The 113,737-nt window shown below is 61.2% G+C and carries 107 protein-coding genes, 1 tRNA gene and 1 pseudogene (1 of these 109 running past the window's edge); 45 read left to right on the top strand and 64 right to left on the bottom strand.

The window, feature by feature from the left end; translation table 11 throughout:
* Positions 1-355 precede the first annotated feature (355 nt).
* Positions 356-1,246 (bottom strand): S-methyl-5'-thioadenosine phosphorylase, encoded by an 891-nt coding sequence (locus tag GMO_RS02840; protein WP_040507393.1) that lies wholly within the window; start codon positions 1,244-1,246, stop codon positions 356-358.
* A 258-nt stretch (positions 1,247-1,504) separates the two neighbouring features.
* On the opposite strand from GMO_RS02840, the gene hemF reads away from it, so the two are divergent.
* Together hemF and GMO_RS02830 are read left to right on the top strand one after the other, a co-directional pair.
* On the top strand, positions 1,505-2,422 hold the full coding sequence (gene hemF / locus GMO_RS02835; protein WP_040507699.1) for an oxygen-dependent coproporphyrinogen oxidase: 918 nt from the start codon (positions 1,505-1,507) through the stop codon (positions 2,420-2,422).
* Positions 2,419-3,510 carry a hypothetical protein gene (locus GMO_RS02830; RefSeq protein ID WP_008850750.1) on the top strand — a complete coding sequence of 364 codons (1,092 nt, stop codon included), beginning with the start codon at positions 2,419-2,421 and terminating at the stop codon, positions 3,508-3,510. The genes hemF and GMO_RS02830 overlap by 4 nt, the downstream gene beginning before the upstream one ends.
* Before the next feature lie 20 nt (positions 3,511-3,530).
* Here the strand turns inward: GMO_RS02830 and GMO_RS02825 are convergent, their stop codons facing one another.
* Positions 3,531-4,199 carry a Smr/MutS family protein gene (locus GMO_RS02825; protein WP_008850749.1) on the bottom strand — a complete coding sequence of 223 codons (669 nt, stop codon included), beginning with the start codon at positions 4,197-4,199 and terminating at the stop codon, positions 3,531-3,533.
* A gap of 163 nt (positions 4,200-4,362) precedes the next feature.
* On the opposite strand from GMO_RS02825, the gene GMO_RS02820 reads away from it, so the two are divergent.
* The gene (locus GMO_RS02820; RefSeq protein WP_008850748.1) at positions 4,363-4,572 is read left to right on the top strand and encodes a hypothetical protein; all 210 of its coding nucleotides are present in this window, start codon (positions 4,363-4,365) and stop codon (positions 4,570-4,572) included.
* 72 nt (positions 4,573-4,644) lie between these two features.
* On the opposite strand, the gene GMO_RS02815 is transcribed toward GMO_RS02820, so the two are convergent.
* The 4 genes from GMO_RS02815 to GMO_RS02800 form a co-directional block, all read right to left on the bottom strand.
* The gene (locus GMO_RS02815; protein ID WP_040507392.1) at positions 4,645-6,108 is read right to left on the bottom strand and encodes a cytochrome-c peroxidase; all 1,464 of its coding nucleotides are present in this window, start codon (positions 6,106-6,108) and stop codon (positions 4,645-4,647) included.
* Between the two features lie 97 nt (positions 6,109-6,205).
* Positions 6,206-7,060, bottom strand: coding sequence for a DNA-methyltransferase (locus tag GMO_RS02810; RefSeq protein WP_008850746.1), 855 nt, complete (start codon positions 7,058-7,060; stop codon positions 6,206-6,208).
* Positions 7,057-8,202, bottom strand: a complete 1,146-nt coding sequence (gene mltA, locus GMO_RS02805; protein WP_040507391.1) for a murein transglycosylase A — start codon at positions 8,200-8,202, stop codon at positions 7,057-7,059. The genes GMO_RS02810 and mltA overlap by 4 nt, the downstream gene beginning before the upstream one ends.
* A gap of 27 nt (positions 8,203-8,229) precedes the next feature.
* Entirely contained in the window at positions 8,230-8,994 is a 765-nt protein-coding gene (locus GMO_RS02800; protein ID WP_040507691.1) for a Tim44/TimA family putative adaptor protein, read from the bottom strand.
* Positions 8,995-9,170: 176 nt separating this feature from the next.
* Between GMO_RS02800 and secB the strand changes: the two genes are divergently transcribed.
* Positions 9,171-9,692 carry a protein-export chaperone SecB gene (secB, locus tag GMO_RS02795; protein WP_040507688.1) on the top strand — a complete coding sequence of 174 codons (522 nt, stop codon included), beginning with the start codon at positions 9,171-9,173 and terminating at the stop codon, positions 9,690-9,692.
* Here secB and GMO_RS02790 read toward each other — a convergent pair.
* Both GMO_RS02790 and hemC read right to left on the bottom strand, forming a co-directional pair.
* Positions 9,689-10,360, bottom strand: coding sequence for a uroporphyrinogen-III synthase (locus tag GMO_RS02790; protein ID WP_008850742.1), 672 nt, complete (start codon positions 10,358-10,360; stop codon positions 9,689-9,691). The two genes, secB and GMO_RS02790, sit on opposite strands and share 4 nt — an antisense overlap.
* A 1-nt stretch (position 10,361) precedes the next feature.
* Positions 10,362-11,411: a hydroxymethylbilane synthase gene (hemC, locus tag GMO_RS02785; protein WP_040507390.1), complete on the bottom strand. Its 1,050-nt coding sequence runs from the start codon at positions 11,409-11,411 to the stop codon at positions 10,362-10,364.
* A 58-nt stretch (positions 11,412-11,469) separates the two neighbouring features.
* Here hemC and tsaD point away from each other — a divergent pair, with 58 nt between their 5' ends.
* The 4 genes from tsaD (at position 11,470) to GMO_RS02765 (ending at position 15,379) form a co-directional block, all read left to right on the top strand.
* Positions 11,470-12,537 carry a tRNA (adenosine(37)-N6)-threonylcarbamoyltransferase complex transferase subunit TsaD gene (tsaD, locus tag GMO_RS02780; RefSeq protein WP_008850740.1) on the top strand — a complete coding sequence of 356 codons (1,068 nt, stop codon included), beginning with the start codon at positions 11,470-11,472 and terminating at the stop codon, positions 12,535-12,537.
* Positions 12,538-12,817: 280 nt separating this feature from the next.
* Entirely contained in the window at positions 12,818-13,654 is an 837-nt protein-coding gene (locus tag GMO_RS02775; protein ID WP_008850739.1) for a 23S rRNA (adenine(2030)-N(6))-methyltransferase RlmJ, read from the top strand.
* Positions 13,655-13,671: 17 nt separating this feature from the next.
* Entirely contained in the window at positions 13,672-14,643 is a 972-nt protein-coding gene (locus GMO_RS02770; protein WP_040507389.1) for an NAD(P)H-dependent glycerol-3-phosphate dehydrogenase, read from the top strand.
* 16 nt (positions 14,644-14,659) lie between these two features.
* Entirely contained in the window at positions 14,660-15,379 is a 720-nt protein-coding gene (locus GMO_RS02765) for a TylF/MycF/NovP-related O-methyltransferase (protein ID WP_175282566.1), read from the top strand.
* A gap of 24 nt (positions 15,380-15,403) precedes the next feature.
* Here GMO_RS02765 and GMO_RS02760 read toward each other — a convergent pair whose 3' ends face one another.
* The gene (locus tag GMO_RS02760; protein WP_008850736.1) at positions 15,404-16,612 is read right to left on the bottom strand and encodes a NupC/NupG family nucleoside CNT transporter; all 1,209 of its coding nucleotides are present in this window, start codon (positions 16,610-16,612) and stop codon (positions 15,404-15,406) included.
* Between the two features lie 128 nt (positions 16,613-16,740).
* On the opposite strand from GMO_RS02760, the gene GMO_RS02755 reads away from it, so the two are divergent.
* On the top strand, positions 16,741-17,235 hold the full coding sequence (locus tag GMO_RS02755; RefSeq protein WP_008850735.1) for a glutathione peroxidase: 495 nt from the start codon (positions 16,741-16,743) through the stop codon (positions 17,233-17,235).
* Here GMO_RS02755 and GMO_RS02750 read toward each other — a convergent pair.
* Positions 17,188-17,619, bottom strand: a complete 432-nt coding sequence (locus GMO_RS02750) for a DUF4112 domain-containing protein (RefSeq protein WP_050801399.1) — start codon at positions 17,617-17,619, stop codon at positions 17,188-17,190. The two genes, GMO_RS02755 and GMO_RS02750, sit on opposite strands and share 48 nt — an antisense overlap.
* A 105-nt stretch (positions 17,620-17,724) precedes the next feature.
* Between GMO_RS02750 and GMO_RS02745 the strand changes: the two genes are divergently transcribed.
* From GMO_RS02745 to GMO_RS02730, 4 genes are all read left to right on the top strand, one after another.
* Positions 17,725-17,970, top strand: coding sequence for a hypothetical protein (locus GMO_RS02745; protein ID WP_008850733.1), 246 nt, complete (start codon positions 17,725-17,727; stop codon positions 17,968-17,970).
* 100 nt (positions 17,971-18,070) lie between these two features.
* A complete protein-coding gene (murJ, locus tag GMO_RS02740; RefSeq protein ID WP_008850732.1) occupies positions 18,071-19,627 on the top strand; it encodes a murein biosynthesis integral membrane protein MurJ in 1,557 nt (518 codons plus the stop codon).
* A 104-nt stretch (positions 19,628-19,731) separates the two neighbouring features.
* On the top strand, positions 19,732-22,359 hold the full coding sequence (gene mutS, locus GMO_RS02735; protein ID WP_040507388.1) for a DNA mismatch repair protein MutS: 2,628 nt from the start codon (positions 19,732-19,734) through the stop codon (positions 22,357-22,359).
* Positions 22,356-25,193, top strand: coding sequence for a [protein-PII] uridylyltransferase (locus tag GMO_RS02730; protein WP_008850729.1), 2,838 nt, complete (start codon positions 22,356-22,358; stop codon positions 25,191-25,193). The genes mutS and GMO_RS02730 overlap by 4 nt, the downstream gene beginning before the upstream one ends.
* Here GMO_RS02730 and GMO_RS02725 read toward each other — a convergent pair.
* Positions 25,156-26,856: a tetratricopeptide repeat protein gene (locus GMO_RS02725; RefSeq protein ID WP_008850728.1), complete on the bottom strand. Its 1,701-nt coding sequence runs from the start codon at positions 26,854-26,856 to the stop codon at positions 25,156-25,158. The two genes, GMO_RS02730 and GMO_RS02725, sit on opposite strands and share 38 nt — an antisense overlap.
* Positions 26,857-27,057: 201 nt before the next feature.
* Here GMO_RS02725 and GMO_RS02720 point away from each other — a divergent pair, with 201 nt between their 5' ends.
* The 6 genes from GMO_RS02720 to GMO_RS02695 all read left to right on the top strand — a co-directional run bounded on the left by GMO_RS02720 (position 27,058) and on the right by GMO_RS02695 (position 33,417).
* Positions 27,058-27,384, top strand: a complete 327-nt coding sequence (locus GMO_RS02720) for a hypothetical protein (protein WP_245528413.1) — start codon at positions 27,058-27,060, stop codon at positions 27,382-27,384.
* 45 nt (positions 27,385-27,429) lie between these two features.
* Positions 27,430-28,407: an NHL repeat-containing protein gene (locus tag GMO_RS02715; RefSeq protein WP_008850726.1), complete on the top strand. Its 978-nt coding sequence runs from the start codon at positions 27,430-27,432 to the stop codon at positions 28,405-28,407.
* 23 nt (positions 28,408-28,430) lie between these two features.
* Positions 28,431-29,831 carry a threonine synthase gene (gene thrC, locus GMO_RS02710; RefSeq protein ID WP_008850725.1) on the top strand — a complete coding sequence of 467 codons (1,401 nt, stop codon included), beginning with the start codon at positions 28,431-28,433 and terminating at the stop codon, positions 29,829-29,831.
* 69 nt (positions 29,832-29,900) lie between these two features.
* Positions 29,901-31,166 carry a M16 family metallopeptidase gene (locus GMO_RS02705; RefSeq protein ID WP_008850724.1) on the top strand — a complete coding sequence of 422 codons (1,266 nt, stop codon included), beginning with the start codon at positions 29,901-29,903 and terminating at the stop codon, positions 31,164-31,166.
* Positions 31,163-32,497, top strand: coding sequence for a TldD/PmbA family protein (locus tag GMO_RS02700; protein WP_008850723.1), 1,335 nt, complete (start codon positions 31,163-31,165; stop codon positions 32,495-32,497). The genes GMO_RS02705 and GMO_RS02700 overlap by 4 nt, the downstream gene beginning before the upstream one ends.
* On the top strand, positions 32,497-33,417 hold the full coding sequence (locus tag GMO_RS02695) for a Tim44 domain-containing protein (protein WP_008850722.1): 921 nt from the start codon (positions 32,497-32,499) through the stop codon (positions 33,415-33,417). Before GMO_RS02700 ends, GMO_RS02695 begins: the two co-directional genes overlap by 1 nt.
* Positions 33,418-33,541: 124 nt before the next feature.
* On the opposite strand, the pseudogene GMO_RS02690 reads toward GMO_RS02695, so the two are convergent.
* The 3 genes and pseudogenes from GMO_RS02690 to GMO_RS02680 all read right to left on the bottom strand — a co-directional run.
* Positions 33,542-34,417: pseudogene (locus GMO_RS02690) on the bottom strand (heme o synthase); the annotation flags it as partial.
* A 71-nt stretch (positions 34,418-34,488) separates the two neighbouring features.
* Positions 34,489-35,661 (bottom strand): cbb3-type cytochrome c oxidase subunit I, encoded by a 1,173-nt coding sequence (locus GMO_RS02685; RefSeq protein WP_008850720.1) that lies wholly within the window; start codon positions 35,659-35,661, stop codon positions 34,489-34,491.
* An 84-nt stretch (positions 35,662-35,745) separates the two neighbouring features.
* Positions 35,746-36,426: a class I SAM-dependent methyltransferase gene (locus GMO_RS02680; protein WP_008850719.1), complete on the bottom strand. Its 681-nt coding sequence runs from the start codon at positions 36,424-36,426 to the stop codon at positions 35,746-35,748.
* Between the two features lie 166 nt (positions 36,427-36,592).
* On the opposite strand from GMO_RS02680, the gene GMO_RS02675 reads away from it, so the two are divergent.
* Positions 36,593-36,790 carry a hypothetical protein gene (locus GMO_RS02675; RefSeq protein ID WP_139064342.1) on the top strand — a complete coding sequence of 66 codons (198 nt, stop codon included), beginning with the start codon at positions 36,593-36,595 and terminating at the stop codon, positions 36,788-36,790.
* A gap of 5 nt (positions 36,791-36,795) precedes the next feature.
* Here GMO_RS02675 and gshB read toward each other — a convergent pair whose 3' ends face one another.
* The 4 genes from gshB to uvrB form a co-directional block, all read right to left on the bottom strand.
* The gene (gshB, locus tag GMO_RS02670; RefSeq protein ID WP_040507385.1) at positions 36,796-37,773 is read right to left on the bottom strand and encodes a glutathione synthase; all 978 of its coding nucleotides are present in this window, start codon (positions 37,771-37,773) and stop codon (positions 36,796-36,798) included.
* A gap of 78 nt (positions 37,774-37,851) precedes the next feature.
* Complete coding sequence (locus GMO_RS02665) at positions 37,852-38,277, bottom strand: NUDIX hydrolase (RefSeq protein ID WP_008850716.1); 426 nt, start codon at positions 38,275-38,277, stop codon at positions 37,852-37,854.
* The gene (gene greB, locus GMO_RS02660; protein WP_008850715.1) at positions 38,267-38,776 is read right to left on the bottom strand and encodes a transcription elongation factor GreB; all 510 of its coding nucleotides are present in this window, start codon (positions 38,774-38,776) and stop codon (positions 38,267-38,269) included. The genes GMO_RS02665 and greB overlap by 11 nt, the downstream gene beginning before the upstream one ends.
* A gap of 93 nt (positions 38,777-38,869) precedes the next feature.
* On the bottom strand, positions 38,870-41,077 hold the full coding sequence (gene uvrB, locus GMO_RS02655) for an excinuclease ABC subunit UvrB (protein ID WP_008850714.1): 2,208 nt from the start codon (positions 41,075-41,077) through the stop codon (positions 38,870-38,872).
* A gap of 158 nt (positions 41,078-41,235) precedes the next feature.
* Between uvrB and GMO_RS02650 the strand changes: the two genes are divergently transcribed.
* Both GMO_RS02650 and GMO_RS02645 read left to right on the top strand, forming a co-directional pair.
* On the top strand, positions 41,236-41,652 hold the full coding sequence (locus GMO_RS02650; protein ID WP_008850713.1) for a hypothetical protein: 417 nt from the start codon (positions 41,236-41,238) through the stop codon (positions 41,650-41,652).
* A 213-nt stretch (positions 41,653-41,865) separates the two neighbouring features.
* Entirely contained in the window at positions 41,866-44,229 is a 2,364-nt protein-coding gene (locus tag GMO_RS02645; protein ID WP_008850712.1) for a membrane-bound PQQ-dependent dehydrogenase, glucose/quinate/shikimate family, read from the top strand.
* Between the two features lie 103 nt (positions 44,230-44,332).
* Here the strand turns inward: GMO_RS02645 and GMO_RS02640 are convergent, their stop codons facing one another.
* Both GMO_RS02640 and GMO_RS02635 read right to left on the bottom strand, forming a co-directional pair.
* Positions 44,333-45,694: an ABC1 kinase family protein gene (locus tag GMO_RS02640; RefSeq protein WP_008850711.1), complete on the bottom strand. Its 1,362-nt coding sequence runs from the start codon at positions 45,692-45,694 to the stop codon at positions 44,333-44,335.
* Between the two features lie 7 nt (positions 45,695-45,701).
* Positions 45,702-47,519 carry a M3 family oligoendopeptidase gene (locus GMO_RS02635; RefSeq protein ID WP_008850710.1) on the bottom strand — a complete coding sequence of 606 codons (1,818 nt, stop codon included), beginning with the start codon at positions 47,517-47,519 and terminating at the stop codon, positions 45,702-45,704.
* A gap of 108 nt (positions 47,520-47,627) precedes the next feature.
* Between GMO_RS02635 and GMO_RS02630 the strand changes: the two genes are divergently transcribed.
* Positions 47,628-48,746, top strand: coding sequence for an acyltransferase family protein (locus GMO_RS02630; RefSeq protein WP_008850709.1), 1,119 nt, complete (start codon positions 47,628-47,630; stop codon positions 48,744-48,746).
* Positions 48,747-48,787: 41 nt separating this feature from the next.
* Here the strand turns inward: GMO_RS02630 and gltB are convergent, their stop codons facing one another.
* From gltB to GMO_RS02615, 3 genes are all read right to left on the bottom strand, one after another.
* Positions 48,788-53,311 carry a glutamate synthase large subunit gene (gene gltB / locus GMO_RS02625; RefSeq protein ID WP_008850708.1) on the bottom strand — a complete coding sequence of 1,508 codons (4,524 nt, stop codon included), beginning with the start codon at positions 53,309-53,311 and terminating at the stop codon, positions 48,788-48,790.
* Positions 53,308-54,756, bottom strand: coding sequence for an NAD(P)-dependent oxidoreductase (locus GMO_RS02620; protein WP_040507384.1), 1,449 nt, complete (start codon positions 54,754-54,756; stop codon positions 53,308-53,310). The genes gltB and GMO_RS02620 overlap by 4 nt, the downstream gene beginning before the upstream one ends.
* Positions 54,757-54,938: 182 nt before the next feature.
* Positions 54,939-55,895, bottom strand: coding sequence for a complex I NDUFA9 subunit family protein (locus tag GMO_RS02615; protein ID WP_040507383.1), 957 nt, complete (start codon positions 55,893-55,895; stop codon positions 54,939-54,941).
* A 110-nt stretch (positions 55,896-56,005) separates the two neighbouring features.
* On the opposite strand from GMO_RS02615, the gene GMO_RS02610 reads away from it, so the two are divergent.
* The 7 genes from GMO_RS02610 to rpoN all read left to right on the top strand — a co-directional run bounded on the left by GMO_RS02610 (position 56,006) and on the right by rpoN (position 61,618).
* Positions 56,006-56,092 (top strand) — tRNA-Leu (locus GMO_RS02610).
* A 59-nt stretch (positions 56,093-56,151) separates the two neighbouring features.
* The gene (locus GMO_RS02605; protein WP_040507679.1) at positions 56,152-56,796 is read left to right on the top strand and encodes a ribonuclease D; all 645 of its coding nucleotides are present in this window, start codon (positions 56,152-56,154) and stop codon (positions 56,794-56,796) included.
* A 21-nt stretch (positions 56,797-56,817) separates the two neighbouring features.
* The gene (locus GMO_RS02600) at positions 56,818-57,804 is read left to right on the top strand and encodes a KpsF/GutQ family sugar-phosphate isomerase (RefSeq protein WP_008850704.1); all 987 of its coding nucleotides are present in this window, start codon (positions 56,818-56,820) and stop codon (positions 57,802-57,804) included.
* A complete protein-coding gene (gene lptC, locus GMO_RS02595; protein WP_008850703.1) occupies positions 57,801-58,571 on the top strand; it encodes an LPS export ABC transporter periplasmic protein LptC in 771 nt (256 codons plus the stop codon). The genes GMO_RS02600 and lptC overlap by 4 nt, the downstream gene beginning before the upstream one ends.
* The gene (locus GMO_RS02590; protein WP_008850702.1) at positions 58,568-59,509 is read left to right on the top strand and encodes an LptA/OstA family protein; all 942 of its coding nucleotides are present in this window, start codon (positions 58,568-58,570) and stop codon (positions 59,507-59,509) included. Before lptC ends, GMO_RS02590 begins: the two co-directional genes overlap by 4 nt.
* Positions 59,506-60,264: an LPS export ABC transporter ATP-binding protein gene (gene lptB / locus GMO_RS02585; RefSeq protein ID WP_008850701.1), complete on the top strand. Its 759-nt coding sequence runs from the start codon at positions 59,506-59,508 to the stop codon at positions 60,262-60,264. Before GMO_RS02590 ends, lptB begins: the two co-directional genes overlap by 4 nt.
* Before the next feature lie 31 nt (positions 60,265-60,295).
* On the top strand, positions 60,296-61,618 hold the full coding sequence (gene rpoN / locus GMO_RS02580) for an RNA polymerase factor sigma-54 (RefSeq protein WP_008850700.1): 1,323 nt from the start codon (positions 60,296-60,298) through the stop codon (positions 61,616-61,618).
* A gap of 67 nt (positions 61,619-61,685) precedes the next feature.
* Here the strand turns inward: rpoN and GMO_RS02575 are convergent, their stop codons facing one another.
* The 3 genes from GMO_RS02575 to GMO_RS02565 form a co-directional block, all read right to left on the bottom strand.
* Complete coding sequence (locus tag GMO_RS02575) at positions 61,686-62,048, bottom strand: RidA family protein (protein WP_008850699.1); 363 nt, start codon at positions 62,046-62,048, stop codon at positions 61,686-61,688.
* Between the two features lie 12 nt (positions 62,049-62,060).
* Complete coding sequence (locus GMO_RS02570) at positions 62,061-62,312, bottom strand: DUF1150 family protein (protein ID WP_008850698.1); 252 nt, start codon at positions 62,310-62,312, stop codon at positions 62,061-62,063.
* Positions 62,313-62,400: 88 nt separating this feature from the next.
* Positions 62,401-62,913, bottom strand: coding sequence for an Hsp20 family protein (locus GMO_RS02565; RefSeq protein WP_008850697.1), 513 nt, complete (start codon positions 62,911-62,913; stop codon positions 62,401-62,403).
* Between the two features lie 179 nt (positions 62,914-63,092).
* Between GMO_RS02565 and def the strand changes: the two genes are divergently transcribed.
* The 3 genes from def to truA are packed head-to-tail and all read left to right on the top strand — an operon-like array spanning position 63,093 to position 65,364.
* The gene (def, locus tag GMO_RS02560) at positions 63,093-63,647 is read left to right on the top strand and encodes a peptide deformylase (RefSeq protein ID WP_008850696.1); all 555 of its coding nucleotides are present in this window, start codon (positions 63,093-63,095) and stop codon (positions 63,645-63,647) included.
* Between the two features lie 6 nt (positions 63,648-63,653).
* Complete coding sequence (fmt, locus tag GMO_RS02555) at positions 63,654-64,565, top strand: methionyl-tRNA formyltransferase (RefSeq protein WP_008850695.1); 912 nt, start codon at positions 63,654-63,656, stop codon at positions 64,563-64,565.
* Positions 64,558-65,364, top strand: a complete 807-nt coding sequence (gene truA, locus GMO_RS02550; protein ID WP_008850694.1) for a tRNA pseudouridine(38-40) synthase TruA — start codon at positions 64,558-64,560, stop codon at positions 65,362-65,364. The genes fmt and truA overlap by 8 nt, the downstream gene beginning before the upstream one ends.
* On the opposite strand, the gene GMO_RS02545 is transcribed toward truA, so the two are convergent.
* Genes GMO_RS02545 through dapD form a run of 3 tightly spaced genes read right to left on the bottom strand, consistent with a single transcriptional unit; the run spans position 65,358 to position 67,957 of the window.
* Entirely contained in the window at positions 65,358-65,981 is a 624-nt protein-coding gene (locus tag GMO_RS02545) for a hypothetical protein (protein WP_040507382.1), read from the bottom strand. The two genes, truA and GMO_RS02545, sit on opposite strands and share 7 nt — an antisense overlap.
* Positions 65,978-67,123 (bottom strand): succinyl-diaminopimelate desuccinylase, encoded by a 1,146-nt coding sequence (dapE, locus tag GMO_RS02540; protein ID WP_008850692.1) that lies wholly within the window; start codon positions 67,121-67,123, stop codon positions 65,978-65,980. Before dapE ends, GMO_RS02545 begins: the two co-directional genes overlap by 4 nt.
* 3 nt (positions 67,124-67,126) lie before the next feature.
* Positions 67,127-67,957 (bottom strand): 2,3,4,5-tetrahydropyridine-2,6-dicarboxylate N-succinyltransferase, encoded by an 831-nt coding sequence (gene dapD, locus GMO_RS02535; RefSeq protein ID WP_008850691.1) that lies wholly within the window; start codon positions 67,955-67,957, stop codon positions 67,127-67,129.
* Positions 67,958-68,234: 277 nt separating this feature from the next.
* Here dapD and GMO_RS02530 point away from each other — a divergent pair, with 277 nt between their 5' ends.
* Positions 68,235-69,512 carry a diguanylate cyclase domain-containing protein gene (locus GMO_RS02530; protein WP_008850690.1) on the top strand — a complete coding sequence of 426 codons (1,278 nt, stop codon included), beginning with the start codon at positions 68,235-68,237 and terminating at the stop codon, positions 69,510-69,512.
* A 16-nt stretch (positions 69,513-69,528) separates the two neighbouring features.
* On the opposite strand, the gene argB is transcribed toward GMO_RS02530, so the two are convergent.
* The 6 genes from argB to rpmH form a co-directional block, all read right to left on the bottom strand.
* The gene (argB, locus tag GMO_RS02525) at positions 69,529-70,464 is read right to left on the bottom strand and encodes an acetylglutamate kinase (RefSeq protein ID WP_008850689.1); all 936 of its coding nucleotides are present in this window, start codon (positions 70,462-70,464) and stop codon (positions 69,529-69,531) included.
* Entirely contained in the window at positions 70,461-71,141 is a 681-nt protein-coding gene (yihA, locus tag GMO_RS02520) for a ribosome biogenesis GTP-binding protein YihA/YsxC (protein WP_008850688.1), read from the bottom strand. The genes argB and yihA overlap by 4 nt, the downstream gene beginning before the upstream one ends.
* A 6-nt stretch (positions 71,142-71,147) precedes the next feature.
* A complete protein-coding gene (gene yidC, locus GMO_RS02515) occupies positions 71,148-72,866 on the bottom strand; it encodes a membrane protein insertase YidC (RefSeq protein WP_008850687.1) in 1,719 nt (572 codons plus the stop codon).
* Positions 72,867-72,956: 90 nt separating this feature from the next.
* A complete protein-coding gene (gene yidD / locus GMO_RS02510) occupies positions 72,957-73,205 on the bottom strand; it encodes a membrane protein insertion efficiency factor YidD (protein ID WP_040507380.1) in 249 nt (82 codons plus the stop codon).
* Positions 73,202-73,543 carry a ribonuclease P protein component gene (gene rnpA, locus GMO_RS02505; protein ID WP_040507378.1) on the bottom strand — a complete coding sequence of 114 codons (342 nt, stop codon included), beginning with the start codon at positions 73,541-73,543 and terminating at the stop codon, positions 73,202-73,204. Before rnpA ends, yidD begins: the two co-directional genes overlap by 4 nt.
* 2 nt (positions 73,544-73,545) lie before the next feature.
* Entirely contained in the window at positions 73,546-73,680 is a 135-nt protein-coding gene (rpmH, locus tag GMO_RS13705; RefSeq protein WP_083813583.1) for a 50S ribosomal protein L34, read from the bottom strand.
* Between the two features lie 147 nt (positions 73,681-73,827).
* Here rpmH and GMO_RS02500 point away from each other — a divergent pair, with 147 nt between their 5' ends.
* On the top strand, positions 73,828-74,040 hold the full coding sequence (locus GMO_RS02500) for a hypothetical protein (RefSeq protein WP_245528411.1): 213 nt from the start codon (positions 73,828-73,830) through the stop codon (positions 74,038-74,040).
* Here the strand turns inward: GMO_RS02500 and gloA are convergent.
* From gloA to rpoZ, 19 genes are all read right to left on the bottom strand, one after another.
* Complete coding sequence (gloA, locus tag GMO_RS02495) at positions 74,024-74,413, bottom strand: lactoylglutathione lyase (RefSeq protein WP_040507376.1); 390 nt, start codon at positions 74,411-74,413, stop codon at positions 74,024-74,026. The two genes, GMO_RS02500 and gloA, sit on opposite strands and share 17 nt — an antisense overlap.
* A complete protein-coding gene (locus GMO_RS02490; RefSeq protein ID WP_008850683.1) occupies positions 74,410-75,255 on the bottom strand; it encodes an LpxI family protein in 846 nt (281 codons plus the stop codon). Before GMO_RS02490 ends, gloA begins: the two co-directional genes overlap by 4 nt.
* A gap of 2 nt (positions 75,256-75,257) precedes the next feature.
* On the bottom strand, positions 75,258-76,115 hold the full coding sequence (lpxA, locus tag GMO_RS02485; protein WP_008850682.1) for an acyl-ACP--UDP-N-acetylglucosamine O-acyltransferase: 858 nt from the start codon (positions 76,113-76,115) through the stop codon (positions 75,258-75,260).
* A 4-nt stretch (positions 76,116-76,119) separates the two neighbouring features.
* Positions 76,120-76,629: a 3-hydroxyacyl-ACP dehydratase FabZ gene (fabZ, locus tag GMO_RS02480; RefSeq protein ID WP_040507677.1), complete on the bottom strand. Its 510-nt coding sequence runs from the start codon at positions 76,627-76,629 to the stop codon at positions 76,120-76,122.
* 110 nt (positions 76,630-76,739) lie between these two features.
* Positions 76,740-77,798 (bottom strand): UDP-3-O-(3-hydroxymyristoyl)glucosamine N-acyltransferase, encoded by a 1,059-nt coding sequence (lpxD, locus tag GMO_RS02475; RefSeq protein ID WP_008850680.1) that lies wholly within the window; start codon positions 77,796-77,798, stop codon positions 76,740-76,742.
* Positions 77,799-77,810: 12 nt separating this feature from the next.
* Positions 77,811-78,704, bottom strand: coding sequence for an OmpH family outer membrane protein (locus tag GMO_RS02470; protein ID WP_040507375.1), 894 nt, complete (start codon positions 78,702-78,704; stop codon positions 77,811-77,813).
* Positions 78,705-78,760: 56 nt separating this feature from the next.
* Positions 78,761-81,235 (bottom strand): outer membrane protein assembly factor BamA, encoded by a 2,475-nt coding sequence (gene bamA, locus GMO_RS02465; protein ID WP_008850678.1) that lies wholly within the window; start codon positions 81,233-81,235, stop codon positions 78,761-78,763.
* A gap of 190 nt (positions 81,236-81,425) precedes the next feature.
* Positions 81,426-82,526: an RIP metalloprotease RseP gene (rseP, locus tag GMO_RS02460; protein ID WP_008850677.1), complete on the bottom strand. Its 1,101-nt coding sequence runs from the start codon at positions 82,524-82,526 to the stop codon at positions 81,426-81,428.
* Complete coding sequence (gene dxr / locus GMO_RS02455) at positions 82,519-83,745, bottom strand: 1-deoxy-D-xylulose-5-phosphate reductoisomerase (RefSeq protein WP_040507373.1); 1,227 nt, start codon at positions 83,743-83,745, stop codon at positions 82,519-82,521. The genes rseP and dxr overlap by 8 nt, the downstream gene beginning before the upstream one ends.
* Positions 83,738-84,583, bottom strand: a complete 846-nt coding sequence (locus GMO_RS02450) for a phosphatidate cytidylyltransferase (protein ID WP_008850675.1) — start codon at positions 84,581-84,583, stop codon at positions 83,738-83,740. The genes dxr and GMO_RS02450 overlap by 8 nt, the downstream gene beginning before the upstream one ends.
* On the bottom strand, positions 84,580-85,260 hold the full coding sequence (gene uppS, locus GMO_RS02445; protein ID WP_245528435.1) for a polyprenyl diphosphate synthase: 681 nt from the start codon (positions 85,258-85,260) through the stop codon (positions 84,580-84,582). Before uppS ends, GMO_RS02450 begins: the two co-directional genes overlap by 4 nt.
* Positions 85,261-85,355: 95 nt before the next feature.
* The gene (gene frr / locus GMO_RS02440; protein ID WP_008850673.1) at positions 85,356-85,922 is read right to left on the bottom strand and encodes a ribosome recycling factor; all 567 of its coding nucleotides are present in this window, start codon (positions 85,920-85,922) and stop codon (positions 85,356-85,358) included.
* A gap of 69 nt (positions 85,923-85,991) precedes the next feature.
* On the bottom strand, positions 85,992-86,729 hold the full coding sequence (gene pyrH / locus GMO_RS02435) for a UMP kinase (protein WP_040507676.1): 738 nt from the start codon (positions 86,727-86,729) through the stop codon (positions 85,992-85,994).
* Positions 86,730-86,851: 122 nt separating this feature from the next.
* Entirely contained in the window at positions 86,852-87,739 is an 888-nt protein-coding gene (era, locus tag GMO_RS02430) for a GTPase Era (RefSeq protein ID WP_040507372.1), read from the bottom strand.
* A 39-nt stretch (positions 87,740-87,778) separates the two neighbouring features.
* Positions 87,779-88,513: a ribonuclease III gene (gene rnc, locus GMO_RS02425; protein WP_040507371.1), complete on the bottom strand. Its 735-nt coding sequence runs from the start codon at positions 88,511-88,513 to the stop codon at positions 87,779-87,781.
* Complete coding sequence (lepB, locus tag GMO_RS02420) at positions 88,510-89,325, bottom strand: signal peptidase I (protein ID WP_008850669.1); 816 nt, start codon at positions 89,323-89,325, stop codon at positions 88,510-88,512. Before lepB ends, rnc begins: the two co-directional genes overlap by 4 nt.
* A gap of 41 nt (positions 89,326-89,366) precedes the next feature.
* Positions 89,367-89,771: a holo-ACP synthase gene (gene acpS, locus GMO_RS02415; RefSeq protein ID WP_008850668.1), complete on the bottom strand. Its 405-nt coding sequence runs from the start codon at positions 89,769-89,771 to the stop codon at positions 89,367-89,369.
* 4 nt (positions 89,772-89,775) lie between these two features.
* The gene (locus tag GMO_RS02410) at positions 89,776-92,073 is read right to left on the bottom strand and encodes a RelA/SpoT family protein (RefSeq protein ID WP_008850667.1); all 2,298 of its coding nucleotides are present in this window, start codon (positions 92,071-92,073) and stop codon (positions 89,776-89,778) included.
* A gap of 35 nt (positions 92,074-92,108) precedes the next feature.
* Positions 92,109-92,504 (bottom strand): DNA-directed RNA polymerase subunit omega, encoded by a 396-nt coding sequence (gene rpoZ / locus GMO_RS02405; RefSeq protein ID WP_040507368.1) that lies wholly within the window; start codon positions 92,502-92,504, stop codon positions 92,109-92,111.
* 194 nt (positions 92,505-92,698) lie between these two features.
* On the opposite strand from rpoZ, the gene GMO_RS02400 reads away from it, so the two are divergent.
* Positions 92,699-93,301: a LabA-like NYN domain-containing protein gene (locus GMO_RS02400; protein ID WP_008850665.1), complete on the top strand. Its 603-nt coding sequence runs from the start codon at positions 92,699-92,701 to the stop codon at positions 93,299-93,301.
* Positions 93,298-93,861 (top strand): uracil-DNA glycosylase family protein, encoded by a 564-nt coding sequence (locus tag GMO_RS02395; protein WP_008850664.1) that lies wholly within the window; start codon positions 93,298-93,300, stop codon positions 93,859-93,861. Before GMO_RS02400 ends, GMO_RS02395 begins: the two co-directional genes overlap by 4 nt.
* On the opposite strand, the gene msrQ is transcribed toward GMO_RS02395, so the two are convergent.
* A complete protein-coding gene (gene msrQ / locus GMO_RS02390) occupies positions 93,833-94,477 on the bottom strand; it encodes a protein-methionine-sulfoxide reductase heme-binding subunit MsrQ (RefSeq protein WP_050801374.1) in 645 nt (214 codons plus the stop codon). The genes GMO_RS02395 and msrQ overlap by 29 nt on opposite strands.
* Entirely contained in the window at positions 94,464-95,408 is a 945-nt protein-coding gene (gene msrP, locus GMO_RS02385) for a protein-methionine-sulfoxide reductase catalytic subunit MsrP (protein WP_040507367.1), read from the bottom strand. Before msrP ends, msrQ begins: the two co-directional genes overlap by 14 nt.
* 78 nt (positions 95,409-95,486) lie before the next feature.
* Here msrP and GMO_RS02380 point away from each other — a divergent pair, with 78 nt between their 5' ends.
* Positions 95,487-96,362, top strand: a complete 876-nt coding sequence (locus tag GMO_RS02380; RefSeq protein ID WP_040507366.1) for an NAD(P)-dependent oxidoreductase — start codon at positions 95,487-95,489, stop codon at positions 96,360-96,362.
* Positions 96,363-96,430: 68 nt separating this feature from the next.
* On the top strand, positions 96,431-97,042 hold the full coding sequence (locus GMO_RS02375; protein WP_008850660.1) for a superoxide dismutase: 612 nt from the start codon (positions 96,431-96,433) through the stop codon (positions 97,040-97,042).
* Positions 97,043-97,123: 81 nt separating this feature from the next.
* On the opposite strand, the gene yajC is transcribed toward GMO_RS02375, so the two are convergent.
* Positions 97,124-97,468 (bottom strand): preprotein translocase subunit YajC, encoded by a 345-nt coding sequence (yajC, locus tag GMO_RS02370; RefSeq protein ID WP_008850658.1) that lies wholly within the window; start codon positions 97,466-97,468, stop codon positions 97,124-97,126.
* 115 nt (positions 97,469-97,583) lie between these two features.
* Between yajC and GMO_RS02365 the strand changes: the two genes are divergently transcribed.
* Positions 97,584-98,459, top strand: a complete 876-nt coding sequence (locus tag GMO_RS02365) for an ATP-binding protein (RefSeq protein ID WP_175282565.1) — start codon at positions 97,584-97,586, stop codon at positions 98,457-98,459.
* A 66-nt stretch (positions 98,460-98,525) separates the two neighbouring features.
* Here GMO_RS02365 and GMO_RS02360 read toward each other — a convergent pair whose 3' ends face one another.
* From GMO_RS02360 to GMO_RS02355, 3 genes are all read right to left on the bottom strand, one after another.
* Complete coding sequence (locus GMO_RS02360) at positions 98,526-100,517, bottom strand: glycosyltransferase (protein ID WP_008850657.1); 1,992 nt, start codon at positions 100,515-100,517, stop codon at positions 98,526-98,528.
* A gap of 23 nt (positions 100,518-100,540) precedes the next feature.
* The gene (locus tag GMO_RS13495) at positions 100,541-101,830 is read right to left on the bottom strand and encodes a Hint domain-containing protein (protein ID WP_008850656.1); all 1,290 of its coding nucleotides are present in this window, start codon (positions 101,828-101,830) and stop codon (positions 100,541-100,543) included.
* Between the two features lie 432 nt (positions 101,831-102,262).
* A complete protein-coding gene (locus GMO_RS02355; protein ID WP_040507365.1) occupies positions 102,263-104,650 on the bottom strand; it encodes a TonB-dependent receptor in 2,388 nt (795 codons plus the stop codon).
* Positions 104,651-104,984: 334 nt separating this feature from the next.
* Between GMO_RS02355 and GMO_RS02350 the strand changes: the two genes are divergently transcribed.
* Both GMO_RS02350 and GMO_RS02345 read left to right on the top strand, forming a co-directional pair.
* Entirely contained in the window at positions 104,985-106,049 is a 1,065-nt protein-coding gene (locus GMO_RS02350) for an aromatic ring-hydroxylating oxygenase subunit alpha (protein ID WP_139064367.1), read from the top strand.
* A 1-nt stretch (position 106,050) separates the two neighbouring features.
* Positions 106,051-107,079, top strand: coding sequence for a bifunctional GNAT family N-acetyltransferase/(deoxy)nucleoside triphosphate pyrophosphohydrolase (locus GMO_RS02345; protein ID WP_008850653.1), 1,029 nt, complete (start codon positions 106,051-106,053; stop codon positions 107,077-107,079).
* Positions 107,080-107,124: 45 nt separating this feature from the next.
* Here GMO_RS02345 and GMO_RS02340 read toward each other — a convergent pair whose 3' ends face one another.
* Positions 107,125-108,015: an SMP-30/gluconolactonase/LRE family protein gene (locus GMO_RS02340; RefSeq protein ID WP_008850652.1), complete on the bottom strand. Its 891-nt coding sequence runs from the start codon at positions 108,013-108,015 to the stop codon at positions 107,125-107,127.
* Between the two features lie 95 nt (positions 108,016-108,110).
* On the opposite strand from GMO_RS02340, the gene GMO_RS02335 reads away from it, so the two are divergent.
* Positions 108,111-108,881 (top strand): competence/damage-inducible protein A, encoded by a 771-nt coding sequence (locus tag GMO_RS02335; RefSeq protein ID WP_008850651.1) that lies wholly within the window; start codon positions 108,111-108,113, stop codon positions 108,879-108,881.
* An 83-nt stretch (positions 108,882-108,964) separates the two neighbouring features.
* On the opposite strand, the gene GMO_RS02330 is transcribed toward GMO_RS02335, so the two are convergent.
* The 3 genes from GMO_RS02330 to GMO_RS02320 are packed head-to-tail and all read right to left on the bottom strand — an operon-like array spanning position 108,965 to position 111,322.
* Positions 108,965-109,939 (bottom strand): acetyl-CoA carboxylase carboxyltransferase subunit alpha, encoded by a 975-nt coding sequence (locus GMO_RS02330; RefSeq protein ID WP_008850650.1) that lies wholly within the window; start codon positions 109,937-109,939, stop codon positions 108,965-108,967.
* Positions 109,940-109,964: 25 nt separating this feature from the next.
* A complete protein-coding gene (locus GMO_RS02325; protein ID WP_008850649.1) occupies positions 109,965-110,909 on the bottom strand; it encodes a tyrosine recombinase in 945 nt (314 codons plus the stop codon).
* 20 nt (positions 110,910-110,929) lie between these two features.
* The gene (locus GMO_RS02320) at positions 110,930-111,322 is read right to left on the bottom strand and encodes a hypothetical protein (protein WP_040507364.1); all 393 of its coding nucleotides are present in this window, start codon (positions 111,320-111,322) and stop codon (positions 110,930-110,932) included.
* A 62-nt stretch (positions 111,323-111,384) separates the two neighbouring features.
* On the opposite strand from GMO_RS02320, the gene aroB reads away from it, so the two are divergent.
* Both aroB and GMO_RS02310 read left to right on the top strand, forming a co-directional pair.
* Positions 111,385-113,076, top strand: coding sequence for a 3-dehydroquinate synthase (gene aroB, locus GMO_RS02315; protein ID WP_008850647.1), 1,692 nt, complete (start codon positions 111,385-111,387; stop codon positions 113,074-113,076).
* A 316-nt stretch (positions 113,077-113,392) separates the two neighbouring features.
* On the top strand, positions 113,393-113,737 hold the 5' portion of the coding sequence (locus tag GMO_RS02310; protein WP_008850646.1) for an OmpA family protein. 795 nt of this gene lie beyond the right edge of the window; 345 of the gene's 1,140 nt are visible here — the first part of the coding sequence; it begins with the start codon at positions 113,393-113,395; the stop codon falls past the right edge of the window.

Genomic DNA, 113,737 nt, shown 5'->3' with positions numbered 1-113,737 from the left:
GGATGCCCGTCATAAGGCGGCCATCCGGCCTGAGGCCAATTGGCTCCAAGAATTTTAGACGCCCCGGGATCAGCCCGGAAAACTATCGGAAAACCTGATTTCCATCTGGGAAGCACCAGAAGACACTTCTGACCGAGGCCACGCAGTTTCAGGAACCTCCCTAAAACTGTCCTCGCGGATCAGTACACCCGACATTATCCCCAGACCTCGGGCCGCACACAAAAATACGACCCGATGAACAATCCGGGCGAAGCTGCCTGCCGAGCCATGACTAAGCCGACGAGAACGTCATGGCAAAGTGCTGACTGCCCAAACAAGGCCGCCCATCTCCACAGACGGGCGGCCCCTTTCTAATTCAGCCAGCGTTGAGAATACGGCCCGCCACGGCGTCCAGCTTGGCCATAAGCGCCGGATCACGCTTTTCAGGCGCGGTGATCAACGCAAAATCCAGCGCACGTTCGGCGGACGGGTCAACCGGCCGCTTCTGCCCCAGCACCGGGATAATGGCTTTCACCAGACGGCGTGCATTCTCGGCATTGCCTTTCATGACCTTGACCACGGCTTCGACGGTCACGCTGTCATGATCGGGATGCCAGCAGTCGAAATCCGTGACCATCGCAACGGTGGCATAATTCATCTCGGCCTCGCGGGCGAGCTTGGCTTCGGGCATGTTCGTCATACCCACAACCGAGCAGCCCCAACTCCGGTACAGATGGCTTTCCGCCCGGGTGGAGAACTGCGGTCCTTCCATCACGAGATAGGTCCCGCCACGGATCAAAGAGATACCAAGCTTACGGCCTTCCCGCTCCACCACATCAAGAATGCGATGAGAGACCGGATCGGCCATGCTGACATGCGCCACACATCCCGTTCCGAAAAAGGTCTTGATCCGTGCAAAGCTACGATCAATGAACTGGTCCACCAGAACGAAATGTCCCGGCGGGAGTTCTTCCTTCAGCGAACCCACGGCGGAAAGGGACAGGATGTCCGTCACGCCGGCCCGCTTCAGTGCATCGATATTGGCACGGAAGTTGAGTTCTGACGGGGGAATAGGATGCCCCCGGCCATGACGCGGCAGAAACACGCATTTCACGCCCTCGAACGTCCCGAACAGCAGTTCATCCGATGGCTCGCCCCAGGGGGTTTCGACCCGGCGCCATTCCTTGTTTTCAAGCCCGTCTATATCGTACAGCCCCGAGCCACCGATCACGCCGATGACGGGCTGGATTTCCTGTTCAGAAGACATGTGCGTGCGTTCCGCCCCTTGGTTAAATGGTCCTGCAACTGTCCGTTTCTGGACCACGAGACGGCAGGCCGCGCAAGTCCCGGCAAGAAAAAGCGACGGACACACAGATTTTTTTACCGGTTGTCAGCTTTTCATCGCCATGATGCTGCCACGGATGGTCAGCAGACATGCAACGCCCCAACTGTTCGGAAAGGATACGATTTGCTAGGACAGCCTGCGTAACCAAAGATGTTGTCCTGTGAGGACGGGGAAAAGAAAATGGACCAGATCAGCCCCAGTTTTGCTGAAATCGTTCGTCCGGATGTGCCCCATGACGCGCTGAAGCGTCAGGCCAAAGTCTGGTTTGAGACCCTCCGGGACCGGATATGTGCGTCCTACGAAAAGCTTGAGGACGAGGCCGTCGAAGGCGGTTCGCAGGTTCTGCGCGACCGCACGGAGGCCGGCCGTTTCGAACGCACGGCATGGGACCGCCCTGAAGGCGGCGCGGGCGTCATGTCCGTCATGCGCGGTCGTGTGTTCGAGAAAGTCGGCGTCAATGTCTCGACGGTCTGGGGTGAGTTTTCACCCGAGTTCCGCAAGACGATCGACGGCGCGGAGGAAGACCCGCGGTTTTTCGCAACGGGCATCTCGCTGGTGGCGCATCCCTGCAATCCGCATGTCAGCGCAGCGCATTTCAATACACGCATGATCATCACCTCCCAGGGATGGTTCGGCGGTGGCGGCGACATCACGCCGATGTTCCCAGAAAGCGCCGAAGCACAGAGCGACGCGGAGTATTTCCACAGGATGTTCCAGGAAGCGTGCGACCGGCACGACCCGGAACACTATCCCCGCTTCAAGGAGTGGTGTGACCGCTACTTCCACCTCCATCACCGCAATGAGCCGCGCGGACTCGGAGGAATCTTCTACGACCGTTTCTACTCGGGAGATGCAGCTCTGGACTTCGCTTTCACGAAGGATGTCGGCATGGCGTTCCATGACGCCTATCCCGCCGCCGTGCGCCGCCGCATGTTCACGCCATGGACGGACGCAGACCGCGATGCACAGCTCGTGCGCCGTGGCCGCTATGTGGAGTTCAACCTGTTGCATGACCGCGGCACGCTGTTCGGTCTCAAGACCGGCGGCAATACCGAAGCCATTCTCATGAGCATGCCGCCGGAAGTCCGCTGGCCGTGACGTCTGGCTGCTTCACCCGCCGGTCTGCCCTGAAAGGACTGGCGCTGCTTTCCGGGTCTGCCGCCTTTTCCGGCCTTCCGGCTTTTGCCGATACTCTCCCCGAAGCCCATCTGCTGCTCGGGGGGACACTGGCCTCCCCTGCCGGCCAGTTCGGTGAACTGGCGGCTGGCGCTCTCTCGCGGTCGCTCGGACTGGAAACACCCATCCAGCTTGTGCCGGATCTGGGGCAGGACGGCGTCCGCGCTGCCAATCTGTTCGATGCCAATGGCGCACCGGATGGCAGCACGGCCATTGCGGCACAGGGCGCCACGCTTCTGGCTTCCCTGATCGGCGACAATCGCGTGCATTACGATTTCGGGCGCTGGATTCCGGTGCTCATCGCGCATACGACCACCATCGTCGTGGCGCGGGCGGAACTGCACCGCACGCTTCGCAGCCGCCTGACCGGCTTTTTCCACGATCACCCGGTCCGGCTTGCGGTGTCCCGGCCGGCCGGCAATGAACTGAATGCCCTTCTGGGCCTGTCCCTGCTGGGACTGCGTCCGGTTCCCGTCCCCGGCTATCTGACAGCAACGGAAGCACTGGCCGCCCTGCGGGAGGGGAAAGTCGATGCCGTACAGATTTCTCCCTATGCGCTTGATGTCCCGCTGGATGACGCGCTGGCGCATCTGCCGTCAGGAACAGCCGCGCTCTATCATACCGGCGATCTGACAGACACCCAAACAGACAGCATTCCGAACTTCCTGGAAGCGTATCAGGAAGTCCGGGGCCGTCCGCCGGAAGGACCGTTATTCAACGCCTGGCGCGCCATTGCGGCCAGTCTTGATACGGCACTGGTCATTGCCCTCCCCATGCTGACCCCGCCTGACATCGTGGCGCAGTGGAGCAAGGCATGCATCGCCGCAGCAACAGATAATGGCGTGCGGCACTGGGCCGCCAAACATCATTTCATGCTGGCATCCGGGGATAATGCTGCGCCGTTTCTGTCCCGCTCCGTGCCGGATCTGGGCGCGACGCTGGCGCTGCGCCGCTGGGTCACCGTCAATACCACACGCTGGCGCGCCGGACAGGAAACACGCCGTCTCTGAAACCCGTCTCCACGCGGCTTTCAGCGATGCCGTGTTCTTAGCAGGATGCGGACGGACCCATGATTGGCGGCATGTGGATGCACAACGGCCAGGACCATGGGCCGCAGGTCAGAGCGCTGAAGCCACAGGGGCAGTTCCCGGCGGATAAGTCCGCTTGTCTGGCCGCTTCCCAGTCCGGTTACGACTTCCACACAACGCCAGTTGCGCATCCGGGCCCGGTGCATGAAATCATGCAGCCGTTCAAACGCCTCCTGTACGACATAACCATGCAGATCCAGCCGGGCATCCACTTTCAGACGCCCCCTCGAGAGGCGCTTCCATGTCGTGTCGTCCAGTCCGGGTGCCCGAGCGCCCACAGCAAGATCCTGCGGCCTGTGACGCGCCCGGACAACAGGTTTCCTTAGCATAGCCGCAAAGGACGCACCGTCAGGCGGTGGCGGCGTAACAGGAGGCAGCCTGTTTGCGGGCGGGACAGCCCTGTCCTCTTTCTGCGGGGCGGGCTTTTCGGGCGGAGGAAGCTGGGGAAGGGCTGGATAAAGGGGAGCGATATCGCGGACAACCATCTGCCACAGAGCCGCCTCCTCTTCCCTCAGAACCCGCTTGGCCACAGAATCCGCTCCACCTGCCCAGATATTGCCCTGCCTCCGGAAACGAAGGACATGAACCGCATGTAAAGGCTTCTGCGGCATCTGAATACCGGGCGGGAGGGGCTTTTTCAGCCTGTGGTCCGTGATGTCCGGGGTTTTCCCTCACCGGCAGGAAAAATGTCTGCCTGTGACGGACCGTTTGGGAGCATAATGAAAGAACGGCTCACCAGGGAGCCGGACAGGTTTCAGTCGGAGGAACAGACCGATGACCAAACTTACAAAACAGGAAAGAGACAGCCTGCCGGATGATGAATTCGGGCTGCCGGAAGAACGCGGCTACCCTGTGGATACGAAAGGGCGCGCCCGCAACGCCAAGGCCCGCGCCACGCAGGAATATGAGCGTGGATACATCACCGAGGCGCAGCGGAAAGAAATCGACGAAGCCGCTGATCGCAGACTCGCCGAAGATGACTGACAGACCTGACACACACACAAAAATGGCCCCGGAAAAAACCGGGCCATTTTTGTATTAACCAGTCCCTGAAAATCAGTTGGCGGTATCCGGTGCATGAAGCGGTGCGTCTGCAGGGACGTCCTTCAGCGGAAGACCGTCATATTTACCCGTCAGCGTCTTCAGGAACGCGACGATATCACCGACATCCTGATCGGAAATATCATGGTCTGGGGTTTCGTAACGGGCCATTTCACGAACTGCCTGGTCCAGGCTTTTGACGGAACCATCATGGAACCACGGTCCGGTCAGCTCGACATTGCGCAGGTTCGGAACCTTGAAACGCTCCTTGTCCGCCTGATTGTGCGTGAAGGCATAACGTCCTTCATCCGCCGCAGTCAGCTGCGTGTGACGGGCCTCGAAATACGGACCTTCCAAACCAAGGATCTCATAAGCGTCACCACCAACGGCAACGCCGCTATGACAGCCTGAGCAGCCAATCTCCTTGAACCGTTCATAGCCGCGCTTTTCCTGAGCCGTAATCGCGCTGGCATCCCCCTTCAGATAAAGGTCGAAACGACTGTCCGGCGTGATCAGGGTCTTTTCATACTCGGCAATGGCATCCGTAATGGTGTGCTCGTCGATCTGGTCCGAGCCATAGACGGCCGTAAACTGATCCGTATAACCCGCTTCGCCACGCAGGTTTTCTGCAACAGTCGTCCAGCTGTGAGAGCCCATTTCCAGGGGGTTCATGACCGGACCAGCCGCCTGTTCCGCGAGGTTCTGCGCGCGACCGTTCCAGAACTGCCCGATGCTGAAGACGGAGTTATAAACGGTCGGCACGTTGATCGGACCTTTCTGGCCGCCTATGCCCGTCGCCGTCACCAGATGATCCACCCCAGCCGTGTTCAGGCCATGGCAGCTTGCGCAGTTCAGCGTCCCGTCGCCCGAGAGATGCTTGTCGAAGAAAAGCTCGCGGCCCAGCGCGGCCTTCTTCCAGTCCACCTGAACGGTTTCCGGAATAGGCTGGATCACTTCGCCGCGGAACATGGCCGCCACACCCGGCGTAGCATAGTAACGTTCGCGCTGGTTACGGACCCATTTCAGGATGTCCGCACGCTGCTGCTCATTCAGATGGGCATGGGGATGCATCAGAAGATAAGCCGCAGGAGGCATCCGGTTCTGGGAAATGACTTCCTCGATCCGGGACAGCTGCTCGACGGAAGGCGGCTTGCCCTGCTGGAAGGCCGCAAGAACAGGAGCAAATTCAAAGTGACGCTGCCCCTGCACCAGATCGCGCTTCATGATCTGGTTGGCGCCCGGGAGACTGAAATAGAAGGGCAGATTTACATCCTTGGTGTGACAGTAGTCGCAGCGCACTTCCTGAAAGGCCGCGAATGCCGTCATGGCAACAGGATCTTGGCGGGTGGGGCTGTCCGCCGGCAGCTGGGGCGCCCCTGCGTGGTCAAAATGTTCGAGATAGGTGACGGTCCCGCCCCATGCGACGGCACCCAGCACCGCCAAGCTGGCTATGCCCTTGAAAATCGTACTCCCACGCACCGCATGTTCTCCTCTGTTCTCACGTTACCGTGAAAATGGAGGGGGAGCCTTAAAAAGTCAAAATGATTGGGTTTATGAGTTGAACAGGCTGAACCTATCAGTTTTCAGACAGTTCCCTGGCCAGATCATCAACCATCTCTTCGGACGTCTTGGCCAGCACCGCACGCAGACGCTTGCGCGCCACATTGACATAGGCCGTGTCCGTATCAATGCCGATCCCGGCCATTCCTGTTCGGGCAGCCGCCACAAGGCTGGTGCCAGACCCCATGAACGGATCGAGCAGGACACCATTCTCCCGAACCCCATGCAGGCGAATACAGGCTTCCGGCAGGGCCACCGGGAATGTTCCGGGATGGCTGAACTTTTCCTTCCGGCTTCGGACGGTCTCATAAGGGATGAACCACGTATCCCCGCGGCACCGGCGATCGAACAGATGCCGCCTGCGCTCGATGTTGCTCTTGTCCGTAAACGGGACACCTGCGTCGAGACGCGAGACAGGCACAGTCCCGGTCTTGGTGAGATGAAAGACGTGTTCGTGGTTTCGGTTCACGAAGCGCGGAGAATTCAGCGGCTTGAAATGTCCGTAAGTAATGTCTCCGACCGAAATCGACTTGATCCACGTGATATGGTTCTGAAGCACGAACAGCTTGCGCAGCCGGACCATGAGCTCAAAAGGCAGCCAAGGCTGGGAGGACGATCCGGCAATATTGAGGAACAGCGATCCGTCATCCCGAAGGAGACGCTTGAGACTGGTGCAGATGTCTTCCATCCAGTCCAGATAGGCGTCCTCAGGCAGACGGTCCTGATAGCTCCGGTACTGGATACCCAGATTATAAGGAGGTGACGTGACGATGACATCCACGCTCCGAGAAGGCATCCGCCGCATGACCGTCGTGCAGTCTCCCCGTATCAGGGTATGGACACCGAGCGTTTCCCGGCGACTGCGAATCATTGCGTGTCCGCAGAGGCAGGTGGACGCGGCAGCAGCATCACCATGCGGCCTGCACTGTGCAGATTGCCCGCAACATACTGCGCGAACGCCCCCCAGCCGGTGAACAGGTCCGCCCGCCCGGCACCGTGGATGTCCGTCCCGATATCCTGTGCAAAAACGAGATGATCCCAGTTACTCGGACGCCCCTGCGCATCAGGTAGCTTCGTCTCAACCCAGAGCGGCAGGGCAAAAGGCACCAGACTGCGATCAATCGCCACGGACCGTCCGGCCGTCAGCGGGACACCGAAAGCGCCGGTCGCGCCCTGCCCCAGATTGCCATCATCCCGGCGAAAGAAGACATAATCCGGATTGCGCTCCATCATGGCCATCATCTGATCGGGATGGGCCTCCAGCCAGGCCCGGATCGTATCCATGCTAACGGCATTGGGCGCGAGCTGCCCCTCCTGCACCAGAACACGACCCAGCGGCACATAAGGCTGACCGTTCTTGCCGGAATAGCCGACACGGATCTGATTGCCATCCGGCAGGACCAGACGGCCCGAGCCCTGGATCTGAAGGAAGAACAGATCAACCGGGCTTTTCAGCCAAGCAATTTCCAGCCCCTTCCCGGCCAGCGCGCCGTGATCAATCGCGGCGCGGTCGTAATAGGGGGCAAACTGACCATTGACCCAGCGTCCGGTGACAGTCTGACCATTGGTAGCCTTTGTCCGCACCAGATCGGTAGGACGGCCGTAAAGCGGAGTCTGGTAAGCACCACCCTGTGTCAGGGAAGCCTGGATCTGGGGTTCGAAATAGCCGGTGAAGAACGCCGACGTCGCAACTTCATAGGGCTGGAACCATGTCTGGAGATAGGTTCGCGCATCCGTGGCGCTCTCGAGCTCGGCGCAAGCACCACTCCAGTCCGAGGCATGACGGCCGAACGGAAGAGTCTCCGCACCACCCAGCACAGTTTCGGGCGGAAGCTGGGACAGACGATGACATTCCTGCCGCAATGGCACCATCAGGGACGCAAAGTCTTCCTGATTCCAGCCCTGGAGGGCATCGAACCCGACAGGATTCACCGAAAGGCTGGTGGGGGACTCAGTTTGCGGAGTGCATCCTGAAAACAGGGCCAGCACTGGCAAAATCAGCAGTTTTTTCATAAACAGGCCGTATCAGGGCTTGGATTTTCAGGCAGGGCGGGACGCTGCCAGACGCCAGTTCGAAGGCGAAACACTCGTAGCGTACTCGAACAGCCAGAGATCATGGAACTCGGTCACGGCTTCCGTTCCCTGAATAGGATCGCCATTACGGTCGCTGAGCAGATTGATCTGACGGGAAACGATTCGGACTTCGATTCGGGCAATCCGCCCTTCCGCTTCCGAAGACGTCAGGAACGCATCCAGAATGGCCAGGCTGTCAATACCGCGCAGATCGCTCCTCTGGACCTCACCCGCTTCCGTCCGGGCATCAATGGCCTGGGAAAAGGCCTCTTCCGTTTCGAACGTCAGAAGCCCCGCCAGAGCCGGCTTGTCCCCGACGGCAAAGGCCGGGATGATGCGGCGGAAGGCGCTTTCGGCCTCTTTCAGGAAAGCGGAGGGCGTGAAACCCGGAGCAATCTGGGCAATTTCCCCCAGAATGGTCCCCACGCGCGTCGCCGGAGCAGGAATGTCATATTCGACCTGCGGCGCGGGTGGCGCACCCTCCCCGTTGGGCTGTGCCCCGGCAGGCAGCGGCGGCGGCGTCCGTGTCTCCCGGCTGTCCGGAGCAGACGCGCTGAATGGGCCCGGCCTCTCCTGACGCACACCCTGCATTCCGATCCGGCGGCCCAGAACCCGATACAGACGGATACCGAGCGCAACAGCCAGCACGGCCAGCACCACGATGTCCCACGGGAAATGTGCGCTGGCGGAGTCCATGAGGCCGGACGGAAGATGGATTTTGTCAGAAGACATGAAGGTCTGCGTTTCACTCATGCGTTGGAACGTATGTTGTACAGATAGGGTGCTCCGGGCCCGATCTCAACCATTCATGCTCAGGAAGCGTGTCTTGGCGCGCATGGAACATCATGCTACCGCCGGGAGATCGCAATTGTTTCACTGACGTCCGCATTGCGGATCCGGAGACTGTCATGTCCGAGAACACCACCGACAACCAGGCCCTCGGCCAAGAGAGCGTGCCGCCGATGCCGCTCGTCATCAACGTGCAGTATACGAAGGACCTGTCCTTCGAGGTTCCGTCCGGCGCCTCCATTTTCACCACGCTGCGCGCCCAGCCGCAGATTTCCGTCAATATCGACGTTCAGGCCAACCGCCTCGAAGAGCAGCAGCCGGTTTACGAAGTGGTCCTGTCCGTGCGCGCGGAAGCGGCCGAACCCCCGGCTGAAGAAGGTGGCAAGACCGGCCGCCCGGTGTTCATCACGGAACTGACCTATGCCGCGATCGTCACGCTGGCCAACGCACCGGAAGAACTGGTCGAGCCGCTGCTTCTGGTTGAGGTTCCGCGCCTGATCTTCCCGTATGTCCGCTCCATCGTCAGCGATGTCACGCGTGACGGCGGCTTCCCGCCGGTCGTGCTCCAGCCCATCGACTTCGTGTCGCTGTGGCAGGCCAAGCGCGCCCAGCAGTTCCCGGAACCCGCTGGCGAGGCCTAAGCCTCACACGGCCCGAGACGCTCCAGCGGGTCGGGCCACCTCACCGCGCGCCACTGTTCCGGCTCGAGGCGCGCGGCAATGGCTTCAGACAGGCACAGCGCCCTGATGCCTGACAGGCAGCTTTCCGGAACATCCCGCGCGGCTTCCATGAAAGCCTCGGCCGTTTTCCCCGAATAAAACAGAACAGCGTCGACCGCCCCCGCGTCCAGCGCCATCCGGGCTTCGGGCGTCAGGTGACGGATTTTCGTGACGGCATAGGCCTCGGCCCGGCTGACATCCAGCGCATCCACGAGATCCAGACCATAACCCTGCCCACTGGCCAGAAGAACATCACGTCCCGTCAGACCATTCCGATGACAGAAGGCCGCAAGAGCCTCCGCATCCCCCTCCGCGGCTTCCACATTCCGGAAACCGGCCTCGCGCGCTCTCGCGGCCGTCCTGTCCCCAACCGCAACAAGCAACCGGTCACGCGGCATGGCGCACAGGGCCGGCAGCGCATTGGCACTGGTCACAAGAATGGCACGAAACGTGCCACAGGGAATGGGCGCGCAGGGCGTGACGGCCAGCATGGGCGATGCAACAGCGTCCCAGCCCAGCCCCCGGACAGCAGCCATGGTTGCCGTCAGGCCGGGTTCCGGCCGCGTGACCAGAACACGGCGCCGCATCATGTCAGGCCCGCGTGATCTCGGCAAAGATATGAGGCGGCGTTTCGCGGCGCAGTTCGTCCGCCAGTTCAGTTCCCATGCGGGCGGCCTCCAGCGGCGGACCCTCGATCTCCCGCTTCAGCAGGAACGTACCGTCCTCGCTGGCGACCATGCCGGTCAGCTTGAGAATACCCTTCTCGATTCTGGCATAACCGCCGATCGGGGTGCGGCAGGAGCCATCCAGTTCCGCCAGAAGGGCGCGCTCCGCCGTAGAGACAGCCCGGGCTTCCGGATCCTCGATCGCGGAAAGGAGTTCGCGCAGTTCCGCGTCGCTCTCACGCACTGTCACACCGACGATCCCCTGCCCCGAAGCAGGCAGCATCTGATCCGGCTCCAGGACGACGTCCACCCTGTCTTCCATCCCCAGACGGCGCAGACCGGCAAGCGCCAGAAGCGTGGCGTCACAGGCACCGGCCCGCAGCTTGTCCAGACGTGTCTGGACGTTACCGCGCAGAAGACAGAACTTCAGGTCCGGACGGACATGCAGCATCTGCGCCTGACGGCGGACGGAGGCACAGCCGATCAGCGCACCTTCAGGAAGGCAGTCATACGGACGGGCGGGATCAACTTCGACCGTCCGGTCCCGGAGGAGAATGGTGTCGCGGGCGTCTTCGCGCTTGAGCGTGCAGGCCAGAACGAGGCCGGGGGGAAGATTGGTCTCGAGATCCTTGAGGCTGTGCACCGCAAAATCGATGCGACCGGCCAGAAGGGCCTCGTGAATTTCCTTGGCGAAAAGCCCCTTTCCGCCAATCTCCGCCAGACGCTGGACGAGGTTACGATCCCCTTCCGTGCTGATCTGGTGCTCCTGGAAAGCCCCCATATCACGCAGGATGGGACAGAACCGTGTCAGGCGCGTCAGGAAATTGCGCGTCTGAACGAGAGCCAGCGGCGAGGCACGGGTTCCGACACGCAGGGGAAGAGTGCGTCGGGACGGCGTCTCGACAGCATGGGAGCGACGGACGGCTTCCGCGGCGACCTTCTGGAGGGCGTCGGAAGCCAGGACGGGAGCATTCATGAACCGCACCTGTACTCCATTCCGGCAGGACTGTCATGATCTGACAGACTCGGTCATAATGCATGGCATGTCCTACTCCCCGTCATGCCGCCCCCTTCTAGCAATTGAAACGTCCTGCGATGACACCGGCTGCGCCATCCTCAGCCATGCGGGCGACATCCTGGCCGAAGGCGTCGTATCGCAGAAGGATCATGAAATTCTGGGGGGCGTCGTCCCGGAGATTGCAGCCCGCGCGCATCTGGACGCCCTGCCCGCCCTGGTGCGGACCGTGCTGGACAAAGCGGGTCTGGCCCTGCCGGACATCGACACCTTTGCCGCCACGACGGGGCCGGGGCTGATCGGGGGACTGATCGTGGGGAGTTCCTATGCCAAGGGGCTGGCCATGGCGCTGGGACGCCCTTTCATCGCGGTCAACCATATCGAGGCGCATATCCTGACGCCGCGCCTGCCATCCCTTGGCGCGGGACTCCGGTTCCCCTATCTGACGATGCTGGTCTCCGGCGGCCATTGCCAGTGCGTTTCCGTGGAAGGCACGGGGCATTATGTCCGGCTGGGCGGGACGATCGACGATGCGGCGGGCGAGGCTTTCGACAAGGTGGCGAAAATGCTTGGCCTTGGCTGGCCCGGTGGCCCGGCGCTGGAAAAACTTGCGCTGGAAGGACGGGATGATGCCTTCGACCTCCCCCGCCCTCTCAGAGGACGCGACGGATGCGATTTTTCGTTTTCCGGCCTGAAAACCGCCGTCAGCCGCCTGATCGAACCGCAGGGAAAAGGCGCCCTTTCCCGCCAGTTTGCCGCGGATGTGGCCGCATCCTTTCAGCGCGCCGTGGCAGACGTCATGGCGGACCGGGCCGAGCATGCACTGGCGCTCGCCCCGGCATCCACCGCGCTGGTGGTGGCCGGAGGGGTCGCGGCCAACCAGATGCTGCGCGCCCGCCTTGAAAAGGTGGCCGCCAGACACGGCATTCCGTTCATCGCTCCGCCCCTGCGGCTGTGCACGGACAATGCCGTCATGGTTGGCTGGGCCGCACTGGAACGCCTCCACGCCGGGGAAACCCCGGACGAAACCGACACCGCAGCCCGCCCACGCTGGCCCCTTTCGGAACGCCAGCCGGCCCACGCATGAGCCCGCGCCTGCCCATAACGGTCGATGGAAACCCGCTCAGTCCGAACAGACCTCTGTTCGAACCTCCCTTCCTGGCATTCCCGTCTCGTCGGACCTGCAGGGAACGGAAAACCCTGATGTCCGTGCCCCGTTCAACCCATGACATGCACCGCCCTGCGCGGACCGCGCCTTTTACCGGGTGGCTCCCCATGGAAAACGGTTTGGACCTCTCCCTGACAGACCGAGGGACCGACCCTGCACACCCTGAACCCAGCGTCCCCTCTCTCAGGACATCGTCACCTTGAACTATCGTCACGCCTATCACGCCGGGAATTTCGCGGATTGCGTCAAGCATGCACTCCTTCTGGCGCTTCTGAAGTTCCTTTCCCGCAAACCGGCGGGTTTCTTCGTTCTCGATACACATGCCGGATGCGGACATTACGATCTATCATCCGAAGAGGCAGAAAAGACCGGGGAATGGCGTGCAGGAATCGGACGCCTTCTTGAAGAGACCGAAGACACCTCCCCAGCCGCATTACAGGATTATCTCGGCGCAGTGCGGGCGCTGGGCCTTTATCCCGGCTCGCCCCAATTCACGCGATACGCCCTGCGCCCGCAGGACCGGCTAGCGGCCTGTGAACTTCACCCCGAAGACGTGCGGCCCCTGCGGCGGCTGTTTCGCAACGACCCACAAGTTTCCGTCCATCACCGGGATGGCTATGAGGCATTGCGGGCCCTGCTGCCGCCCAAAGACCTCAAGCGCGGACTGGTCCTGATCGATCCGCCTTTCGAGAAGCCGGATGATTTTGCGCAATGCGCCCGCGCAGTGTCCCTGATCCAGTCCCGGTTCCGGGCCGGAATCATCGCGATCTGGTACCCCGTCAAGCACCGCACGCCGGTCCGGGCCTTCCAGACAGCCCTGCTGGAAGCCGGCATCCGCGACATGATCGCCTGTGAATTCCTGCTGCGCCCGCCGCTGGACCCGTCGCGCCTGAACGGTTGCGGAGTGCTGGTGGTCAATCCGCCATATGGCTTCGAGCAGGACGCACAGGCCATTCTGGCAGCGTTACAGACAGCCCTCTCTCCGGAAGATGGCGACACCATCACGGTCAATATCGAACGTCTGGCCGACGAATGAAAACGGAGGACCCATCCATGACGAAGCCTCATATCGCGGTGATCGGTGCCGGAGCCTGGGGAACGGCGCTGGCCTGCGCCACCGCAGCCACCGGAGCGGACATCACGCTGTGGATGCGTTCTCCCGTGCCACCGGGGACCCGGGTCCTGCCTCGCCTGCCGACCGTGCGCCTGCCGGAGAACGTCACCATCACCGGCACCTTCCCGCAGTCAGCCGATGTGGTGCTTCTGGTCGTGCCGATGCAGACCCTGCGGGACGTTTCCACCCGGCTGGAAACGGTCCTGGCTCCGTCGATTCCCGTCATTACCTGCTGCAAGGGACTGGAAGAGGGCACATCCCGCCTGCCGCTGGAGGTTCTGGCCGAAACCATGCCGGGCCGACCCTGCGGGGTGCTCTCAGGCCCGAACTTCGCCATCGAGGTGGCGCGCGGACTCCCCGCCGCCGCAACGCTGGCCTGTGCGGAACTTGCCCTTGCCGTGCAACTGACCGAACTGCTGAACACATCGTCCTTCCGTCTCTACGCCAGCGACGACCCGAAAGGCGTCCAGCTTGCCGGGGCCGCGAAGAACGTGGTGGCCATCGGCGCAGGCATCACGATCGGGGCCGGACTGGGCGAGAACGCCCGGGCGGCCCTGATCACCCGCGCCGTTGCGGAAATCGGACGCCTGGCGGAAGCGACGGGAGGACGGGCATCAACCATCGCAGGGCTGGCTGGCATGGGCGATCTGATCCTGACCTGTACAGGCCGGGGATCACGAAACTACAGCCTCGGCCTTGAACTGGGGGAAGGCCGGCCACTCGCGGACATCCTTGCCGCCCGGACCACGGTGGCAGAAGGTGTTCACACCGCACCCGCAATGCAGGCCCTTGCACGGGCAACAGATGTCAGTGCACCCATCATGGAAACAGTGACACGCCTGCTGGCCGGGGAATTCACCCCGGACGACGCAAGACACCTCCTGCTGGACCGGCCGCCGACGCTGGAGTAATTGTGACAAAATGTGGATGAGAAACGAGAGGCTGCGCCGCTTTGTCGGACACAGCCGTATTGCCCGCAAACTGACCTTCGGGGTGCAGAACTTCCTGCAACTGACGCTACTGTCCGGACATAAAAATCCCGATACGGTCCGGCGTCTGCGGGCCTGCTCCCGCAACGCGCACTCGCTTCTCAGTGCCGATGAAGCCTTCATCCTGCATGAATTCGCCCATGCACAGGCCCGGATCGCGGGGGACTTCGCGGAATTCGGAGTCTATCGCGGGGCATCCGCAGCACTCCTGTGCGAGGTCAAGGACAGTCGCCAGCTTCACCTCTTCGATACATTCGAAGGGCTGCCCGAAGGGCACGGCAGGAGCGAACGTGCGGTATTCAGACAGGGCGAATTCGTTGGCACGCTACCCGTCGTCCAGCGCCTCCTCTCCCCATACCAGGGCGTCCATTTCCATCAGGGGATGTTTCCCGGCACGACGGAAGGTCTGGATCATCTCCGCTTTTCTTTCGTGCATCTGGACGTGGACCTGCACGACGCCACACTGGCCGGACTGGAGTTCTTCTATCCGCGCATGGTGCCCGGCGGCATCATCCTGACGCACGACTACTCCATCATTCCCGGCGTTTCCGACGCCTTCAAAACATTTTTCGCCAACCGCCCGGAACGGATCATCGAATTTCCCACCACGCAGGCCATGATCATCCGTCAGGCATACACAGACAATCTCGCGGCCTGACCGTCTCCGGCACGAGACCAGCGGTCAGACAAACAGCCCGGCAATCACTGCGCTCATAGCGTTGGACAGCGTTCCCGCAAGAACGGCCCGGACTGCCAGCCCCGCGACATCCGTGCGCCGCTCCGGTGCGGCACTTCCAAACGCGCCGATCAGAATACCGATGGTTGAGATATTGGCGAAACCGCACAAGGCAAAGGACAGGATCGTCAGGGTCCGTTCCGACAGGGCATGCGCATGAATAAGGGGCGAGAGGCTGAGATAGGCCACGAATTCATTGAATGCGATTTTCTGTCCGAGAAGACTGCCGGCAGTCGCGCATTCCCCCCAGGGAATACCCAGAAGCCAGGCAAAAGGCGCGAACATGACCCCGAAAACTCGCGCCAGTGACAACCCGACCGTAGAGAGCAGCCCGTCGGTCAGGGCAATCAGCCCCACAAACGCGATCAGAACCGAACCTACCGCCACCGCGATCTTTGCGCCGTTCATGGCCCCCTCGGCAATGGCTTCGAACATGCTGTGATGACCGTGATCCGCTCCGGCGATGTCCGATCCTTCCGGGCGCGGCCCGGGAAACAGGATACGGGCAAACAGCACGCCGCCCGGAATGGCCATGAAGGACGCCGCAAGCAGGTTCTCCATCGGCACACCCAGCGAGGCATATCCCGCAAGAACGGACCCCGCGATGGAAGCCGTCCCACTGCACAGGACAGTCGCCAGTTCGGGCTTCGACAGGGTCCGCAGACAGGACTGAAGCGCGATCGGCATTTCGCTCTGCCCCAGGAAAATGGTCAGAACAGCGGAAAAGGACTCCAGCCGCGTCGTGCCCAGAACCTTTGCCAGGAGACTGCCGATCAGCCGCGACAATGCGTGAAGAACGCCCCAGTGCTGGAGGAGGCTGAGAAGGGCCGCGACATAGACGATCTCCGGCAGAACCCGGAGGGCGAAGACAAAGCTCTCCTTCCCGAAAAGCTGATCCATCCTCGGACCGACGAGCCCCCCGAAGAGAAACGCGCTCCCGTTATCGCCATAGGACAGGATTTTCGTCACCCCTGCGGACAGGACATGCAGCGCATGGGCGCCGGCCGGATTCCACAGCACGATCCAGGCCAGCCCGAGCTGCAGCAGCAGTGCACGCCCGGCCAGTGTCCAGTCGATCTGCCGCCGGTCCGTGGAAAACAGCGCGCCCACAGCCAGAAGACCGATCATACCGGTCAGGACACGCAGCAGGACCATGCGCGATGACTCCTTTCAGAAACAGAATGGTCAGTGAAACTGTCGATCCTGCGGGAAACTGTCCACCCCTCCCTCGCGTGTCGCGTGCAGTAGAGGTAGGATGAGGCAAATCAACAGGGAGAAAACCCATGACCTGTGCCTATGATTTCAGCCTTCCGGGGCTTGATGGTCAGACGATCGACCTGTCTGCCTATCGTGACCGTCCGATCCTGATCGTCAATACGGCCTCACAATGCGGTTTCACGCCCCAGTACGAGGATCTCCAGCATCTCTGGTCCCAATATGGACGGGACACCGATGATGGACTGGTCGTTCTGGGCGTGCCCTCCAACGATTTCGGACAGCAGGAGCCGGGCACGGCCAAGGATATCAGCACCTTCTGCCACCGCAATTATGGCGTCAGCTTTCCCATGGCAGCGAAGGCACATGTACGGGGACCGGACGCCATTCCGCTCTTCCGGTGGCTGGACAGCCAGGGCGGCTTCCTGTCCCGCCCACGCTGGAACTTCTACAAGTATCTCATCGACCGGCACGGGCGGCTTGTGAAATGGTTCACTCCCCTGACCAAACCGGCGTCACACCGCGTCGAAGAAGCGGTCCGGCGGGTCCTTCTGGAAGACTGAGCCCCGTCCCTGTGCGACAAGGGCGCGTTCGATCAGGGCGATATTACGCAGATCGGCCTTGAAGACCGTATCGAACGCATCGCCCAGCAGGGGCACAATACCAACGGCCAGCTCAATGGCCACATTCATCACCATCTTCCGAACCGTGGCCCTGTCGACCCCCATGCGATAGCCTTCCCATACGATATAGAGAGACAGGAACGCGCCGATCAGATCGCCCCCGCCAGGCAGAAGACCCAGCAGGGTGTCCAGCCCGGCGCGCAGACGCAGACCGGGGATGCGGGCGGCTGAGTTGAGCAACCAGGCCAGACGGCGGATACGTTCGAGCCTCCGCCGGAGGTCCTGGATGTCCGCCGGGGCGGCAAAATGGCTGAAATCGCTCATGACATACATTATCACGCAGCGAGGGCGGTAGAAGTTCGCTTTTTCCTTGAAAATCCGGATCGATTCCCGCCACAGTCATGGCAGGAATATGACAGGAGGCCCCAGATGAAAGGTTCTTTGCTTCAGCCCATCCTGCCTTTGCTCGTTGTCGCCTCGCTTGGTGCGCTGACCCCTGCCGTCGCCCATCACGTGTCCTTTTTCCTCGGCCTGCCGGGGATTTTCTGGGCCAGCGCCATGCTGACACTCGAGATCATCATGCTCTGCATCGGCCTTGCAGCCGTGCGTCCGGCCATGAACCGGCAGATGGCCACCGACAAACAGCCCAGACGCCGCATTTCCGTTCTCCGCTGAAGCCGGCAAACCCGACCCCAGACCGGTCCCTGTCTGCCCGCGTACGTTTCCCGCATCGAGGGATATGTTACTGGCTGACGGGATCGGGTAGTGACAGGAGATGCTTCGCAATTTCCTGACCGTCGGCAGCTGGACCATGCTCTCGCGTGTTCTCGGCCTGATCCGTGACCAGCTTCTCGCCGCTTTCCTCGGGGCCGGCCCCGTACAGGACGCCTATCTGATCGCGTTCCGGCTGCCGAACATGTTCCGGCGGCTTTTCGGTGAAGGGGCATTCAACGCCGCTTTCGTGCCGATGTTCACCGCCAAATACGAAACGGAAGGACAGGCCGCAGCCCTGCGTTTCGCGGGGCAGGCGCTGTCGGGCCTCATGGCATGGCTCGTGATCCTGACAGTGCTGTGCGAGATCTTCATGCCGCTCGTCATCCATGCGATCGCCTGGGGCTATACGGGGTCGCGCTTCGAGATGGCGGTAACGCTGACGCGCATCACCTTCCCCTACATGGTCCTGATCTGCGGCGCGGCCCTTGTGTCGGGTGTCCTGAACGGGCGGGGGAAATTCGGAGCGGCCTCCGCTGCTTACGTCACCTTCAACGTCATCGGCATCATCGCCATCCTGCTGGGCGCGTATGTCTGGCATGAGACGGCTATAACCAGCGCATGGGGCGTCACGATTTCCGGCGTCGTGCAGCTCGGGGCCCTGTACTGGGCGGCGCATCGGGCCGGAATTGCTCCCCATCTTGTCCGTCCATCCTTCTCGGCGGATATCCGCGCGCTCATGCGCCGCATGGGGCCGGGGCTGGTCGGATCCGGCGTGACACAACTCAACCTGACGGTGGACACCATCATTTCCACCAAGCTGCCACCCGGCTCCCCGTCCCTGCTTTATTTCGCAGACCGCATCAACCAGCTTCCCCTCGGAGTGCTGGGTGCCGCGGCAGGCACGGCGCTTCTGCCCCTGCTGACGAAACACGTCGCCAACGGGGACCGGAATGCCGTACATGCCAGCCTCAACCGCGCCATCGACTATACGCTCCTTCTGACACTACCCGCGATGACGGGTCTGATCGCCCTTGCCCCTTCCATCATGGCTGGACTGTTCAGCTACGGACATTTCACGGTCCGGGACGCCATCCTGTCCGGACAGTCGCTGCGGGCCTATGCGCTGGGACTGCCGGCTTTCGTGCTGATCAAGGTTCTTTCGCCCGGATTCTTCGCCGAGGGAGACACATCCACCCCCGTCCGGATCGGGTTTTTCACGCTGGCCCTGAACCTTGGCCTCAACCTGATGCTGTACCGCCCCCTGGCGCATGTAGGGCCGCCCCTGGCCAGCACGATCGCAGCTTATGTCAACGTGGCGATTCTCGCCGTCATCCTGCATCGCCGCCAGGTGTTCGTTGCCAGCGCGCTCCTGAAATCACGCGGACTGCGGATCGCGGGATCGTCCGTTATGATGGCGCTGTGGGTCATGGCGGCCCAGAAGATTACGGCGCCCGACCTCCCCGCATGGCACAGTCCCGTCAGGCTGGCGATGCTGATGGCGCTGATCGTCTTCGGCGTCCTGGTCTATGCCGTTTCGCTCGACGTGCTGAAGGTGCTGCGCCTGCGCGATGCGGCCGGAGCGTTGCAGACGCGCATCGCTCGGCGGCGCGGACGCTGAAAAGCCTGTTCCCGCCGGTTCACAGGACGGTGGGGACAGGATAGTTTTTCTTTCCCTTTCGCAGATCTTTCTCACAGCCTGGAGACGGACCCATCGGCGCGTTCATGTCTTTGCCTTCTGCCGCGAATGCGACCCCTGCCATGGCCCAGTGGTTTGAACTCAAGCATCAGGAGCCCGAAGCCCTCCTGTTCTTCCGCATGGGTGATTTCTACGAACTGTTTTTCGGCGATGCACAGGCCGCGGCCATGGCGCTCGACATCGCCCTGACCGCCCGCGGCAACCATGACGGGGAACCCATCCCCATGTGCGGCGTGCCGGTCGCGGCGGCCCCGGCCTATCTGTCCCGGCTGATCCGGCGCGGCTTCCGGGTGGCCGTGGCAGAACAGACGCAGGCCCCGCAGAAGGGCCAGAAAGGCCCCCTGCCCCGCGCCATCGTACGCGTCGTCACACCGGGCACCCTGACGGAAGACGAACTGCTGGAAGCCGGGCGGGCCAATCTGCTGCTGGCCATTGCCCGCAGTCCGAACCGCCGCTCGTCCATGATCGGGGCAGCCTGGATCGACATCTCGACGGGCGCTTTCGAAACAGCATCCGTTCCGGAAACGGGGCTGACAGAACTTCTGGCCCGGCTGGACGCGGCGGAGATCCTAGCCGAGCCGGATCTCGTGCCGCCTGAGCAGTCTTCCCGCCTCGCCCCCGTCGCCGTTCCGCCTGGCCTCGACAGCGCGCGCACCCTCGTGGCCCGGGCCTATGGCGTGGCGCAGATGGACGCGCTGGGAGACTTCCTAGACGAACAGGCCATCGCCTGCGCCATGGCGCTGAACTACATCCAGCGCAGTCAGGCCGGCGCCCTGCCGCGTCTGTCACGTCCCTCCCCGCAGGGCGTCAGCGGCGCTCTCGGAATTGATCCGGCCACCCGCGCCAGCCTCGACATCCTGCGCACCCGCGATGGAGAGACAAAACACAGCCTGTTCGGCGCCGTGGCCCGGACCATTACGGCAGCAGGATCGCGCCTGCTCTCCCAGTGGCTGGCCTCCCCGCTGACGGACGCCGCCCGGATCACGGCGCGTCAGGACGGATGGCTGTGGCTCGGCTCCGTCCCAGGCCTGACGGGCGCGCTCGGAGACATCCTGAAGCGCACGCCCGACCCCGCACGGGCGCTCGGGCGGCTTTCCGCCGGACGGGGGCAGCCACGGGATCTCGCATCCATCCGCGATACACTGATCGCGGCGGACGAGGTGACGGCACTGCTCCAGCCTGTCTGCAATGCGGACACACCTGCCCTGATCCGCAGCCTGACAGCGGGGCTTTACGGGCGGGCAGACACGCTGCTGGAACAGTTGCAGGCCGCGCTGGCCACAGAGCTTCCGGCCCGGATCGAGGATGGAGGCTTCATTGCGCCCGGGTTCAGCGCCGAACTCGACCATTATCGCAATCTGCGCGATGAAAGCCGCCGGATCATCGCCGGAATGCAGGGCGAGCTTTCCGCCCGGTACGGCATCGGAAACCTGCGGATCAAGCACCACGCACAGCTCGGATACGTCATCGAGGTCCCGGCCGCGGCCGGCGCAAAGCTGAAGGATCGGCCGGAACTGTCCTTCCGTCAGGGCACAGCCAGTCTCGCCCGGTTCTCGACGGAGGAACTGGCCGCGCTGGACCGGGCCATTCTGGAAGCGGCCGATAAGGCAGCCAGTCTGGAACGCGCACTTTTCAACGATCTCTGCGCACGGATCCTGAAAACGCCGGCACTGGATGAGGTCGCCGGATTTCTCGCCCTGGCCGATGTCCTGCGATCCTGTGTCCTGCTGGCGGAAGGCGGAACATGGTGTCGCCCTGATGTGACGGACGGCACGGACTTTCATCTCGTGGCCTGCCGCCATCCGGTGGTCGAGGCAGCACTCACGGAATCGGGCAGCGCGGATGCGCGCTTCATTCCCAATGACTGTTCGCTACCGCCCCAACATCGCGCCATGCTGCTGACCGGCCCGAACATGGCCGGCAAATCCACCTTCCTGCGGCAGACAGCCCTGGCCGTCATTCTGGCGCAGGCCGGCCTGCCGGTTCCGGCGAAGGAAGCCCGGATCGGGGTGGTGGACCGGCTGTTCTCCCGCGTGGGCGGAGCGGACGACCTGGCGCGCGGCCGGTCGACCTTTATGGTCGAAATGACGGAAACCGCCGCAATTCTCAATCAGGCCGGTCCAAAATCGCTTGTGGTCGTGGACGAAATCGGGCGTGGCACCGCCACACTGGACGGCCTGGCCATTGCCTGGGCGACTCTGGAAGCACTGCATACGCAGCTCGGATCACGGACCATCTTTGCCACACATTTTCATGAACTAGGCGCCCTGACCGAATTCCTGCCTCGACTCGCACCCTACACGATGGCCGTGCGGGAATGGCGCGGAGAAGTCATTTTCCAGCATGAAGTCCGTCCCGGCGCAGCACGCAAAAGCTGGGGACTGCATGTTGCGAAGCTGGCGGGAATCCCGCCGTCCGTCGTCAGCCGCGCAGGACGTCTGCTGACCCAGTTCGAGCGTGAACAGGCCGAGGCACAGTCTTCCCTGCCCCTGTTTGAAGCCGCCCCCGAAGCTACGCCGCCCGAGGCGCAACCTGTGGCTTCTTCGCCACTTCTGGAGGCCGTGGATGCCCTCAGACCGGATGATCTCTCTCCCCGGGAGGCACTGGCAGCATTATATGAACTTAAACGCCTCGCGGCAGGAGACGGCACTTGAAAGACATCGGCTTCTGGGACGAAGATCATGCTTTCTCTTTCGCTGACAATACGGATAAGCCCCTGCCCGACCGAACCAGCCTGGCCCCGTCCCTGCAAAGCGCTCTTGAGACCGCTTCGATGCAGGGCCTGACCTCCCGCGAGGACGTTCTTTCCATCCTGCGCCGCCATCTGGGCGCAGGACATGCCGATATCCGCCGCCGTTTCGAGAGCCGCCAGCTCTCCGGCATCACGGCGGCACGCGCCTTGGCGGCGCAGGCCGATGGCATGATCTGCGCCCTGGCTGACCTCTCAGCCCGGCAGGAGGGAATTTCGGACGAGCCGCTCTGTCTGTGTGCAACGGGTGGATATGGCGCCGGTCTGCTGGCCCCGTTCAGCGACATCGACATTCTCTTCCTGATCCCGGGAGATGCCACCCCCTCCCTGACCACGCGGATCGAGTTCATTCTCTACGCCCTGTGGGATCTGGGGCTTCGGGTCGGCCATGCCACACGCTCCATTGCGGCCTGCCGGAAAGACGCCTTCACGGACCTGACCATCCGGACCGCCCTGCTCGATCTGCGCTTTCTTCACGGAGAACGTGCCCTTGCACGGGATCTGAGTTCCGCGCTGGGCAATGACCTCCAGAACGATACGCTGGGGGACTTCGTCCGTGGCAAGATCAGGGAACGCGAGCAGCGCCATCGCCGCTATGGCGACAACCCCTACATGGTGGAGCCGAACATCAAGGAAGGCCGCGGGGGCCTGCGCGATATCCAGACCCTGAACTGGATGGGACGCGCGGCCCTTGGCTGCGCGGTCAGCAGTCCCGATCATGGCAGCGCGCCGTCCGCAGCCCCGATGACGCCATCTTTCTCGTCTTTCGGGATGCTGACCTCCCGGGAAGCCCACCGTGCACGCCGCGCTTGGGACTTCCTGTGGACGGTCCGGCTGCATCTTCACTACATTACCGGACGCGCGGAAGAGCGCCTGACCTTCGACGTCCAGCCCGTCATCGGGGGCCGCATGGGCTATGCGACCCACGGCCGCCAGCGGGGTGTCGAGCGCTTCATGCGTCACTATTTCCTCACGGCACGGGATGTCATGCGTCTGACGCATGTGCTCCAGCCCGTGATCCTGATGCATCTTCAGGACCAGAGCACGCAGGAGCCACCACAGCCCGTGGCCGGGCCGGAAGAATTCCAGCGCATCGCAGGCCGGATCTGTCCGGTCGAGCCGGTTGATTTCGGGAAGCAGCCCCGGGAAATGTTCCGGATCCTGGATTGCGCCCGGCGGATGGACCTCCAGCTTCATCCCGTCGCCATCCAGCAGATTATCCGCAACGAACGCCATGCGGTTGCCCTGAGACATGACCCCGAGACAGCGCGGACTTTCCTCGATCTTCTCTGTGCGCCCAGTGCGGATGAGACGCGCGCCGTCCCTTTCTGGCTCCCGATCCTCAATGAAACCGGACTGCTGGGACGTCTGCTGCCGGACTGGTCTCGCGTTGTGGGGCAGATGCAGTTCGACAGCTACCATATCTACACGGTGGACGAGCATATCGTCGAAGCCGTACGGATGATGGGACAGATCGAAGCCGGGCACATGGCGGACGAAATCCCCCTCGCCTATGCGCTGGCCAGCGATCTGCGCTCCCGACGCGCACTTTATGTAGCCGTCCTGCTGCATGACATCGGCAAGGGACGCGGAGGCGATCATTCGGAAATCGGAGCGGATCTCGCCCTGAGCATCTGCCCGCAACTCGGCCTGGATTCCGAAGAAACCGACACGGTCTCATGGCTGGTCCTGCACCACCTTCTCCTCTCCCAAACCGCCTTCACACGCGACATCGACGACCCCCGCACGATCCTTGACCTTGCGGACACCATCCAGTCTCCCGAGCGCCTGCGCCTGCTGCTTCTGCTGACCATCGCGGATATGCGCGCCGTCAGCCCGAAGGTCTGGAACGCCTGGAAAGCCACGCTCCTGCGGGAACTGTTCTCGCGCGTTGCGGAAGTGCTGGAAGGCGGGCTGGCCGCCACTGAACGCGACAGCCGCGTCAACCACGCCCGCGAACTGGCGCGTGACGGGCTGGCCTCCTTGCTGCCCGAAAAGAGCATCGCGCGCTTCCTGGACCTCGGCTATCCCAGCTACTGGCTCGGTTTCGACACCGATACGCACATGCGCCATGCGCGCATGATCCATGATTCGGACCGCTACCGTTCGCCTGTTACGGTCGAGGCCTATCCCATCCCGGATCGTGGCGTCACGGAACTGACCGTCCTGTGCGCGGACCATCCCGGGCTGTTCTCACAGATTGCCGGCGCCTTGGCCGTAGCGGGCGCGTCTATCGTGGATGCGCGGATTCACACCCTCAGTGACGGCATGGCGCTCGATACGTTCTGGGTCCAGGACGCCGAAGGATGCTCCTTCGAGGAACCGCATCAGCTCGGCCGTCTGAACCATCTGGTGGAGCAGGCCCTGTCCGGACGGCTCGACATCCGGCAGGGCATTGCGGAAGCCAGTCATCACGGCTTGTCCCGCCGGATGCGCGCCATTCATGTTCCACCGCGCGTCGTCATCGACAACACGGCTTCGGACCGCCATACGGTGATCGAGGTCAACGGGCGGGACCGGCCTGGCCTACTGCACGACGTGACATCCGCTCTCAGCGGTCAGTCCCTCCAAATTTCCTCCGCCCATATCACCACCTACGGAATGCGGGCCGTGGACGTATTCTATGTCCGCGATCTGCTGGGAATGAAAATTGTCGATCCGGTGCGTCTGAACCGCATCCGTGAGGCCCTTCTCGCGTCCCTTACGCCCCCTCAACCCGCGACTGCACCCACTGCCTGAGTTCCGCAGCAACCCTGTCGAGGGTGACAGGCCATGTCTTTTCCGGTGGTCCGTCCCGTTCCGGGCGGAACTGCCGGACATTTTCGTACCATGGCACGTCTTTCCAGCGCCAGTCTCCGCCCGGGCGATTCAAGAGCCATAAAGGACGCCCGATCGCACCGGCCATGTGCGCTGCCAGCGTATCGACGCTCAGCACCAGCGAACAGCGGGCAACCGCGCGGGCCAGATCGTCGAGGGTATCGAGAGGGGCCTTTTCCATTCCGGTCAGAGCATGTTCTCTCTGAAGTGAGAGAAAGCGCACCCCCTTCGTCTCAAGCAGGGGCGCGAGCCATTCCGGACGGAGAGAACGCCGGCGGTCAAAGCGATAGGACGGATTTCCAGCCCAGGCGAGACCAACCAGATCCGGTTCCGGGCAAACCGGCACGGTCAGATAAGGCAGTGTGGATGGCGCTTCCGTCATGCCGAGCACGAAAGGCAGACTCAGTAAACTGATTTCCGCGTCCACAGGCCCTTTCGAAGGCAACAGACGGTCCTTTGTCAGTTCCGGCATGAAGGTCGTCAGACTGGCAGCGGCAAATCGCAGCCGCAACGGTCGCCTTCGCGCCGCTTCGGGCAGGAAGCGCAGGAACTGGAGCATGTCACCCAGCCCCTGTTCCGCCGTTACGGCGACAGGACCGCTCCCACACGATCCATCCCACAATGGAGCTACGTCCCTGTGCCCGAGCAGGACGCGCCGGCTCTCGAAATCCTTCCAGCCTTCGGCAAACCGGCCCTGCCCCAGCAGGACGGTCGCGCGATTGAAGCGCGCACGGATAGCTTCAATACCGTTTTCGCGGCTCATGATGGCCGCAAAGACCTGCTCGGCCCGGTCTTCTTCGCCCATGTCCATCAACAGCGTTCCAAGACTTCCGGCCAGACGGCCATCATCCGGCCGCCGAGCCAATGCCTGCTCCAGCGCGGACCGTGCCGCTCCCAGATGACCCATCGCCATGTCCACAAGCCCGAGACTGTTCAGCGTCTCGGGTGTCACGGCCCCTGAACGGCACGCTCTTTGCAGAATCAGACGCGCTTCCGTCAGTTCATTCAGTTCAAAAAGCACAGCCCCCAGATTGGCCAGGGCAGCCCCGTCATGGGGCCGCCGGGTTGCGACCGCTCGGAAATGCGATAGCGCAGCAGCTGACAGACCGTCTTCCAGATACAGCTCTCCGAGCCGGGTTTGCAGACTGACATCCGCAGGAGACAGGGCCACGGCTTTTTCGAGCGTCTGCCGGGCCTCTTCGCGTCTCCCGAGCAGCCAGAGCACTTCACCCAGAGCCGCCAGCGCCTGAGGACTGTCAGGCTGAAGCGCGACGGCAACGGACAGGGCAGCCCGCCCCGCTTCCACATGCTTCTCGGCCACGAGCGCCAGACCCAGCGTGACATGCATCGGCCCCGAACGGTCCGCTGAAAGAGTTCTGTCCTGAAGGGCACGTCCAGTCAGCGCGATAGCCGTGGCGTTCTGTCCCCTGGCCCGGGCCAGACAGGCCATGCCATGCATGGCATCCGGCTGCCCGGGATGATCCTTGAGAATCCCGCGGAAAAGCCCCTCGGCACGATCGGAAGCTCCTGCCGCGAAAAATGCGAAAGCCTGACGTATCAGGTCAGAGGGATCGGACGGTTTCATCAGCCTGCCGTTTTGTCGGGAACGTCTGACCAATTCCGGCGTTCATAAACTTCATAAATAATGTGGGATTTTCCAAGGATTTCCTCCTCATAAACAACTTTAACGTTAACAAAGTCTTCATTATTGAATGTATATGTTGCGCCCCTAGCAAGACCGAGCCAGAGGTTTCAGATCATGCATCTCGAACAACGGACAGGATCCGTGCCAGGACTGGTTTATGCCACCGTCCGTCAGGGCATGACGACCCGTACTTTCCCCATTGAAGTCCGCCGCACGGCGTCTGGCCATTATGTTGCCCTCATGCCCGACAACCGCTGGTCCATCGAATGCCTGACGGTCGAGGCTGCCCTTCTCATGTACGCTGCCATGGTTTTCCCTGTGGAACAGGAGCAGTCGCCCTGGCTGGCAAATCCGCGCCCTGCGCCTTTCCCGGCAGAGCGAATGGCGGCTGAAGACAGACGCGTCACCAGAACCCTTCTGCCCGGGGATGCAGGGCCGTCGAACAAAATGACTCCGGAACACTTCTGAACTTCAGGGGTTGCCAAAGCAGGCTGTCAGGTCAATGTCAGAAGCATGAAAAGCCGGTTTCTGTCTTCCATTGCCGTAACGACTGCCTTGGCAGTCTGCGCCCTATCCTCACCGGCCCGCGCCGACCATCCGTGGCAGGACGTTTCCAGCCCCGCGCATGTAGTGCAGGATTCTCCCGTTGCCAGTGTTGGTTCCACGGTCCTGCTCGCAATGGGAGACGGACGTTTTCTCGCGCTCGATCCACAGGGACACCCTGTCCAGATCGATTCGGAAAACGTGGCACATCCTTTCGGTTCGGATGCGCCCGGAAAACTGGTTGCCCTGACACGCGATGACGCGGACATCTGGGGCCTGACAGACAGCGACCAGTTATCCCTTGTCCATTTTTCTGCTCAGGGAAATGTTGTGGGCACCGTGCCCCTGAAAGACGCAACGATCGCGGGAAGCCATCTTGTGGCGTTGCAGGTCAGCCGAGGCCATGCCTATCTGGTTGACGAGGCCAAACCTGCGCTCGTCGTGGCCAATCTCTCTGATGGGAAGTCCAAACGCTTCTTGGGATATGATGCCTCCCTGACAGGACGGCGCCCTCTCCTGCGGGACGGAAAAATCAGCTACGGACCGGATGGCCGTCCTCAGGCGGGTGGAAATGTCCGCTTTCTGGCTCTGGACAACAAGGGACAGTGGCTGTTTTACCAGCCCGCCTGCGGTCCACTGTACCGGATTGACACAGCCCTGCTGACAGACCCGAACTTTACGCCCGTGGAGCAGCTGGACGGAATCGTCGAATGGCGTGACACGCCCGGTCTGGGTGGCCTGACGCTTTCCCCCGACAATGTCTTTTACATGTCAGACATCACAGAAGGGGCGCTGCTCAAATTCGGCGCTGACCGGATTCCACAACGTCTTATGCGGGACCGCCGCATGATCGATGCCGGTGCACTTGCCGTTGCCCCAAACCGGCAGATCGCCGTCCTGACAGACGAGAACGGAACAACCCATATTCTTCGCATCGCCTTGCCGTAAAAGGTCATGATATAAACCGCTCCATGCGCTACCGTTCCACTCGCGGCGACCTGACCGCCGACGCCCCGAATTTCTCTGACATTCTCCTTGCCGGCCTTGCCGGTGACGGAGGGCTCTACATGCCAGAAAGCTGGCCCCGGATCAGCGCTCAGACGTTCCGTGACTGGCGGGCCCTGTCCTATCCGGATCTGGCAGCGGAAGTCATTGCCCTGTTTTCCGAAGGCGCCATTGATTGCGATACCCTGCGGACCATGTGCCGTGACGCCTATGCAGGATTCGATCACGCCGCCATCGCGCCGCTCTGCGAGGTTGAGCAGGACCTGTTCTCACTGGAACTGTTCCACGGCCCCACGCTCGCCTTCAAGGACATGGCGATGCAGATGCTGGGCCGTCTGTTCGATCATGTCCTGACGCAGCGCAACCGCCATGTCACCATCGTTGGCGCAACCTCCGGAGATACCGGCTCCGCCGCCATCGAGGCCTGCCGCGGCCGCGAACGTCTGTCCGTCGTGATCCTGCACCCCAAAGGCCGGACATCGGAAGTGCAGCGGCGCCAGATGACGACCGTGCAGGACAGCAACATTTTGAACATCGCCGTCGACGGGGATTTCGACACCTGTCAGGATCTGATGAAGGCCATGTTCGCGGATCATACTTTCCGTGACGAAGTCTCTCTCTCGGCGGTCAATTCCATCAACTGGGCGCGCATTGCTGCACAGATTCCATATTATGTCCGCGCCGCGCTTGCGCTGGGCGCGCCGGACCGGGAAGTCTCCTTCGCAGTCCCGACAGGAAATTTCGGCAATGTCCTCGCCGCCTGGGCCGCACGGGAAATGGGACTACCGATCCGACATCTCTGCATCGGCTCCAACCGCAACGATATCCTGACGCGGTTCCTGCTCGATAATGACATGAGCGTCCGCCGCGTGGAGCCAAGCCTGTCTCCGTCCATGGATATTCAGGTTTCGTCCAATTTCGAGCGCCTGCTGTTCGAACTGCTCGACCGCAATGCAACCCGCTGCGCCGCCATCATGCGCGAATTCCGGGAAACGGGACGCATGGCCGTACCCCATGACGCATGGATGCGCATGAGGGACGTCTTCCAGGGCATGACGCTGACGGACGAACAGACTTCAGAGGCCATGCGGCTCTTCTATAACGAGAGCCTGTATCTCGCGGACCCCCATACGGCCATAGGACTGGCGGTCGGACGGCAGTTCAAGGAGCCGGGCATTCCAATGGTCGCCGCGGCCACCGCCCACCCCGCCAAGTTCCCGGATGCCGTTTTCGCCGCAACAGGGATCAAACCCGAACTCCCCCCCCATCTTGCCGATCTGTTCGAACGGCAGGAGCGTTACGATACAATGAGCAGCCAGCTTGCCACCATACAGGACGCCGTTCGCGCCCATATCCGTCACGGCTGACCAACTTGCAGCTTTCCCCAGGCTCCCCATCTCAGGGAGCCTGTTCTTTTTCTGACATTACGGATCCTCATGCCCGACACGATTGAAGTCACCACGCTCGAAAACGGCCTGACCATCGTCACTGAACGGATGGAACGCGTCGAGACCGTATCCTTCGGTGCCTATGTCTCCATCGGCACCCGCGATGAAACCGTGGAGAACAATGGCGTTTCCCACTTTCTCGAACACATGGCCTTCAAGGGAACCGAACGACGCTCCGCCATCCGGATCGCCGAGGAGATCGAGAATGTCGGCGGCTTCATCAACGCCTATACCGCGCGGGAAACAACGGCCTATTACGTCAAGCTCCTCAAGAACGACCTGGCGCTCGGCGTGGATATCATTGGCGACATCCTGACGCACAGCACCTTCCTGGACGCCGAAATCGAGCGTGAACGGGGCGTGATCCTGCAGGAAATCGGACAGGCCAACGACACACCCGATGACATCATCTTCGACCAGTTTCAGGAACGCGCCTTCCCAGAGCAGCCCATGGGACGTCCGACACTGGGAACGGAGAAGCTCGTCTCGGACATGACGCGCGAGACGCTCATGACCTACATGCGCGAGCATTACACCACCCACAACATCACGGTTGCGGCAGCCGGCAACCTGCATCACCAGCAGGTCGTGGACCTGGTAAAGGAGCATTTCCAGGATCTGCCAACCCACCGCACGCCCCAGCCGCGCAGCGCAGCCTATGCAGGCGGCGACCTGCGCACCACACGGGAACTGGACCAGGCCCATCTGGTCATGGGCTTCCCCTCCGTGGACTATCATCATCCCGACCATTACGCCGTGATGATCCTCTCCACGCTGCTGGGCGGCGGCATGTCATCGCGGCTGTTCCAGGAAATCCGGGAGCGGCGCGGACTTGTGTACAGTGTCTACGCCTTTGCCTCCCCCTTCAGCGACAGCGGGCTGTTCGGTCTCTATGCCGGAACGGGCGAGGAACAGACGGCTGAACTCATCCCTGTCATGATCGATGAACTCAAGCGCCTTCAGGATGGCCTTGGAACGGAAGAACTCGCGCGGGCGCGGGCGCAGCTCAAATCCTCCCTGCTGATGTCGCTTGAAAGCACGGGCAGCCGGTGCGAACAGCTGGCCCGGCAGATGCAGGTTCACGGACGCCCTGTCCCGACGGCGGAGACCGTAGGCCGTATCGACAGCGTGACGGAAGAGGACATCCTGCGCGTCGCCCGGACCATCTTCTCCGGCACCCCGACCTTTACAGCCATCGGCCCGGTTGGAAACATGCCATCCATTGAGGACATCACAGCAAGGCTGGCAGCATGACAATCACCACGCACGTTGAAGCCCTTCTGGCAGCGGCCAGACGCCACGGCGCGGATCAGGCGGACGCCATCCTGATCCGTAACGAGGCCGAAGCCGCCCTTGTCCGCAAGGGCGTCCCCGAAGACATCGAACGGTCGGAGGACGTGACGCTGGGCCTGCGGGTCTTCCGGGGCAAACGGGCAGCAGCCGTTTCAACGAGCGTTCTTGACGAGCGAGAATTCGACCGGCTGGCCGAACAGGCCTGCGCCATGGCGCTTGTGGTGCCGGAAGACCGCTTTGCAGGGCTCGCCCCCAATGCCCTGACCGGACATTTCGATGCCACGGGCCTTGATCTGGATGATCCCGCCCAGCTGGACATGGATGCGCTGCTGGCCCACGCCCGACTGGCGGAAGAGGTCGCACTGTCCCATACAGGCATCACCAACACCAACGGCGCTTCCGCAAGCCGGGGACGCGCCACGGTGGTTCTGGGAACATCAGCCGGCTTCATGGGCTGCTACAGCCGCACCTCCCATTCGATCAGCGCCAGCGTTCTTGCGGGTGAAGGGCCGTCCATGCAGCGGGATTACGCCTATCACAGCGCGGTCCACCTGTCCGATCTGGACGCGCCAGAGGTTATAGGCCAGGAGGCTGCAGAGCGCGTTCTGGCGCGCCTCAGTCCCGGACGCCCGAAAACGGGAACCTACAGCGTCATTTACGATCCAAGGGTCTCCAGCACGTTGCTGGGGCACCTGGTTGCGGGAATCAACGGAGCAGCCGTGGCGCGCGGAACCTCTTTCCTCAAGGACGCCATGAAGACCCGTGTCCTAGGGGCCGGACTGCGCGTTCACGATGACCCAAGGCGCCCGAGAGGACCTGCGTCCCGTCCATTCGACGGGGAAGGATGCTTTGCCGGACCGCTTGATCTGGTGGAGGATGGCATTCTCCAGACCTTGCTTCTGGATTCCCGGAGCGGACGGCAGCTTGACCTGCCGTCCAATGGCCGCGCCAGCCGTGGCGTCACCTCCCCTCCCAGCCCAAGCGTGACAAATCTTCATCTCGCGGCCGGAACCCTTTCACCAGAAGCCCTGCGTTCCGATATCAGGGAAGGAATACTGGTAACGGAGCTCATGGGCTCATCGGTCAACATGCTGACCGGCGATTACAGCCGGGGCGCATCCGGCTTCATGATCCGGAACGGGGAAATTGCCGAACCCGTGGCGGAACTGACGATCGCCGGAAATCTGCGTGACATGCTGGCCCGGATGGTGCCTGCCAGTGATCTTACATTCCGGAGAAGCGTTAACGCTCCAAGCCTTCGGATTGACGGCATGAACATTGCAGGACTTTGATGCGTAAGAACCGCCTTTTCCCCCTCGCCCTGGCGCTGCTCTGCGTTCTGGGAACCGCTGACGCCCGCCCCGGCGGCGGTGGTTCCATGGGAAGCCGTGGCTCCCATACGTGGAGCGCCCCGCCCCGGACCTCTCTCACACCCGGCTGGGCCCGCCCCATGGACCGGACAATGACACCGCGTCAGGAGTTCGCTCCCGCGGCGCCACGCCCCATGCCCGGCTATGGAGCACGACCGCCCTATGGGCCCGGTTACGCCAACCGGCATCCTTTCATGACCGGCTTTGCGGGCGGTCTTCTGGGTGCAGGACTGTTCGGCCTGTTGAGCGGACATGGCATGTTTGGCGGAATGACCGGCTTTACGTCCCTGTTCGGCTTCTTGCTTCAGGTTCTGATCATCGGCGCACTGATCGTGTTCCTGCTGCGGATGTTCGGCCAGCGCCGCATGTCCGGTGGTCTGGGCAGCGGCATGGCCATGCCCGGAACGGCCCGTCCGGCTGGAGGCAACAGCGTGCCGGTTACCCTGACAAACGAGGACTACCGGAGCTTCCAGAAGCTTCTGCTGGATATCCAGGCAGCCTGGAGCGCGCAGAACATGCGCGCCATCACCACGATGGTGACACCGGAAATGGCCAGCTATTTCAGTGAGCAGCTTTCGGACCTTGCCAGCCGTGGCGCACGCAACATCGTGTCCAATATCCAGTTCCTGCGCGGAGACCTGTCCGAGGCATGGCGCGAGGGCAACCTGACCTACGCCACGGTCGCAATGCGATACTCGATGACGGACGTAACGACCGATTCGTTCGGAAACGTGATTGACGGCAGTTCCACCCAGCCCGTCACCGTGACGGAGCTCTGGACGTTCGTCCGGGCCGATGGTCGCGGCAACTGGATCCTTTCAGCCATCCAGCAGGCTGGCTGAAAGGACAGATGCGCCCGTCAGAGTCTGACAAGCGCAACCATATAAAAGACGACTGCCAGAAGAATGACACCGCCGACAATGCCGACAATCCGGCTTTGCCGGCGGAAGGTTGCAGGATCGGTTTTCATGCCAGAAGCACCCGGTCAACGAGCAGTCCACAGAACAGCAGGAAAAGATAGGCCAGCGAGTAGCGGAAAGCGAAACGCGCCGGCTTGTCCTTCGTCAGGCTGACGCCATTGGCGTCCTGCTTGTCCATCAGGACGCGGACAGCACAGAGAATGAAGCCAAGATCCAGAAGACTGGTCACGACCGTATAGGTCATGCCGCATTCATGGACAAAGGACGGCACCAGCGAAACAGCCGTCAGGATGAAGGTGTAGATCAGGATCTGCCAGCGCGTATGCCGCGCACCACGAACAACCGGCAGCATGGGGATGCCCGCCTTGTCGTAATCCTTGCAGGCATACAGGGACAGGGACCAGAAATGCGGCGGCGTCCACAGGAAAACGATGGCAAACATCGCCACAGGCAGGATGGCCATGGAATCCATGGAGGCAGCCCAGCCGATCATGGGCGGAAAAGCCCCCGCCGCCCCGCCGATCACGATGTTCTGCGGCGTACTGCGCTTGAGCCACATCGTGTAGATGACGCTGTAAAAGAAAATCGAAAACGCCAGAATCCCGGCTGCCAGGGCGTTTGTGGCAACCCACAGGACCAGCACGGACATGACGGACAGCACCACGCCATAAACCAGCGCGCTCTGCTCCGGCATCCGCCCATCCGGAATGGGGCGAACATTGGTACGACGCATGACCGCATCAATGTCGCGGTCATACCACATATTGATGGCGCCAGCCGCCCCTGCCCCGATGCAGATGCACAGAATGGTCACCAGCCCCACCGGGATGGACGGCCAGCGGGGCGCGACGGCCATGCCAGCGGCTCCCGTGAAGACAACGAGGGAAATCACCCTCGGCTTCAGGAGCGCCAGCCACTCCCGCAGGGACGGATCACCATTATGACCCGGAACAGAAAAAATCCCCTGAGGGTTCAGGGGCGTTACAGCTTTGCTCATGCGGATACCCGGTTGCGACCGGTCTCCCTGATCAGGAAAAGCCCAAGAAGCCCGAATGTCATCAGACTAAGCCCCATCACGGCATCGCCCACCACCATGAACTGCGGCAGCACCGAGCAGATGGCGCCCACCACGGTCAGGAGAGCATGGCCACGGATAAGAGCCCCGGGAACGCGATTCGGCAACTGGGCCTGGAGCCAGGCATAAAAGCCTCCGCAGATCGCCATAACCCCGCCGAAAGCAGCAGCGGAATGATCAATGACATGTCCGGGCATGACGTCCGACAGCCAGCCTGCGGTGAACAGGACGAGACTGCCCAGCGCCCAGAACGCCGTTCCGTCCAGTTCGCGATGCTGTGTCCAGACATCACGGCACAGGGCACCAATCAGAAGAACGGATGGCACGATCTGGCTGAGCAGAAGAAGGTTATGGACAACCGGTGCCGGCACATTACCAAAAAAGCTGTTCACCCAGACCAGCGGCCCCAGCACCCCGGTGACTGCAAAGACATAGGGAGCGACTTTCCAGCAGGCGGACTGTCCTGCCTTCTGGGGCAGCAGATATGTGATCAGTCCGAGAGCCGGCGTCAGCATCAGGGCCGTCTCGGGCAGATGCAGCATCTGCACCAGGGTTTCCGGAGTAACGGTACGGGAACCGGTCCAGAACACGCGCGTTACGATAGCAGCCAGAACCGGCGCGATCACCACCACACCAGACGCCGTAGCGAGAAGAGACCAAGCCAGCGGGGACATCCCGCGGAAGCGGACTGTCCGCCCTTCCAGACAGGTGGTGATGACATCCGTTGCGACGGACAGGCTACCAAGAGCCCAGAGAAGCAGTGCAGCCAGCGGCATGACGGGAAGCAGAACAATCCCTGCGGAGAGGAACCCAAATCCTGCAAGGGTCGCGCCCGGCAGGACACTTCGGGAGGTTCCCAGTTCCTCTGGCAGAAGCCATTGCCCGAACCCGCCCAGTGCTGCGGGACAGACCACGAAGAACGTCATCAGGATCCCGTGACACAGCGTCTGACCAGCCGTTGGATGAACCTGAAGTACCGGAAGGGCCAGTGCTCCTCCCAGCAGTCCGGCGAAAAGTGCCAGAAGAATGAAGGACGTTCCCAAACGACGGCTGGAAAGAGAAGAACTGGAGTCGTAGGCCTGAGGTATCATGATCGCGTATTCGGTCCCTTGCCAAGGAATACCGCAGCGAGCGTCGGAATACTCGGCGCCGGCAGAACCGGAACCATACGCCGATCAGGCGACCAGGGCTGCTGCGTCGCTTTTACTCTCGCATTGCGGCAATGTCACGAGTGTAAACAGTCCGGCAGGTGGAACAGGGGTCAGGGTCGCCCGGCGCAGGTCTTCCGGCGGCAGCAGAGACTCGATGGCGAAGTCCGGATGCCAGCCCAGCGAGCGGGAAGCGCGCGCCATGCCCCGTTCGACCGTCAGACGCAGACCACCAGTGGCCAGGAAGTGGTTCACGAACAGGATATGACCACCCGGACGCACGACGCGCTTGAGTTCCGCCAGAAGACGGTCCGGATGCGGGACGACGGATGCAACGAACATCGCAACCGCGATATCGAAGCTGTCATCAGCGAACGTGGTCGCTTCAGCGTCCATTTCCAGCAGGTCATCGACATTCGTCAGATGATCCTGAAGAACACGCAGACGGGCGCGTTCGAGCATGTCCTCGGAAAGATCAATGCCCGTGATGCGTTTGTTTTTGGAATAGGCTGGCAGGGCAAGGCCCGTCCCGACGCCGACTTCCAGTACTTTCTCCCCGGGCAGGGCGTTGACGGCGGCGACGGCACGCTTGCGCCCGTAACCGGAAATTCCGCCGAAAACCGTATCATAAACACGCGCCCATCGGCGATAGGCCGTTTTGACGGCCTCCGCGTCCAGTGCAGAACGCGGGGAGAGAGTGGAGGACATAGAATATAGGACCTTCTGTGTCAGCTTTTCACCAAAAGTGAGAAAGCATGTCCGAAACCTGTTCAGCTGGGTCCTTCTTGCCCTTCCGGACAGGCATCTGGCAAGACACACCATGCAGATGAGCGGTTCACATCCTGATCCACACGCCGCTCAGGAAGGAGCTCTCATGCTGAATTATTTCCTGATCCTGCTCTGTATCATCGTCTGGCCAACCGTTTACTGCATCTTTTTCCGCGAGCAGATTTCGGACTGGTTTGCGAACCGCTTCGGTCGTGACAAACCCGTTGAAAACACAGAGGGAGAAATATTAGAGGTCTCTCTCCCCTTCAGTTACGAAAAGCCACAGGAAAACGGGCAGAAATAGCTTTCTCAGGAGGCCAGACGTGCCTCGATGGCATCCCAGATCAGCGCCGCGCTGTTGATTCCTTCAAAGCGATCCAGCTCCTGCAGGCCCGTCGGAGAAGTGACGTTGATCTCGGTCAGCCAGTCTCCGATAACGTCGATCCCGGTGAAAATCAGGCCATGTTCCCGCAGATAGGGGCCGATTGCCGCGCAGATCTCGAGATCCCTGTCCGTCAGGGCTGCGCGTTCGGCACGTCCTCCGACATGCATGTTGGACCGCGCCTCTCCCGTAGCGGGAACACGGTTGATCCCGCCAATGGGTTTTCCATCCACGAGAATGATCCGTTTGTCACCCTGCCGGACCGCCGGTTCATAGCGCTGGATCATCAGCGGCTCACGGGAACGTGCGAAATGCATCTCCAGCAGAGCCCCCAGATTTTCGTCTCCCGGCTTGATTCGGAAGATGCCCGCACCGCCATTGCCATAGAGCGGCTTGACGATGATATCCTCGTACTTTTCACGGAAAGCCGTGATTTCGCGCGGATCCCAGGTGATGAGAGTCGGTGGCATCAGATGCGGAAAATGCGTCACGAGCAGCTTTTCGGGCGCATTGCGAACTGCGACCGGATCATTCACCACAAGGGAAAGCCCCTCTCCCACGCCATGAATATGTTCGAGCATATGCGTGGCAGTGATGTACCCCATGTCAAAGGGAGGATCCTGACGCATCAGGATGACATCCGTTTCACCCAGATCCAGCATCTGCTCGTCTCCGAACAGGGCGTGATCGCCTTTCTGCCGCCGGACATCCACACGCCGTGCACGGGCCTGAACACGACCACCGCGTCCCTGCCCTTCCACCAGACTGAGGGACGTGACCGGATAGACCCAGAGTTCATATCCCCGGCTCTGGGCTTCGAGCATGAGGGCAAAAGTGGAGTCGGCGTCGATGTTGACCTGTTCGAGCGGGTCCATCTGTACGGCAACCCGGAGCAAGCGGGACATGAAGGAAAACTCCGTAAAAAAAGCGTTCGTAAGCTGTAGCGGGCAGAACTCTTTTTTCAAAGCCGGCGCCGTTCCGCTTCAGGTGGAAGCGGTCTTTCCCGAACCGCGCGCACGAAGCGCACTAATGGCCTGCACCGCAGCAGCGGTCAGGGGCCCAGGCAGGGCATCCAGCGCGAACCAGCCAAACGCGCCGTGCTTCTCCGGCTCCATCAGACGCGCCGTGCCCTCCGGACGCACCACGAGCCAGACAGGCGCGATCCAGTGGGTTCCGGCATCGCGGTCAATCTGATCAATCACACATAACAGGTCCGAGGCGCTGACCCGCAGACCCGTCTCTTCCATGACTTCCCGCTCTACGGCAGCCCGAACGGGTTCGAAAAGATCCACCTTCCCTCCCGGAAGCCCCCAGCATCCGGCCTCGGGATCCCGTTTCCGCCGGATCAGAAGCAGACGGCCATCCACCAGAATGGCCGCGCCACATCCAATGCGCGGTTCAGTCTGCATCGGAACCCCTGGCAGGATAGGATATTTTCAGGATTTCGATCTCGACCGGACCACGCGGGGTTTGAAGCATTGCAACATCTCCGACTCGCGTACGCATCAGCGCACGGGCGATGGGTGAGACAAGGCTGACCTCCCCACGCGCCAGATCGGATTCGTCCACCCCGAGGATTGTCACGGTGTGTTCGACGTCATCTTCATCGACATACGTGACAGTAGCGCCAAAAAAGACCCGGTCCCGCGTGGTCTGGTCGGCGGGATTGACGATCACCGCCTTTTCAAGCCGTTTGGACAGGAAACGCAGCCGCCTGTCGATTTCGCGCAGGCGCCGCTTGCCGTACTGGTAATCCGCGTTTTCAGACCGGTCACCGTTTCCCGCCGCCCATGAGACGATCTCGACGATACGGGGACGTTCCTTCTGGGCTAGTTCTTTCAGTTCGGCGCGCATAACCTCCGCACCACGTGGAGAGAGATAGTGGGAAAGCGGTGTCTTTTCAGACATCGTGGCTCCTGATCCTGAAACATGTCCCGTCCGCGGACGCAAAGATCGTCCTGCTACCATGAATGCCGCAGCCAGTCCTGCGGCGTGACACGGTCAGCGTCCCCGGCCGCGCTTTTTCTTCGCCGGATCATAACCGCCACCACCCGGACCAAGAGGCGTCGGGGTTTTGGACTTCCGGCCGGCTCCCGGCCTACCTGCGACCGAAGTGGCAACAGGAGGTGGCTCCAGCCCCATATCGATGGCTTCAAGGCGGCGAATTTCATCGCGCAGCCTGGCAGCCTGCTCGAAATCCAGATTGGCGGCAGCATCCCGCATCCGTTTTTCAAGTTCGCCAATCGTGACAGGCAGCGACTTGCCCACGAATTCTTCGGTGTCCCCAGCCGCGTCGGGCGTAACGGTGACGTAATCCTGCTCGAAGATGGAAGACAGCGCATCGCCGATCTTCGAGCGGACGGTCTGCGGCGTAATGCCGTGCTCCGTATTCCATTCCATCTGGCGGGCGCGGCGGCGGGCCGTTTCCTCGATGGCGAAGTTCAGACTGTCCGTCATCTTGTCGGCATACAACAGAACACGCCCTTCAATGTTACGGGCCGCACGACCAATTGTCTGGATCAGGGAAGTTCGGGAACGGAGAAAACCTTCCTTGTCCGCATCCAGAATGGCGACGAGCGCACATTCGGGAATGTCGAGCCCCTCGCGCAGCAGGTTGATACCCACCAGCACATCGAACGCGCCCAGACGCAGGTCACGGATGATCTCGATACGCTCCAGCGTATCCACGTCCGAATGCAGGTACCGGACCTTGATCCCGGCTTCCCCGAGATATTCCGTCAGATCTTCCGCCATACGCTTGGTCAGCGTCGTGACAAGGACGCGCCCGCCCTGGGCAATGGTTTCGCGTGCCTCATGCAATAGATCATCCACCTGCCCTTCCACAGGCTTGACGATGGTAACAGGGTCGATCAGTCCGGTCGGACGGATGATCTGTTCAGCAAAGACACCCCCTGTCTGCTCCATTTCCCACGGCCCCGGCGTCGCGGAGACGAAAATGGACTGCGGGCGAAAGGCATTCCACTCCCCGAAAGCCAGCGGACGGTTGTCAATGCAGGACGGAAGGCGGAAACCATAATCCGACAGCACGCTTTTCCGCGCCCTGTCCCCACGTTCCATGCCGCCGATCTGAGGCACTGTGACGTGACTTTCATCCACGATCAGCAGCGCATCTTCGGGAAGATATTCAAACAGGGTTGGCGGCGGATCACCGGGACCACGCCCGGAGAGATAGCGGGAATAGTTCTCAATCCCCTTGCACGCACCGGTCGTCTCGATCATCTCGAGATCGAAAGTTGTCCGCTGTGACAGACGCTCGGCCTCCAGTAGCTTCCCCTCTTCGGTAAACTCCGTCAACCGCCCGCGCAGCTCGTTCTTGATCCCGATCATCGCCTGATTGAGCGTCGGCCGCGGCGTGACGTAGTGGGAATTGGCGTAAACGCTGATTTCCGCCAGATCCGCCGTCTTGTTCCCCGTCAGGGGATCAAACTCGATGATCTGATCAATCTCATCCCCGAACAGGGACACACGCCAGGCACGGTCTTCATTCTGGACCGGAAAAATATCGATCTGCTCACCGCGGACACGAAACGTCCCGCGCTCGAAAGCGGCATCGTTGCGGCGGTACTGGAGTTCGACCAGCGCCTTGATCAGTTTTTCCCGGTCGATCGTACCGCCCACTTCGAGTCGCACGACCATTTTCGAATAGGTCTCGACCGAACCGATACCGTAGATGCAGGAGACGGATGCGACGATGATGACATCGTTACGCTCCAGCAGCGCCTGGGTGGCGGCATGGCGCATCCGGTCGATCTGCTCGTTGATCTGGCTGTCTTTCTCGATATACGTGTCCGAGCGCGGAACGTAGGCCTCCGGCTGGTAGTAATCATAGTACGAGACGAAATACTCGACCGCATTATCCGGAAAGAACTGCTTCATCTCCCCATAGAGCTGAGCGGCCAGCGTCTTGTTCGGCGCAAGGATCAGCGTCGGTTTCTGGGTCTTCTCGATGACCTTCGCCATACTGAAGGTCTTGCCCGACCCGGTCACACCCAGAAGAACCTGATTGCGCTCCCCGTTTTCCACGCCTTCCACCAGTTCGGCGATCGCCGTGGGCTGATCGCCAGCGGGTTCATAGTCGGATTTGACGACGAATTTCCGTGTCTTGGGTTTAGGAGGCTGCTTTTCGGGGATGAATGCCGTCAGAGGCATGGCATCGGCATTGCGGAGAGCGGAAGGTTTTCTGGCCATGGGTCCAAGGTGGGAAAGAGGAAACGATACGGCAAGTGGGCTCTACGGTCCGCGAGCGTTCCGGTTCAGTATCTTTGTGACAATCCATTGCCAAAAGGGTGGAGAGACTCGTCCACCAGCGCTATCACTTCTGACGCATCTTTGAAGGATCAGCCGTCATGGACGTTCAGACGATCGAGCAGACATACAACCAGCTTCAGCAGCAGGCCCAGCAATCCGCACAGGCTCTTCAGGCTCTGGGTACCAAAATGCAGGCCGCAGCGCAGGGCGGAGACATGCAGGCCCGTGAGTGGTCGCTGGATCTTCGCGAACTGGCCCTCTCCTTCCAGGCGGAACAGCAGGAAGTCACCAATCTCCTCCAGCAGCTTCACGCCGCGCTGGCCAACGCCCAGACCCCACAGCCCCAGAACTATACACCCGCCCCTTACGAGGCCCGCCCGCCCGTTCAGGCCGTCGAACCACAGCAGCAGTCCGACAATTTCGTCAACAACATCCTGAATTCCGGATTTGCACGCTCCGTTGAAGCCGGAGCGGGTTTCAGCATCGGAAACGATCTCATCAAGGAAATCTTCTGACCCTTCTGACGCCGGGTCCGGAGAGCATCATTTTCTTATTCAACATGTGATATTTCAATATATTATCTCATGGTAATGTTACATATAACATAGCTTAACTCATGTCATGCATCGCTCTGATCGATCCTGATCAAAGGATTTCAGCGCAATGTCCATCAGACCCTTATCTGTTTCAGACGCCGCTCCGGCCTCCCTCATGGGAGGACACGGCTGATGTCCAGCAGCCTGCGCATGCTTTCGACGGCAATCGGCATCCTGGGCGCCCTCATGGCCGCCTTTCTCATCGTCGAAGGCGGCCGCCTCATCCTCTGGGGTGGTTCATGGTTCTATGCGATCGCCGGGATCGCTCTCGCCACCAGCAGCTTCTACATGATCCGTCGAAACATTCTCTCGACCTGGATCGCCCTCGGGCTTCTGACTGCGACCATCCTGTGGTCGCTGTCTGAAGTCGGATTTGCCTTCTGGCCAAGTTTTTCCCGCCTGATCGTGTTCCTGTGCATCGCCCTGATCGCCACACTGATGGCGCCATGGCTCAATGGAGCGGGACGGCAGTTTTTTTCACGGACCGTCACGGGCGCAACGGCAGGCGTACTTGGCGTAGCACTTCTGGCTTTTCTGGGCGGAATGTTCCGCGTGCACCCTGCCATTGCGCCGGACGGTCAGTCCCATCCCCGGGAAACCGCCTCCGCCAGCAAACCCGGCCAAATGGAGCATGACTGGCCGGCCTACGGACGGACCGCATCAGGCACGCGCTATGCGGATCTCACGCAGATCAACCGCGACAATGTCCGCCATCTCCGGGTCGCCTGGACTTATCGCACCGGAGACATGGCGCTCAACGGCGCGGAATTTCAGGGCACACCCATCAAGATCGGCGACACGGTCTATATCTGTTCGCCCCATAACATCGTTTCAGCACTCGACCCGGACACGGGAACAGAAAAATGGAACTTCGACCCCCATGCCCACACGAAGGTATGGCAGCGCTGCCGCGGCGTCGGATATTGGCATGACAGCACGGCGACCGATGCAAACGCACCCTGCGCATCCCGCATCGTGCTCACAACCATCGACGCCCGCCTCTTCACCCTTGACGCACGCACAGGTCAGACCTGCCCGGGCTTTGGTGACAACGGGGCCGTCAATCTTCTGACCGGCCTGGGGCCGACCGCCCCCGGCTCCTATTATCCAACGGCCGCTCCCCTCATAGCAGGCGATATTGTCGTCATTGGCGGGCGCATTGCCGATAACGAACGCACCGGCGAACCTTCCGGTGTCGTCCGCGGCTATGACGTCCGCACCGGCGCGCAGGTCTGGGCGTGGGACGCCACCAACCCACACCGGGGCACCACACCGCTCGCACCGGGTGAGATCTACCCGCCCGAAACCCCCAACCTGTGGGGAACGGCCAGCTACGATCCGAAACTCAATCTCGTCTTTTTCCCCCTCGGCAACCAGACGCCTGATTTTTGGGGCGGCAACCGCAGCAAGGCTTCGGATGAATATAACGACGCCTTTGTAGCCGTGGACGCAAAAACCGGCGACGAACGCTGGCACTTCCGCACGACCAATCATGACCTCGTGGACTACGACGCAACGGCGCAACCCATTCTCTACGATATCCCGGATGGTCACGGTGGAACACGCCCCGCCATCATCGCCATGACCAAACGTGGCCAGATTTTCGTGCTGGACCGGCGTGACGGGACGCCCATCATTCCCGTCGAAATGCGCAAGGTTCCGCAGGATGGCGCGCCCGCTGGCCAGTATCTGGCGCCTGAACAGCCCTTTTCCGCCCTTTCCATCGGGACGGATCGGCTGAAAGCCAGTGACATGTGGGGCGGAACGATCTTTGACCAGCTCCTGTGCCGCATTCAGTTCGCCTCATATCGTTACGAAGGAGAATTCACACCCATCAACGAAAAGCAGGCCGCCATTATTTATCCAGGCTATTATGGCGGCATCAACTGGGGCGGCGGCGCGGTGGACGAAAGCACCGGAACGCTTCTCGTCAATGACATCCGCATGGCGCAGTGGGGCAAATTCATCAAGCAGGATGAGGCACGGCGCATCGGCTTCAAACCCACAGCAGAGGGAGAATACTCCGAACAGAAAGGGACACCCTGGGGTGTCGTGCGCTCCATGTTCTTCTCACCAGCGGGTCTCCCCTGCGTAAAGCCACCATACGGCACGATGAACGCGATTGATCTTCAGAGTGGCAGGATCAAATGGAGCATGCCCCTGGGCTCGATCCGTGACATGCCTATCCACGGCTTCGTGCCGGGACTGGAAATTCCACTCGGCATGCCAACCATGAGCGGCCCATTGGTTACGCACAGCGGCCTGGTCTTCTTTTCAGGCACGCTCGACAATTACGTCCGCGCACTCAACACCGACACAGGAGAAGTCATCTGGAAAGCCCGGCTTCCGGTTGCCTCGCAGGCAGCGCCCATGAGCTACCTGTCGGATCAGACAGGCAGACAGTATATCGTCGTTACGGCAGGCGGCCTGACCCGCTCCGGTGTTGACAAGAACCGCGGCGACTATGTCATCGCCTATAGCCTGCCTTCCGAATAAAACGCCAATTCTCCGAGGGGCGGATACCGCCCCCGGATTACAGAAACAAAAAAAAGGGCGCTCCCACTGCGGGAAGCGCCCCTTTTTTCAGACCTGATCCGGTTTATAGCGACGACAGGGCCGGTGGCACCTTGGCCTTGTCGAGAGCGGCTCTCTGACGCGCGGCCAGATCCTCGACATTGAAGCCTTCGATCAGTTCCTGGAACATCTGATGCCAGTTCAGACGCGCCCCCAGACGCAGGAAGGCGCTCCCCAGACCGATGGCAGATCGGTCCATCAGTACGAATTCCCGTGGAAGCTGAACGCCGCCTGTCCGTTTCAGTCCTTCGTAAACGCGCTCCAGAACCTGACGGGCTTCCGCCGGGTCGTTGCTCTCCTGCATCGCACAGACGCGGTCCGTCATGAGCGGGCGATAGAAGAACCGCGCCCATTCGTTCAGAACCTGCGCCGTTTCCCGCGAGAGGTTCTTGAACCCCCATTTGCTGTAGGCATGGAAAGCCTGCTCCTCGTTATTGTCCCGAAGAGCGGCGAACAGATCCACAACACCTTCCACGAAACGCGGCGAAAAGACCCGCACGGCGCCGAAATCGAACAGGTTCAGCCCGTAATCATCCCGCACGGTAAAGTTGCCCATATGCGGATCGCCGTGGATGACACCATAACGATAGACCGGGGTATACCAGGCCTTGAACAGGGCCATAGCCATGGCATTCCGCTCTTCCAGCGGCAGGTTCTCCTGCAGAACACTCTTCATTCCGCGACCAGTGACCCAGTCCATGGTCAACAAACGCCCGGTTGAAAGAGCTTCCACCGGCGCGGGGACCGTCACTTCAGGCGTTGCGGACAGCATGTCACGGTAAAGACGCAGATGGCTGGCCTCGCGGCGGTAATCCAGCTCTTCCCGCAAACGATCGGCCAGTTCCGTATAGACCTCTTCCTGACGGATGGTGGTCTCGAAGCGTTTGTAAACACCCAGCGCGGCCCGGAACTGCCGCAGGTCGGAATCCACGGCGGCCTGCATGTCCGGATACTGGAGCTTGCACGCCACTTCCCGGCCATCGATCAGACGCGCACGATGGACCTGCCCCAGCGATGCGGCGGCCACCGCCTCATGACTGAAAGACCGGAAATTCTTTTCCCAGCCGCCCCCGAGTTCCGCCGTCATGCGACGACGGACGAAGTTCCAGCCCATGGGCGGTGCGTTGGATTGAAGATGCGCCAATTCCTCGGCGTATTCGTCAGGAAGGGCGCCGGGAATGGTGGACAAGAGCTGCGCCGCTTTCATCAGCGGTCCCTTGAGGTTTCCCAGAGCCGATTTCAGATCCTCGGCGTGGACGTTCTTGTCCGTCTTGAAACCGAACCGGCTTCCCGCCATCCGCGCGGCAATGCCGCCGACCGCCCCGGACGTACGCGCCATGCGTCGGAGTTCACCCAGAAGACCGGTATTATCGAGATCCCGCGCCATGATGTTCTCAGTCCTCCTTCTCGAGCTGGTCGATCAGCCCCGAGATTACATCCAGTCCCTTACGCCAGAAATCCGGATCGGTCGCATCAAGACCGAACGGCGCCAGGAGTTCCTGATGGCGCAGGGTGCCTCCGGCTTCCAGCATTGCCCGGTATTTCTGCGCAAAGCCATCCGGTTTTTCCCGGTAAACGCCGTAAAGCGCATTCACCAGACAGTCTCCGAACGCATAGGCGTAAACATAGAACGGAGAGTGAATGAAATGCGGGATATAGGACCAGTAGAGGTCATAGTCCGGCGTGAAATGAAAAGCCGGCCCAAGACTGCGTTCCTGCACATCCCGCCAGATGGCGCCAATCCGCTCGGCAGAGAGTTCCCCCTTCGCCCGCTCATCATGAACACGCACCTCGAACTGGTAGAACGCAATCTGGCGCACCACCGTGTTCAGCATGTCCTCGACCTTGGCGGCCAGAAGATGCCGGCGGCGCTTCGGATCCTTTTCCGCATCCAGCAGGGACTGGAAGGTCAGCATTTCCCCGAAGACCGAAGCCGTTTCGGCCAACGTCAGCGGCGTACCTGAATTCAGGTAACCCTGCTTTTGCCCGGCAAGGACCTGATGGACACCGTGGCCCAGTTCATGCGCCAGCGTCATCACGTCGCGCGGACGACCATGATAGTTCATTAGGATATAGGGATGGACGGACGGCACGGTCGGATGGGCGAACGCCCCCGATGACTTGCCTGCCACCGGAGCGGCATCGATCCACGGATGCGTCAGGAAACGGTTGACCAGTTCACCGAGCGCCGGATCAAACCCCGTATAGGCGTTCAGGACAATGCTCTTGCCTTCCGGCCAGGACAAAGTGGTGTCCGGTACGCCCGGCAGAGGCGCATTCCGGTCCCAGTGCTCCAGCTTCTCTAGCCCGAGCCATTTCGCCTTCAGGGCATAATAACGGTGAGACAGCCGCGGATAGGACTCATCGACCGCGCTCACAAGCGCATCGACCACCTCATCCTCGACCATGTTCGCACGGTTGCGACTGCTGGACGGCCGGGGATAGCCGCGCAGCCTGTCACCAATCGCCTTGTCCTTGGCGAGCGTATTGGTGATCATGGTCAGCAGACGGGACTGATCGGCCAGAACGGCGCTGATCTGACCGGCCGCGGCTTCACGTTTCTCACGCTCGGCACTGGTGAGCGTGTTGAACGCATCACCCAACGGCTTCGTCTCACCGTCCAGATCGACACTCAGCGTCGCCATGGTCTCATCAAACAGGCGGTTCCAGGCGCTGCGCCCTGTCACGGACTTGTCCAGCAGGACCTGCTCCACCTCGTCAGAAAGCTGATAGGGACGAAAAACCCGCAGATCACGCAAATAAGGCTTCCACTTCGCCATTTCCGGCGCAGCCGAGATCCGGTCCAGAACCTCATCGGACAAACGGTTCAGTTCCAGCCCGAAGAACAGGAGATGGGCGGAAATATCCGTCAGTTTCTCCTGCACGCCCTGTGCGAAACGGCCCCTGACAGGATCGGTCGTGTGGGCCGCAAAGCCAAGCTGCGCGAAGGAGCCAATCCGGCCCAGCCCTTCCTCAATCTGCTCGTATTCCGCGAAGGCCTTCGCCAGTTCCGCTCCGGAAAGCGTTTCCAGCCTGCCTTTCCATGCCTCGGAAAACGCACGCGCCGCCTGCTCGAGCGCGGCAAAATCAGGCTGGATCTTCGGATCTTCGGAAGATGCGTAAAGATCCGACAGATCCCAGCGTGGCGGGGTCTCCCCCGGGGCTGTCTGTGAAGCGGGTTCGGAAGGAGCGAATGGAAGCTGACTATTCATGATGACAGCTTAGAACGACATGCCCTCGGGTCAAACGGGGTGTTGATGACAATTCTGTAGTGTAAAAGAACGTCCTCCCATCCCGAACGCCGAAGAACCGCCCATCCCATGACTGTCCCGCCGTCCCTGCCTTCTTTTGAAAACACCCGGCAGCGGCTGGCAGGGCCGGATCTCGTCCGCTCACTGGCCATCATCGACGTCCTAGTCTGCCATGACGGAACGGTGTTCCTCTCCTGGTGGCACCGGACGCTGGACTTCCATCTGGCCGTTCTGGGCTTCTTCGGCGTGATGATGTTCTTCGTCCTCAGCGGCTTCCTGATCGGGACGATCATGCTGGACCTGCTGGACAACGGCACGTCCCTGCGTGGCTGGGGCACGTTCCTGATCCGACGCTGGCTGAGAACGCTTCCGGCCTATTACGGCTGGCTTCTGCTGGTTCTGGTGCCACTGGCCTATTTCGGACCCTACGGCGTCACCTGGGACACCGCCCGCCATGCCCTGCCCCGTTTCCTGACGATGACGCAGAACCTCGCCTGGCCCATGGTGGCGGAATGGTTCGCCGTAACGTGGTCCCTGTCCGTGGAGGAATGGTTCTATCTGGGGTTCCCGGTCCTGCTGGTCGGGCTCCTGATGTGCCGTATTCCGCGCCGCGTGGCCTTCGGGGCCGTTCTGGGCGTCTTTTTTCTGCTGCCCCTCTGCTGGCGCCTGGCCCTGCCCCATTCCGTGGACTGGGTGGAAGTGACGAGCAAAATCGTGACCTGCCGGTTCGATTCGATCGCCTGGGGCGTAGCGGCGGCGTGGCTCTACCGGTGCAGCCCGACCTTCCGCCAGCGCTGGCTGCCGCCCCTCCTACTCGGCGCATCGATCGTCGGCATTATCTGGTGGTCGGACCTGCTGCCCTTTCCGCTCTGGGGCCCGCATCTGAAAGCCATGGCGATTTTTGATGTCGTCGGGGCCGGCTATGCGCTCTGCATGCCCGCCATGATGGCGCTCCGCAGGTTACCGCCCCTGCCCGGCGCGCTGGTCCGTTCAGTCAGCACACATAGCTACGGGCTGTATCTGTGTCACCTGCCGCTGGTGCTTGTGGCGGGAGACCTTCAGGTCCGGCACGGGTTCAGCCGATGGGAAGGCGTTGTGTTCACACTGATCACCACGCTCGGAGGCGCGGCGCTGTCATGGCGTCTGATTGAACGTCCCTGCCTGAAACTGCGCCCCAGACAGGCATAGAAAGCGGGACGGGCAAAACACCCATTCCCGCCCTGTCTGGTTCAGGCTGAAAGCTGAGACAGGTCTTCCTGAACGTAACCGATGATCCGGGCATAATCGCGCGGTACGACATGCCAGAACTGTTCCAGCGTCCGCTCCCAGTCATGCAGGAGTTCGCCCGCATAGGCGCTTCCCGTTTCCTGCACGTGCCGTTCGACCAACGCGCGCAGTTCAGCGTCCCAGCGGCTGCCGGGCTGGACGCGGTTCCAGATCACCGTATCGGGATTGATGCGGGCCTCGAACCGGCCATTGCGATCCAGCACATAGGCCATGCCCCCCGTGAAACCGGCGCCGAAATTGTCGCCCGTCTCACTAAGGATCACAACCGTGCCACCGGTCATGTACTCACAGCCATTGGAACCACAGCCTTCGACCACGGCCGTTGCGCCGGAGTTGCGGACGGCAAAGCGTTCACCGGCCTGACCGGCGGCGAAAAGACTCCCCGCCGTCGCACCGTACAGGACAGTATTGCCGATGATGGCATTTTCTTCCGACGCCCATTCCGCCTGCGGTGACTTGCGCACGACGATCGTCGCACCGGAGAGCCCCTTGCCGACATAGTCGTTGGCATCCCCCTCGACCTCGATCTTCACCCCCTGCACCGCAAACGCCCCGAGCGACTGCCCGGCAGAACCGCGCAGGGAAAGCGTAAGCTGTCCCTCCGGCAGCACATTCATGCCGAATTTCCGCGTAATCAGACCCGAAACGCGGGTACCAATAGCGCGATGCGTGTTCTGCACATTGTAATGCAGGTGCAGCTTCTCCCGCCGCTCGAACAGCGCCGTGGCATCCGGGATGATCTGCCCGTCCAGCGTTTCAGGCACCTCATTGCGGCCCTCACGCGTACAGTACCGGGCATGACCGCCGGGATCAGCCTGCACGAGCAGGGAGTTCAGGTCGAGATCGTCAAGATAATCCGCACCACGGGAGACCTGCCGGAGCATATCCGTCCGACCGATGACCTCTTCCAGCGACCGCACACCCAGATCTGCCAGGATATGGCGGATATCCTCGGCGATCAGTGTGAAAAGGTTGATGACCTTCTCGGGCGAGCCTTCGAACTTGGCCCGCAGTTTCTCGTCCTGGACGCATACACCGACCGGGCAGGTGTTGGAGTGGCACTGGCGCACCATGATGCAGCCCATGGCCACCAGCGCCGCCGTACCAATGCCGAATTCCTCGGCACCGAGCATGGCCGCCATGACGACATCACGTCCCGTCTTGATACCGCCATCCGTCCGCAGCGTCAGGCGATGGCGCAGGCGATTGAGCATCAGGACCTGATGCGCCTCCGACAGACCCATTTCCCACGGCAGACCGGCATAGTGGATGGAGGACTGCGGGCTGGCACCTGTTCCGCCGGAATGACCGGAAATCAGGATCGCATCCGCCTTCGCTTTCGCAACGCCGGCCGCAATCGTGCCGATTCCCGTCCGGGCCACCAGTTTCACGGTGACGGTCGCGGTCGGATTGATCTGTTTCAGGTCATAGATGAGCTGCGCCAGATCCTCGATCGAATAGATATCATGATGCGGCGGCGGCGAGATCAGCGTCACCCCCGGCGTCGCATGACGCAGGCGACCGATCAGTTCCGTGACCTTGAAGCCCGGAAGCTGCCCGCCCTCGCCCGGCTTCGCGCCCTGGGCCATCTTGATCTCGATCTCGCGGCAGTCATTCAGATACTGCGCCGTCACACCGAAACGACCGGACGCCACCTGTTTGATGGCGGAAGACGCATTGTCCCCGTTCGGACGCGGCTTCGAGCGCTCGGCATCCTCGCCACCCTCACCGGAATCGGACTTCGCGCCAATCCGATTCATGGCGATGGCCAGCGTCTCATGCGCCTCGGGGCTCAGGGCGCCCAGCGAAATACCGGGCGCGACCAGACGGCGGCGGATCTGCGTGATGCTCTCCACCTCATCAACCGGAATGGGGGCATGATGCGGCCTGAAATCCAGCAGGTCGCGCAGGGCGACCGGCGGCATCTGGCGCACGGCATCGGCATAGCGGCGATACAGGGTGAAGCTGTTGGCCGAAACCGCGCTCTGGAGCATGTGCACCAGATGACCCGAGAAGGCATGGGTCTCGCCCTTGCGGCGCAGCTTGTAACGCCCACCCACCGGGAGCGCCTCGACCTTGCGGTTCCAGGCAGCCGCATGAGCGCCAAGGATGTTCCGGGCAATGCCGGGCAGACCGATGCCGGAGATCCGCGACGGCATGCCGGGGAAGAACTCCGCCACCAGAGCGCGGGACAGACCGATCGCCTCGAAATTATAGCCACCCCGATAGGCGGAAATGATCGAGATGCCGAACTTGGACATGATCTTGAGCAGACCCTTGTCCACCGCCTTGCGATAGCGCTCCATGGCCTGACGCAGCGTCATCTCCCCGAACAGACCGCGACGCAGCCGATCGGCGATGCAGTATTGGGCCAGGGAAGGATTGACCGTCGTGGCGCCCACACCGATCGTCACCGCAATCGCATGGACGTCGATCGCATCCGACGTGCGGACATTCAGGGACGTGAACGTCCGCAGCGAATTGCGCACCAGATAGATGTGAACCGCCGCGGTGGCGAGAATCATCGGAATGGCGGCCCGCTCGGCATTCGTGTTCTCATCCGTCAGGAAGAGATGCGTGCAACCGCCCCGGACATGGTCTTCCGCCTGTGCACGGATGGAGGCAATGGCGGCCCGCAGCCCTTCCTCACCGTCCGCCGCCGGGAAGGTGCAGTCGATCAGGGCCGCATCCTCGCCGCAGACCTTGCGCAGTTCGTCGAATTCACCATTCGTCAGGATCGGGCTGGGCAACTGCAGCAGGTCGCACTGATGTGCTGACTGGTCGAGGATATTCCCGAGATTACCCAATCGCGTGACAAGACTCATCACCCGCGTTTCACGCAGAGAGTCGATGGGCGGGTTCGTCACCTGACTGAAACCCTGACGGAAATAATGCGCCAGACCGCGATAGATCGTGGAAAGAACCTGAAGCGGCGTGTCGTCCCCCATGGAGCCCAGCGCCTCGGCGGCGTTCTCCACCATCGGGTGAAGGATGGTCTCCAGTTCCTCATGCGTCAGACTGACCGAGACCTGAAGACGGCGCAGACGCTCGACGTCTAGTTTCCCGGGTTCCACCACATCGCGCACGATCGGCTCGATATTGCGGATATGACTGACCCAGCCCTGAAAATCCCGACGGGACGCCAGCATCTCCAGCAGATCATCCGGCTGGTACAGACGCCCTTCGCGCAGATCCAGCGCCAGTGTCTGCCCCGGACCAAGACGTCCACGACGCTCCACACGCGCATCCGGCACGCGGACCATCCCAGTCTCGGACCCGACGATCAGCAAACCATCCTTCGTGATGCTGTAGCGCAGGGGACGAAGGCCGGCGCGGTCCAGACCCGCCACCACCCAGCGCCCATCCGTGGCGCACAGGGCGGCCGGCCCATCCCAAGGCTCCATGACCGCATTGCAGTACCGGAACAGGGCGCGGGCAGCATCAGAGATGGCGGAATTCGCACCGCTGGACGCCGGGACAAGCAGCGTCTTCGCCATCGGCGCATCGCGTCCGGCAAAGGTCAGCAACTCGAACACATTATCAAGCGCCGCCGTATCGGACCCGGCCGCCTGCACGACCGGCTTGAGATCTTCCATGTATGGATCGAGATCCGGATCGGACAGGCGCGTCTCGTGCGAGCGCATCCAGTTCGTGTTGCCGGAGATCGTGTTGATCTCACCATTATGGGCGATCTTGCGGAAAGGCTGCGCCAGCTTCCATGTCGGGAAGGTATTGGTCGAGTAGCGCTGGTGATAGATCGCAAACCGGGAGACGAAACGGTCATCCAGCAGGTCGGGATAGAAATCCGTCAGGTTCTCCGCAAGGAACATGCCCTTGTAGATGAGCGACCGGCAGGAAAGCGAGCAGATGTAGACATCAACCTGCTGGAGCGTGGCTTGCTTTTCGATGCGGCGACGGATGACATACAGGTCCCGCTCGAACGCGTCCTCGGAGCGGCCGAGACGGTTGCGGATCATGATCTGCTCGATCTCGGGGCGGGTCTGGTTGGCCTTCTCGCCGATGCAGGCCGTATCGATCGGCACCTGACGCCAGCCGTAGATGCCGTAACCGAAATTCAGGATCTCGGTCTCGATGATCTGCCGCCCACGCTCCTGCGCGCCCAGATCGGTCTTGGGCAGAAAAACCATGCCCACGGCGATGCGGCCATCGATCGTATCGTCGCTGGAGCCGTTATGAATGGCCTCGGCAAAGAAATCCTGCGGGATTTCCACATGAATGCCCGCGCCGTCACCCGTCTTTCCGTCCGCATCCACGGCCCCACGGTGCCAGATGTTGCGCAGGGCTTCGATCCCGGCCTTCACCACATTGCGCGAGGGTTTGCCATCCAGTGAGGCGACCAGCCCCACGCCACAGGAGTCACGCTCCTGCGTCGGATCGTACAGTCCCTCGAGACGCTCGACGTTTTCGGCGTAATCGCGGATGAAATCTTTCGGCTGCATGGTCATTCCGCGGTCTCCAGTTCGTGAGGCGTAGTGGCAGGCTTTTCAGAGAGATGCTGATGAATGGCGGCGGCGGCATCACGTCCGTCCTTGATGGCCCAGACCACAAGGCTCGCGCCGCGCACGATGTCACCCCCGGCGAACACGCCGGGCAGGCTGGTCTGGCCCCCCCCGGGCGGAACCGTTAGCGTACCCCACCGCGTCACGGCGAGGTCCGGCTGCTCCCACTGCCCCGGCAGGTCTTCCGGATCGAAACCGAGCGCCTTGATGACAAGATTGCCTTCAATGACGGCATGCTGCCCCGTTCCTTCAATGGAGCGCCGCCCACCCGGATCAGGCGCACCAAGGCGCATCTTCATGACGCGCACACCCGTGACATGATCCTCCCCGAGAAACGCCTCGGGAGACGCGAGCCATTCGAACTGCGCGCCTTCCTCCTCGGCATTGTAAACTTCCTGACGGGACCCGGGCATGTTCTGCCGGTCACGGCGATAGGCGCAGGTGACGGAGGCCGCACCCTGCCGGATGGACGTCCGCACGCAGTCCATGGCGGTGTCGCCACCACCAATGACCACCACGCGCCGGCCTTTCGCATGCAGTCCCGCATCTTCCCCCGGGTCTTCATCATACCCGCGACGGTTCGAGGCCGTCAGGAAGTCAATGGCATCCACAACACCGGACAGCCCGGCGCCCGAAACGCCGACATCCCGGGAACGGTACACACCCGTCGCCAGAAAAACCGCATCATGGCGGTCCCGCAGGTCATCAAGCGGAATGGCACCCGCGCCCGTCCCCACGGGCGTGGACAGATGGAAGATGATTCCCTGCTCTTCCAGAAGGACATGACGCCGCGCGACCACATGCTTCTCCAGCTTGAAGCTGGGGATGCCATAGGTCAGAAGCCCACCGACGCGATCCTGCCGCTCATAGACATGAACCTCGTACCCATAGGCCCGCAGACGCTCGGCACAGGCAAGTCCCGCCGGACCAGACCCCACGATGCCCACGCTGCGCCCGATTTCCATCGCCGGAATGGCCGGCTGGACCCAGCCCTGTTCGAAGGCGTTTTCCGTGATGAAACGCTCAACGGCACCGATCGTGACACTCTCGAAGCCCTTGTTGATGACACAGTTGCCTTCGCACAGACGATCCTGCGGACAGATGCGCCCACAGATCTCTGGAAAGGTATTGGTCGCGCAGGACATCTCATAGGCTTCTTCAAGCCGGTTTTCCGCCGTCAACCTCAGCCAGTCGGGAATATTGTTCCCCAGGGGACAGTGAACCGAGCAGAAGGGAATCCCGCACTGGGAGCAGCGGGAAGCCTGCTCCTCCGCACGACTGACGGCGAAACCGCGATAGATTTCACCGAAATCATTCCGCCGCTCGTCCGCATCGCGCTTTTCGGGAAGTACCTGGGGGCGGGTGACGAACTGCAACATCCGGTCGGCCATGCGGCGTGTCTCCTTAACCATGCCCCTTCCATCAGAAAGGACGCATCAAACCTGTTGAAGAGCAGCTATTCCCTTGCCTTTCGCAATAACAGTCAGTGACACTGACCTTTCAAGGTAAAGATATCTCTTTTCAGGCTCAGACAGGAAAAATCAACGTCCCCAAAAGGTCCGTTATGGACCATTCAGGCCCGGAACCGCCGCCAGCTCTCAAAAATCCCTCCCGCCAGATAGCCGGGAGCGACCTTGCGAAGCGCTGCCGGAACGATGCCCAGATCCTGAAGGGTATCGGCGCCGGGCTGCACAACATTATCCTGACCCAGCAGCGTCACCTGATCCCGCGTCAGGAGATGGCCCGGCAGTTTTTCCAGAATCCGTGCCTCCAGACGCGCAACCGGCATCGGGACGGAAAGCAGCAGCCGATGGCGCCCCGTGACCTGAAGGATGAAGGTCATCAGTTCACGCATCGTCAGAACCTCCGGCCCACCGGCTTCAACGGTCCGTCCGGCGTTCTCTTCCGCCAGAAGGCGGATGGCGGCATCGGCAACGTCATTGACATAGACGGGCTGGAAATGCGTACGGGCCCCGAAAACCGGCAGGACCGGTGACACTTTGGCCATCAGGGCGAACATGTTCAGGAAGCTGTCTTCCGGCCCGAAGACAACCGACGGACGCAGCAGGCCGGCAGTGGGAAAGACATCGCGCACGACCTTCTCTGCCCATCCCTTGCTCCTGCCGTAACTGGCGGGAGACGTCCGGGAAGCCCCGATGGCCGACATGTGAACATAGTGCTTCACGCCAGCCTGTTGAGCCATCTGGGCAGTACACTGCGCACCATCGACATTGATCCGGTGAAGCTCCCTTGTATCGGGAGACATGATGGATACGAGATTCACCGCTGCCTCGGCCCCGATGAAAAGCTGACGCAGGCTTTCGCGGTCCGTGACGGAAGCCCGCACGAATTCCACACGCCCCTCACCGGGAAGATGGGCCAGATCCTGATCACGCTCGGGATGACGGCCGCCCACGCGCACGACATGCCCTCTGGCAACCAGACGGCTCACGAGCGTACGGCCGATAAATCCCCCTCCCCCAAGGACGGCAACCGTGCGACCGATGTTCCCCGAAAAAACTTTCTGCATTTCCACGTTTTCTTTCGTAATGCCTGTTGACGCCTCATACCGCCCGGGCTAAACGCCTCTTCACCGAGCCGGGATGCCTCACGGATGTGAAAAAACCCGGTAGCCTCTGAGCCCAGATGGCGGAATTGGTAGACGCGCAGGTTTCAGGTACCTGTGTCCGAAAGGACGTGGAAGTTCGAGTCTTCTTCTGGGCACCACAGGCGATCAGGCTTCATGGCCTCTTCACCTGATGATCAAGAAATTTGGTGACGACAACATGAGCCAGCAGAACGCCATCCATCTTCATGACGGCGATCTGCCGGATGATTTCGATCTTGGCCCTTCTGTTGCCGTCGATACCGAGACCATGGGTCTCAATCCCCATCGTGACCGTCTCTGCCTCGTTCAGCTTTCTGCTGGCGACGGGGAAGCGCATCTGGTGCAGATCAAACCGGTCTCCATGGGTGGGCGCGGATATGACTGCCCGAATCTCAAGGCCTTCATGGCGGATGATACTGTCACGAAGCTGATGCATTTCGGACGTTTCGACGTCGCCGTGCTCCAGCACACGCTGAACGTAACCGTTGCCCCCGTCATCTGCACAAAGATCGCCGCCCGCCTCGTCTATACATTCACGGACCGGCACGGGCTGGCCTATCTGTGTCGCGAGCTGTTGGGAGTCGAGATGTCCAAGCATCAGCAGAGTTCCGACTGGGGCGCCGAAACCCTGACGCAGGATCAGCTCCGCTATGCCGCGTCAGACGTCCTTCATCTTCCTGCCCTGTGGGAAAAGCTGGAAGCCATGCTCGTGCGCGAAGGACGCCGCGACCTGGCCCAGGCCTGCTTCGACTTCCTTCCGGCACGAGCGCGGCTCGATCTGCTCGGATACGAAGAGCCAGACATTTTCTCCCATCGCGCGTAAGAACCGGACCGGACGAAGTCCATGACGCTCCTAACGCGCCCACCGCTTGAATCCGCCATCCATACCCTCGCCGTCGAGCGCGAGGGGCTTCAGACACTTGAAGCCGGACTGCATGGTGCACTGGGAGAGGCGTTTGTCAGCGCCGTGGAAAAAATCGTTTCCACGAACGGGCGTCTGATCGTTACGGGAATCGGCAAATCCGGTCATATCGGCCGCAAGATCCAGGCAACGCTGGCCTCAACCGGCACGCCGTCCCTGTTCGTTCATCCGGCAGAAGCCGCTCATGGCGATCTGGGCATGGTTGCGCCGGGCGATATCATCCTCGCTCTTTCCAATTCCGGTGAAACCACCGAACTCGCAGCCATCCTGTCCTACGCGGCCCGGCAGTCGCTGTGCGTCATCGCGATTACGGCCGTGGCGACATCCGCGCTGGCCCGCGCGGCGGAAATCGCGCTGATCCTGCCCGCCGTGAGTGAAGCCTGCCCGATGGGGCTGGCCCCGACCACCAGCACCCTGCTGCAACTGGCGCTGGGCGATGCGCTCGCTCTGGCCCTGCTGGAAAAACGCGGTTTCACGGCCCGAGATTTTGGCGCTTTCCATCCGGGTGGACGGCTCGGCGCGCGCCTGCGGCCCATCCGCGAACTCATGCATGAAGGCGACGCCCTGCCTCTGGGACACATCAGCCTTCCACTCCGCTCGGTCATTATCGAGATGACACGCAAGGCATTCGGGTGCATGGGTGTGGTCGATGATGAAGGTGTATTGCAGGGCCTCATCACGGATGCTGACCTCCGACAGGCGCTCACCCGTGATCTGGACACGACAACGGCCGGTGAGATCATGAACCGCGGCCCGGTCACGACCGATCCCGCCACCATGGCGCAGGATGTACTGCGTCTGATGAACGATCGCTTCAAACCCATCACGAGCCTGTTCGTTCTGGATGAGGGACGCCACCCCATCGGCATCATCCATCTGCATGATCTCCTGCGCGCGGGGCTTACATGACCGAACGACAGCCGGATGACAGACGCCCGCAACGCGATGATTTTGCAACCGATCGCACGGAAAGTCTGGCACGGCTGGACGCCCTGCGGCGCGCGGCATTTCATCGCGTGCGCCTTCCTCCCAACGCCGAGCAGCTTGCCCGCCGCCGCTCGCTTCTCGGATTCGCCAAATGGGCGCTGCCGGGGCTCGCGCTCGTTCTGCTGAGTTCCATCGCGGCCTGGCCCGAGATCTCCCATCTCGTGAACCAGAACCGCGCCGCCCTGCGGGAAATGGCCCGGCTGCGGGTCGAGAGTGGCAACATGGAAGAAGCCGTCTATCGCGGGCTGGACGCACACAACCACCTTTATATGATCACCGCGCGCATCACCCATCAGGAAGGCCCGGACCGGGTGGACCTGACCGAGCCGGTCGCGGATATCCAGCTCTCCGGTGATTCCTGGGCCCATATCCGGGCGGATCGCGGTGTTTACATGCAGCACGAACAGACGCTCGACCTTGACGATCATGTCGTGCTGTATCGCGACGACGGCACCCTGATGAACGGCCCGTCAGCCGATCTGGATCTCAAGCAGGATGTGATCGCCTCCCGCGACTGGGTCCATGCGGAAGGCCCCTTCGGCACGCAGGATGCCCAGGGGTATTTTCTGGACCAGCACGCGGGTATCATGCAGTTTACGGGGCCGGGTCTGACGGTCCGCAATGACGATAACGGCCCCCCTTCCCAGGCGGCGCGCCTCCGTACGGAAGGGACCAGGACAGAGAAATGATGAGCCGCACCGCCCCTTTTCTTGTTGCTGCCGGTCTGGTTCTGGGCCTGCCCCATGAGCCTGCCGCACATGCCGAAGGACTGGACATGTCCCACGGTGAAGCTGTGCGCCTGTTCTGGAAAAACGAGGAAATCTACGACCGCAACGCCCAGACCGTTACCCTCACGGGCGGTGCGCGTGCCGTCAGGGGAGACGTGACCGTGGATGCGGACACGCTCATCGGATATCTCCGCAAGAAAACCCCGCCACCCGGACAGCCCGCGCCTCCCCCACCGGCGGATAACAGCCAGTCCGGCGGCGGCGCGGACCCGATGGGCGGTTCTCTCGAACTGTACCGGATCGAGGCACGCGGGCATGTCCATATCTACAACCAGACCGATCAGGGCTGGGGCGATCATGCCCTTTATGACATGGACCAGGCGGTCATGGTCATGACGGGCAAACACCTGAAGCTGACCACGCCACAGGATGTCCTGACCGCGCGGGACGTCATGGAATATCATTCCAGAACCCGCATGTCGGTCGGCCGTGGAGACGCAACCGTCACGACCAATGACGGCAAGCAGGTCAAGGCGGATGTCCTGGTCTCGTTCAGCAAGCCGGAAGCGCCCCCACCAGCCGGACAGCCCCAGCAGGCCAGCCAGAACGATGCCGCAGGCCCGCTCGGCGGCGGATCGTCCAAGCTGGACCGCGCCTATGGCTGGGGGCATGTTGTCCTCCGCACCCAGACGCAGACTGCAACGGGAGACCGCGGCGTTTACATGTTCGACACGCAGATTGCCCGCCTGGTCGGTCATGTGCATGTGACGCAGGGGCAGAACCAGAACAATGGCTCACAGGCCATCGTCAACATGAAGACCGGCATCGCCACCATGCTGCCGGGAACAGACTCGCCGATCCAGGGTCTGGTCGTACCGAATGAGGCTGCCCCCAAGTGACAGAACCCTACAGCCCCGAAACTGACGTGCCCGCGACCGGGCTGGTCGCCAGTGGTATCGGCAAGACATACAAGAAACGCGCCGTGGTGCGGAATGTCTCCCTCCAGGTCCAGCGCGGCGAAGCCGTCGGGCTCCTCGGACCGAATGGCGCAGGCAAGACGACCAGCTTCTACATGATCGTCGGTCTGGTGCAGCCGGATACGGGCTCCATCACGCTTGACGGGGCTGACATCACGCAGTTGCCGATGTACCGCCGCGCGCGTCTAGGCGTCGGATATCTACCGCAGGAAGCCAGCATTTTCCGCGGCCTGAACGTGGAACAGAACATCATGGCCGCGCTGGAAGTGGTCGAGCCCGACCCGGAAAAACGCGACCTCATGCTGAACGGGCTTCTGGCGGAGTTCGGCATCACGCATCTGCGGCGCTCACCGTCCCTCGCCCTGTCCGGTGGTGAGCGGCGACGTCTCGAAATTGCCCGTGCCCTGGCCAGTCAGCCGAATTACATCCTTCTGGATGAACCGCTCGCCGGTATTGACCCCATTGCGGTGGGAGAAATCCGTGATCTGGTTTCGCACCTGAAGGATCGTGGCATCGGCGTGCTGATCACGGACCATAACGTCCGTGAAACGCTCGAAGTCATTGACCGCGCCTATATCATGCATAGTGGCCAGGTCCTGATGGAAGGAACGCCGGAAGCCATCGTGGCCAACGAGGATGTCCGCCGCGTCTATCTGGGCGAAAACTTCTCCCTGTAATCACTGTAGCGTAACGAGATAGAATACCGGGATGCTTGCTCCCGGTCTGATCCAGCGCCAGTCACAATCTCCCGTCATGACGCCACAACTGCGTCAGGCGATCGCACTGCTGCAAATGACGCAGGTGGATCTGGCGCAGCATCTCCAGCAGATCGCGGAACAGAATCCCCTTCTGGTGCTGGAGCGTGCCGATACGGCGCCTGCTCCCGAGGCCATGGAGCCGACAGAATTCCATGACGATGATCCGGAGCGTTTCACCAGCGCGCAGGAGCGTCCCGAAACCGCGGCTCCCCCTCCCTCCCTGCGGGACGGCATCAGTCAGCAGATCCGGCTTTCCTTCCCTGACCCCACCGAACAGGCCGCAGCATTATATCTTCTGGATTGTCTGGATGATGCAGGACGGCTGCCCGTTTCCATAACGGACCTGTCAGGAATACTCGGCTTCCCGGCCGAACGGCTGGAAGCCATCCGTCAGACCCTTCTGTTTCTGGAGCCTGTCGGAATATTTGCCCGGTCGCTGGAAGAATGTCTGGCAGCGCAGCTTCGTGTCAGAAACCGCCTTGATCCCGCCATGGAGGCGCTGCTCGGGCATCTTGACCTTCTCGCCCGCCGGGACTGGCGAAAACTCCGCGAAAAATGCAGCGTGGAACAAAGCGATCTGCTGGACATGCTGGCGGAAATCCAGCGTCTTGATCCCCGCCCGAGCTTTGATCCGCAACACCCCGTGCAGCCTGTAGAGCCAGACCTGATCGTCCGTGCGCATGGGACAGGCTTCCGGCTGAGTTTCAATGCACGCCTGCTCCCGACCATCAGCGTGGACATGGACATGCAGGGCCGTCTCGACAGCCGGAGCGAAACCGGGCGCGCCCTGCTGGCTCTGGCGGGTGAGGCACAGGCGCTGGTCAGAGCGATGGAAAATCGCCGTCAATCCATCCTGAAAATCGGTGCGGAACTCGTGAAACAGCAGGCGGCATTCCTGCACGATGGCCTATCTGCCCTGCGTCCCCTGACCATGCAGGACGTCGCGAGCCGAACGGGGCTGCATGACAGCACGGTCAGTCGTATCGTGAACGGAAAGTACATGGACACGCCACGCGGGATTTTACCCCTGCGCATGTTCTTTTCGACCGCCCTGCCCGGCGCGGACGGAACAGCCCGGAGCGCAGGGACGATCCAGCACCGCATCCGCACCCTGATCGCAAATGAAGGCAAGGACATCATGTCGGATGACGCTCTGACCGCCTGCTTGCAGAAAGAAGGTTTTTCCATCCAGAGACGAACGGTCGCCAAGTATCGTGAAGGGCTGGGCCTTGCGAAATCCAGTCAGCGCCGACGGATGATCCGGGAAGACTGAAACAGAAAAGCACGCCTGACGCTGACGGGACGTGCTTTTTTCCTTTCGGGACGAAAAAGACCCGATGTCAGCGCAGGGCAGCAATCGCCGTGATTTCCACCCGCCAGTCAGGATCGGCAAGACGGGCTTCAACAGTCGCCCGGGCCGGTTTGTGATCCGGGTCAAGCCACGCATCCCATGCCCGGTTCATGGCGCCGATCTCGCTGATATCCGTCAGAAAGATCTGCACGGAAAGGAGCCTCGTCTTGTCCGTCCCCAGGGACGCCAGAAGAGAATCGATCTGGCGCAGGATATCGATCGTCTGACCTTCCGTATCCAGCGTGGCGTCATCCGCGACCTGCCCGGCGAGATAGGCGAGACCGTTATGGACAACGACACCGCAGAGACGGTCTTCCTCAAGGTGACGGGCAATGGTGGAAGTGGAGCTCACCCGGGTGGTCCTTTACTGCAGGAGGGTGGGGATCATCTCATGTTCGAGGATCGCGTCCAGCGCGCTTTCCTCATCATCCGCCACAGCCATCGGAGTTCCGTCCGCAGCATGGATCGCCACGACCAGTTCTCCGTCATGGATGACGGACTTCACATAAGCCAGCTGGGACAGGCCCAGTGTACGAAGCTGCTGTCCCGTGATCTGACGCAGATCGGCGGGAAGGACTTCTTCCGCCGGCTCGCCGTTTTGGAAGGTGTTGTTCAAGGCCGGTTCCTTCTGAAACCCGGCGACAGGGCCGGGCTGAAATAGGAGAAAAAAGGAGAAGAAATCCGCGGAAACGGACGTAAAAAGCTCAGTCGTCTTCCAGATCACGGGCCGCAGGACGCGGTCGCCGCGGCTTGATGACGGGAGAAACGACATCATGATCGACGGTCTGGGACGGAGAAGATGACCGCCGCCCCTGTGTGATGGCGATCCGCTTGACGCGGACTTCCGGCTCGGGACGGAGGAGATCGATGTGCAGCAGGCCATTGTCAAGCCACGCGCCGCCGATTTCGATTCCCTCAGCTAGCACAAAAGCCTTGTGGAACTGCCGCGCGGCGATCCCCCGGTGCAGGAAGACACGCCCCTGACTGTCATCGGTCTGACGGCCACGAATAACGAGCTGGTTGTCTTCCTGCGTGATCTGAAGGTCTTCCATCACGAACCCGGCAACCGCCAGCGTGATCCGCAGGGCCGTGGAACTGAGCTGTTCGATGTTATAGGGAGGATAACCGTCCGAAGTGGATTTCGCGGCACGCTCGAGCATCTGCTCGAGATGATCGAAACCGAGAAACATCGGAGATGTGAACAGGCGACCGGACATAAGGGCTGAGCCTCCTCCATGAGCGAGACAGTCGTGGCGTCGGACCCTCCTCGAGGCATCCGGGTGTCTGGAAGAATATGGGCGGGAGCGATCCGGATGCAAGCGTTCACGGCGCAAACCCTGCCTGAAAGAGCCTGCGGGACTGGCACAAGACGCTGCCTCCCGCTACATCGCAGGATATGAGCGAATTCGATTTCCTGTCCGGCATCGACGAAGTGCCGCCGACCCCGATTCTGATCGCCCCGCAGCCGGTCCTCCGGCAGGTCACGCGCGACGTCCGCCCCGAAGACATGGCTTTCATCCGCGAGCAGCTTCCGGGCATGTTTTCCGCCATGTACAAGGCGCCCGGCATTGGCCTGGCCGCCCCCCAGGTCGGACACAGCCTGCGTTTTGCCCTAGTGGATGTCGCCGAAGAGGATGCACCGCGCGAACCGATCGTCCTGATCAACCCGGAGATCGTATCGGATTCCGAGCAGATGGCCGTCCGCGAGGAAGGCTGCCTTTCCCTGCCGAACCAGTACGCGGAAGTGGTCCGTCCCGAATCCATTCGCGTGCGGTATCGCAACCTGGCCGGTGACATCATCGAAAAGGAAGCATCCGATCTTTTGGCCACCTGCATCCAGCATGAGATGGACCATCTGGAAGGCATCCTTTTCGTGGATCATCTTTCAACCATCAAGCGCAACATGATCATGCGCCGTCTCGCCAAAGAGCAGAAACTGAAAAGGCGCTGAGATCCCATGCGGCTGATCTTCATGGGAACACCGGACTTTGCGGTTCCGGCACTTCAGGCCCTGCTGAAGGCAGGTCACGACATTCTGGCCGTCTACACGCAGCCCCCGCGCCCGGCGGGCCGGGGCAAGGCGCTCAGGCGCTCACCCGTCCATGACGCCGCCGAGGCTGCGGGGATCGAAGTCCGCACACCTGCGCGCGTCCGTCGGGACCCGGCCGAACATGCGGCCTTCGCAGCCCTTGAAGCCGATGCCGCCGTCGTGGCGGCCTATGGCCTGATCCTGCCGCGCGAGATGCTGGACGCCCCCCGTCTCGGCTGCCTGAACATCCATGCCAGCCTTCTCCCCCGGTGGCGCGGCGCCTCCCCCATCCAGTCCGCTCTCGTCGCGGGAGACACCCGGACGGGAATTTCCATCATGCAGATGGACGAAGGACTGGACACCGGCGCCGTGCTTCTGGAAGAGGCAACACCGATTTCCGCCACGGATACCGCAACCACCCTCCATGACCGTCTGGCAACCATGAGTGGCCGCCTGATCGTGCGGGCACTGGCAGAACAGCCGCCCGCCGTTCCGCAGCCCAGCACCGGTGTCACCTATGCCGAACGCCTGACACGGGAAGACGGACGCATCGACTGGACACGCTCCTGCGCCGAGATCGACCGTCAGGTCCGGGGCTTCACGCCATGGCCCGGCGCTTTCACGACATGGGGCGACACAGTTCTCAAGATCGGCGCCGTCACACCACTCCCCGACCGGCAGGGCGCCGAAGCGGGCGTAACGCTGGATGACGACCTGACCATTGCCTGCGGAGACGGCGCCATCCGCCTCGAGCGGCTTCAGCTACCGGGACGCAGCATGATGAGCGTCCCGGACTTCCTGCGCGGACGTCCCGTGCCGAAAGGGACGCGTTTTGGCTGAAACGGACGCCGGAGCCGCCTTCGTCCGCTGGGCCATCCGGATCGAATATGACGGTACCGGCTATGTCGGCTGGCAGCGTCAGACCAATGGCGTGTCCATCCAGGGACTGATCGAAGCAGCCGCCACGAAACTGGTTCGCGGCCGCCCCGTTCCGAGCATTACGGCGGGCCGGACGGATGCCGGCGTCCATGCCACCGGGCTGGTCGTGCATCTCGATTTCCCGGCCGATGGAAAGATTGATGCCCGTCAGATCCGGGACGGCATGAACTATCACCTCAAGCCCCACCGCGTCGTCGTTCTGCAGGCCGCCTCCGTCCCCGCGGACTGGAGCGCCCGCTTCTCCGCTATCTGGCGCAGCTACCGCTTCACGATCCTGAACCGCGCCAGCCGTCCCGCCCTGATGGAAGGACAGGTCTGGCACGTCAGACGCCGGCTCGATGTGCAGGCCATGCAGGAGGGAGCAAACCATCTGCTGGGGCAGCATGATTTCACGTCTTTCCGGGCCGCGGCCTGTCAGGCGAACAGCCCGATCCGCACCCTTGACGTCCTGACGGTTCACCGGGAAGGCGAATGCGTCATCATCAACACGAAAGCCCGGTCATTCCTGCATCATCAGGTCAGGAACATGGTGGGCTCCCTGGCCCTCGTCGGCTCGGGACAATGGACACCCGACAGGATGGGCGAGGCCCTGGCCGCCAGAAACCGCTGCATGGCAGGCCCCACCTCTCCGCCAGAAGGCCTGTGCCTGACGGGCGTCGGTTACCCGGAAGACCCCTTCAGCCAACAGGCCCGTCAGTAGGCGGTGCCAAACATGTCAACGACTGCGTTGTAATGGGGCGGCAGCAGCCAGAGAACGGTCAGCAGAATCATGACAGCGACAGTCTGCAGGACGGTCATCAGAGCCGCCTGCCAGCCCGTGGTTAGCAGCCCCACTTTCGTCACGTACCAGGTGAGCCACAGGCTGTAGATCTGAACCCCGAGCCCCATGCCGGCAAGCGTCGAGGATGACGCGGCGGCATCCGGCAGCAGCAGCCGCAGAACGCCCTGCGCCACGATCAGCATGACCAGCGGAAGCCACCCACACCACAGCGACGCCGTGGCATACCGCGTCCAGAGGCCCTTGCGGCTCAGGGCACTGGCATAGAGTTCGGAAACCAGAAGCTGGACCAGCGTACAGACCAGCGGGACCAGCGCCCGCGTCAGTCCCATGCCACGCTGGTCGTGCGGTAGCAGGAACGACAGCCCGAGCCCGATCAGCGCCATTGCGATCGTCGGGGCCAGAGCGCCCAGCAGCGCCTGTGCCCCCGGGGCGAAACAGTTCATCCCCTCCGCCCGACCGCGGCCCAGCAGCCAGACCCCAAGCGGAATGCTCATGCCATTGACTGGCGGAAGCCCGTTTGGACGTTCTGGAGTCACAGGCCAAATCCTTCCATGAATGTCAGATAGATGCGTGTCAGGTCCTCAAGCGTCGAGACATCCACATGCTCGTCCCGCTTGTGCATCGTCGCACCCACAAGCCCGAATTCCGCCACGGGGCAGAACGGCGCGATGAACCGCGCATCCGACGTCCCTCCCCCCGTATCGAGCTTCGGTGTGCGGCCCGTAACCTGCCGGACGGCTTGCGAAAGTTCTTCCACAGCCTTGCCCGGCTGCGTCAGGAACGCCTCGCCGCTGATGGCGATATCCACCGTCGCATCCGGAGCATGTCGGGCCACTGTCGCCCTGATCCAGTCCGAAAGGGCCGCGCCCGTATGCCGGTCATTGAAACGGATATTCAGACGAGCGCGTGCGTCTGCAGGGATGACGTTGGTCGCCGCATTCCCGACATCCACGCTCGTGACCTGAAGGGAGGACGGTGCAAACCACTCCGTTCCATCATCAAGCGTCCGCCCGGTCAGATCCATCAGGACCGCCAGCAGACGGTGGACCGGATTATCGGCCAGATGGGGATAAGCCACATGACCCTGCACCCCATTGACGACGATCTCGGCATTCATGCTGCCACGCCGCCCGATCTTGATCGTATCCCCCAGGGCCGTCGGATTGGTCGGCTCACCCAGCAGGCAGAAATCCGGCAGCTCGTCCCGCACCGCCAGCCATGCGATGACAGGTTTCGTACCGAAACGGGCCGGCCCTTCCTCATCCCCCGTCAGCAGGAGAGAAATGGAGCCGTTCAGCGGATGCTTTTCCAGAAACCGCGCAATGGCGGCCACGGAACAGGCCACTCCGCCCTTCATGTCCGCAATGCCCCGCCCGTACAGCCGCCCGTCGCGCAGTTCGGCGGCAAACGGGTCATGCGTCCATCCCGCGCCCGGCGGAACAACATCCGTATGTCCGGCAAAGCAGAGGGAAGGACGGCCCTGCCCGATCCGGGCATACAGATTGGGCGTCGGAGCATCAGGCGGCCCGAAAGGCAGCGCAAAAACCTCGAACCCCATCTTTTCCAGTTCAGCCGCCAGAAGCGCCTGAGCCCCGTCATCAGCCGGCGTAACGGACCTGCATCGCAGCAGATCCCGCGCCAGCGGAACAGGATCGGTTGGAAAAGAGGAGTCTGGCATGGTTCAGTCCCGCAGGAGATCGTTGATGGAGGTCTTCGAGCGGGTCCGCTCATCCACCCGCTTTACGATCACCGCGCAGGCCAGCGCAGGCATGCCCGGCTCCTTTGGCGGCAGCGTCCCGGGGACCACCACGGAATAGGCCGGAACACGCCCCATGAATACCTCTCCGGTCGCCCGGTCCACGATCTTGGTGGACGCGCCGAGAAAAACACCCATCGACAGGACGGAGCCCTTCTCGACAACCACGCCCTCGGCCACTTCGGACCGCGCGCCGATGAAACAGTCATCCTCGATGATGACCGGCGCAGCCTGAAGCGGTTCAAGAACACCACCGATACCCGCACCGCCGCTGATATGGCAGTTCTTCCCGATCTGGGCGCAGGAACCGACCGTGGCCCAGGTATCGACCATCGTGCCGCTCGCCACATGAGCACCCACATTCACGAAGCTCGGCATCAGCACCACGTTCGGAGCGATATAGGCGGACCGGCGCACGATCGCCCCCGGAACAGCCCGGAAACCGGCTTCGGCGAAGCGGAACTGGTCCCAGCCGTCAAATTTCAGCGGCACCTTGTCAAAAGCCGGCTCGCCACCGCATCCGCGTTCCATGACGCGGCTGTCATTCAGACGGAAAGACAGCAGAACAGCCTTTTTCAGCCATTCATGCACCGTCCAGCCGCTTTCAGACGGTTCGGCAACGCGCAGCGTGCCGGAGTCCAGTGCGCTCAGAGCCTGCTCCACCACATCACGATCCGCCCCTTCGGTGCGGGCGTTCAGAGTGGCGCGGCGCTCCCAGAGGGCTTCGATGGCAGTGCGGAGAGTATCAGGCTGCATGAGGTCGGTCCGGAAAAAGAAGCAGAAAACCGCCGGACCATGCGGTTGAAGGCGGATTCTGTCAACGGCCCTTGCCGGATGGAAAGGCCTTGCGGAATGTTAAAGGATGCTTAACTCTTACTGTTTAGAGAAATAAACCAGACCCGAACCGCAGGCTTCTCTACAGTCCATTCCCACTGACACCAGATATGCGGCTTTTTTCCCGCGATTTATCTGAAACAGCTTTATCCTGCCGGAAGGAACCAAAGACCTGTCCCCGGACCTGCTTCCTCTACTGATGGCCGCCCTGAAAAGCCGTGAACGCTGGCGTCTTCTGCTTCATCAGTCTGTCGACCTGATTTTCGAAACCGATCGTGACGGCAACATCACCCTCGTCCTTCCGGACCAGCTGGATGGTCAGCCGACAGAGCCGCTTCTTGGCCAGAACGTCAGAACACTCTGGCCTGACACGGATTTCTCGCGGCCGCACAAAGGCACCCTGCTGAACCCCACCACCTTCAAAGGATTGCACTGCATGGCCGTTCTCTCCTCTTCCGAGCTTCTGGATACACAGGGCAACAGGACCGGCCTCCGGGGAACACTGCGCCGCCTTGCCGCCCGGATTGGTCCCGAGCAGCAGCTCCAGCCGCCCTCTCCCCCTGACAACAGCGGCATCGGCACCATCCAGCAGGTCATCCAGGCTCTGCGATGCACCATCGTCCCGCGTCTGGCCGTCGCTTCCGCCATGGACGTCCTTCTGGCTGCACTGAAAGCGGATGGCGCGCTGACGGACATGGCCGCACCAGAAAAACCGCTCCATGAATCCCGGCCAACCCCGGCCAACCTGCTGACACAGGCGCCCGCCCCCTCTTCCGTCCTGGGGGACCAGATCCGTTTTCTCCAGACCGGACATCTGCACGCCCTTCTGCTCACCGAAAACATCCGCAGCCAATCGCCGCTTTTCCTCGTCCTCTGGCGTGAAAAGCCCTTTTCATCCGCTGAGGCTGAACTGGTCCGGACCGTCTGCGGCCTGCTGGCAGGTTTCTGGGAACTCGACAGCGTTCATCGCAGGCTTCTGGCCGGAGCCTGTTATGACATTTCCTCCAATCTTCTGAACTGGAACGGACTGAAAGAAGAAATGGAGCGCCGCAGCCGCCGGCTTGACCAGGAACAGCTGGCCGCAACTCTCATGGTGGTGCATGTCCCCGGCCTGACCGAAATTGCCCTCACCCATGGCTTCATGGCCGGCGAGGAGGCGCTCAGACAGTGCATCGCCGTTCTGCGCAAGGCCATCCGCCCCACGGATGTCATTGCCCGGCTGGGGAACAACAGTTTCGGCTTGTGGCTCGATGGCGGTGACCGCTTCGCCATGGCGGAACGGGCCGAACGCATGACGGCCCACGGCGCCCCGATCATCATTGATCCTCCCGTGCATCTGCCGCTGTTCATCGGCCTTGTCTCGCGCGAGGCAGGGGCGACGGAAACACCGGATGATCTGCTGGAACGCGCAACGCAGGCCCTGCAGAAAGCACAGGCCGAAAACAGGACATGGTGCTTCTCACACGAAGCGCCATAAAGCCTGCCGGTCCGTCTCAGGTCTTGATGAGCGTTCCCGGGCCGGCCCGCGTAAAGAGCTCCAGCAGGCAGCTATGTGGTACCCGTCCGTCCAGAATGACGGCTGCCTTCGCACCGGCCTTGACGGCTTCCAGGCACGTCTCGACCTTCGGGATCATCCCGCCGGAAATCGAACCATTGGCAATGCGACGATAGGCTTCGTCAGCCGTCAGCTCCTCGATCAGACTGCCATTTTCATCCAGAACACCCGGCACATCCGTCAGCATCAGCAGACGGGATGCATTGACTGCCCCTGCGATGGCGCCCGCTGCCGTATCGGCATTGATGTTGTAGGTCTCCCCATCCTCACCAATCCCGACGGGCGCGACCACCGGGATCAGTCCCGACCCCAGAAGAGCGTAGAGCACACGCGGGTCAACCTTGTGGGGCTGTCCCACAAAACCGAGATCCAGAGCCTGCTCCGCGCCCGTCTTTGCGTCACGTTTCGTCCGGATCAGCTTGCGGGCCTGAAGCAGGCTGCCATCCTTGCCGGAAATACCGACGGCCATGGCACCGGCGCGGTTGATCAGCTCAGCCACCTGCTTGTTCACGCGCCCGGAGAGCACCATCTCGATGACTTCGACCATTTCCTGGTCCGTCACCCGCAAGCCATCCACAAATTCCGAACGCAGGTTCAGCCTGTCCAGCATCACGCTGATCTGGGGGCCACCACCATGCACCACGATCGGATTGATCCCGACGAGCTTGAGAAGCGCGATATCATATCCGAACGCACTGGCCAGCGTGCCGTCGCCCATGGCATGGCCGCCATATTTCACGACGATGGTATCGCCTGCATAACGGCGGAGATAGGGCAGTGCCCTGGCCAGGATCGCCGCCTGCTGCTGGGCATCCTGCATATCAACCACCGGCGGAACTTCCGGCAGTTTCTGGCTATGGGTCTTCTTGCTCATGGATGACGCTCTCCTTCCCCTGCCGCTGGAACCGGATCCGCAAAACGGGCAATTTCCGCCCTCAGGTCTTCAATGCCTTCGCCCGTTTCGCTGCTGGTGCAGACGATGCGGGGATAGGCCGCCGCATGTTTCAACGCGAGGGCTTCAACCTCCGCCGTCCTGGCTTCAAGTGCCTTGGGACGGACCTGATCGCACTTCGTGAGAACAATCTGGAAAACCACCGCAGCACGGTCCAGCAGTTCCATCACCTCACGGTCGGACTTCTTCAGTTCGATCCGGGCATCCAGCAGAAGAATGACCCGGCTCAATGTCGTCCGTCCGCGCAGATAGGCGAACATCATGCCCTGCCAGTCTTCCTTGACCGATTTGGAGGCCTTGGCGAAACCGTATCCCGGCATGTCCACCAGCGTCAGACGATCCGCCAGATTGAAGAAATTGAGCTGCTTCGTCCGCCCCGGCTCGGAGGATGCCCGCGCGAGAGCCCTGCGGTTCGTCAGGGCATTGATCAGGCTGGACTTGCCCACATTGGAGCGCCCGGCAAAAGCCACTTCCGGCCGCCCGACGGGCGGAAGCTGGTCAATGGTCTGCGAGCCAAAGAAAAACTGGCAGTCCCCCGCAAACAGGAGACGGCCAGCTTCGATCTGCTCTTCGGTCGGGGGACCGGCGATTTCTTTCATGCTTCCTCAGCGACGCGGCGAAACGGGAACCGGCAGCTTTGTACGCCGCTGGATGAAGGTCTGCTGGGCAAACGTCAGCAGGTTGTTCCACGTGTAGTACACCAGAAGACTGGCCGGGAAGCCGGACATGATGAACACGTACATCAACGGCGTGAACTGCATGACACGGGCCTGCGCGGGGTCGAGACTGACCGTCGTCTGGCGCTGGAGCAGCCAGAAGGTCAGACCAAGGGCCACGCCCCAGACGCTGACATGCAGGAACGAACCATAAGCCGTCGGGTCAAATGGCAGCAGACCGAACAGATTGAACACATTCGTCGGGTCCGGCACCGAAAGATCACGGATCCAGCCAAAGAAAGGCGCGTGGCGCTCGTCGATGCTGATGTTGAGCATCTTGTAAAGACAGAAGAAGATCGGCGCCTGGATCAGAACGGGCAGACAGCCACTGGCCGGATTGACGCCCTCTTCCCGATACAACCCCATGACCCGCTGGTTCATCGCCATGGGATCGTCCTTGAACTTCTCCCGGATCTCCTTGATCTTTGGCGCCAGCATCCGCATCCGTGCGGAAGAGACCGCCGCCTTGGACGCCAGCGGGAACAGCACGATCTTCACGATCAGCGTCAGAGCCATCAGCGCCAGACCGAAATTGCCCAGATGCACATACAGCCAGTGCAGAAGATACAGGATCGGCCGGGTCAGGAAGCTGAACCACCCGAAATCGATCGCCTTGTCGAAACCGGGGATTCGCAGGTCATGGCTGTAGGCCTGCAACATGCTGACCACCTTTGCACCGGCAAAGACATGCGTCTTCTGGCTGATGGAGGCGTTCGGCATGAGCTGGACGGCATTCTGGCTCGCAAAACCGATCTGGTATGAACCCGGCGCACCCGGAATATACCTGAAACCGGCCGTAACGGGCGCACCCGCTTCCGGCGCAATGGCCGTCAGCCAGTACTTGTCACTGATCCCGTCCCAGCCCTGCGTGCCACTCTGGGCCCAGTAGGTGTTGTCCGGATGATCAGCGGCCTTGCGGAGATTCTTGTAGCTTTCGTCTTCCAGACGGCCATCCATGACGGCAATGGGGCCTTCATGAGCAGTCCATGTCCCTTCATGCGCCAGATAATCCCGCTGCACACGCTGGAACGGCAGAAGCGACACCGGCTGACCCGAATGGTTCTCGACCGTCTGCTCGACGGAGAACATGTAATGCTGATCCAGGGAAATCCGGATGATGAATGTCAGACCGTGCCCGTTATCCCAGCGTAGCGTGACCGGACGCTCCGGCGAAAGCTGCGCATCCGAACTGTCCCACACCGTGTTCAGGTCAGGAACCACAGCGTTGGAACCCGGAGCATTGGTCCAGCCGATCACGACGAACGTCGGCGTCTTGCTGCCTGCATTGTCCAGCAGACGCACCAGCGGACTGTCCTTGGCCAGCGTCTCGCGATAATGCGTCAAGACCAGATCATCCAGCATGGCCCCCTTCAGATTCAGCGAACCCCTGACATCAGGACTGCTGACCGGAATCCGCCGCGCCACCACACTGGTTTCAGCAGCCGGGGCAGAAGCCGCCGGTGCAGACGGGCTGCTCTGGACCTGTGCCGCAGGCGTATGAGGGATCACGGGATGACTGTCCTGATGGGGTTTCGGCATGAAATAGTCGAAACCGATCAGGATGAGGGCCGAGAGAATGGTGGCCGCAAGAATACGCTTGATGTCCATCGGGCGGATGCCGGTCTTTCGTCTTACTGAGAAGTACTTGCGCCTCAAGTGGCCGAAAACCGCGCTCAAAACAATAGGCGCATCGCGTTTTTAATGGTGATGGGGGCCCGGAGGGAGGTCGATTCCACCCTTCGCCCACGGGTGGCAGCGCAGAATTCGCCGGCAGGCAAGCCACCCGCCGCGCAGAGGACCATGGCTCCTGATGACCTGCAGGGCATAGGTACTGCACCCCGGCTCAAACCGGCAGTTACGCCCCAGATACGGACTGATGAACAGCTTGTAGGAATCGATGAGGGACAGCATCAGGGCAGTCACGGCCCGACTGATGATCCCTCTCATTTTTCCAGACATTTGCGGAGCGCCCTTTTCAGGTCCTCCTTCAGTTCGGAAAAATCACGGAGTCGTGTCTTGTCACGGCCAATCAGTACGAAGTCTCCTGTCGGCAGACCTTCCTCCTTGGCCACCAGACGAAGCGCTTCCCGAAGGCGGCGCCGTGTCCGGTTACGGATAACAGAATTGCCTACTTTTTTCGTGACCGTAAAACCGACACGTGCTTCAGCAGAACTGTCATCCGGCAGTAACTGCACGACCATCCCGGGTACGGCAACTTTCCGCCCCCTGCTGGCGACGCGCAGGAACTGGGGCCGCTTTTTCAGGCGGCCGGGAGTGCGGGTAATACTCAGGCGGACAGCTTCTTACGACCCTTGGAGCGGCGGTTCGCGAGAATGCGGCGGCCGCCTACAGTCTCGGTGCGTGCACGGAAACCGTGACGACGCTTACGAACCAGCTTGGAGGGTTGATACGTGCGCTTCATGACGTCGATCCTTAAAATCCATAGCGGCGTCCCTGCGTTATGGACATCCGCACCGAACGGGCGCACGGAACGCCCGGTGAATGAGACCCGGGCTTTAAAACAGGCCGACCTTTTCTGTCAATGCCAGACCTACAGGAACTTCATGTCATGACTTTTCCCGCCAAGACATCCCCGCCCACATCCCGCTTCAGTTCGGGAACCTTCCGTCACGATCTCCGCAACGCGCTGGCCCCCGCTCTCCTCTGCGCAGATGCCCTGACCAGCCATTCAGACAAAAAGGTCCGTCAGAATGCCGAAATGATTGTCGAATCGCTGGAAAAGGCCATGGATCTGCTGAAGAAAACTACTTCTTCTCGATGAGTTCGGTCTTGTAACCGTCGGGGTCCTGCACGAAGGCAATAACCACCGTTCCAAACTTGAGTGGCCCGGCTTCCCGCGTTACGAGGCCACCACCGGTCCGGACCTTTTCAACGGTCGCCGCCACATCAGGAACGCCGATCGCGAAATGACCGAAACCGGTCCCGATCTTGTAGTCCTCTTCCTGATCCCAGTTATAGGTCAGCTCGATTTCGGCCTGCCCGGCAGCGTTATCCGCGAATCCGATGAAAACAAGGGTATAGCGGCCTTCACGGACTTCCTTGCGCCGCAGTTCCTTCATGCCCAGGAGGCTGTAAAACGCCAGGCTCCGGTCAATGTCCCGAACCCGGATCATGGTGTGGAGAAACGAACTCATGCTTTTTCCTTCAGGTCTTCTTCGGTCAGCCCATAGAGGAACAGGCCGTAACGATCTGCCAGTTCCACACAATGGACAGGGTCCGTCATGAGGGTGACACCGGGCTGAAACGCCACACCGCGCAGTCCGTTTCGTGCCGCATTTTCCAGCGTTGCCGGGCCGATGGTCGGCATGTCGGCGCGCAGATCCTGTCCTGTCTTGGGCATTTTGACCAGGACACCGCCGCTCCCTGCCTGCATGAGCTTGCCACAGCGGCTCAGCATGGCGTCAGTCCCCTCCAGCGCTTCAACCGCCAGAACAAGACCATTCTGCACCACACAGCCCTGCCCGATATCCAGCGCAGCCATTGCCTTCAGGACGGTCGTGCCCCGCGCAATATCCTGCCGCGCCTGCTCGTCCGGCCTGACCTTGCCCAGCGTTCCGCTATGACCCGTTGCATGTTCGAGAAATTCATGCGCGCCCCGGACATGAAAGCCCTCTTCTCCCAGCACACGAACGACAGCCCCCAGAAGGCCGTCATCACCGGAAAAAATGGCACGCCCCAGCCGGGCCAGAATCCGTGCACCGTCAGCATCCGGCCGCAGGTCACGCCAGGCCGGACGTCGCACCGGACCGATCAGCACAAGATCGGTACAGCCATGTCTTTTCAGGGCATTCAGGATTTCGCCGGCCGCGGCCAGCCGGATGACTTCATGAGGGTAAGGCGCCAGAAGAGCCAGATCCGCGAAGTCACGGAAGGCAACCACAAAGACCTTCCGTCCCTTGGCCTGCGCCACTGCCGCGACCTGTGCTGGCAGAGGGCCCGATCCAGCCAGAATACCAATGCAGCCCTCGCGTCCCACCCTCAGACTCCTTCGGTTTCGGACTGTCCTTCCTGTCGCGCCACCCGCGTCAGCCCGCGTCGGCTGGGCGCTTCCATAAAGTCCAGCATTTCGGCAATCCGCGGCAGATGCCCGTACTCACGACGCACCTCCGCAATGCGCGTTTCCAGAACCGTAGCCGAGCTGCCATGACGGGGATACAGCGTACGGAAGGCCCGGCGCATGGCCTGCATCTCTTCCGGCCCGACACCCGAACGCTTCAGGCCAATCCAGTTCAGACCGACAAGCCGCGCCCTATTGCCGAGAACACTGCCGTAAGGAATGACATCCATTTCCACACCGCAGACCCCGCCCACAACCGCACCCCGGCCGATACGGACAAACTGATGCAGCGCCGCGGATCCCATGATCTTGGCATCATCATCAATCTCGACATGGCCACCCATGACCACATTGTTGACGATGATGACCCGGTCTCCCAGCATGCAGTCATGCGCGACATGGGAATTGGCCATGATCAGGCAACGCGAGCCGATGCGGGTCAGGGCATGCCCCTGAGCCGTACCGCGATGAATGGTCACGTTTTCCCGCACAACCGTATGCGCACCGATTTCGCACAAGGTTGGTTCACCGGCATATTTGAGGTCCTGCGGCGCCATTCCGATCGTGACGAAGGGAAAGACCTCAACCTGCTCGTGCAGCGTGGTATATCCATCCACGATGACCGAGGCATGCAGATGAACGCCATCTGCGATGGTGACATGAGGGCCGACGCGGCACCAGGGGCCGATCCGCACATTCTCGCCAATCCGGGCCCGCTCATCCACGAGCGCCGTTGCGTGAATTTCTGCTGTTTCGGGTCGCTTGCCTGCCATCTGCATAGGATCAGCCCATAATCATGGCACTGAAGACTGCTTCGGCAACCGCCACGTCTCCAACCCGGGCAATGCCCTTGAATTTCCATACATTCGCCCGGGACCGCTCTTTCTCCACATGAATGCGGAGCTGATCGCCAGGACCGACGGGACGGCGGAACTTCGCGTTCTCGATCGTCATGAAATAGACCAGCTTCCCTTCGAAAGCCTTGCCAAGCGTCAGCACGACCAGCGTGGCAGCCGTCTGGGCCATGGCCTCGACAATCAGAACACCCGGCATCACGGGCCGCGCCGGGAAGTGCCCCTGGAAGAACGGTTCGTTGACCGTAACGTTCTTGACACCCACAGCGGCCTCACCGGCCTTGATCCCTTCCATCCGGTCAATCAGCAGGAAAGGATAGCGATGGGGGATCGCCTGCATGATCTGCATGATATCGATGCTCTCGGGAACCTGGGGAGATTCCACAGCCCCAGTCGCCACGGGGGTTGTCTGTTCAGCCGGAGCGTCCACTCGATCCATTTCTTCACCATGCCCTTGCATAGGGTTGCCTGTCATCTGCTGTCGCGACGACAGCACGGAGCGCTTCCTTAGCAAAGCTGCCTGCCGGAAGCCATCCATCACGCAGGCTCTTAATCGCTACTTTTTTTCGAGAGCTTCCGCAGCGTGGCAACATTCCGGAAAAATTCACGGAATGGCATGGCAGGACTGCCGATGACATCCGCGCCTGCGTCCACATCGGACATGACCCCGCACTGCGCGCCAATCCGGGCTTTCGAGCCAATCTTGATATGCCCGATCAACCCGGCCTGCGCGGCAATCGTGACAAAATCGCCCAGTTCCGTGGACCCCGAAATACCCGCCTGTGAGACAACGATACAGCAACGCCCAAGACGGGCATTATGGCCGATCTGGACCAGATTATCGATCCGCGTTCCGGCTCCGATGACAGTGTCACGCATGGACCCGCGGTCAATCGTCGAATTCGCCCCGATTTCCACATCATCCTCGATCACCACAAGACCGAGCTGAGGCACCGTCTCAAACCCGTTCGGACCAACCGCAAAACCGAATCCGTCCTGCCCGATACGGGCCCCGGCATACAGGATCACACGATGACCAATGCGGGCATGAGACACACTGGTATGGGACCCGATACGGCAACGCTCACCGATCTCGACACTGCGACCGATCGTGGCATGCGCGCCGATGATGGAACCCGCGCCTATGCGGACGCCATCCTCGATGACGGCAAAAGGCCCGATTTCAACATTGTCTCCGATCTCCGCATCCTTCCCCACGAAGGCTGAAGGATGCCGGAAGCCCGTCGAAGGCGAAGCCGGATGAAAAAGGGAAGCAACACGCGCCCAGGCCAGATAAGGCGTCTTGCAGACCAGCCCCGCCGTTGCTGGCGGGAGCTTGTCGGCAAAGGCCGGAGAGAGAATGACCGCGCCGGCTTTTGTTTCCGCCAGCAGAGGCAGGTAACGGCGGTTGTCCAGAAAGCTGACTTCATCGGGGCCGGCAACGTGAAGCGGCGCCACGCCCCGGAACAGCCTGCCCTGTTCTCCCTCGCGCGCGGGCTGGAGGTTACTTCCAGAGACTTCTGCCAGCCGGTCCAGTCCAAACGGACCGGCACGCAGAAAGAAACGTTCGTCGCCCGGACGGGCTTCGCTGGCAGAGATCTCGGTCACGAAACAGAAGCCTTAGTGATTCTGACGCAGGATGGACTGGGGAACAGGCGGCGGACCTACCCGTCCCGGCTCTTGCGGTCCTGAAGCCTGACGTTGCTCATCAGCCGTCGTGGGCATCTTGCCGGATTTCGCCAGCTGTTCAGGGTCCACACCATCAGCAGGAATGAAGACATGCGGCAGCGTCTTGTTCAGCTGCGAAGCCACTTCCTCGGTGATGTCCTGACCACCGACATGAAGAACAACCTGCTCGCTGTGCAGAACCAGGTTCATGTTGTGAGAACCGGCCACGGCCGCGATGATGCCGTTGGGCTGTTCGAGTTCACGCTCGATCTGATGGAACGCCACGGATGCGGCTTCCTGAATGACACGGGCCTGATTACCAAAATCCCGCTGGTCCTTTGCGCGACGCTCCTGCAGATGGCGCTCACGGATCTGGATCTGATCGGATGTCAGGGAGCGGGCCTGCGCCTGAAGCTTCTGCTGCTCCCCGCGCCAGGAGGCTTCCTCGCGCTGTACGGCCTGCGCAAGACGGTCACGCCGCGCACCCAGAACCTGCTGGATTTCCTGCACCGCGCTCGCCATCTGCATCACGGCCTGCACATTGACAACACCAATCACCGCAGTCGGCGGAGGCGCTGCCTTGGCAATGGTCGGAGGCGTCGGAATGGGCGGCAGCGGCAGGACGGGCGGCGTCTGCGGCTCAGCCTGTCCGCTGCTCTCCCCTTCTTCCTGCGGTTCGGCAGGAGCAGCAACGGGAACGCGACGAACCTGCCGAGGGGGAGCTTCCGGATGGGCGGTTTTCGGAACAAACCATCCGCCATTCCCGGCAGACTGGGCCTGCGCGCCTGGAGAAACGGCAAGAATGGTAACAGCCAGAAGCGCGCCGGCGGAAGCCGGGCGCATCATGGAAAACAGGGTCATGAACAACCTCTATGCAAGGGGTTGGAATAAGGAAGCAAAACTCAGAACTGCTGCCCGAAGCCGAAACGCAGCGGATACAGACGGTCACCCTTCTCGCGACGGATGGGAACCGCGCCGTCAATGTTCACGAGACCGAACGGACTTTTCCAGGAAATACCCAGGCCACCCGAAACACGCGGCGTCAGTGTATCACCATTGATCGGCGTATACGGGTATGTCGAGCTGTAACGCAGGGCGTAGTCCGTGTACTTATGTTTCACACGCAGGTCGGCAAGACTACCGGCATCAATGAAGCCACGCCCCGAAACGCCAAGGTCATCACCCATGGGCAGCGGGAAATTCAGCTGGGCGGAAGCCGTATACATGAAGCGGCCACCGAGAAGATCTTCCTGGCCCTGCTTCGGAATATAATCGTCATTCGGGCATTTGCCCGCCACCAGCGAAACGCCGCAGATATGGCCCGAACGAGGACCGACACCACCCTGAAGGAAGCCGCGCAGATTTTCACCACCAAGATAGAAGTTATCGATGATGTCCTTGTCGCTGCTGGAACTCCAGTCGCCCATGTAACCAACACCACCCTTGAACTGGAAAGTCCAGTCATGGCTGCCCGTCACGCTGTCGAGAGGCAGGTAATAGGCTCCGTCCGCCTTGAAACGATAGTATTTCGCACTGCCACCCAGACCGGCAAAGTCTCCACCGATCTTGCCCATATAACCTGAATGGGGGTTGGAACGACGGTCACGACGGTCATAGGTCAGCGAGGTGCTGATCTGGGACAGCAGGGACCAGCCAGCACTGTCCTGAACATACTGCGAAGGCACCCACTCGATCAGGGACGGATCCTGGGCTACCGCGGATTTGCTGTAGAAATTACCGACGTCACGATCGACAAGCGTGTAGCTGAAGCTCTGCGACAGGTAGCGGTTATAGGCATACCCAAGCCGCAGGCTCATGCCGTACTGCGCTTCCTTATAGCTCTGATACGTCTGGTAATCGTTCTCGATGAAGTAGAAATCCGCACCAGCCACGAGGTTCCGGTTCAGGAAGTACGGGTCGGTAACGGAAATATCCGCCTGCTTTTCATAATAGGCCACCGTACCGGAAACACCCGCGTCAATACCGGTTCCGAGCAGGTTATGCTGCTTGACGGCCGCATTACCCAGAACACCGACGTCAGTCGAGTAACCGCCACCCAGCGAGAATTCACCAGTCGGTTTTTCAAGAACATTGGCCGAGACGTTGACACGATCCGGAGCGGAGCCCTGTGTCTGCTCCACCGAAGAGCTCTTGAAATACCCCAGATCCTGAAGAGCCAGCTTGGAATACTTGCGATCGAACGGGGTGTACGGGTCGCCTTCCGCCATGGGCAGATTCCGGCGGATCACGTTATCACGGGTAATGGTATTACCGTTGATGTCGATGCGCTCGACATAGACATGTGGTCCCTCGGTAATATCAAAGAGCAGATCCACAACGCGCTTTTCAGGATTTCGCGCAATTTCCGAACGGACCATGGCGAAGGGATGCCCTTCTGCCTGCAGCCACTCCTGCATGTTGGTCGTGTTGTTCTGGATCGCCGTACCGTCATACCACTGATGCTTGAACAGCTCGATATGGCTGAGCATCATCTCGCGCGTCACATGGCGCACGCTGGAACGGACATCCATTTTCCCGATACGGTAACGGGGACCCTCATGAAGGGTAAACGTGATGTAAAAAGACTTGTGGTCCGGCGCCAGCTCACCTGTGGCGTCAATCATATGAAAATCAACAAAGCCGTTATGCAGGTAAAAACGACGCAAAAGTTCGGCGTCGTACTTTACGCGCTCGGGATTGTATTCATCCGAAGACGAGAAGAAGCGGTACCAGGCCGTTTCCTTGGAAGAAACAACCTGCGCCAGACGTGCTTCGCTGAAAGCATGGTTTCCGACGAAGACAATCTTCTTGATCAGGGTCTGCTGGGCTTCATTGATGTTGAAGACCACGTCCACACGGTTATGGGACAGCTTCACGATCTGCGGCGTGACGGTGGCGCCAAAGCGGGCTTTCGCCGCATACTGGTTCAGGATTTTCTGGCGGTCAGCGGCTGTTGTCTGTGACGAGAAAACCGCACGGGGACGCAGGCTGATTTCCTTGCGGAGATCCTCATCCTTCAGCGCGTGGTTTCCTTCGAACACGATGCGGTTCACGATCGGGTTCTCGACCAGGTCCACCTCAAGCGTGTTGCCATCACGATGAAGCGTCACGTCCTTGAACAGCCCTGTCGCGTACAGTGTTTTCAGGGAGCGGTCGAGGTCATCCTGATTGAACGTATCACCCGGCTGAGCCACCATGTAGGACAGCACGGTGCTCGTCTCGATGCGGGTATTTCCCTTCACCGAAATGGCCTGGATGATGTTGCTGCCAGGTGCTGCAGCGTGTGCTGCTGCCTGCTGATGACGAACAGAACGGGCCTGAGCCGTTCCGAGGGCGGTCGGCAACAGACACGCTGATGTCAGCAGCATCAGACGCATATGCGTGGACCGGGAACCTCTTGACCGTGATCCTGACAAACCGGCTTTCCTTGTAACAGATTTTTTAGCAGTCGCCTGACACGACGCGCTCTTGGGGAGGTATCCGATTATCCCCCCTCCACGCAAGACGTCCTGACGTATCGTAAAGTACCGGGGATAAGCCCCCCGGCACAATACTCATTTCACAGCGTCAGCTTCCGGCATGAAATATCCAGTGGAACAGGCCGAGATTGCTCAGATCATTGAAGGTGGAAAACAGAAAAAGCGCACCGATCAGAGCCATTCCCATCTGCATTCCGAGCTCCTGGACCCGGCGCGAGACAGGACGTCCCTGAATGGCTTCGACAATATAGAAAACCAGTCTTCCCCCATCGAGAACAGGAATGGGGAAAAGATTGATCAGTCCCAGATTGATGGACAGTAGCGCCATGAAAGAAATGATGCTGGCCATGCCGTAACTGGCCACCTGCCCCGAAAGCTGGGCGATTCGGATCGTTCCTCCGAGTTCCTTGGCGCTGCGCTGGCCACTGATGATCTGCCAGACACCCTGCAGGGTCTGGACCGATTTTGCCCAGGTTTCCTGCAATCCCATGACAAAGGCCTTCGGCACGGAAACCGGATGCCCCGGAGCGATCGCAAAACCGACCCCCAGCAGACCCACCTGATGGTTGCCGCTTTTCATCTGTCCCAGCGTGACCGGGAGAGACAGGTCCTGCGTACCGCGATGGACTTCGACGGTCGTCTTTTCGCCCGGTCGCGATGCAACCGTGGACATGACATCTTCGGCGCCATGAATGGTCAGGCTGCCAATTTTCGTGATGACGTCACCGGGCTGAATTCCAGCCTGTGCCGCAGCGCTTCCGGCGGAAATCTGGGTGATGTTGTCCCGAATAACCGGCTTGCCATAAACGGCGAACAGCAGCGTGAAGGCCAGAATTGCGAAAAGAAAATTGAACACCGGCCCCATGACGATGACGAGGGAACGTGATCCTACCGGCTTGTCATGAAACGTCCTGCCCGGGATCCAGGCGGCTTTCTGCTCGTCCGTGGCTTCCTCGGGCCCCTCGAATCCATGAGGCTTGACGAAGCCCCCCAGAGGGATGGCGCTGATCCGCCACTCGGTTCCCGCCTTGTCGTACCAGCGATGGATCGCCGGTCCGAAACCGATGGAAAATGTCTCGACCTTCACACCACGCCAGAGGGCCGCAAGATAGTGTCCCAGCTCGTGGATGAAGACCAGAATGCCCAGGATCAGTACGTAAGCCAGAATGGTGCGCAGAAGATCATGCATGCAGAATGGTCTCGCTCACATCGTTACGCAGACGCCCGCTGGTCCGCAGGATGTGCTCCTCCGCCAGCGCCCGCCCGCGGGCATCCCATGCCAGGACCTCATCCAGCGTCGTCAGTTCGGGATTTTCGGTCATGGCCTGAAGGGCGGCGTCAATCGTCTCCCCGATGCCGAGGAAACCAATCCGGCGGTTCAGGAAAGCCTCCACCGCCACTTCATTGGCCGCCGAGAACACCGCCGGCGCCGCCCCACCAGCCCGCAGGACCTGCCGGGCCAGACGCAGGGGCGCAAACCGTACCTCGTCAGGCGCTTCGAAGGTCAGTTGCCCGTAAGCGGCAAGGTTCAGCCGTTCGCATGGGGTCTCCATCCGCCGGGGCCAGGCCAGCGTATGGGCGATGGGAATGCGCATGTCGGCCGATCCCATCTGGGAGACGAGACTTCCATCGCGGAACTGCACCAGACCATGAACCACCGACTGCGGATGAACCAGAACATCAATCCGGTCCTCCGTGAGCCCGAACAGACGCGCAGCCTCGATGACTTCCAGCCCCTTGTTGGCCATGGACGCTGAATCGATCGTGATTTTCGCCCCCATCGACCATGTCGGATGACGGAGCGCCTTTTCAGGCGTAGCCGCCCGCATCTCTTCCAGCGTGGACTGCCGGAACGGGCCACCAGATGCCGTCAGAATGATCTTTTCGACCGCTTCCATGTCGTTGCCACCCAAGGACTGGGCAATGGCGTTATGTTCCGAATCGACAGGCAGGAGCTTGGCCCCGGCTTCCGCCACAACGCGCAGCATCACATCGCCCGCACAGACCAGCGCTTCCTTGTTGGCCAGCGCCACGGACCGGCCATTGCGCGCGGCTGCGAGTGTCGGCTCTAGCCCCGCCGCCCCCGTGATGGCGGCCATGGTCCAGTCTGCTTCCATCGCCCCGGCCTCAATGACGGCCTGACGCCCCGCGGCGGTTCGCACCCCGGAACCGGCAAGACGCGACTTCAGCTCGTCGTGCAGCTCCTCGTCATGAATGACGGCGAGTCCCGCCTTCAGTTCCCGGGCCTGCTCGGCCAGAAGGGCCACGTTCCGCCCTCCCACCAGAGCGCGGACCTCGATTTCATCCGGCATCCGCCTGAGCAAATCCACCGTGGATGTCCCGATGCTGCCCGTACTGCCCAGCACGGTTATGCGACGCCGTGTCCCGCTGACAGAACCGTCAGTCATGCGAAAGACTCCCCTGAGAAATGGTATGATGTGCAGACCCGCCAGCCAGATCCGCGGGTGTAACTGACCAGAAAACCTGGCCAGACGCGGCCAGGGACAGCAGGGCCGCCAGCGGGACCGCCGCGAGAAGACCGTCAAACCGGTCCAGCAGACCGCCATGCCCCGGAATGAGCCGCCCGGAATCCTTGACGCCAAGACGACGCTTCACGGCGCTCTCCAGCAGGTCCCCGCTCTGGGAAAACATACCCAGAACAGCGCCCCACGCAAAACCGCCCGCAACATGCCCCGATCCGGAAAGAAACGCGACAGCACCTCCGGCACAGGCCGCACCAACCAGGCCGCCAAGGGCACCGGACCGGGTCTTGCCCGGCGAAATGGTGGGAGCAAGCTTCGGTCCACCGAAAATCCGCCCCGTCACATAAGCCGCGCTGTCACTCGCGATGACGACGGACAGGACAAACAGGACGGAAGGGATCCCGGCCGGGAGATGGCGCAGCCAGAGCAGCGACAGCCCCCCGAAAATGGACACGATGACGGGCATCGCAGGGAAAGTACCGAGCATAAGCGCAGGCAAGGCCATCCACACCGCACTCCGCCAGTCTCCGTGCAGCGCCGCCGCCCCAGCGATGAGCGGCCACAGAAGGAGCAGCACGCCACGCCAGCTTTTCAGAGGCTGCCCCAGAAGCGTCTCGCCCTCCCAGACCAGCCCGAACATCGCCAGCAGGATCAGCGCGTCATAAACGGGACCGCCCTGCCAGATACAGAACCCGGCGACGGAAACGAGCACAACCGCCGACATCAGCCGCAGACGAAGATCGGACCAGCGGGAGGAACTCATGACGGCCGCCCTCCGAAACGCCGCTTCCGCCCGGCATAGCGGGACAGGGCCTCAAGAAATTCCGCTTCCCCGAAATCGGGCCACAGGACGTCCATGAACACCAGTTCGGCATAAGCGCTCTGCCAGAGCAGGAAATTGGAAAGCCGACACTCCCCGCTGGTCCGGATGACCAGATCCGGATCCGGCATGTCAGCCGTCTGGAGCGCAGCCGCCAGCAGCGTCTCATCGATGCTGGCAGGGTCCAGTTCCCCCCGGCTGACCCGTAGGGCCAGCGTGCGCGCGGCCTGCGCAATATCCGCCCGCCCACCATACGACAGGGCCAGCGTCAGGGTCAGAGTTTCATTATTGAGGGTCTTGGCCTCCGCCCGCTGCAACTCTTCCCGCAGTGCACCTTCAAACCGCTCAGGCTCCCCGATGATGCGCAGACGCACGCCCTGCTCGTGAAGTTCGTTCAGCTTGTGACGCAGGTAAAAGCGCAGAAGGGACGTCAGATCACCCACTTCCTGCGCGGAGCGACGCCAGTTTTCCGAGGAAAACGCGTAAAGCGTAAGATAACGGACACCCTGACGGATGGCCGAACGCACACAGTCCTGTACCGCCTCGGCCCCCTGCCGGTGCCCGGCAGCCACAGGCAGCTTGCGCGCATGCGCCCAGCGGCCGTTCCCATCCATGATCATGGCGACATGCACGGGAACGACCGGTCCTTCTCCATCCGGAGTGGACGGCAGGGCGGCAACGGGATGAGGAAGGGAACCAGCAGCCAAGAGAAGGGTCAGACCTGCTTGATCTCGCGTTCTTTGTCCGCAAGAACGTCGTCAACCTTCTTGACGTACTGATCCGTCAGCTTCTGGATCGCATCCGTCCAGCTCTTCATGTCGTCCTGGCTGATTTCGCTTTTCTTCTCCAGCGCCTTGGTCTGCTCCATGCCGTCACGACGCACACCACGCACGGCAATCTTGGCGTTCTCCGCATAGCGGCTGGCCGCACGGGCCAGTTCGTTGCGGCGTTCTTCCGTCAGGGCGGGAATGGGAACACGGATCGTCTGGCCGTCGGCAGCTGGGTTCAGACCCAGCCCGCTGTCACGGATGGCGCGCTCCACGGCTCCCACGACTGTCCGGTCCCAGACCGAAACCGTCAGCATCCGGGCTTCCGGAACGGCAATGGACCCGACCTGCGACAGCGGCACTTCCGACCCATAGGCCTCGACCCGTACCGGTTCCAGCAGGTTCGGACTGGCCCGACCGGAACGCAGGCCGGAAAGGTCACGGCGGAGACTTTCCATCGCGCCATCCATCCGGCGCGTCAGGTCAGCGATGAGGTCTTTCAGGTCAGCAGGCATTGAGCTGTTCCTCTCTGATTCAACAGGGGCCCGCAACACGGACCCCGAAAATTCGCTGGCTGTGAAGCCTTACTCTGCTTCGACAACCTTGGTGAAGCGGCCTTCGCTGCGGACAACGGCGCCAAAAGCCCCGGGAGCATGCATGTTGAAGACCACGATGGGCAATTTATTTTCACGGGCAAGACTGATCGCCGCCGCATCCATGACGTTGAGCTGACGGGCCAGCACGTCCATGTATGTCAGCCGGTCATAACGCTCGGCATCCGGATTGCGGCGCGGATCATCGGAATAGATTCCATCGACCTGCGTCCCCTTGAACAGGGCGTCGCACTCCATTTCATTGGCGCGCAGCGCCGCGGCGGTATCCGTCGTGAAGAACGGATTACCCGTGCCCGCGGCGAAAATCACCACACGCCCTTTTTCCATGTGGCGCACGGCCCGGCGCCGGATATACGGCTCGGCAATGGCCGACATGTGAATGGCGGTCATGACGCGCGTCTCAAGCCCCTGCCGTTCCAGACCGTTCTGGAGCATCAGGGCGTTGATGACGGTGGCGAGCATGCCGGCATAATCGCCCTGCGCCCGGTCCATGCCGCGCGCGGCGGCCGACAGACCACGGAAGATGTTGCCACCTCCCACCACCAGACAGACCTGAACGCCAGACTTCACCACTTCGGCGATGTCGGCGGCCACCATGTCCACCATTTCCGGATCGACACCGGACGACCCGTTGCCCATCAGCGCCTCACCGGACACTTTCAGCAGGACGCGTTTATAGGAGGGCGTTTCTTCTCGTTTTTCGGTCATCATGCGCGTCTCTGGCTGGGTTGTCTTGACGTGGGCCTGTCATACAGACGCAAGGGGCTGCGAACAAGCAAAGGGAGCAGGAAGAGATGAAACACCTCCCGCCCCGGGCAGCGGAACCCCGCTCAGTCCTCTAGGCCGATTGCCCTCAGACGGGCCTTTTCCTCGTCCCATCCGGCCCGTTCCTTGACATTGAGGAACAGATGACACGTCCGGCCCAGAAGGTCCTGAAGCTCGGCGCGGGCCCGGGCCCCGATCGACTTGATCTTGTGCCCCCCCTCCCCGATCAGGATCGCCTTGTGGCCGGGACGGGACACATAGATCGTCACCTCGATCCGCACCGAACCGTCAGGACGCTCCTTGAAACTTTCGGTCTCAACGGTCGCCTGATAGGGAATTTCCTCATGCGTCTGCATGAAGATCTGCTCCCGCACCAGTTCGGCGGCCAGCAGACGGTCAGGCAGATCGGTCAGGTCATCCTCGGGATAAAGATACGGCCCCTCCGGCAGTTCGGCGGCCAGACGGTCCATCAGATCCTTCACGCCATCCCCCGAACGGGCGCTGAGCATGAAGACATGCTCCACCGGAATGAGGTCACTGATCTCTCTGGTCAGGGGCAGCAACTCTGCACGGTCGACGAGATCCGTCTTGTTCAGCACCAGCCAGACGCGTTTCCCGCTTCCCGCCAGACGGCCGATGATTTCACGCACGTCATCCCGCAGACCGGCTTTCGCATCCACCAGCAACAGGGTCAGATCGGCATCCTGTGATCCCGTCCACGCAGCATTGACCATCGCACGGTCCAGCCTGCGCCGCGGCTTGAAGATGCCGGGCAGATCCACAAGAATGATCTGCGCGCCCTCATGCATGACGATGCCCAGCGTCCGGAAACGGGTCGTCTGGGCCTTGGGGCTGACGATGGACAGCTTGGCGCCGGCCAGTCGGTTCAGAAGAGTCGATTTACCGGCATTCGGTGCGCCGACAAGGGCCACGAAGCCGCAACGCGTGGTCATGTTCTGGTCCTTTTCCACTGGCGTCCCTCCACGAGTCGCTCAGGAAGCCACATGCTGGCCAAGTTTTCTGAGAAGATCGGTCGCCGCCGCACTTTCCGCCAGCCTTTTGCTACCGGCCGTTCCCTGCCCCGTCCTGTCCTGCGCGCTCACCCCCACCCGGAACACCGGCGCATGGGACGGCCCTTCCGACGACAGCAGCTCATACTGTGGCAGAGGCAGACCCTTGGACAGGAGATATTCCTGAAGCAGCGTCTTGGGCTCCTTGTGCGGACGGGCCTGACTGTCGATCCGGAAATCCCAGTACTGGCGGACGACACGCCGCGCCGGCTCCATGCCACCGTCCAGATAAAGCGCCCCAAGCAGGGCCTCCATCGCATCCGCACGGATGCTGGAAAGACGGCGGATGCCCGCGCTTTCCTCATGGGGAGAAATCTGGAGGGCCTCCTCCAGTTCCAGATCATCGGCAATATCAGCCAGAACGGTCCGGGACACGAGATGGGCATGCCTGGGGCCAAGTGCGCCTTCCTGCTCCTCGGGATAACGCTCCAGCAGCCATTCCGCCATCAGCAGCCCGAGCACACGATCCCCAATGAATTCAAGCCGCTCGTTCGAGCCCGTGCCCTTCGGAGGCTGCGCCTTCCGGGACCGGCGGGGATCACGACCGGATACGGCCGAACGGTGGGTCAGGGCTTCACGCAGGAGTTCAGGCCGGGAAAATGTATGCCCGAGAACCCGCTCCATCCTGTCCATGGCGTCTTTGAGAGTAAGCTTCATGTGACGAGATGCAGAAAACGGTTCCAGCGGATTTCGGCCGGCCAGTACCAGAACGCCCAGACAGGATGCCGCATATCGACGGAAAACAGGACAACAGGCGCCCGTCCCACCAGATTTTGCATCGGCACGAAACCAAGATCATCCGGACCATCACCTTGGAAACGGCTGTCCGCACTGTCATCCCGGTCATCACCCATGGCGAAGAAATACCCGTCCGGCACCACGTATTCCGGGGTGTCGTTGGCAAAGCCTTCATCCGTCAGCTTCAGGATGTCATGCACAACCGGCTGGCGCCCGTTGCTGCCCGGCAGATGCTCCCGGTACCGCTCCCCGCTCAGGAGACGGTTGTTTTCATCCAGCGTCTGATAGTGCCCGAGAGAATCACGCGGAACCTCAAGGCCATTGAGATAAAGCTTGCCACCGGTCATCTGGATATGATCGCCCGGCAGCCCGACAACCCGCTTGATGTAATCAATCGACGTATCATGCGTGTAACGGAAAACCGCCACATCCCCGCGATGCGGCTCGGAACCAAGGATACGCCCGCTGAACAGATTGGGAGAAAAGGGAAAGGAGAACCGCGAATAACCGTAACTGAACTTCGTGACCAGCACGAAATCCCCGATCTGCAGAGTGGGGATCATGGACCCGGATGGAATATTGAACGGCTCCACCACCATCGAGCGGACGGCAAAGACAGCCAGCAGCAATACGCCAAAATACCGCAGGCTTTCCCCGAACGTCTCTTCACGACGGGCGGGTTTCTCGCCTGAACTGTCAGAACCCTGCACGGGCTTGTTCTCCTGTGTCATGATCCCGCTCTTAACGCAGGTTGGCCTTAATGGCGAGCGCTTCACGTCCTGACGGACTGAATGAGAACCTGCGCCAGGGCAAAAGGCGGATCATCCGTCATGCTGAGAAGCACCTCCGCCCGGCTGCCTTCCGGCGCCAGCCCCTCCAGCACCTCCCGCGCGCGTCCCCGCAGAGCCAGACGGGGCGCTCCCTTCCCGTCATTGCAGACGCCGATGTCCTGAAGCTGCACACCCTGCGCAAAGCCGGTCCCCAGAGCCTTGGCGCAGGCTTCCTTTGCTGCCCAGCGCTTGGCATAGCTCCCCATCCGCGCTGCTCCCGCAAGTCTGTCCGCATGAGCGCGCTCGGCCTCCGTATAGACCCGCGCGAGAAACCGGTCCCCGAAGCGCGCGATGCTGCGTTCAATCCGGGAAATCATGCACAGATCCGTCCCCATCCCGAGGATCACGCCGTCATCCCTTCGCGCGCTCGACCTGCATGACGCCCACCGCCGTCCGGAAGGCCGCAATCAGCGTGGAAAGATGACGAAGATCCCGGACTTCCAGATCCACGAGGATCTCCATGAAATCCAGCTGCCGGTTCACGATCTTCAGGTTCACGACACTGCCATGATGCTTGGCGGCCGTGTTGGTCAGCGTCGCCAGCACTTCCGGCTCATTGGTCGCCACGACAGACAGTCGCGCCGTATAGGGCGCGGCATCCTTGCGGCGGCCCAGAGCCTCGTAATCCCAGTCGATTTCCAGAAAACGTTCCGGCGTCTCCGCGAAGACCGACAGGTTCTGGCACCCGCGCCGATGCACCGTGATGCCCTTGCCCTGCGCAATGATGCCCACAATCGGATCCCCGGGAAGCGGGCGGCAGCAACCGGCGAAGCTGGTGGCGATCCCGGCACCCACGCCCTTGAGGATCGTCCCGGAGGCAGGCGCGCTGGAACGGGACGTACTGCTCCCCGCCCCCAGCATCAGCGACTGACCGAAGCGCGGAGAAAGCCCGGGCACCATACGCGGCGCCCGCACGCTCTGCCGCAGCTCCGGATAGGCCGCGTTCACGACATCCCGCGGTCCCGTCTGTCCGTTGCCGACCGAAACATACAGGTCTTCCACGCTGGTCTGCCGGAGCTCCTTGAGAACACCCTCCAGAACCTTTTCGGAACCATCCACACCTTCCTGACGGAAAGCCTTGGCAATAGCAGCCCGTCCGTTGTCCAGATTCACCTGCCGCTGCTGCTGGGCAACAAACCGCCGAACGCGGGCCCGCGCCTTGCCGGTGACGACAAACCGTTCCCAGGACGGCGACGGCGTGCCACCCCGGGCCGTCATGATCTCGACCTGATCGCCATTCTGAAGCTCATGCCGCAAAGGCATGAGACGGCCATTTACCTTCGCTCCAACGCAGCTGTCACCGACCTGGCTATGCACGGCATAGGCAAAATCGACCGGCGTTGCGCCCCGCGGCAGAGAGATGAGCTGGCCCTTGGGCGTGAAGCAGAAAACCTGGTCCTGATAGAGCTCCAGCTTGGTGTTTTCGAGGAATTCGTCCGGCGCCTGACTGTCCTCCAGGATTTCCAGCAGATCCTGAACCCAGCGCAGCTTGCGGGTATGCGCCCCGAACGCTGACGAAAGAGCCGCGGCCTCCCGCTCGCTCGGCGTCGCGCTCTCCTTGTAAGACCAGTGCGACGCCACACCGTTCTCAGCCAGATCGTGCATTTCTTCCGTGCGTATCTGCACTTCGATCTTCTGGTTACGCGGATGCCGCAGGGTCACACCCGTATGAAGGCTCTGGTAACCATTGGCCTTGGGGGTGGAGATATAGTCCTTGAAACGCCCAGCAATCATCGGATAGGCGCCATGAATCGCGCCCAGCGCCGCATAACAGGCATCCCGCGTGGGAACGATCAGCCGGAACGCCATGATGTCCGAGAGCTGCTCAAACGCCACATTGCGTCGCTGCATCTTCTCCCAGATGGAAAAGGGCGATTTTTCCCGCCCCGTAACCTCGAACCTCTCAACACCCACCTCCGTGCAGAGCGCCGACAGTTCACGGCGGACCTGCTCGATGACATCCGCCCCCTGCCCGCGCAGAAAGTTCAGACGGGCACGGATGGACGCATCCGCCTCAGGCTCAAGCTGGGCGAAGGACAGGTTCTGGAGTTCCGTCTTGACGCGATCCATGCCGATACGCTCGGCCAGAGGCGCGTAAATATCCATCGTCTCGCGTGCGATACGCTGCCGGCGGTCCTGCCGCTGGACGTAATGCAGCGTGCGCATATTGTGCAGACGATCCGCCAGCTTGACGATCAGGACACGGATATCCCGCGACATGGCGAGCACAAGCTTGCGGAAATTCTCGGCCTGTTTTGTCCGGTCGGATTGCAGTTCAAGGCGCGTCAGCTTCGTCACGCCGTCTACAAGGGCAGCGACATCCTCGCCGAAACGGGCCTGAAGCGACACGCGCGAAATGCCCGTGTCCTCGACGGTATCATGCAGCAGCCCGACCATGATGGACGTCACATCCATCCGGAAACCGGCCAGGATATTCGCTACGGCAATGGGATGGGTGATGTAGGCGTCGCCATTGTCGCGACGCTGCCCGTCATGGGCATCGGCCGCCACATCATAGGCGGCCTCGACCAGAGAAAGATCGGCCTGTGGATCGTAACTTCTGATCCGCCGCAGAAGCCCGCTGATGGAGGGCTTGAAATCGCCGGTAGCGCCGGCAGTCTGCGGTTCGGGAGAGGATGTATCAGGCATGAGACACCCTCTCTTTCAGCAGGGTGAGTGAAAAATCAGCGGCGTCCCCGGCCACCCAGAGCGGTTTCAATCGCCGAAGCCTCGTCCGGAGACATGTTGTCCGCCATATGTGCGTGCTCTTCTTCGGCGGAGACATCCTGAAGACCAAAGATGTTCTGATCCGTCGGGATCAGATCCATCACTTCCTCATCAACAGGCTCAGGCTCGGGAGCGCGCGTCAGGGAGCGGATGATGCCTTCGCGCAGAACATCGAGACCGACCTTGTCTTCCGCAATCTCACGCAGCGCGACAACCGGGTTCTTGTCGTTATCGCGATCGACCCGCAGCTCCTCGCCCCGGGACAGGCCACGTGCGCGCTGGGCGGCCAGCAGGACCAGTTCGAAACGGTTAGGAACCTTCTCGATGCAATCTTCGACGGTTACACGCGCCATGCGGCTGGCCCCCTTCGGGTAAAACAACAGGATTTCAAACGAATGGTCCACCTATCATAAAGGTGGCCAAAATGCAATGCCTGCTTTCGCAATCCATAAAATGAACCCGGGCACTTGCAAGCTCGTTCGCAGCATGAGAGCAGCACTCCGCTCCAATCGCAGCAAAACATATTTTAAAAATTCAGGATTGCCACATGCTTCTACGCCAGAATGAACGTACTGCTCTTTTTATCGATGGCGCAAGTCTGCACCATGCCGCCCGGAATCTCGGTTTCGAGGTGGATTTCCGCAGCCTGAGGACCCTTTTTGAAAGCCAGTGCCTGTTCCAGCGTGCCTTCTATTACGCCGCCATGCCCGAAACGGACGACTACTCCCCCCTTCGTCCGCTGACCGACTGGTTGGCCTATAACGGTTATCACCTCGTTCTGAAAAATGCGCGGGAGTTTACGGATCATTCAGGAAGACGCCGTATCAAGGGAAACATGGATGTCGAACTGACCGTGGATCTTCTGGAGCAGGCCAACCGCCTCGATCACGCCGTGATCATCAGCGGGGATTCCGACCTGCGGCGCGCCGTCGAGGCCGCGCAGTCCCATGGCGTGCGCGTAACCGTCATCTCCTCGATGCGCTCCACCCCGCCCATGATCGGTGACGACCTGCGCCGTCAGGCGGACCGCTTCGTGGAACTGGGGGACATCGCATCTTCCTTCACGCGCCGCCAGGCCGAGCCCCGCGTCCGTCAGGCACCGGTCCGTCATCCAGCCGACATCAACAGCGACGAGACCAGCGATTCATGACCCTTCAGGCCCATTCCGGAACCGCATCCACCCTCCCTCCTCCAGCGGCCGGAACCGGGCCAGAGTCATCAGGAAGCGGACCAATTTCCGCAGAAATCCTGATCGTCTGCCTGGAGCCGGAACGGGCCTTTCCCATCCTCGCGGACTTCCTGCGCGACTGTAACATCGTTCTGGGCCTACCCGGCGCACAGCAGAACCAGATCACAGGACGCCTGACCTCCGTCATGGCCGACCTGCCGGCCGACGCCCTCCCCTTGCCGACGGACCTGCAGGAACGCAGCATGGCGCTGTGCGCGGAGCTACAGTCCATGCGTCAGCTCCGCATGGTGCTCACACTGGGCGTTACAGCCCATATTGCCGTGCTGGGCGCCTGCGGCATCCCCCTGTCGCGGCTGGATTTCCGTCCCGGGCACATCACCCGCCTTCCCGACGGCCTCCTCCTTGCGGATGGCTGCCATTTCCCGGATGCGACCACCCCGGCTGATCTTCTGACCCGGAGACACCAGACCCTGACGGACCTGATCCCGGAGATCAGACGGGCCCTGCGCCCGGACGCCTGACAGTCCGAAGGAAGTTTTTCACAAACGGAAGACGGCTCATCAGCACAGCAGCCATGATACTCAGGTAAAATCCTGTCGTGCTGTTCAGCGTCTTGAACGACAGGAAGAAATGCAGGCTGGCCAGACAGGCGCTCGGATAGATCAGCCAGTGCAACCGCTTCCAGCCCCGCTTCAGCCAGCGCATGGATGCAGCATTTGACGTCAGCGCCAGCGGAAACAGCAGAAGCAGCGCCATCATGCCAAAAATCAGAAACAGCCGGCTGGTGATGTCCTTCCACAGGACGTGCCAGTCAAAATGGATATCCAGCCCCACATAGGCGCAGAAATGCAGCAGGGCATAGAAAAAAGCCAGCAGCCCCGTCAGGCGGCGGTATCGCAGCAGGTTTATGCCCGTAATCGCCCGCAGAGGCGCCAGCATCAGGCACAGGGTCAGAAAACGGAAAGCCCATAATCCGAGCGAACGCTCAAAGACATTGACCGGGTCCGCGCCAAGCTGGCCATGCTGCCCCTGCCAGAGAAGCCATCCCGCAGGTACCAGTCCGATCGGATAAAGGACAATCCGCCAGTGCCGACGCAGCATCCGCATCCCTGCTGGCAGTCGCTCAGAAACTGGCATGCAGGTCCATACCGCGATACAGCCCCGCCACTTGCTCCCCATAGCCATTGAACATCAGCGTCGGCTGCCTTTTCTCGCCAAACAGGGTCGCAGAACCGATGACCCGCTCACTGGCCTGGCTCCAGCGCGGATGATCCACCTGCGGATTGACGTTGGCATAAAAGCCATATTCATCCGGAGCCAGACGGTTCCATGTCGTTGGCGGCTGATCCTCGACCAGCCGGATGCGGCGGATGGACTTGATACCCTTGAAACCGTATTTCCAAGGCACGACGAGCCTGATCGGCGCGCCGTTCTGGTTGGGCAGGCTCTCCCCGTAAATCCCGACCGCCAGCAGCGTCAGGGGATTCATGGCCTCGTCCAGCCGCAGCCCCTCCACATACGGCCACTCAATACCCGAAAGACCAGAATCCTGCCCGGGCATTTCCGCAGGCCGGAGCACACTGTCAAAAGCAACATAGCGGGCGCGGGAATCAGGCTCCGCAGCCTGAAGGATTTTCGCAAGCGGAATACCATCCCACGGAATGACCATCGACCACGCTTCCACACAGCGCATGCGATAGATCCGCTCTTCAATATCCGGAGAGCGAAGCAGCGCCCCAACGTCTATCTGCTGCGGCTTTTTCACGAGCCCCGCGATTTCGAGCGTCCATGGCAGGGGATGGAAACTGTCCGCATGAAGGGCAGGATCATCCTTCCCCATGCCGAATTCGTAGAAATTATTATAGCCCGTCACGTTCGGCTTCGGTGTCGGCTGAAGCGCGGCCGAATAGGGCCCGGGATGGGTCTGAAGCGTCTCGGCGGAGGCTGACTGGCTCATGGCCGCCAGCAGCGCAGCCGCTCCGCCCCCCAGCATGTGCCTGCGCGAGAGATAGACCGAACGCGGCGTAATTTCCGACGGGCGCGGCAATGTGTAACGGAAGGAACCCATGATCAATTTCCTGCCCGGGGGAACTCTGGCACCTGTAAGGCGTGACATTACTGAACGCATATGAAGGAGCCAGTTTCCATGAAGGATACGAAAATCGGTTTTATCGGATATGGTGCGATGGCCAGCCGGATGGGCGCAAATCTCAAGAAAGCAGGATATCCCGTCATCGCCTACACGCCTTCCGGCAAAAGCCCTGACGGAACGGACATGCTTCCCTCCCCCAAAGCCCTTGCCGAAGCCTCCGATGTCATCATTTTCTGTGTTCCCAATGATGCCGCGGAAAACCATTCCCTCAACGGCAGCGATGGCGCACTGGCCGGCCTGACGCCCGACAAGCTGGTCCTGGATACATCCACCGTTTCCCCCGAACAGGCAGACGCCTTCGCAAAGATTTCGAAGGATCACGGGTTCGCCCTTCTCGACTCCCCCATGTCCGGCAGCACCCCGGAAGCCGAGAAAGGAGAACTCGTCATGATGGTCGGCGGAGACGCACAGACCGTCGAACGTGCAAAACCGATTCTCGACGTCATCGGCAAACTGACCGTCCATGCCGGACCGCACGGCTCGGCCGCACGTCTGAAACTGGCGGTCAACGGTGTGATGGGCGCGACGCTGAACGTCATCGCCGAAGCGGTGACCTACGGTCTGGCCGCCGGCATTGACCGCGATGTGGTGTTTGATACCCTCCAGCAGGTCGGCGTCGTCAGCCCGCACCACAAGCGCAAGCTCGGCATGGCACAGAAGCGCACATTTTCGTCCCAGTTCCCGACACGCCTGATGTCCAAGGACATGGGACTCCTGATCGATGCGGGACGCAAGGTCGGCGCTTTCATGCCTGCCATGGCAGTATCGGACCAGGCACTGGCTCTCTCCAACCGCCAGCATGCCGATGACGATTATTCGGCGCTGATCGGGGCAATGGAACATAGCGTTGCCAACCTGCCCCATAAATGAGAACGATGGACGGAAGCACCCGTTAGAACGGACGGGTCTTTCGCCTTACCCTGCCAAGGAGTGACATCATGGCTTTTGAACTACCCCCCCTGCCCTACGCGGAAAATGCTCTCGCCGGTGCCGGCATGTGCCAGGAAACGCTGGAACTGCACCATGACAAACACCATCAGGCCTATGTCACGGCCCTGAACGGTTTCGTGGAAAGCAAGCCGGACCTGCTGGGCGGCAAGTCGCTCGAAGAGATCATCGCCCTGTCCTACGGCAAGCCGGACATCGCACCGGTCTTTAACAATGCCGGCCAGCACTGGAACCACATCCTGTTCTGGAAGAACCTTTCCCCGAAAGGCGGCAAGATCCCGGCATCTCTTGAAAAGAAGATCGTCGAGGATTTCGGCTCGGTCGAAGAGTTCAAGAAGCTCTTCAAGCAGGCCGCAGCCACGCAGTTCGGTTCGGGCTGGGCATGGCTCGTGCTCGACAAGTCCGGCAAGCTGGCCGTAACCAAGACGGCCAACGGCTCCAACCCGCTGGCCGAAGGCCAAGGCAAGGCCCTGCTGGGTCTGGACGTGTGGGAACACGCCTACTACCTCGACTTCCGTAACCGCCGCCCGGATTACATCACGAACTATCTGGACAAGCTGGCGAACTACGAGTTTGCAGAAGCCGAACTGAAGTCCGCCTGATCCTTCAGACGGCCTGAAACGGAAAACGCCCCGACCGGTCCTCCGGCGGGGCGTTTTTCATGAACATCGCGTCAACGACGGTCAGGAATCGTTGGCAGGCTTCTCGCGCGGCAGAATTGTCGTGATGGTGCTGCGGACAATCTTCACGCGGACACCCGGCGAGATTTCCACATCGATCTCATTGGCATCATCACGCGTGGCCTGCACGACGCCAACAATACCGCCTGCCGTCACGACCTTGTCGCCGCGACGCAGGGCATTCTGCTCTTCGCGGATCTTGCGCTGGCGCTGCTGCTGCGGACGGATCAGCAGGAAATAGAACACCACGAAGATGAAAATCATCGGGGCGAACTGCAACACCGTCGGGTTGCTCAGCAGACCACCGCCATCGGCGGCCTGCGCGGAAGAAATGAACAGACTGCTCATGAATACGGGTCCAGTCTTGAGTGAAGCTGGCGGGGACCATATCGTCCGGTGGCCTCCCGTCAAGGACGGTGACGTTTTCCTGTCTTTCCCCTTTCTCCCCGCAGGACCGATTCCCATGACCGATCACCCTCTGCTCAGCGTCCTCACACGCATCGCAGACAGCCTCGAGCGCATAAGCCCCAAGCCGCCCGGCGCCGATATTCTCAACCATCATGACGCCTTCATCTGGCAGGCCGCGCTGGGCACGCTGACGCCGGTCGAGAAAGTCTCGGGCGTCCCCCTGAGACTTCTGCGCGGCGTCCAGCGCCAGATGGAACAGGTCATGGCCAATACCCGCCATTTTGCGGAAGGCTACGCCGCCAACAACGTGATGCTGTGGGGCGCGCGCGGGATGGGGAAATCCTCCCTGGTCAAAGCATCGGTCGCCGCAGTGAATGCCGAGCAGCGCGCCCGGAAAGGCGCGACACTGGCTCTGATCGAGATCCAGCGCGACGAACTCTCCACGCTGCCAAAACTTCTGGCCGTCCTGCGCCAGACGAAACGCCGGTGCATCCTGTTCTGTGACGACCTGTCCTTCGAAAGTCAGGACGCCGACTATAAATCCCTCAAATCCGTTCTGGATGGCGGAATTGGCGGCCGGCCGGAAAATGTTCTGGTCTATGCCACCTCCAACCGCCGTCATCTCATGCCGCGCGAAATGATCGAGAACGAGTCCGGCAGCGCGATCAACCCCGCCGAGGCCATCGAGGAGAAAGTCTCCCTCTCCGACCGCTTCGGCCTCTGGATCGGCCTCTACAGCGCCACACAGGATGATTACCTGGCCATCGTGGATGCCTACGCCGACAACCTGAAACTTCCCGTCGACCGGGAAACGCTGCATCGCCGCGCCCTGCAATGGTCCATGAGCCGCGGCAGCCGCTCAGGGCGCGTCGCGTCCCAGTTCATCAACGAACTGAGCGCGGAACTCGGCGTCCATTCGCCCCAGCCCTGAAAAACCGACCAATCTGCGTGGAGCCTGCAAAAAAAAACTGCCAGCGCTCCACGCAGAAACCTCCCCTTACGACAGAGCGGCAATCGCCTCCCGCATGGCCCGCACGACATCCGCCGCACTGTAGTGATCCCGGATAAACGCAACACCTTCGCGCCCATACCCGCCGGCATCATCGGTTTCATGCAGGGCAATGACGGAATCGGCGATCTCATCCGCCGTCTGCCTGACCAGTTTTGCCAGACCGGGCGTCAAAGGGATCCCCTCCGCCGCAACCGGCGTCATGACAACCGGCAGACCATGCCCCAGCATATCCAGCACCTTCCCCTTGATGCCCGCGCCAAACCGCAGGGGCGCCAGACCGACCCGCACATTCGCCAGCGCATCAGCCAGAGCAGGAACATACCCAAGGATCGTGACATTCTCACGCCCGAGACTGCGAAGATGTTCCGGCATGTAAGAGCCTGCGAGATAGCAGGGAATATCCGGCCGCCTCTCATGAATACGCGGCACAATCTCCTGAATCAGCCATATCGCCGCATCATCGTTGGGCAGATGGCCGTAATGCCCCACAAAGATGCAGCCATGTCTGCCTTCAAGACGCGGAGAGACCGGAGGTGTCTGAACGGCCCATGGCACAACAAAAGCAGGCGTCCGGGGAGCCAGCGCCCCAAGCAGGCGCAGTTCTTCCGGAGAATGGGTAATCACTGCGTCCGCCTGGATCGCACATATTCTTTCAAGCGTCTTCATCCGTCTGGCATTGGCCTCGGCAAGAGGGTCATCCAGTTCTTCCGCCTGCCTTTGAAGCCTGACATGGGACAGATCCGCGACCGAAAAAAGAACGCGCGCCTGTTTCTGATACAGGCGAACCAGCCCGATATAGGCGAGAGCGACTTCCACACGATGAAGATAAATCAGACCAAAGCTGTTCGGCTGCCCACGAATGACGGTTTCCACCGTCTCGAACAGCGGAGCATGCAGCGGCTGAATTCCGTCCCGTATCAGCGCGTCAATCCGCGCCTGGTCAGGCCTGCCTTCTCCCATCGCCGTGAAGAAGACCTCATACCCCAGATCCACGAGCGCCCTCATATGCGACAGAATGGCGTTCGAGCCGGCGTCACGGTTCGGATCCGGGTAGCGGGCATCCACAACCAGAGCCCTCATGTTGCTCCGCGAATCAGGGACAGCAGAGCCCTCTTCACACAGGCGCAGCGCCAGTTCACGGTCCACGGCAAGGTCTGTATGGCGGGTCAGATCCCTGTTGGCACACTTCCGCAGCGTTGACGCTGTTTCCAGACAGAGTGCTGCAACGCGCTCCTGTTCCTCCCGTGACCCGACAGCCTGCGCTTCCGCCCGCAGGAAGCAGAGCAGTTCATCATTGAATACCGAAAGCGGCTCCAGAACATGAGGGGAGCCATCCAGTTCCACACCATCCTCACGGATCACCCGGATGACATGCCGCCTGGTCGGCGTCAGCCCCGTCGGCAGGACAATACTGAATCCGAAATGTCCACTCCCTACACCAGCCTTCTCCAGATCAGGACGAAAACGGTTCGCAACGGTTTCCGCCAGAACCTCACCATTATCTATGATCTGGACCAGAAAGGACTTCTCCGGCTGCTGACTGTCCCAGGTCCAGCCCTGGATGCGGCGACGCTCCACGATATCGAGGAAGCCGCTGCCTTCACTCTTTCGGCCGGGCGACACAGCGGCCGGCGCCGTTCCCAGGGTCGGAAACCCGACCCTGTAGGGTGAGCCGGGGAGCTCAGCCTCATCTTCCTCGCGACAGGCACGGATTTTCAGCCGCCTTCCGGCAGGCAATCCTCCCTCGACAATGAAAATGAAACCGTGATGACCAGAACCGCCACCACTTTCCTGAAGATCCGGTCTGTACTGATCAGCGGTTACACTACCCAGTACAATATCATTGCAGTAAAGCCGCAGCCGGACGGGCTGTTCCGACCCGTCACAGGCCCATCCTTTGATCGAGACCCTGTCGACCCGCTCGACGAGGCCTCGAACGGCGGGAAAATCTTTCCCGCCGTCCGTTTTTTCCGACATGCGTTATGCAGACCCTATCGATGTCAGGCGGAAAGCTTTTCCTGATCCGCATTGACCGCGCGCAGGCGACGGCGGATTTCTTCAAGTTCGCGCCCGTCTTCAAGACGCGGAGCACAATAACGAACAGAGGTCATGACCCGGTCGGGATAGAGCGCCTTGTATTCATCCACATTATGGAACATGTGGCGGCTGCCATCATCGACAAAGCTCTCGGTAGGAGCGCCCTCGGCATAGACAGCCTGATGCCCATCCAGTTCGATGTGGAAATACTCCACCACATCACTGTTCTGCCACGAACGGGCGATGGCCGTACCGCACAGAAGAGCTTCCGCAGGGATCAGGACGCCATCAAGAAGCATGGCGTGCTTGGGCGACACAGACAGATCCCGTGTCGGCAGACCGTTTCCAAGAGAACCCTGGCGGAATACGACCGGCATGACATCCGGATTGAGCGCGGCAAACCGCCGTGAATAGCTCCGACGACCGATCCAGCGGACAGGCTCCGCCTTCCCCGAAACCGTCAGGACCAGATCACCGATCTGAAGATCTTCGACAGACCGCTCACCTTCCGATGTGCCGATCATCGTACCACGGCAGAAACAGGCAACCACGAGTTCCGTACCGGCGCCGTTAGTAACGGCTTCCGTGGAAATATATGTCCCGTTTCCATCTTCGTGGTCTGTATATTCTCCGACCAGAGACAGCGTATCTCCATTGCTGAAAGTCAGCGTGGAGGTCCCCAGCAGGCTGCTATAGGAAACGTCCGTCACCGTAGCTGTCGCGCCATTGCTGCTGACAATAATCTTGTCGCCAGCGCCAAAGCCATTGATCGATGCCCCCGACAGAAGCGCAATACCCGCGGAAGATCCCGCCAGGTTCAGCGTACCGCCCCCATCGCCGAAATTGATCGTCAGGCCGCTGGCAACAGAAATGGCGCCGGCGCCACTGAAGGTTCCGCCATTGGTGATATTGACCGTTGTTCCGGTCAGCGCAGAGAGCAGCCCACCAGAAATAGCGATCGTTCCGCCGTCGGCATTAAGATCTGTAACCGTCGCTGCACCCACCGAACTGGCAGTGACTGCAACAACAGTATTGGCATCCGCAGTAACACTATAGGTTGATGCTGCTGTAACAGGCAGGTCCAGAAGCCCTACAAGAGTGATCGTCGCATCAACAGGACTGCCATCCTGCGATTCAACGGTCAGTCCTCCATTTCCGAGAATCCCAAGGACCGCTCCCGGATCAAGAGAATAACTTCCGCTGGATGTCAGAGTGTTTCCGCTTCCGTAAAAAATATTACCTATCTGACTCATGATTAGAGCTCCTGGCACTTCCGCGCCCTGAATGTGGTTATTAAATGTTAACACCCATGTGTTTATGAGAAACAAACAGTAGCTTGATCCTCATTGACTCCATCGTTATTTCTTCTCTTCTAGGCTCCGAATCGTTTTCTCTCACAGAATGGTATCATAGACTCTTTAATTACAGAAAGGATTCTTATGAAACTCCCATTTTGATTAGGGGTATACATAGTTATTTTTACGTTAATATCCGTTAACACTAATTTTGATTTGTCTCAAAAATGGCACTTTTCCGCCATCAGTTCTTCAAATTTGCCAATGTGAAAAAATAACGGAGTCCATAAAAAAAGCCCTTCCAGTAAGGAAGGGCCAAGCCAGAAACCGGTCGTGGAAGCTGTTTCAAACAGGCAGCTTTCCCCAGACTGTTTTTACGTATTGCTACATTCAGAAAGAGGCGCTTACCGTCCCGAAAAACTCCCTTACGGCGCCACGCTCCATGGACTGGTAATCGCCTGCCGCGGGATTATCATTCTCGCCCATCATGGAAATGTACTTGTTATTAAACAGGTTATAGACATTGAAGCTCGCCGTGACGTCCTTCAGCACGCTCAGCTTGCCAAACCGGTATTCAATGCCCGTATTGGCAAGCCAATATCCCGCCACGGATGTATCATTCATGAAGCTGTAATAGCGGCGGCCGAAATAGTTCGCATCGAAATGCGCCGTCATGCCTTTCCAGCTATAGGCAATGGATGTCTTGTACATCCAGGCGGGATAATTGACGATGTTCTTGCCCGCGAGCGCATAGTAACCACCAACCGTATCCACATTCCGGTCGTAGGTTCCCTTGTTGTAGCTCAGCGTATTGGTGAAGCTCACCCCCTGTACCGGCGTCAGGGTGATCGCACCGTTCGCACCCGTCATGGAAATATGTCCGAAATCGATCACCTGCGAGACCGGGTTCGTCAGGGACCCCACGGCCGCCGCAAGGATCGGATGGATCAGGCTGGCATGATAAACTGTCGCATTCGCCTGAAGCAGCTTCGAACTATAGCGGTATCCACCCAGATAGACCCAGGCCTTCGAAGGTTCGAGAGCCTTTTTCTGGGCCTGGAAGGTCGCCTGATCCTGCACGGAATAGATGGAGTTCGCCACACCATAGGCCGAGACCTCATAGGCGCGCATGTTTTCCGCCACATCCACATAGACTTCATGATGCGAATTGATGTGCCAGTCGAGATTGATATGCGGCAGGAAAGCCTGTGAAGCCGTCAGGGTACCATTCGGCAGGGCATCCGCCCCCGTCCAGTCGGAATTGTTGTAGTTCGCACCACCGGCCGTCGTGGCAACCATGGACTTGAAACCGGCATGAAGGGTCAGGTTCGGCAGAAGCCGGATGCTGTCCTGAAGGTGGAACTGCATGACATTGGTCGTCCACTGGAAGTTGTACCCTTCCAGAAAGGCAGGACCATACACATCATAAGGACCAACGGCCTTAAGCGGCGCACCATGCCCGAGCAGAGGCTCCTGATAGTTGAAAAGACCTGCCTGCTGGTTGTTGTTCTCGTACCAGACGCCCCCTTCGAAGGTATGACGCCCCCATTTGTACCGCAGACTGGTATCAATACCGTAACGCTCCTGCCGGTTCTGCCAGACTTCCTCGGAAAACGGCGCACCATTCGGAGACGGATCTTCTGAATCCGTATAGCTATAATATCCGGTCTGGCTGTGACCATAAATGGTGGTATTCCAGGTCAGATTGTCAGTCAGCGCCAGATCGAAGTGCAGACCGCCCATGTAATTGGTCTCGGCCTGCCCGCCATCATACATCGCGATATCGGAACCATCGATCCCCGGCACGCTGCCATAACCGGCAGGAACGGCCGCCGTACCATTCGCAATCCCGTAGGCCAGGGCATAATTCGGATAGAGATGGGGCGTGCGCCAGCCATCATGTTGCAGGATGCCAACAGACGTATCCGGATAATTCCACTGCGCAAGGCTGGACCAGTTGAAGAACGCGGACATGCGGCTGCGCTCATTGATGGGCTGCACGAGCTTGGCGTCCACCTGCTGCATGAACTGGTCGCCCCCACCCATCCACATGCCCTCATCGGTGCGGGCATAGGACGTATAGAACTTGGTGCCGGTGCTGTTCAGCTTGCCGGAATCCAGCCGGACATAGGTCCGGTAGGAACTGTAACTCCCGAAGGACTGGCTGACCTTGCCGCCACGCTGGTCATTCGGATCGGAAGAGCCGATCTGGATCGTCCCGCCCAGCGTGTTCGTCGAAGGCAGCTCGACAGACCCCGCGCCCTGCGACATGCGCACGGACTGGATGTCGTCCGGAATGATGGCGGACGCTAGGCTCATACCGCTGACGGACTGATAGGTCTGGTCGTTCAGGGGCACACCGTCCACCGTCACGCCAAGCTGATCCATGAAGAAGCCGCGGACATAGAGATTGGCGCCGAAACTGTCGATGCCGAACGGATCTGTGGAACTGAAACTGACGCCCGGCGTACGATCCAGCATCTTGTAGGCGCTGGTTCCCGGAACATACTGCCGCATCACGGCACGGGACACGGCCTGTTCCGCATCACGCCCCGTCAGTTGCCGCGCCGTAACAGAAAGTGTCTCTCCCGAACGCGCCTCGACAGTCTTCGTCGGATGAGGGCGCCGGGCTTTCGCCGCACCCGCCTGCGGATGTGCGGACGTGGAAACAGGCGCAGCCGGCCGGCCTGTATCGTCGGAAGGGGCAGCGGCGGCAAAAGCCACGTGACGAAAGGCAAACAGTGCGATGGAAGAGACAAGCAGGGATTTTGTTCGCACCGAAAGCGACACTCCAGAACAGGGATTCAGACTTGGATTTCCGTGGGGAAGCGGTGTCCTAGAACATGCCGCCCGTCAAAGAAAAGCGCCACCGTCGGAAGATGATGTTTTCATGACGTCCCACCGGAGTTTTTTTACCTTATGTTGCCGGAAAGACGCGCTTTTTCTGATCAACGGATAACGCTTTCTGTTCTATGTCATTGCCTGTTAGGGTTCGCTGCCTCAAACACGCTTGAACATGCGGTTTTATAGTCGGATCAGGATGCCAATGTCGCAGACCATCGTAACTTCTTCTGTCATCGCCCCCGACGCGGCTGATTCGGTTGATTCAGTCATGGAAGCGCCAGCGACCACTTCCAGCACAGATCTGCGGCGCGTCCGCTCCAACCCCGATTACTGGTATCCTGTCGCATGGTCGCGCGAACTCAAACGGGGCAAAACCATCGGGACACGCTATGCCGGTCAGCCCATCGCTCTCGTGCGCCCGATGGACGGGAAGGTTTTCGCGCTGGAAGACCGCTGCGCCCACCGGCAGGTCCCCCTCAGCCTCGGCAAGGTCAGCGGGGAGGCAGTCCAGTGCTGCTATCATGGCTGGGCCTACGGACGGTCAGGCCGCTGCATCGACGTGCCCTATCTCGGCAAGGGCAAACTTCCCAACGGCGTCCGGACCTATCCCTGCCGCGAACAGGACGGCCTGATCTTCATTTTCCCCGGCGACCCCGCGAAGGCTGACAGCGTTCCGTTCCCGAAACTCGGCTCTGTGGCCGACCCGGCCTACAAGACCCGCCGCTTCGGAGAGAAGGTCAACTGCCACTACAGCTTCATGCATGAGAACCTGATGGACATGAACCATCAGTTCATGCACTCCAAGCAGATGGGCCAGATGAAGCCCCGCTTCCTGGGCGGCCGCGACGAACCCCTTCTGGTGGAAGCCCGCTACAGCTTCGCCCGCACAGGCGGAAAACAGCCCTGGGGCGAAACGTTCATTTTCGGGGAACGTCGCGACGCCAGCGAAAAATACGCCCACAAGGACGTCATGACGATCCGTACGGAATATCCGTACCAGACCCTCAGGATCGCAACGGGGGACGAACCACCCGTCATGGATCTCTGGATCGTCTATGTCCCGCAGGATGCAGACGAAAAAACCTGCCGCGTCTTCGGCCTGCTCTCCATCCGCCGCCCGAAACTACGCGCGGTTCTGGATCTGGCATGGCCCTTCCTCGTCGCGTTTACGGAACGGATCTTCAGGGAAGACCGCGACATCGTGGAACTGGAACAGGCGGCTTGGCAGGAACTGGGCGGAGACCACAACCAGGAAGTCTTTCCCGTAATCAACATGCTGCGGCGTCTGCTGGTCCGCGGCGGCATCCCCATGGATCAGGGCAAACCAACCTGACATGACACCCGACCTGAAAGCAGGGGAGTTTCTGCTCCGCCCCCTGCATCCGGATGACGCGCCCGCCCTGCACCGCCTGGTCAATGACTGGAGCGTGGTCCGGATGCTCAGCCGGCTCCCCTTCCCCTACCCGCGCCCGCTGGCAGAGCAGTGGATCGCCTCCACGCGTGACAGCAGCCTGCATGGATCAGCCCATCATTTCGCGATCACGAAAGAGGGCAAACTGCTTGGCGCGGTCGGGGTCGTCCTGTCGGATGATCGCCGGTCAGGGTCGCTGGGGTACTGGCTGGCCTCCGCACACTGGGGTCAGGGCGTAACAACACAGGTCGCCGGGCGCGTCATGGACTGGGCGCTGACCGTCCTAAAACTGGAAAAGCTGACCGCGGACGTAGCCGAGGACAACCCGGCCTCCGCTTCGGTCCTCAGAAAGCTTGGCTTCCAGCAGACCGGATCGTCCCGCCGCCGCTTCGTCTCCCGGGGGCATGACTGTCCGGTCGTCCTCTACGAACTGACGCGCAAAGCCTTCATGGAACAGCCCGACACTGCCCCGCAGGACCTTCCCCTCCCGCCAACAGCAGACCCCTCACCATCACCGGCCCCAGTCCCACCCCCCCCGCCACAGCCCAGACCCCGTACCCTGCTGGTCGTGGCAGGCGCCCTGCTGGATGCGGAAGGCCGCATCCTTCTTGCCAAGCGCCCTGAAGGCAAGCGGCTGGCCGGCCTATGGGAATTTCCCGGCGGAAAGGTGGAACGCGACGAAACACCCGAACAGGCCCTCCTCCGCGAAATGAAGGAGGAACTCGGCGTGGACCTCACAGGCGCCTGCCTGGCCCCGTTCACATTCGTCAGCGAAAACGCGGGACCGTTTCACCTGCTGATGCCCCTGTACGTCATCCGCCGCTGGCGTGGTGCGCCCGTCCCGCGTGAGGGGCAGGAACTCGCCTGGGTTCCGGCGTCAGACCTCGGAACCTATCCCATGCCAGACCCCGACCTTCCCCTGATCCCGCTTCTGCAGGACCTTCTGGGCTAACCCTTCAGGAACAGGACCAGCCCGGGGAAGATCACATCCCGGATCTCAGTCCGTCATGCGGAACAGGCGCTGCGGAATGCCCGGAACATCCGTGCGGAACGCAAACAGGGAGCCAGCATGCGGTTCCTTTTTCAGCACATCTTCTGACAGCCCCTTGCGCGCCGTCGTCACGAAAACCGTTTTCCAGTCCTCCCCCCCGAACGCCACCTTCGTCACGTTCGAGACAGGCATCGGAATGGACGGCAGTTCGCTTCCATCCGGACGGAAGCGGCTGATGCGTCCGCCACCCCACGTGCCGGCCCAGATGTTCCCGTCCCGATCCGTCACCACACCGTCGGGATAACCGTTCTCAAGCCGCGCAAAGACACGCTCTCCGCTCAGCGTGCCGTCTTCCCCGACATCAAAGGCATAGATCGTCTGTTCCGGGCTGTCACAGACATACAGGACAGTCCCGTCCGGAGAGACGGCAGGACCGTTGGAAACGGTATAACCCTCATCATGCCGTGCAACGCGCAGACCGTCCTTCGTATGGATGACCCGATAGATCGAGCCACTCGGTTCCTTTTCGTTATCATCCATGGTGCCGAACCACGCATTGCCCTGCGGGTCCACACATCCGTCATTGAGCCGGTTATGTGGATAGTCAGGTTCGATCACCGCATCCTCGGAAAACGTTCCTGTCTGCGGGTCAAAACGATGCAGCCCTTTCGGCAGCCCCGCCAGGAACGTCCCTTTCGTCGTGGGCAGAAGGAAAGCCACGCGGTCCGGAGCGTCCCAGGTCTTCAGTGCACCGCTGGACGGCGTAAAGCGATGAACCTTCGCCGCCGCAATATCAACGAAATAAAGAGACTGCTCCGCCTCGGCCCAGACCGGCCCCTCTCCCAGCATTGCCCTGAGGTCAAGAATGCATTCCGGCTGGTTATGCTTGAAGCTCATAAGCGTTCCTGTTCCACAAAAGATCAAAAGGGTTTGCTCTCGACAACGTCCGGCAAGGCGTTACGTTCGGGGAGAAGACTATCAGGAGCGTGCCCATGCTTCAAAAAACCGCCTGCTTCCTGGTCATCGGCAACGAGATCCTCTCGGGCCGGACACAGGACGCCAATACACGGGTTCTGGCCCGTGCCCTCAATGCGCAGGGGATCAGACTGCTGGAAGTCAGGGTCATTCCCGACATCCCGGACCGCATCATCAATACGGTCAATGAGTGCCGCAAAGCGTTCGACATCGTGTTCACGTCCGGCGGCATCGGACCCACCCATGATGACATCACGGCCGACTGCATCGCCCGTGCCTTCGGTGTCCCGCTCGTCCGGCACGAGGAGAGCTATCAGGCCATGGAAGCCGTGATGGGCCGGGAAAAATTCAACGCCGCCCGCCAGCGCATGGCAGATCTCCCCGAAGGCGCCACACCGATCCTCAGCGCCCTGTCAGCCGCTCCGGGCTTCACGATCGGCAATGTGCATGTCATGGCGGGCGTGCCATCCATTTTCGCATCCATGGTGGAATGGCTTGTCCCGCAGTTTGAAAAAAGCGCCCCCCTGGCTTCCGCCAGCTGGCACGCCGCCGGACTGAAGGAAGGCGATTTCGCCGAGGACCTGCGCCTGCTCCAGACGCGCTTCCCGACGATTGACCTCGGCTCCTACCCCTATCAGCTTTCGGACGGAACAAAAGGCGTGGCCCTTGTCGCCAAGGGCTATGACGCTGAAACCGTCCGCACGGCCGATACGGCATTGCACGATCTCATCATGGCCCACGGCAAAGAGCCCATGAAAGGAGAAGCGGATCTGGACAGGGCTGTCTGATCATTGCTCCTGACCGAAACAGAAAAAGCCGCCCCGGTTGCCCGGAGCGGCTTTTTTTCGCGGAACAGGACCGAACCTGTCCCTCAGTCCAGGGCAGTCCGGGTCATGGCCAGGAATTTATCCCGACGCTTCTGCACCAGCGCCGCACCCGTCAGATCCTGAAGGGCCGCCAGTTCCTCGGCAATGACCTTCCCGACGCTGCGGATCGCATCTTCCGGCACGCGCTGCGCACCCCCGACCGGCTCAGGAATGATCTGATCGATCAGACCCAGCTTCTGAAGATCCTGCGCCGTCAGTTTGAGCGCTTCCGCCGCGGCCGGTGCCAGTTTCGGATCACGCCAGAGAATGGAGGCCGCCGCTTCCGGCGAAATGACGGAATAGATCGAGTTTTCCAGCATCAGCACACGGTCAGCGGCGCCAATGGCGATCGCACCGCCAGACCCGCCCTCTCCGATCACCGTGGCGATCACGGGCACAGGGGCCTGAAGGAAGACATCGATGGACCGGGCAATGGCCTGGGCCTGCCCGCGCGCTTCCGCATCAATTCCGGGCCAGGCGCCCGCCGTATCGATGAAGCTCAGAACCGGTAGGCCGAAACGACCCGCCATCTCCACGAGACGCTGCGCCTTCCGGTACCCTTCCGGACGCGCCATCCCGAAATTATGCTTCAGCCGGCTTTCCGTGTCGTGGCCACGCTCCGTCCCAATCACGACAACCGGCTCCCCGCGGAACCGTGCCAGACCACCGATCATCGCCTCGTCATCCCCGAACGCACGGTCACCCGCAAGCGGTGTGAACTCCGTCGTCAGGGCCTCAACGTAATCCACCGCCTTGGGACGCTGGGCATGACGCGCCACCTGCACTTTCTGCAGGGGCGTCAGCTTGGCGTAGGTGGTCCGAAGAAGCTTGTCTGCCTTCTCGGACAGACGGGCAATCTCGTCATCGATGTTGATGCCGCTGGTGCCGGAATCGTTTTCCTGGCTGCCCATCTGGCGGAGTTCGTCGATCTTGGTCTCGAGTTCGGCGACCGACTTCTCGAAATCTAGGAATTGGCGCATGGCTGCCCGATAGCACGACGTCGCATCAGGAAACAGCCCCCGCGACAACCGGACGTTCCCCCGGCCCGCTTTCCTGTGCCAGCGCCAGCGGATGATGCGCCGCCACGACTTGTCGCAGGCGCTCGGCCATGACCTGCGTGTATATCTGGGTCGTAGCGATATCGGCATGACCCAGCAGCATCTGCAAAGCCCGCAGATCAGCCCCGCGGGCCAGAAGATGGCTGGCGAAAGAATGACGCAGCACATGCGGACTGACCCGTTCCGGGTCAACGCCAGCCTTCAGCGCGCAGGCCAGCAGGATCTTGTCAAACCCCTGCCGCGTCAGGGGCTTCTGCGGATTGCGTCCCGGAAACAGATACGGACTTCCCAGCCCCCGGTCCCAGTGGACCAGATCCTCCGCCGCCTGCCGCGCGGCCTGCGACAGCGGCACAAGACGCTCCCGCCCGCCCTTTCCGCGCACCAGAAGCATCGGGCCCTTCACCTGCACGCACGTGGCCGGCAGAGAGAGCAGCTCGGAGATACGGAGTCCCGTCGTGTACAAAAGCTCCAGCGCCGCGCGCGACACCAGATCCCGGCGCTCATCCTCATGTCCCCGCGTCCCCTCCTCCAGCAGAAGGCGGATTTCCTGCTCATCCAGAGGCCGCGGCAGGGAAGACGGAATTTTGGGCGCCTCCTGACGGTCGGTCGGATCATCCGGGCGAATCGATTCCAGCATCAGGAACCGGTAGAACTGCTTCAGACAGGACAACCGTCTTGCCGATGTCCGCGCCGCCCGGCCCGCCTGGGACAGGGACGCCAGATAAGACCGGACATGCTCGCCCTGCGCCTCCTCCAGCGGAACAGGCGCACAGTGGCGCCCGAAATCCTCAAGATCGGACGCATAGGCCTGCCGCGTCCTGGCCGCCGCCCCGCGTTCCGCCGCAAGCATTTCAAGAAACGCCTCGACATGCCGGTTCATGACCGCGGCCATGGACGCCCTACCCCGTCAGATCAGCGCGCGGGAGCGGAAGCCGGCATGGACTGCATGGGCGCCGCTTTTGGTGCAGGCATGGTCGGCAGCGGCGTGGAGGCAGACGGCGACGACGCAGGCGCGGCGGACGCCGGGACCGGAGCAGAACCCGGCTTTGCCGCCGGAGCCGCGGGAAGAGCCGGAGCCGTCGCGGCCTGCGGCACGGGCGGCATGGAAGGCAGGGCCGCTTCCTGCGCGCTTCCACCAGAGGCGAACAGGGACGCCGGCAGATCCTTGTGGACCGTCGTCTGCGCAGGCGGGGTTCCCATAGCCCCAAGGCGAAGCAGTCCCACGCCCAGAACCAGAACGAGAGCAACGGCGATACCGCCTCCAACCACTGGAAGCCGGGACGAGGAAAGATCGAATCTGGGCATTGTTACGTAATCTCAAAGATGCGGAGAGGACGGATTTTGTCTCGTATGATAGGTAGCAGAGCATGTCACGCCTGCCACCCTCTCCCGACCCCTTTTCCGCTTTCCCTCTGATGGTTGACGGTGCGCCGTCCCGGACCATCGTACTGATTGGCATGATGGGCGTGGGAAAAACCACGATCGGCCGCCGCCTCGCGCAGTTCTACGGCCTCCCCTTCGTGGACGCCGACAGCGAGATCGAACGCGCGGCCGGCTGTTCGATTCCCGAAATTTTTGCCCGCCACGGTGAAGCCTCCTTCCGCGACGGCGAGCGCCGCGTCATCCAGCGCCTTCTGGACGGGCCACCTTGCCTTCTGGCCACCGGGGGCGGCGCGTGGATGGACGCCCAGACCCGGCATATCGTCCGGCAGCAGGCCGTATCCATCTGGCTGAAAGCGCCCGTGCACGTCCTGCTGAAACGCGTCAGCAGCCGGGGCGGACGTCCTCTCCTCGCACAGGGCGATCCGGAGCAGATCATGACAGGGCTGGTAGGCGCCCGGTACCCCCTCTATGCCGAAGCGGACATCATCATCGATTGCGGAGACGAAACCGTGGAACAGGGTGTGCGACGCGTTCATGAAGCACTGACCGAATACCATCAGCCGGAAAAGGTTCCGGTCATCCTGGCCAGTCACCAGTACGACGTGCTGATCGGCCCCGACCTCATTTCCCGTGCCGGCGCCTGGCTGGCACCCCATCTGGCCCAGAAGCGGGTTGTCGTCATCACGGATGATACGGTCGCCGCCCTGCACCTGCCACGGCTGCTCCAGTCCTTCAGCGAGACAGGCATACGGACGGACGTGATTTCGGTTTCCCCCGGAGAGGAAAGCAAGTCCCTCGCCACGTATGGCGACGTGATGAACCAGATCCTCTCTCTCGGCATCGAACGCAAAACCACGATCGTAGCCCTCGGCGGCGGCGTCGTCGGCGATCTCGCCGGTTTCATTGCCGCCACGGTGCTTCGGGGCGTTCCGTTCATCCAGCTTCCGACCACCCTGCTTTCGCAGGTGGACAGTTCCGTCGGCGGCAAGACCGGCATCAACGCCCCGGCCGGCAAGAACCTGATCGGTGCCTTCCATCAGCCCGTAGCCGTCCTCGCCGACAGTTCCGCGCTCGCCACCCTTCCGCGCCGCCAGCGCATGGCCGGCTATGCCGAGATCCTGAAAGCGGGCCTGATCGCGGACCGCACCCTGTTCGAATGGTGCGAAAAACACGGCGCGGACGTCCTAGACGGCGATCCGGCCGCCCTGACGGAAGCCGTCCGGCGCGCCTGCGCATTCAAGGCCGCCGTCGTGGCCGCAGACGAGCGTGAACAGGCCAGCCAGAACGGACGCGCCCTGCTGAATCTGGGACATACCTTCGGCCACGCCCTCGAGGCGGAACTGGGATATGACGGCCGCCTGCTGCATGGGGAAGCTGTGTCCATCGGGTTACATCTGGCGATGGCCCTGTCCGTCATGCTCAGTCACGCACCAAAAGAAGACCTCGAGCGTCTGGATTTGCATTTGCGAACACTTGGTATGCCCACCAGTTTTGACTGGTTCAGGGAATCGTTCTCTGCGCAAACACTTCTCGACCACATGACTCGAGACAAGAAAATGCAGAATGGAAGAGTTTCGTTTATTCTTCTGCACGGTATTGGTTCGGCCTTTACCACCCGTGATGTTTCCCCCGAAATCCTCCGCAAGCTGCTGATAAACGAGGGCTGCCGTCCGTGAAGAAAGTTAAACTTCGGTCACACCGCCGGTAAGATCCTGTTTTTCAATCCTTTTTGCATAGCAGAAATCCTCCGGGCGCTATGGCGCCGGAAGATACGTTAAGCTATGGCAACAGAGACGCGAGGCGTAGATCGTAAATCAGGCGGAATGGAATGTGTCTTTTATGTCACTCCCTCGCCTCGAGTAGGTCAGGATACCCTTCGATGGCTTTGTTCGAGGGAACTCCACGATCTATATGCGCTTATGCATCGCGCTGGGTCCGTTGGTGAGAGCACTCTCCGGCGGCCCGAACGTTAGTCACTAAGAGGACGAAAACATGCGTCTCCGCACGGCACTCCTTGCCATGACAGCGATGGTCGCCGCACCGTCGATCGCCATGGCCAGCACGATTACCGGCCCCTACGTCAACATTGGCGGCGGTTACAACCTGGTTCAGCAGCAGCACGCCCACTTCTCTCCGACCAGCCAGTCCGATGGTTCGACGGATAACGGCGGTGGCCGTTCCCGTTTCCGTCACAAGGACGGCTTCACGGGTTTCGGTGCGTTCGGCTGGGGCTTCGGCAACGGTCTGCGCGTTGAAGTTGAAGGGCTGTACAACTACTCCCAGATCAACCATCGCCGCCCGACCTCCGTCAACGGCATGACCCACGGCTCCGACCAG

The sequence above is a fragment of the Gluconobacter morbifer G707 genome (assembly GCF_000234355.1).
In the GTDB taxonomy this organism is placed as follows: domain Bacteria; phylum Pseudomonadota; class Alphaproteobacteria; order Acetobacterales; family Acetobacteraceae; genus Gluconobacter; species Gluconobacter morbifer.
This window is presented reverse-complemented; position numbering and strand designations above follow the sequence as displayed.

What these genes read in the sequence shown, in the direction of transcription:
- GMO_RS02350 (WP_139064367.1), top strand. Translation starts at nt 104,985, where the DNA reads ATGGAAGCGCCAGCGACCACTTCCAGCACAGATCTGCGGCGCGTCCGC.
- GMO_RS02650 (WP_008850713.1), top strand. Translation starts at nt 41,236, where the DNA reads ATGGACGTTCAGACGATCGAGCAGACATACAACCAGCTTCAGCAGCAG.
- gltB (WP_008850708.1), bottom strand. Translation starts at nt 53,311, where the DNA reads ATGACCATGCAGCCGAAAGATTTCATCCGCGATTACGCCGAAAACGTC.
- lpxA (WP_008850682.1), bottom strand. Translation starts at nt 76,115, where the DNA reads ATGCAGATGGCAGGCAAGCGACCCGAAACAGCAGAAATTCACGCAACG.
- GMO_RS13495 (WP_008850656.1), bottom strand. Translation starts at nt 101,830, where the DNA reads ATGAGTCAGATAGGTAATATTTTTTACGGAAGCGGAAACACTCTGACA.
- GMO_RS02620 (WP_040507384.1), bottom strand. Translation starts at nt 54,756, where the DNA reads ATGGCCGACCGGATGTTGCAGTTCGTCACCCGCCCCCAGGTACTTCCC.
- mutS (WP_040507388.1), top strand. Translation starts at nt 19,732, where the DNA reads ATGTCTTTGCCTTCTGCCGCGAATGCGACCCCTGCCATGGCCCAGTGG.
- GMO_RS02450 (WP_008850675.1), bottom strand. Translation starts at nt 84,583, where the DNA reads ATGAGTTCCTCCCGCTGGTCCGATCTTCGTCTGCGGCTGATGTCGGCG.
- pyrH (WP_040507676.1), bottom strand. Translation starts at nt 86,729, where the DNA reads ATGACCGAAAAACGAGAAGAAACGCCCTCCTATAAACGCGTCCTGCTG.
- rpmH (WP_083813583.1), bottom strand. Translation starts at nt 73,680, where the DNA reads ATGAAGCGCACGTATCAACCCTCCAAGCTGGTTCGTAAGCGTCGTCAC.
- GMO_RS02800 (WP_040507691.1), bottom strand. Translation starts at nt 8,994, where the DNA reads ATGTCTTCTGACAAAATCCATCTTCCGTCCGGCCTCATGGACTCCGCC.
- hemC (WP_040507390.1), bottom strand. Translation starts at nt 11,411, where the DNA reads ATGAATGCTCCCGTCCTGGCTTCCGACGCCCTCCAGAAGGTCGCCGCG.
- GMO_RS02640 (WP_008850711.1), bottom strand. Translation starts at nt 45,694, where the DNA reads ATGGCGCGGGATCTCGATAATACCGGTCTTCTGGGTGAACTCCGACGC.
- GMO_RS02695 (WP_008850722.1), top strand. Translation starts at nt 32,497, where the DNA reads ATGCGTAAGAACCGCCTTTTCCCCCTCGCCCTGGCGCTGCTCTGCGTT.
- GMO_RS02630 (WP_008850709.1), top strand. Translation starts at nt 47,628, where the DNA reads ATGACTGTCCCGCCGTCCCTGCCTTCTTTTGAAAACACCCGGCAGCGG.
- GMO_RS02530 (WP_008850690.1), top strand. Translation starts at nt 68,235, where the DNA reads ATGGCCGCCCTGAAAAGCCGTGAACGCTGGCGTCTTCTGCTTCATCAG.
- GMO_RS02725 (WP_008850728.1), bottom strand. Translation starts at nt 26,856, where the DNA reads ATGAAACCGTCCGATCCCTCTGACCTGATACGTCAGGCTTTCGCATTT.
- lptC (WP_008850703.1), top strand. Translation starts at nt 57,801, where the DNA reads ATGACCGAACGACAGCCGGATGACAGACGCCCGCAACGCGATGATTTT.
- secB (WP_040507688.1), top strand. Translation starts at nt 9,171, where the DNA reads ATGTCCGAGAACACCACCGACAACCAGGCCCTCGGCCAAGAGAGCGTG.
- def (WP_008850696.1), top strand. Translation starts at nt 63,093, where the DNA reads ATGAGCGAATTCGATTTCCTGTCCGGCATCGACGAAGTGCCGCCGACC.
- argB (WP_008850689.1), bottom strand. Translation starts at nt 70,464, where the DNA reads ATGAGCAAGAAGACCCATAGCCAGAAACTGCCGGAAGTTCCGCCGGTG.
- rnc (WP_040507371.1), bottom strand. Translation starts at nt 88,513, where the DNA reads ATGAAGCTTACTCTCAAAGACGCCATGGACAGGATGGAGCGGGTTCTC.
- dapE (WP_008850692.1), bottom strand. Translation starts at nt 67,123, where the DNA reads ATGCCAGACTCCTCTTTTCCAACCGATCCTGTTCCGCTGGCGCGGGAT.
- uvrB (WP_008850714.1), bottom strand. Translation starts at nt 41,077, where the DNA reads ATGGCCAGAAAACCTTCCGCTCTCCGCAATGCCGATGCCATGCCTCTG.
- GMO_RS02330 (WP_008850650.1), bottom strand. Translation starts at nt 109,939, where the DNA reads ATGCGCCAATTCCTAGATTTCGAGAAGTCGGTCGCCGAACTCGAGACC.
- GMO_RS02410 (WP_008850667.1), bottom strand. Translation starts at nt 92,073, where the DNA reads ATGCCTGATACATCCTCTCCCGAACCGCAGACTGCCGGCGCTACCGGC.
- GMO_RS02825 (WP_008850749.1), bottom strand. Translation starts at nt 4,199, where the DNA reads ATGCCGCAGAAGCCTTTACATGCGGTTCATGTCCTTCGTTTCCGGAGG.
- era (WP_040507372.1), bottom strand. Translation starts at nt 87,739, where the DNA reads ATGACCACGCGTTGCGGCTTCGTGGCCCTTGTCGGCGCACCGAATGCC.
- GMO_RS02360 (WP_008850657.1), bottom strand. Translation starts at nt 100,517, where the DNA reads ATGTCGGAAAAAACGGACGGCGGGAAAGATTTTCCCGCCGTTCGAGGC.
- yidC (WP_008850687.1), bottom strand. Translation starts at nt 72,866, where the DNA reads ATGGACATCAAGCGTATTCTTGCGGCCACCATTCTCTCGGCCCTCATC.
- frr (WP_008850673.1), bottom strand. Translation starts at nt 85,922, where the DNA reads ATGCCTGCTGACCTGAAAGACCTCATCGCTGACCTGACGCGCCGGATG.
- msrP (WP_040507367.1), bottom strand. Translation starts at nt 95,408, where the DNA reads ATGGGTTCCTTCCGTTACACATTGCCGCGCCCGTCGGAAATTACGCCG.
- GMO_RS02745 (WP_008850733.1), top strand. Translation starts at nt 17,725, where the DNA reads ATGAAAGGTTCTTTGCTTCAGCCCATCCTGCCTTTGCTCGTTGTCGCC.
- GMO_RS02820 (WP_008850748.1), top strand. Translation starts at nt 4,363, where the DNA reads ATGACCAAACTTACAAAACAGGAAAGAGACAGCCTGCCGGATGATGAA.
- msrQ (WP_050801374.1), bottom strand. Translation starts at nt 94,477, where the DNA reads ATGCCAGTTTCTGAGCGACTGCCAGCAGGGATGCGGATGCTGCGTCGG.
- GMO_RS02715 (WP_008850726.1), top strand. Translation starts at nt 27,430, where the DNA reads ATGAAAAGCCGGTTTCTGTCTTCCATTGCCGTAACGACTGCCTTGGCA.
- GMO_RS02635 (WP_008850710.1), bottom strand. Translation starts at nt 47,519, where the DNA reads ATGAATAGTCAGCTTCCATTCGCTCCTTCCGAACCCGCTTCACAGACA.
- murJ (WP_008850732.1), top strand. Translation starts at nt 18,071, where the DNA reads ATGCTTCGCAATTTCCTGACCGTCGGCAGCTGGACCATGCTCTCGCGT.
- GMO_RS02380 (WP_040507366.1), top strand. Translation starts at nt 95,487, where the DNA reads ATGAAGGATACGAAAATCGGTTTTATCGGATATGGTGCGATGGCCAGC.
- rpoN (WP_008850700.1), top strand. Translation starts at nt 60,296, where the DNA reads ATGCTTGCTCCCGGTCTGATCCAGCGCCAGTCACAATCTCCCGTCATG.
- GMO_RS02790 (WP_008850742.1), bottom strand. Translation starts at nt 10,360, where the DNA reads ATGATGCGGCGCCGTGTTCTGGTCACGCGGCCGGAACCCGGCCTGACG.
- thrC (WP_008850725.1), top strand. Translation starts at nt 28,431, where the DNA reads ATGCGCTACCGTTCCACTCGCGGCGACCTGACCGCCGACGCCCCGAAT.
- fabZ (WP_040507677.1), bottom strand. Translation starts at nt 76,629, where the DNA reads ATGGATCGAGTGGACGCTCCGGCTGAACAGACAACCCCCGTGGCGACT.
- aroB (WP_008850647.1), top strand. Translation starts at nt 111,385, where the DNA reads ATGTCACGCCTGCCACCCTCTCCCGACCCCTTTTCCGCTTTCCCTCTG.
- yajC (WP_008850658.1), bottom strand. Translation starts at nt 97,468, where the DNA reads ATGAGCAGTCTGTTCATTTCTTCCGCGCAGGCCGCCGATGGCGGTGGT.
- GMO_RS02400 (WP_008850665.1), top strand. Translation starts at nt 92,699, where the DNA reads ATGCTTCTACGCCAGAATGAACGTACTGCTCTTTTTATCGATGGCGCA.
- yidD (WP_040507380.1), bottom strand. Translation starts at nt 73,205, where the DNA reads ATGAGAGGGATCATCAGTCGGGCCGTGACTGCCCTGATGCTGTCCCTC.
- GMO_RS02765 (WP_175282566.1), top strand. Translation starts at nt 14,660, where the DNA reads ATGAGAAACGAGAGGCTGCGCCGCTTTGTCGGACACAGCCGTATTGCC.
- GMO_RS02320 (WP_040507364.1), bottom strand. Translation starts at nt 111,322, where the DNA reads ATGCCCAGATTCGATCTTTCCTCGTCCCGGCTTCCAGTGGTTGGAGGC.
- dxr (WP_040507373.1), bottom strand. Translation starts at nt 83,745, where the DNA reads ATGACTGACGGTTCTGTCAGCGGGACACGGCGTCGCATAACCGTGCTG.
- greB (WP_008850715.1), bottom strand. Translation starts at nt 38,776, where the DNA reads ATGTCTGAAAAGACACCGCTTTCCCACTATCTCTCTCCACGTGGTGCG.
- yihA (WP_008850688.1), bottom strand. Translation starts at nt 71,141, where the DNA reads ATGAAAGAAATCGCCGGTCCCCCGACCGAAGAGCAGATCGAAGCTGGC.
- hemF (WP_040507699.1), top strand. Translation starts at nt 1,505, where the DNA reads ATGGACCAGATCAGCCCCAGTTTTGCTGAAATCGTTCGTCCGGATGTG.
- uppS (WP_245528435.1), bottom strand. Translation starts at nt 85,260, where the DNA reads ATGATCATGGATGGGAACGGCCGCTGGGCGCATGCGCGCAAGCTGCCT.
- tsaD (WP_008850740.1), top strand. Translation starts at nt 11,470, where the DNA reads ATGCATGGCATGTCCTACTCCCCGTCATGCCGCCCCCTTCTAGCAATT.
- rpoZ (WP_040507368.1), bottom strand. Translation starts at nt 92,504, where the DNA reads ATGGCGCGTGTAACCGTCGAAGATTGCATCGAGAAGGTTCCTAACCGT.
- GMO_RS02685 (WP_008850720.1), bottom strand. Translation starts at nt 35,661, where the DNA reads ATGATACCTCAGGCCTACGACTCCAGTTCTTCTCTTTCCAGCCGTCGT.
- GMO_RS02700 (WP_008850723.1), top strand. Translation starts at nt 31,163, where the DNA reads ATGACAATCACCACGCACGTTGAAGCCCTTCTGGCAGCGGCCAGACGC.
- GMO_RS02325 (WP_008850649.1), bottom strand. Translation starts at nt 110,909, where the DNA reads ATGGCCGCGGTCATGAACCGGCATGTCGAGGCGTTTCTTGAAATGCTT.
- GMO_RS02705 (WP_008850724.1), top strand. Translation starts at nt 29,901, where the DNA reads ATGCCCGACACGATTGAAGTCACCACGCTCGAAAACGGCCTGACCATC.
- GMO_RS02665 (WP_008850716.1), bottom strand. Translation starts at nt 38,277, where the DNA reads ATGCAGACTGAACCGCGCATTGGATGTGGCGCGGCCATTCTGGTGGAT.
- GMO_RS02605 (WP_040507679.1), top strand. Translation starts at nt 56,152, where the DNA reads ATGAGCCAGCAGAACGCCATCCATCTTCATGACGGCGATCTGCCGGAT.
- mltA (WP_040507391.1), bottom strand. Translation starts at nt 8,202, where the DNA reads ATGAAAAAACTGCTGATTTTGCCAGTGCTGGCCCTGTTTTCAGGATGC.
- bamA (WP_008850678.1), bottom strand. Translation starts at nt 81,235, where the DNA reads ATGCGTCTGATGCTGCTGACATCAGCGTGTCTGTTGCCGACCGCCCTC.
- GMO_RS02760 (WP_008850736.1), bottom strand. Translation starts at nt 16,612, where the DNA reads ATGGTCCTGCTGCGTGTCCTGACCGGTATGATCGGTCTTCTGGCTGTG.
- GMO_RS02395 (WP_008850664.1), top strand. Translation starts at nt 93,298, where the DNA reads ATGACCCTTCAGGCCCATTCCGGAACCGCATCCACCCTCCCTCCTCCA.
- fmt (WP_008850695.1), top strand. Translation starts at nt 63,654, where the DNA reads ATGCGGCTGATCTTCATGGGAACACCGGACTTTGCGGTTCCGGCACTT.
- dapD (WP_008850691.1), bottom strand. Translation starts at nt 67,957, where the DNA reads ATGCAGCCTGATACTCTCCGCACTGCCATCGAAGCCCTCTGGGAGCGC.
- GMO_RS02675 (WP_139064342.1), top strand. Translation starts at nt 36,593, where the DNA reads ATGCTGAATTATTTCCTGATCCTGCTCTGTATCATCGTCTGGCCAACC.
- GMO_RS02750 (WP_050801399.1), bottom strand. Translation starts at nt 17,619, where the DNA reads ATGAGCGATTTCAGCCATTTTGCCGCCCCGGCGGACATCCAGGACCTC.
- GMO_RS02680 (WP_008850719.1), bottom strand. Translation starts at nt 36,426, where the DNA reads ATGTCCTCCACTCTCTCCCCGCGTTCTGCACTGGACGCGGAGGCCGTC.
- gshB (WP_040507385.1), bottom strand. Translation starts at nt 37,773, where the DNA reads ATGTCCCGCTTGCTCCGGGTTGCCGTACAGATGGACCCGCTCGAACAG.
- GMO_RS02365 (WP_175282565.1), top strand. Translation starts at nt 97,584, where the DNA reads ATGACCGATCACCCTCTGCTCAGCGTCCTCACACGCATCGCAGACAGC.
- gloA (WP_040507376.1), bottom strand. Translation starts at nt 74,413, where the DNA reads ATGAGTTCGTTTCTCCACACCATGATCCGGGTTCGGGACATTGACCGG.
- GMO_RS02645 (WP_008850712.1), top strand. Translation starts at nt 41,866, where the DNA reads ATGTCCAGCAGCCTGCGCATGCTTTCGACGGCAATCGGCATCCTGGGC.
- GMO_RS02375 (WP_008850660.1), top strand. Translation starts at nt 96,431, where the DNA reads ATGGCTTTTGAACTACCCCCCCTGCCCTACGCGGAAAATGCTCTCGCC.
- GMO_RS02345 (WP_008850653.1), top strand. Translation starts at nt 106,051, where the DNA reads ATGACACCCGACCTGAAAGCAGGGGAGTTTCTGCTCCGCCCCCTGCAT.
- GMO_RS02615 (WP_040507383.1), bottom strand. Translation starts at nt 55,895, where the DNA reads ATGCAGAAAGTTTTTTCGGGGAACATCGGTCGCACGGTTGCCGTCCTT.
- lepB (WP_008850669.1), bottom strand. Translation starts at nt 89,325, where the DNA reads ATGACACAGGAGAACAAGCCCGTGCAGGGTTCTGACAGTTCAGGCGAG.
- GMO_RS02770 (WP_040507389.1), top strand. Translation starts at nt 13,672, where the DNA reads ATGACGAAGCCTCATATCGCGGTGATCGGTGCCGGAGCCTGGGGAACG.
- GMO_RS02335 (WP_008850651.1), top strand. Translation starts at nt 108,111, where the DNA reads ATGCTTCAAAAAACCGCCTGCTTCCTGGTCATCGGCAACGAGATCCTC.
- GMO_RS02840 (WP_040507393.1), bottom strand. Translation starts at nt 1,246, where the DNA reads ATGTCTTCTGAACAGGAAATCCAGCCCGTCATCGGCGTGATCGGTGGC.
- GMO_RS02500 (WP_245528411.1), top strand. Translation starts at nt 73,828, where the DNA reads ATGACTTTTCCCGCCAAGACATCCCCGCCCACATCCCGCTTCAGTTCG.
- GMO_RS02340 (WP_008850652.1), bottom strand. Translation starts at nt 108,015, where the DNA reads ATGAGCTTCAAGCATAACCAGCCGGAATGCATTCTTGACCTCAGGGCA.
- GMO_RS02590 (WP_008850702.1), top strand. Translation starts at nt 58,568, where the DNA reads ATGATGAGCCGCACCGCCCCTTTTCTTGTTGCTGCCGGTCTGGTTCTG.
- GMO_RS02470 (WP_040507375.1), bottom strand. Translation starts at nt 78,704, where the DNA reads ATGATGCGCCCGGCTTCCGCCGGCGCGCTTCTGGCTGTTACCATTCTT.
- GMO_RS02565 (WP_008850697.1), bottom strand. Translation starts at nt 62,913, where the DNA reads ATGTCCGGTCGCCTGTTCACATCTCCGATGTTTCTCGGTTTCGATCAT.
- rseP (WP_008850677.1), bottom strand. Translation starts at nt 82,526, where the DNA reads ATGCATGATCTTCTGCGCACCATTCTGGCTTACGTACTGATCCTGGGC.
- GMO_RS02810 (WP_008850746.1), bottom strand. Translation starts at nt 7,060, where the DNA reads ATGATTCGCAGTCGCCGGGAAACGCTCGGTGTCCATACCCTGATACGG.
- GMO_RS02755 (WP_008850735.1), top strand. Translation starts at nt 16,741, where the DNA reads ATGACCTGTGCCTATGATTTCAGCCTTCCGGGGCTTGATGGTCAGACG.
- GMO_RS02600 (WP_008850704.1), top strand. Translation starts at nt 56,818, where the DNA reads ATGACGCTCCTAACGCGCCCACCGCTTGAATCCGCCATCCATACCCTC.